Source organism: Silvimonas sp. (assembly GCF_031291215.1).
Classification (GTDB): domain Bacteria; phylum Pseudomonadota; class Gammaproteobacteria; order Burkholderiales; family Chitinibacteraceae; genus Silvimonas; species Silvimonas soli.
Genome location: NZ_JARLJK010000144.1, coordinates 281,476 through 396,818, shown reverse-complemented (window position 1 = coordinate 396,818; position 115,343 = coordinate 281,476). Strand labels below are relative to the sequence as shown.

Genomic DNA, 115,343 nt, shown 5'->3' with positions numbered 1-115,343 from the left:
CGCGAGCAAACTGTGTTTGCCCGCGCCGTGGTCAACGCAGCCGGGCCGTGGGTGGACCGGCTGCTGCGCGATGTGATCGACACGCCATCCAGCCACTCGGTGCGGCTGGTGAAAGGTAGTCACATCATCGTGCGCAAACTGTTCGATCACCCGTTTGCGTATATCTTCCAGAATCCGGACAAGCGCATCATTTTTGCGATTCCGTTCGAAGGCGAATTTACGCTGATTGGTACGACCGATATCGAATACCACGGCGACCCCGCAGCAGTGCAGATTGATCCGGATGAGATCGATTACTTGTGCCAGATGAGTAATCGTTATTTTGCGCAGCAGATCAGCCCGACCGATGTGGTCGCCACCATGTCTGGCGTGCGGCCACTGCTGGATGATGAATCGTCCAGCGCAGCCAAAGTAACCCGCGATTATTCACTGGAACTGAACACCGACGGGCCGCCGCTGCTGTCGGTGTTTGGCGGCAAGATCACCACCTACCGCAAACTGGCAGAGCAAGCCGTCGACCAGCTCGCACCGCTATTGGGTAGCACCCGCCCGACATGGACGGCCACCGCGCCACTACCGGGTGGCGATATCGCCGATGCCGATTTCAATCGTTTTTTTGCCGACCTGCAGCAACGTTACGACTGGCTGCCCGAAGCGCTGCTGTTGCGCTACGCCCGCGCTTACGGCACGCGAATCAAGACCCTGCTGGGTAAAGCACGCTGTTTGTCTGATCTGGGCGCGCAAATTGTGCCAGGTTTATATGAGGCGGAAGCCCGATATCTGGTTGAAGTGGAATGGGCGCAGCGGGCCGACGACGTCCTGTGGCGCCGTAGCAAACTGCAACTGCACATAGACCCGGCCAACGTGCCATTGCTGGAAAACTGGCTGGCCGATTATCTGGCACGTAAAGACCTGAACGCCCACCGGCGCAGCCGCGTCGCCTGAGTCTGGAAAATGGAACCTGCAATGAGCCTGTTTTCCCGTACTCCACATATTCAGCCGACGCTGGCCGGGCGGTTATCCAACCCCACGTCACGGCGCCGCAAAAGGGTAGTCGGCAACTGGAAGATGTACGGCAATCTGGCGCTGTGCCGCCAGGCTGTGCCCCTGCTGGCCGAGATCGCCACAGCCGACGTTGATCTCGTGTTGTGCCCGCCCGCACCGTATCTGGGCGAAGTTGCCCAGCTGGCGCACGGAAGTCATTTGCAGTATTGCAGCCAGAACGTAGCCGAGCTGGCTGATGGCGCACGCACCGGCGAATGGTCGGCACACATGCTGGCTGATCTGGGCTGTCACTATGCCATCGTCGGGCACTCGGAACGGCGCCTGCATCATCATGAAAACGATGTTTTGATCGCGGCCAAAGCCAAAGCCTGCGTACAAGCGGGCATCACGCCGATTGTCTGTATTGGCGAGAACTGGGTGCAGCGGCAAACCGGTCAGACTGAAGCGGTGCTGCAATATCAGTTGGGCACACTGCTTGAGAGCGGCGCGTGGCAAGGCGCGATCATTGCTTATGAACCGGTGTGGGCGATCGGGACCGGCATCGCGGCCACGCCGGAGGAAGCCCAGGCCGCGCATCGCTTTATCCGGGAACAGATTGCCGCGCACGGCGTGGCGGCGGCCGCAGCCATCACGCTGCTCTATGGTGGCAGTGTGAACGCCGACAATGCCGCGGCGCTGTTTGCCATGCCAGACATCGACGGCGGATTGGTCGGCGGCGCTTCACTGGATACCGGCGCATTTTTGCGCATCTACGCCGCTGCGCAGGCCGCTGACACCGCCATTCATCCCGCAGTAGTGGCAGGAGCGCTGCAATATCCGGGGCAAAGCCGCTAAAGAGCGGCCCAACGCACTATATTTTAGTGGGCATGCCGCTGTCATGGCGGCTGGCCCGGCCAGAATTTTCAGCCAGACACAGGCCGCCGTACCGCCTCTTATCCAGGGAGCAGGCCCGGCGGCAAGGAAAGCACTTATGGGCATCAGTTTTTCAGAATTCAACACCAGCCAGTTTGCCGAGACGACCAATACCGATCTGGGCATTCTGCTCAGCCAGGTGGCAACTGCCTGCAAAGTCATCAGCGCGGCGGTGGCGCGTGGGCCGCTGTCCGACTCATTGGGCAACAGCGCCACAGACAATATCCAGGGCGAAATCCAGAAAAAGCTCGACATCATCTCCAACGAGTTGATGATCCGCTGGACCGAATGGGGTGGTCAGGTCGCGGCAATGGCGTCGGAAGAAATGCCCACCATTTACCGCATTCCCAACCAGTATCGCCAGGGCAAGTACCTGCTGGTGTTTGATCCACTGGATGGCTCATCCAATCTGGACGTGAACGTTTCGGTGGGCAGTATTTTTTCTATCCTGGCAGGCCCGGATTCAGATACGCCACCGGCGGAGTCGGATTTTCTGCAACCCGGTAGCGCGCAGGTTGCCGCCGGTTATGCCATTTACGGCCCGGCGACCATGCTGGTGTTAACCACCGGCCATGGGGTGAACGGCTTTACGCTGGATCAGGAAACCGGCGAGTTCATCCTGACTCATCCCGATCTGCGCATTCCGCCAGACACGCGCGAATTTGCCATCAACGCCTCTAACGCCCGGCTGTGGGAAGCGCCGGTCACGCGTTATATCGACGAATGTCTAGCTGGCACGAATGGCCCGCGCGGCGAGGCGTTCAACATGCGCTGGGTGGCCTCAATGGTGGCCGAAGTACATCGCATCCTCATCCGTGGCGGCGTGTTTTTGTATCCCAAAGACAGCCGGGAACCAGACCGCCCCGGCAAGTTGCGCCTGCTGTACGAGGCCAATCCGATGTCAATGATTGTTGAACAGGCTGGCGGTGCCAGTTCCAACGGGCGCGAACGCATTCTGGATATCCAGCCCGACGCCTTGCACCAGCGCGTAGCCGTCATGCTGGGCTCACGCAATGAGGTCGAACGACTGGTGGATTACCACCGGCAACCGTAAACGTTGGCGCTCTTTCAGTACGACCAGGATCGCCTGGCGTTCAACACCGCTATTTGAATCCCTGTCGGCAGCGCCGGTTGCTACCGCACTGACGATACCCGGAGAGCAATATGTCCCTTGTTTCACTGCGCCAGGTACTGGATCACGCCGCCGAAGAGCAGTACGGCGTGCCCGCGTTCAACGTTAATAATATGGAGCAGATGCGCGCGATCATGGAAGCGGCCGACCGCACCGACAGCCCAGTGATCGTGCAGGCTTCGGCCGGGGCGCGTGCTTACGCCGGAGCGCCGTTTTTGCGCCATTTGATGCTGGCAGCGCTGGAAGAATTTCCCCATCTACCGATTGTGATGCACCAGGATCACGGCACCAGCCCGGCTATTTGCCAGCGGGCGATCCAGCTGGGGTTTTCCTCGGTGATGATGGACGGTTCGTTGCATGAAGATGGCCGCACGCCAGGAGACTTTGATTACAACGTCGCCACCACTCGCACCGTGGTCGCGTTTGCGCATGCGTGCGGCGTTTCGGTAGAGGGTGAACTGGGCGTGCTGGGCAGCCTGGAAACCGGACTGGCAGGCGAAGAAGACGGCGTTGGCGCAGCCGGAAAACTGGATCACGCGCAAATGCTGACCGACCCGGAAGAAGCCGCCGCCTTTGTACGTGCCACTCAGGTCGATGCGTTAGCCATCGCCATCGGCACCAGTCACGGTGCCTACAAGTTCAACCAGCCGCCGACCGGCGAAACCCTGGCCATCGAACGTATCCGCCAGTTGCATGCCCGCCTGCCCAATACCCATCTGGTGATGCACGGCAGTTCTTCGGTACCGCAAGATTGGGTCAAGGTGATCAACCAGTTTGGCGGCGAAATCCCCGAAACCTACGGCGTGCCGGTGGATGAAATCGTCGAGGGCATTCGCTACGGGGTACGCAAAGTGAATATCGATACCGATTTGCGGCTGGCGGCAACCGGTGCCATTCGCCGCGCTTTCGGTCAAGCGCCATCCGAGTTCGACCCGCGCAAATATCTGCAACAATCGGTCGATGCCATGCGCACGATCTGCATCGCGCGCTACGAGGCCTTCGGCGCTGCGGGCCAGGCCAGCAAGATCAAAGCGCTGACGCTGGACAAGATGGCGCAGCGCTATACCAGCGGGCAGTTGCGCGCCATGGTGACGCCCGCCGGTTAATTCCGGGCGGGAGGCCATCTAGTCGCGACGAACGCAGACCGTTTACAGCAGGTCTTCCGATTCCAGTATTTCCAGCCCCGGCGTGGCAGCCAGCGCCCCTTCCAGCAAGGCGCGCGCCACTTTCTCGGCGGGCACGATACGAAATCGTCTGGGCATGATGCCGTTCAATGCGCCCAGCACCACCTGCCCAAAGCGCTCTCCAGGACGGATTTCGGTGCGATCGCCACCCAGCAACCCCGGCCGCACGATCAGTACCGACGGATAGTCACACTCCATCAGCGACTGTTCCAGTTCGCCCTTTACCTTGAGGTAAAACACCCGCGAACCTAACTTGGCACCCATGGCGGAGTTGAGCGCGTACATGCGCGCGCCATGCCGGCGGGCCAGCAAGGCAATGCGCAGCGGGTATTCCAGATCCACTTTGCGAAAAGCCTCTCGCGAACCAGCCACGCGCAAGGTGGTGCCCAAGGTGCAGATCACCGCATCGACCTGCCACCATGGCGCGTCTTTCGGTAACTGGTCAAAGTCGATTACCGGGTTTTCCAGTTTGGGATGCGGTGGCAAGGCACGGCGAGTGGGGGCCACAACGCGACTCACACGTTCGTCAGCCAAAGCCTGGCGCAAAACGGCGTGACCGACCAGGCCGGTCGCACCAGTCAATAACAGCGTACTCATATGCATTTCCCCAAGCAGCGTCGTTGCGCTTTACCCGCAGCATAATCGCCGCTGGGTCTCGAACCAACCTTCAGGAATAACAAGAACTCCCGGCGAGGCTACTTCAAACCGGTATAATGTGTTGAATTTCCTTGCATTTGGTCTACCTGCCCCGCCTATGAAAACACCTCCAAGATTGCTGCCGCTGGTTGAAGATGGCTTGATCGATGAAGTCGTCCGCCAGTTGATGAGCGGCAAGGAAGCCACGGTCTACGTGGTGCGCTGTGGTGAAGAAATCCGCTGTGCCAAGGTCTACAAAGAGGCCAACCAACGCAGTTTCCGACAGAACGCCGCCTACCAGGAAGGCCGCAAGGTCAAGAACAGCCGCCAGGCCCGCGCCATGGAAAAAGGCTCGCGCTATGGCCGCAAAATGCAGGAAGAAGTCTGGCAAAACGCTGAAGTGGATGCTCTGTACAAGCTGGCCGCAGCCGGTGTCCGCGTGCCGCGCCCATATCTATGCTTTGAGGGCGTGTTGCTGATGGACCTGATCACCGACGCTGAGGGCAATGCCGCACCGCGCCTGAACGATGTGGAAATGTCGCCGGAACTGGCGGTGCAATATCACGGCCAGTTGATCAAGCAAGTGGTGTTGATGCTGTGCGCCGGGATGATCCACGGCGATTTATCCGAGTACAACATTCTGGTCGATGCCGATGGTCCGGTGATCATCGACCTGCCGCAAGCTGTGGACGCTGCGGGCAACAACAACGCCAGCCAGATGCTGGAACGCGACGTGGACAATCTGGCGACCTACTTCGGCCAGTTTGCACCTGAACTGCTTACCAGCCAGTACGGCAAAGAAATCTGGTCGATCTTTGAAGCCGGCACGTTGCATCCAGACGTGCCACTCACTGGCCATTTTGCCATCAGCCACAAACCGGCGGATGTGAAGAGCGTGCTGGAAGAAGTGGAAGCCGTACGCCTGGACGAAGAAAACCGCCGCCGCTATCAGCAAGAAGCTGGCTGAGGCTAAACATCATGGCTCTGGACCCGAATGATCTGGCGCAAATTGCCGCGCTCAATATCCATCATTACAACGGCGTGGCTGAGGATTTTCGAGCAGGCACGGCAGACCACGATGTCAGCCAGAATATCGCCGCCTTGCTGCAGCACATCACAACTGCCGCCCCGTTCACCATTCTGGATTTTGGCTGCGGGCCGGGTCGTGATCTGAAAACATTCACCGCGCTGGGCCACACGGCCATTGGCCTGGAAGGTGCCGGTGAGTTTGTCGAGATGGCGCGGAAGGATTCGGGTTGCGAGGTCTGGCAGCAGGATTTTCTGGCGCTGGATTTACCGGATGCGCACTTTGATGGCGTGTTTGCCAACGCGGTGTTGTTCCACGTGCCCAGCCAGGCGCTGCCGCAGGTTCTCAAACAGTTACACGCGACTCTCAAGTCCGGCGGCGTATTGTTCAGCTCCAATCCACGCGGCAACAATGAAGAGGGCTGGAATCGTGGCCGCTACGGCGCGTATCACGATCTGCAACACTGGCGCGATTACATGACCGCAGCCGGATTTGTGGAGCTGGACCACTATTACCGCCCTGCCGGACTGCCGCGTGAACAGCAGCCGTGGCTGGCGAGCGTTTGGCGCAAACCTTCACACTGACGCGAGACCCGGTAGCCCGGATGAAGCCCGCAGGGCGGGAATCTGGGGTGCGGTGTCGGCAAATTCCCACGTAGAGGCCCAAGGATGTATTGCGTCCCCGGATTCCCGCTACGCTCCATCCGGGCTACGGGTTTAGTCGATTAGCCCGAATTCCAGCTATCTTTATGCGATTTTCGTCGCCGCAGTAAATGCAATCTCTACCAGATCATTCGGTGACGCCAAATCAGCGCGTACGCAAGCACGGGACGGTGCACTACCCTCTGGCAGCCAGGCTTGCCAGATCTCGTTAAACGCAGCGCGGTTGGCCAGATCAGGTAGATAAATCATCGCCATCAGCAAGCGGCTTTTATCCGATCCCACTTTCTCCAGCGTGCGTTCAGCCTGCGCCAGCAAGGCGTGGGTTTGCTCGACAAAAGTCGTGCCGCTTTCCGGGACTTCAACAAAGAAGGAAATGCCGTTGAAGCTGGTCGCATCAGACCATTGCGGGGTTGGGTTCAGGCGCTGGATATCGGAATTGGACATAGTGCGGGTTCCTGCTGGCAGATGATGAGGAAATGATCAGCCAGCATCATCGCCGCAGTGGGCTTCGCTGTCACCTGTTTGCAGTATTGGCCAGTCAGTGGACTCGGCGAAGCCAATCCACCAATGCGGCGGTGGATTATCGCGCTTCAGAAAAGGTCGCCCGGATTCCACCCAACGCCACGCCGGTTACATCATCATCCGCTGCAACGCCAACCCGCTAAAAAACACCAACAGCAGCGCCAACACGCCGTACAGCACCCAACTGATCATGCGCAGCCAGAAGCGGTCACGCGTGCGCAGATATTTGAACGCGCCAAAACCAGCCAACAGCACGGCCAGCACAAACAGAATGCGCAAGATGCCAAACATGGATGATCAGATAGACAGCGGTGGCAGCGCGTGGAAGGACGAAGGCACTTGGGTATCGTTCTCGAAGGTCACCAGTTCATAGCTGGTCGGGTCCGCCAGCAAGGCACGCAGCAGCTTGTTGTTCATCGCGTGGCCGGATTTGTAGCCAGAGAACGCCGCAATCAGTGGGTGACCAATCACGTACAGATCACCAATCGCATCCAGCAGTTTGTGGCGCACGAACTCGTCATCAAAGCGCAAACCGCCATCGTTGAGCACGCGGTATTCGTCGATGACCACCGCGTTGTCCATGCTGCCGCCACGGGCCAGGCCATTCATGCGCATGTATTCAACTTCGTGGATAAAACCAAAGGTGCGGGCGCGGGCGATTTCGCTGATGTAATTGGTATTGGCAAAGTCGATGGAGATCGACTGTTGCGACTTCTTGAACGCCGGGTGCTTGAAATCAATGGTGAGCGTGGTTTTGTAGCCTTCGTACGGCTCCAGCTTTACCCATTTGTCGCCCTCGGCCACTTGCACCGGCTTGAGCACGCGCACAAAGCGCTTGGGTGCGTTTTGCAGCACCACACCGGCGGACTGCAGCAAGTAAATGAATGGCGCGGAGGAGCCATCCATGATCGGCATTTCCGGAGCGTCAACTTCCACCAGCACGTTATCAATGCCGAAACCGGCAAAGGCCGACATCAGATGTTCGATGGTGCCTACGCGCACGCCGTCTTTGACCAGCGTGGAGGAGAGTCGCGTGTCGTTGACGAGATCCGGCCCCACCTTGAATACGTCCGAATCGGGCATATCCGAACGCTTGAAGACGATCCCGTGTTCCACCGGTGCCGGTTTCATGACGAGCGTTACCCGCTCGCCTGAGTGCAAGCCGACGCCGACGGCACGAACCGTCGATTTCAAGGTGCGTTGCTGAAACATGTATCGATTACTCCGCCTGGCTATTCAATCTACTGAGACATTTTAGCAGCCCCGGGTCATGGGCTGGATTGATCGTCACAATAAAAGGGATAGCCGGAATCAATCTACTTACTGCGTCCGTATGCGCTACAGTCAGCCGCCTTGTGGGCAAAAGACGGTCGTGCGCACCCATCCAGTTGAAATGAATCACCAGAGACAGGGGCGCGGTGCGGCACACCGTTGGGCGTGCCGCACGCTACGCGATCGGGTCAGAGGCGCAGTTGGCGTTGTGTAGAGTCGCTACAAAATGCTGTAGGCGAGGCGCGCGCCGTGCAGACAGTACAACTTGGTACGGCAAGCAAGCGCAACACTGCATACAGCTTTTTTTGCGACTCTTAATCGGCCTGGCGGCGCAAGAACGCCGGAATATCCATGTCGATATTGTTCAACGCCGGACGTGCCGCAGGTGCCGCCGCAGCTTCACCGGCACCACCGCCACGACGGGTACGCCAGATTGCCGGAGTGTCGTAATCTTCTGCGTTAAAGCCCATGTTGTCAGTACCGGTACGGGCTTGCTGGCCCTGACCTTGTACGACCGACAGTTGCGGCTTGCTGGTTTCCTTGGCACCCAGACCGGTAGCGATCAGGGTGATGCGGATCTGGTCACCTAGCGATTCGTCATACACCACGCCGTGCTTGACCTGAGCATCTTCGGCCACGTGGGCGTTGATGATTTCCAGCGACTGGCGAATTTCGCCCTTCTTGAGCGTGGTACGGCTGGCACTGAAGTTCACCAGCACGCCGCGAGCACCCTTGAAGCTGATGTTGTCCAGCAGCGGGCAACGGATGGCTTCTTCGGTTGCTACTACAGCACGGTCTGCACCCACAGCCACGGCCGAACCCATCATGGCCATGCCCATTTCGCGCATGACGGTCTTCACGTCGGCAAAGTCGACGTTGATCAGGCCCGGGTAGTTGATGATCTCAACGATGGAACCCACAGCGCTGCGCAGGACGTCGTCTGCAGCACGGAAGGCTTCGTCGATGGTGACATCTTCACCCAGCACTTCTTCCAGCTTCTGGTTGGACACCACGATCAGCGAATCAACATACTTCGCCAGTTCGTCGATACCCACTTGTGCCACTTTCTGGCGACCGCCTTCGTCGATGCCTGGCTTGGTCACCACGCCAACAGTGAGAATGCCCTTCTCACGTGCCACTTGCGCGATGACCGGCGCGGCGCCAGTACCTGTGCCGCCACCCATGCCTGCGGTGATGAACAACAAGTCCGAACCTTCGATCAGTTCGGCAATGTGGTCACGGTCTTCTTCTGCTGCCTGACGACCGATTTCCGGGTTGCAACCTGCACCGAAACCACGAGTGAGGTCAGCGCCCAGCTGAACCACGTTATCGGCGCGCGACAGTTTCAGAACCTGTGCGTCCGTATTGGCGGCGATGAACTGCACGCCTTGCATCATGTTGTCGATCATGTTGTTGATCGCGTTGCAACCCGCGCCACCAACACCAATCACCTTGATGTTCACAAGGTGCGCTACTTCCTGAACTTCAAAAGTAAGTGCCATGTGTTTCTCCTCTGACCCTAAAACTACTGCTGACCCGAAAAATAAAAAACGCCCGTTTTCAAAACCGACTACGACTGAATTCTTGCTTTTGTTACTGCCTGAACCGGTACTGCTGAAACTGATAAAACCAAACCGTTAGAAGTTGTTCTGGAACCACGATTTCATGCGGCCCAGCATGTCGCCGAACGAGCCATCCTTGGCCCGGCCAACGGGATTGCGCATGTATTGCTCTTTGGCGATCAACAACAAACCCACAGCGGTGGAGAAGCGCGGGTTCTTCACTACTTCGGCCAGCCCGCCGACGTACTTCGGATGCCCCAGACGCACTGGCATGTGGAAGATTTCCTCACCCAGTTCCACCATGCCGGGCATCAACGATGCCCCGCCGGTAATCACGATGCCGCTGGATAACCGGTCTTCAAAGCCGGCCCGACGCAGTTCTGTCTGCACCAGGCTGTACAACTCTTCCACTCGCGGCTCGACCACTTCGGCCAGGGTGTGACGGCTCATCTGGCGCAAACCGCGCTCGCCCACGCCCGGCACTTCGATCATTTGCTGCGGATCAGTCATGTGACGCAGCGCCACGCCGTATTGCAGCTTGATGGTTTCGGCTTCACCGGTTGGCGTACGCAGCGCCATGGCGATGTCGTTGGTGATCTGGTCACCGGCAATCGGAATCACTGCGGTATGGCGAATCGCACCGTTGATGAACACTGAGATATCCGTAGTGCCGCCGCCGATATCGACCAGGCACACGCCCAGATCTTTCTCGTCTTCCGTCAACACGGCGTAGGCCGAGGCCAGTGGCTGCAACACCACTTCGGCGATCTCCAGCCCGCAACGACGCACACACTTGGTGATGTTCTGCACGGCAGAGACCGCGCCGGTGACGATATGCACGCGCACTTCCAGGCGTACGCCACTCATGCCCAGCGGTTCTTTGACGTCTTCCTGGCCGTCGATGATGTATTCCTGCGCCAGGATATGCAGCACCTGGTGATCGGTCGGGATATTCACCGCACTGGCGGTTTCGATCACGCGGTCCATATCGGCCTGCGTGACTTCCTTATCCTTAATCGCCACCATGCCGTGCGAGTTGAGGCCCTTGATGTGGCTACCGGCGATACCGGTGAACACTTCACGGATTTTGCAATCCGCCATCAATTCCGCTTCGCCCAAAGCCGACTGAATGGCGTTCACCGTTTTTTCGATGTCCACCACTACGCCGCGCTTCAGGCCCCGGGACGCAGCCGAGCCCAGACCGACGACATTCAACGAGCCGTCTTCCTGCACTTCGGCCACCACCGCCACCACCTTGCTGGTGCCGATATCGAGCCCCACGATGAGGTTTTTGGTATCCCTGGTCACTGACAACCTCTTTATCTTTCCTGATGAATCACTTGAAAAATTGTCCGGCGATCCGCGCTAAACGCTGATCAAAGCCGGGCCTGTATCACGCTGGCGCTTTGGCGCCCTTGGCCGGAACTGCGGGTTTGAAGCCCGGCAATCTCACGGCAAAACCATTCGGGTAACGCAAATCCACATACGAAAACTGCTGGGCATCGCCAGAGAGCTTGGCCAGTGAGCCGCCATAGGCCGTGGCAAAGCGTTTGACCCGGTCCAGCACCTCGTTACGACCTGCTTCCACAATCACTTGTCGATCCAGCTCAAAGCGCCATGCCCGGCGTTCAGACAACCAGATATGCGTGGGTTGCTTGCCCATTGGGCCCAACGCAGTCTTCAAATCACTCAAACCATCCACCATCAGCTTTTCTGTGCCATCCGGGCCTTCCAGGATCGGCAGCTGATCGTTCGAGGCGGCGTCAAAGCGCTCGCCATAGTTGTTCAACAACGCAATCGAACCCCAACGCGCGATGGCGTGATGTTCTTCAATCGTGACTTCCAGCCGGTCTGGCCAACGCCGCCGCACGCTCACCTGGCGCACCCACGGCAACTTTTCAAAGGCTTGCCGGGTCTTGTCCAGATCCAGCGTAAAGAACGTGCCCTTCAGATCGTTCTTGATCACGTACTGCAACTGCTCGCGTGTGACGTGCGCCAGATCGCCATCCACCGCGATCCGCTTGACCGGAAACAGCGGCGAATGCACCGCCAGAAACAGCACGGAATAAAACAGCAGCAGCACGGCCATGGCCGTGAGCAGATTGGCAAACCACATCAGAAGTTGGGGCTTGTCCCACATGCCGTGTTATTCCTGCCCGTCCAGCGTGGTGTCCAGAATCCGCAGCACCAGATCCTCGTAGCTCATGCCCGCCTGGCGCGCCGCCATCGGAAACAGGCTGTGACTGGTCATACCTGGTGCGGTGTTTACTTCCAGCAAGTAATGCTGGCCTGCTTCATCCATCAAAAAGTCCACGCGGCCCCAACTGCTGCCGCCAATGGCCCAGAATGCTTTCAGCACATCTGCGGCGATCTGCGCTTCTTTCTCTGCCGACAAACCACATGGACAGTGATAAACCGTGTCGTCGCGGAAATACTTGGCTTCGTAGTCGTAGAACTCGGTGGCCGGTTCAATCTTCACGGCGGGCAGTGCTTCATTGCCCAGCACGGCAGTGGTGTACTCGCCGCCGCCCACAAACGTTTCGGCCAGCACCAGCTTGTCGAACTTGGCTGCCTCTTCATAAGCCGCCTTGAGGCCACCCGCCGTTTTCACCTTCACCACACCCACGCTGGAGCCTTCGGTGGCCGGTTTTACAAACAGCGGCAGACCGAGTTTTTGCTCAATGGCGGCAAAGTCGGAGTTGGCATCGACCAACTCGAACGCCGGAATCGGCAAACCCAGCGCTTGCCAGATCAGCTTGGTACGCAGCTTGTCCATGCCGATGGCCGAAGCCAGTACGCCGCAGCCGGTGTAAGGCACGCCCAATACCTCCAACGCGCCCTGGACCGTGCCGTCTTCACCGTATGGACCGTGCAAAATAGCGAACACACGATCAAAACCTTCGTCCTTGATCGACAGCAGCGGTTTTTCGGCCGGATCAAACTTGTGCGCATCCACACCTCGGCTTTGCAAAGCCGCCAGCACGCCGGTGCCACTCATCAACGAGACTTCACGCTCGCTGGAGGTGCCACCCATCAAAACCGCCACTTTTCCGTATTGCTTCATTGCTGATGCTTCCAGTTAAAAATTTCCCATGCCGCCCTCGAACGCAGTGAGGCTCCCTCGCGGCGGCGAGGGCGGGGGGAGTCGGGACCAATCAGAGCGAGCGGTTGCTGGCACACCTTCCAACGCAAGCGCTCGGCTTGGCCGGGCGCCGCAAGCAACTCTGTACTCACCCAAAGATTCATCTCATGCCCCCGCGAGCTTGGCCGGGATACCGCCAATCGACCCGGCGCCCATGGTGATAACCACGTCGCCGTCTTGCACTGCGGCGAATACTGCCTCAGGCATATCTGCAATTTGTTCCACAAACACCGGCTCGACCTTGCCCGCAACACGGATGGCACGAGCCAGACTGCGGCTGTCCGCGGCGACAATTGGTGCCTCCCCAGCGGCGTACACGTCGGCCAGCAACAAGCCATCGACGGTGGACAGCACTTTGACAAAGTCTTCAAAACAGTCGCGGGTGCGCGTGTAGCGATGTGGCTGGAACGCCAGCACCAGGCGACGGCCCGGGAAAGCACCGCGCGCTGCGGCCAGAGTCGCCGCCATTTCTACCGGGTGATGACCGTAGTCATCCACTAGCGTGAAACTGCCACGCCCGCTGCCATCTGCAGCGGGTTTCAAGGCCACTTCGCCGTATTGCTGGAAGCGCCGACCGACACCGGTGAATTCGGCCAGAGCGCGCTGAATTGCGCCTTCGCTGGCGCCCACTTCCAGACCGATTCCAATCGCCGCCAAAGCGTTGAGCACGTTATGCTTGCCGGGCATGTTCAGCACGATTGGGATGCGGCGGGTTTCGCCGTTTTCCCACACCGCGTCAAACTTCATCTGGCCGCCTGCAGCTTCGACGTTCTCGGCGCGCAGGGTGGCGTCCTCACTGAAGCCGTAGGTGGTAACCGGGCTGGTCACTTCCGGCAGGATGGAGCGCACATGCGGATCATCCACACACAGCACGGCGCGACCGTAAAACGGCAGGTGGCGCAGGAAATCAACAAACGCACCTTTGAGTTTGTTGAAGTCATGGCCATAGGTATCCATGTGGTCCTGATCGATGTTGGTCACGACCGAGATCACTGGATTGAGATACAGGAACGAGGCGTCTGATTCGTCTGCCTCGGCCACCAGAAAATCGCCGTGGCCCAGGCGCGCGTTGGTGCCAGCCGCATGCAGCTTTCCACCAATCACAAAGGTTGGGTCTAAATCAGCCGCTTGCAGCACGCACGCGGTCAAGCTGGTGGTGGTGGTCTTGCCATGCGTGCCGGCAATGGCGATGCCTTGCTTGAGCCGCATCAGTTCGGCCAGCATCATGGCGCGCGGGATAACCGGGGTTTTGGCTTCGCGTGCCGCCAGCACTTCCGGGTTATCGGCAGTCACGGCGGTCGAAGTCACCACCACGTCCACACCACGGGCGTAATCGGCCGAATGGCCCTGATACACCTTGGCGCCTGCGGCGATCAGGCGTTGCGTGGTGGCATTGCTGCCCAAGTCAGAACCGCTGACTTCAAAGCCCAGGTTGACCAATACTTCGGCGATGCCGCTCATGCCAACGCCGCCAATCCCGACAAAGTGAATGCTTTTAACTTTATGTTTCATGCTGATAATTCCTCCAGCACCCGCACCACGTCTTGTGTGGCTTCGGGGCGGGCGAGTTGCCGGGCTGATTGGGCCATCGTCAGGCAAGCCGCTCGATTGGTTTGTTGCAGCAGCGCGGCAAAACGCGCTGCGTTGAATTCGGTTTGTTGCAGCAACACGCCAGCACCCGCGTCGCTCAGATATCTAGCGTTGCCAGTCTGGTGGTCATCCACCGCGTGCGGATACGGCACCAGCACGCTGGCCGCGCCAACGCAGGCCAGCTCAGACACCGTGAGTGCGCCGGAGCGGCACAGCACCAGATCGGCGTCGGCGTAAGCCGCAGCCATATCGGCGATAAACGCCACGCATTCAGCCTCAACACCAGCCTGGGCGTAGTTGGTCCGCAGGGCGTCGATATTCTTTTCACCGGCTTGGTGAATCACCACCGGGCGTTGTTCTTGTGGCAATTGCGCGAGTGCCTTGGGCACTTCGTCATTGAAGGCCTTGGCACCGAGGCTGCCGCCGACCACCAGCAAGCGCAGCGGACCGGTACGACCGGCAAAACGTTCAGCCGGGACTGGCACATTCAGGATCGCACCGCGTACCGGGTTCCCGATGCACGCGCGTTTCTTGCCAGACGCAAACGCGCCAGGGAAGGCAAACAACACGCGATTGGCGATATGCGACAGCGCCTTGTTGGTCAAACCAGCCACGGAGTTCTGTTCGTGAATCACCAGCGGCAACCACAACAAACGTGTAGCCACGCCGCCGGGAAAGCCGGTAAAGCCGCCAAAGCCAATGGCCACATCCGGGCGATACCGGAAAATCACGTTTACTGCACCGGCCAGCGCGCGCAGTTGCACCCACGGCTGCGCCAGCTTTTTCAGCAAGCCTTTGCCGCGCACGCCGGTAATGGGCAAGGTTTCCAGCGGGATGTCATGCTGCGGCACGATGCGCGTTTCCATCGCCCCTTTCGCACCCAGCCAGACCACACTCCAACCCTTCTGCCGCACGGCGTCGGCCACGGCCAGCGCCGGGAAAATATGCCCGCCGGTGCCGCCTGCCATCACCAGCAAAGTGCGCTTACTCATGGCGCACCCCGCGAATCATCTGGCGGTTTTCATAGTCGATGCGCATCAGCACACCCAAGGCCAGCAGATTGGCCACGATGCCGGAGCCACCAAAGCTCAACAGCGGCAAGGTCAGGCCCTTGGTTGGCATCAGGCCCATGTTCACGCCGATATTGATTACCGACTGCACGCCAAACCAGATGCCAATGCCTTGCGAAACCAGCGCTTGATAGGCGCGATCAAGCTTGGCGGCTTGTACGCCAATCAGGAAAGAGCGCAGCACGATAAAGGCGAACAACATGACCACGAAAGCCACACCGAGAAAGCCCAGTTCTTCAGCGATGATCGCCATCAAGAAGTCGGTGTGCGCTTCAGGCAGGTAAGAGAGTTTCTCCACGCTGGCGCCCAGGCCCACGCCGGTCCATTCGCCACGACCAAAGGCGATCAGCGAGTGGCTCAACTGGTAGCCCTTGCCGAACGGGTCTTTCCATGGATCAAGAAAGCCCAGCACACGCTGCATCCGGTAAGGCGAGCTAACCACCAGCCCGACAAAGCCCACCGCCAGTGCGACGATCAAACCGGCAAACAACCGCCAGTTAAAGCCGCCCAGGAACAACAAGCCCATGGCGATGGCGGTAATCACGGCGAAGGCGCCGAAGTCCGGCTCCAGCAACAGCAAGCCGCCGACCACCAGCATCACCACCATCATCGGTAGCAGGCCCTTGGTGATACTTTCGATCAGGTCGCCGCGCATGAAGGCTGCTTTGCGTACGGTGTAATCAGCGGCATACAACGGCACCACAAACTTCATGATCTCGGATGGCTGCAAGTTGATAACCACCAGCGACAACCAGCGGCGGCTACCGTTTACTTCGCGGCCAATGCCGGGCACCAGCACCACGGCCAGCATCAGCACACCAACGATAAATAGCGCCGGGGCATATTGCTGCCACGTCTTGGTAGAGATATTGAACGCCACAAAGCCTGCGATCAGCCCGACCACCAGGAAAATCGAGTGCCGAATCAGGTAATAATTGGCGCGGAACCCGATGTCTTTATCGACCTCGGCTTGTGCAATTGACGCCGAATACACCATCACCAGACCAAACGCGAGCAGGACGAGGATCGCCCACAGCAGTGCCTGGTCATAGGCAGCCATGGTTGGGCGAACGCGTTTGAGTGCCTGATAGAAGATGTTCTTCACGCCGAACCTCCGGCGAGCGCTTTCACCGCGGCGATGAACACTTCGGCGCGGTGATGATAATTGCGGAACATGTCCAGGCTGGCGCAGGCGGGCGACAGCAATACGGCGTCGCCGGGTTGCGCCATATTGGCAGCAATGGAGACAGCCATTTCCAATGTCGGCACTTGCAATACCGGCAGGAACGATTCGTCATCGTCATCCTCGTCATCGCCCACGGCAATGAATGGTGACGACGCATCGTTAAGCGCTTCGGCAATCTTCGGGCCATCGCGACCAATCAAAATAACGGCGCGGCAGATACGCTCGCACGCTTCAACCAGCGGTTCAAAATCCTGGCCCTTGCCATCGCCGCCGGCGATCAGCACGACCGGTTGGGTCATGCCTTTAAGAGCGGCTTCCGTGGCGCCCACATTGGTGCCTTTGGAGTCGTCGTAGTACTTAACGCCGTCAATCTCGGCCACAAACTCAACGCGGTGCGGCAAACCTTTGAAGACCTTGAGTGCGGTAATCAGCGGGGCATTCGGCAAGCCAATGGCGCGGCACAATGCCATCGCAGCCAAAGCGTTCACGGCGTTGTGCAAACCAGCCAGCGGCAATTCGCTGGCCTTGAGCAGTTCAGTATCACCGGCGCGCAGGATGAAATCTTCGCCTTGCTCGACCAGACCATATTCGGTGGCAGAACGCGGCAGGTCGGCACCAAACCAGATCACTTCGCGGCCCGGCAAGGCCATGTCCTGGCACCAGTCGTCTTCACGATTGAGCACCATCACGCCGTTGCCGTTGAACACGCGCGCCTTGGTGGCGGCGTAATGCGCCATGCCGGTGTAGCGATCGAGGTGATCCTCGGTCACGTTCAGTACGGTGGCCGCATCGGCTTGCAGCGAATAGGTGGTTTCGATCTGGAAGCTGGAAAGTTCCAGCACAAACACATCGGGCAAAGCGCCTTTGGCTTGCCATTGCGCCAGGGCTTCGAGCACCGGCAAGCCAATATTGCCCGCCACCACCGTTTGCAAACCGGCGGCTTCACACATCTGGCCAACCATGGTGGTGACCGTGGATTTGCCGTTGGAACCAGTAATGGCGATGACTTTGGTCGCCGTGCCAGCAATCACTTGCGCCAGCAGTTCAATGTCGCCCATCGCCGGAACACCACGCGCCACGGCAGCAGCCACGGCGGGAGTCACCAGCGCTACGCCAGGGCTCATGATCAATGCATCGGCATCAGCAAAAGTGGCATCGGAGAAAGCGCCCAGACGTAAACCAGCATCCGGCAGCGCCGCTTTGAGCGCATCCAGGTTGCGTGGCGTATTGCTGGTATCTGCCACCGACACTCGCGCACCTTGCCCTGCCAGCCATTTGGCAGCAGCCAGACCCGAATCTCCCAGGCCCACAACGATGCAGTGTTTTCCTTGCCAAGCCATTTTGTTGCCGATTCCTTAACGCAGTTTCAGTGTGGCCAGACCGGCCATCACCAGCAGCATGGTGATAATCCAGAAACGCACCACAACCTGCGTCTCTTTCCAGCCTTTCAATTCGTAGTGGTGATGCAGCGGCGCCATTCTGAAAACCCGCTTGCCGGTGAGCTTGAAGCTGGCGACCTGGATCATCACCGACAGGGCTTCCACCACAAACACGCCGCCCATGATCAGCAACACGATTTCCTGGCGCACGATCACGGCCACAGTGCCCAGACCCGCGCCGAGTGCCAGTGCGCCAACGTCGCCCATGAACACTTCCGCCGGGTAGGCGTTAAACCATAAAAATCCGAGCCCGGCACCGGCCATTGCGGCGCAGAAGATCACCAGTTCACCGGCGCCCGGCACATGCGGAATGCCCAGGTATTTGGAGAACACGGCATTACCGGCCACGTAGGCAAAAATGCAGAACGCACCGGAGACCAGCACCGTTGGCATGATCGCCAGACCGTCGAGGCCATCGGTGAGGTTGACGGCGTTGGAAGTGCCAACGATCACGAAATAGGTCAGCACGCAAAAGCCGATCGCGCCGAACGGGTACAGGATTTCTTTGTAAAACGGGATGATGAACCCGGTATGCGACGGCAGCTGGCCCGCGTTGACCAGGAACACGCCCGCGCCAATGGCGATGGCCGACTGGCCGAGCATCTTGGCTTTGGCGCTCAAACCCTTAGGGTTTTTGAGCGCGACCTTTTTGTAATCGTCGATAAAACCGATGACGCCGGTAGCCAGCGTCACAATCAGTACCAGCCACACGTATTTGTTGTTCAGCTCGCCCCACAGCAGGGTGGTTATGCCAATCGACAGCAGAATAAGCGTGCCGCCCATGGTCGGGGTACCGGCTTTGACCAGGTGAGTCTGCGGGCCATCGCTGCGTACGGATTGGCCGACTTTCATTTCGGTCAGTTTGCGGATCACCAGCGGGCCCAGCGCCCACGAAATTCCCAAGGCCGTAATCATGGCCAGCACCGCACGCAACGAGATGTAGTTGAACACGTTGAAAGCGCGGATCGATTCGGCCAGCCATTGAGTCAGTAGCAGCAACATGGCTCAGGCATCCTTTTTATTGTTGTTTTGGGCGATGTCTTGCAGCGCTTGTACTACCCGTTCCATACGCATGAAGCGCGAACCTTTCACCAACACCAGGCTGTCTGGTGTCACTGCCGTTTGCAGCGTGGCCATCAGGTCTTCCAGCGTGGCCGAATGCTTGTTGCCGAACTCACGCGCGGCATTGGCCATTTGTTCGCCCAAGGTAAACAGTTGCTTCACGCCCTGCTCTTTGGCGTATTTGCCGATTTCTGCATGCAGATCAGCAGCATCAGGGCCAACTTCGCCCATATCACCCAGCACCAGGATAGATGGCTTGCCACCGGCGCGGGCCAAGGTAGTCAGTACATCGACCGCGGCGCGCATCGAATCCGGATTGGCGTTGTAGGTGTCGTCGATCAATTGGGTGCCATTGGCCGCCACTTTGCGTTCGAGTCGGCCTTTCACGCCTTTGTATTGCCGCAGGCCAGCAGCAATTTGCGTCACGTCCAGCCCGGCAGCGTAAGTGGCAGCGGCAGCGGCCAGCGCGTTACGCACGTTATGCAGGCCCGGCGCAGGCAGCAGCACGCGGGTTTCATCGATCGGCACACCGAGGATAAATTCCGAGCCTTCCGCCGTTTCGACGATGTCCCGTGCATGCATGTCGGCGGTGTGCAGACCAAAGCTGAGTTGGCGATTGCCGTTGGCCAACTGGCTCCACAACGCAGCATTGGCGTCATCAGCGTTGATTACCGCTGTGCCGCCTGCTTTCAGTCCGCCAAAAATCTCACCCTTGGCCCGGGCCACGCCTTCCACCGAGCCCAAGGCTTCCAGATGAGCGCGCAGCGCGTTGTTGACTACGGCCACATCCGGGCGGGCCAGATGAGTCAGGTAATCAATCTCGCCGAAATGGTTCATGCCCATTTCAATCACCGCAAAACGATGTTGCGCGGTCAGGCGTAACAAGGTCAGTGGCACGCCAATGTGGTTGTTCAGGTTGCCACGCGTCGCCAACACCGCCTCTTCACCAAAGCGGGTGATCAGGATGGTGGCGATCATTTCCTTGACGGTGGTTTTGCCACCGCTGCCAGTCACGGCGATCACTTTCAGGTCGGTCATGCGCTCGCGCCAGTAGGCGGCGAGTTTGCCCAGCGCGGCCAGGGTATCGGGCACGACAATATGCGTGCCACTTACCGCACGCTCTACCAGCACCGCGACGGCACCTTGCGCCAAAGCATCGGCGGCAAAATCATGACCATCAAACCGCTCGCCCTTGAGCGCAACGTACAGATCACCCGGCTTGATGTCGCGGCTGTCGGTGGTCACGCGGACAAAGGCGATGTCGGCATCGCCTGTCAGCAAACCATCAAGGGCCAGCGCTGTTTCGCGCAGGGTCAGCATCATTTACTGCTTCCTTTCCAAAGCTGCACGCGCCTCTTCGACATCGTCGAAATGCTGGCGCACACCATTGATTTCTTGATAAGTCTCGTGACCTTTACCGGCGATCAGCACCACGTCATCCGGGCCGGCCAGGTCAATGGTGTCTTCAATGGCCACGCGCCGATCGAGACTAATGGCGTAGTTGTGATCACCCAGGCCATACACACCTTCAACGCCGGCCACGATGTCTTCCACAATTTTTTGCGGGCTTTCGGTACGTGGGTTGTCGCTGGTGATAATGACGTTGTCGGCCAGGTCACAAGCGATCTTGGCCATCATGGGGCGCTTGCCCGGATCGCGGTCGCCGCCGCAACCAAAAATGCAGTACAAGCGTTTACCGGCAGGCATGGCTTCACGCAACGTAGCCAGGGCTTTTTCCAGCGCGTCCGGCGTATGGGCGTAATCCACCACCACCAGCGGCAAGCGGCCACCACCCAGACGCTGCATGCGCCCGCCAGCGGGTTCGATCTCGCTCAAGACCTGGGCGGCATTGGCCAGCGGCACACCGGCAGACAACAACACGCCCAGCGCGGCCAGCAGGTTGTAGACGTTAAAGCGGCCAATCAACTGACTAACGATGCTGGCGCGGCCCATTGGCGTTTCGATTTCCAGCGCCAGACCGTTGAGCGAGGCATGAACCGCCACCGCACGCAGATCACCTTGGTCGATGCCGTAGGTAAATACTTGCTGTGCTGTGGTCGATTTGGCTAGCTCGCGGCCAAATTCGTCGTCCACATTGATCACGGCGGTTTTGAGTCCTTCCCAGGCAAACAGACGGGCCTTTTCGGCGCCGTAGGCTTGCATGGTGCCGTGGTAATCCAGGTGATCGCGAGTCAGATTGGTGAACACGGCGATATCGAAAGCCACGCCATGTACGCGCGCTTGAGCCAGACCATGCGAAGAAACTTCCATCACCACCTGGCTAGCACCTTGATCGCGGAACCGCGCCATCCACTGCTGCACAGCGACCGGATCAAGCGTGGTGTGGCTGGATGCTTCCTGCGCGCCCCACAAGCCATTGCCCATGGTGCCCATCAAGCCCGTTTTGTTGCCCAGCAAGGTAAATGCTTGCGCCAGCCAATGAGCGATTGAGGTTTTGCCATTGGTGCCTGTCACACCGACCACTAACAACGCTTTGGAAGGATCGCCCAACAAATGGGAGGCGACGATGCCCGCCTGCGCGCGCAATTGCGGCAATGGTAGATTGGGCACTTGCCAGCTTTGCTGCCACGAAAAATCTTCCGCTTCCCACAGCACTGCACCAGCGCCGCGCCCCACCGCGCTACCTATATACGAGCGCCCGTCCGAGTACTCACCCTGAAAGGCAAGAAACACGTCGCCCGCATCCACAAGGCGGCTATCTGCGCGCACCGGTCTACCTGCGGCGATCTTGTCGATTGCAGCCAGGTCCAGCGGGGACAGATTCCAGGTTTTGGGCTTCATGTTTATTCCCTTGCGTCCGATTCGTCGGGCGCAGGCAGCAGGATATTGTCGGTCGGCGCATCGGGCGGCACGCCCAGCAAACGCAAACTGCCAGCCATGACATTGCTGAACACCGGCCCCGCAACCGAACCACCGAAGTGTTTGGCGCCAGTGGGTTCATCAATCATGACGGCGATAATCAAACGGGGGTCAGATGCTGGCGCCATACCGATAAAGGAGGCAATGTACTTGTTCACATACTGGCCACCTTCCAGCTTGTGTGAAGTACCGGTCTTGCCCGCCACGCGATAACCGACCACGCGCGCGGCAACGCCGGTCCCGCCTGGCTGCACGACGGATTCCATCATGTCGCGCATAGCCTGGGCGCTGGCAGGAGTAATCACTTGCTTGCCCGGCATGGGGGCGACCAGCTTGGTAAAGGTGATCGGGTGAATCTGGCCTTGATCGGCAAACATCTGGTAAGCCCGCGCCATTTGCATCAGGCTGACCGAAATCCCGTTGCCAAAGGCCATGGTGGCTTGTTCAATGGGGCGCCAGTTCTTCCAGTTACGCAAAATACCGCCCGCTTCACCCGGAAAACCACTGTGCGGTGGCTCCCCGAAACCGGCGTTGTGATAGGCGTTCCACATGTATTCGCGCGGCATCATCAATGAGATACGCGCAGCGCCGACGTTGGATGACTGCTGGATAACCTGGGCGATACTCAGCACGCCACCGTGGTGGGTGTCGTGAATGGTCGCCGGACCGATCGACATGGTGCCGTTGAAGGTATCAACCTTGGAATTAGCCGTGATCTTGCCGGAATCCATTACTGCCGAGATCGTCACCGGCTTCATGACCGAACCAGGCTCATAGATATCGGTCAGCGCCCGGTTGCGGCGTGCAGCAGGGTCAATGCGGTTGCGGCTGTTCGGGTTGTAGGACGGCGCATTGGCCAGCGCCAATACTTCGCCGGTATGGGCGTCGAGCACCACGATGCCGCCGCCCACGGCCTTGTTCAATTCCACAGCCGCTTTCAGTTCGCGATAAGCCAGATACTGGATGCGCTTGTCCACCGACAAAGTCAGTGTTTCGCCATCGCGCGGAGGAATGATGGTGGAGATGTCTTCAACGATATAGCCGCGGCGGTCACGAATCACCGTGCGGCTACCGGGTTTGCCGGCCAGCATGCTGTCGCGGGTCAGCTCGAAGCCTTCCTGCCCTTTGCCGTCAATATTGGTGAAGCCAATAATGTGCGCCATCACTTCCCCGGCGGGGTAGTAACGGCGATATTCGGTTTGCGCATAAACGCCGGGCACATTCAAGGCCAGCACGGTCTTGGCGTCAGCAGGTGACAGGCCGCGCTTGAGCCACACAAAATCCGGGCGAATGTCTTCGCCGTTCGGGCCTTTACGTGAGACCGCGACAATCTTCTTGAAGATGTCGTCGGTGGTCATGCCCAGCGATTTGGCCAAGGTAGCGACTTCGTCACGTGACACCGGTACCGGGTCCTTATCGTTCGCCGGTTCCCAATCGTCATCACGCTTTTGCCCTGGCGGCAGCAAAATCATGCCGCGCGGGCTGCACCAGATGGATTGCACCGGCGTAGAAATCGCCAGCGGATCGCCATTGCGATCGGTGATCATGCCGCGATTGGCTTCCAGCTTGAGCGCACGGGTATAACGCGCATCACCCTGACTTTGCAGGAATGACTCGTTGAACGCTTGCAGATACAAGCCGCGCGCCAGAAGCACCACGAACAGCGCCATCAAGCCGGTCAGAATCGCCCAGACACGCCAGCGCTCGAGCTTGAGCACGTGGGCGTAACGTTGATGCGGGCGCACGGAAGAGACACGGGCGTTCATTCTTTCAGGTCCGCTTTGGTGGCCGCGCGACCAATCGCGGTACCTTCCGGGCCGATCACTTGCGTGCGTGCGGCGCCTGGCATCTGCATATTCAGTCGTTGCGTGGCCTCGGACTCAATACGCGAGTGCATCGCCCAAGTGCTTTCTTCCAGCTGCAACTGACCCCATTCCACATCGCGTTGACGTGCAACCTCTTGTTCTTTCTGGAGTTCTCCGTAGGCCTTGCGCGAACGGTGCTGACTGGTAACCACGGAGAGAGCGCAAACAATTGCGAGGGTCAGTAAAAATAGATTGAGGCGGATCACAGCGCCGCCTCCGTTCTTTCTGCCACCCGCAGAATCGCACTTCTAGCCCTGGGGTTTGCTGCCACCTCCTCATCGCTTGCCCGAATGGGCTTGCCGATGATTCTCAAGGGTGGCACCGGCATTTCCGACGCCCGTAGCGGCAGTCTGTCCGGCATGTGCGACTTGGACGCATGCTGCATGAACTGTTTGACGATGCGGTCTTCCAGCGAATGGAAGGCGATCACCGATAAACGTCCGCCCGGCTTCAGTCTGGCCAAGGCTTGCGGCAGGATCAGCGAGAGCTCTTCAAGCTCCCGATTAATGAAAATCCGTACAGCCTGGAAGGTACGCGTCGCCGGATCCTGGCCCGGCTCACGGGTACGGACGGCCTTTGCCACGAGCGCGGCAAGTTGGCGTGTAGTCGTGATGGGCTCGATGTCCCGACCCGCAACAATCGCTGTTGCAACCTGTTTAGCAAACCGCTCTTCGCCATAGTCACGTACCACCTCGGCAATTTCTTTTACATCGGCGCTGTTAATCCACTGCGCAGCAGTCATGCCGCGGGTGGTGTCCATGCGCATATCGAGCGGAGCGTCGAAGCGGAAACTAAAGCCGCGACTTCCGTCGTCCAGTTGCGGGGAAGAAACCCCAAGGTCCAGCAATACGCCATCAATCTGCGACACGCCCAGGTCGTCCAGCGCCTGCGCCAGTCCGGCAAAGCCTTCATGGACGATGGTGAAACGTGGGTCAGTAATGGTGTTGGCTTCAGCAATGGCCTGCAGATCCTTGTCGAATCCGATCAGACGACCATTGGGGCCAAGTTTTGAGAGAATGAGACGGCTGTGGCCGCCGCGACCGAAAGTCCCGTCGACATAGATGCCATCGGGGATAATGGCGAGAGCCTCGACCGCTTCGTCGAGCAAGACCGTGCGATGGATAAAACTCACAGCACGATACCTTGCATTTGCTGGGCCAGTTCGGCCGGGTCAATCGCCAGTACGGACGCAGTTTGCGCGGCCCATTTGGCGTCATCCCATAACTCGAACTTGTTACCCATGCCCACCAGTGCGACTTCCTTGTCCAGCCCGGCAATTTGCCGCAAGCGAGGAGGGATCAGCACGCGACCGGCGCCATCCATTTCGATTTCTTCGGCATGCCCGACGATCACGCGGCGAATGCTCACCTGTGCGCCGGACAATTGATTGAGTTTGTCGCGAACCGGCACCCAGTCTGGTTCGGGATAGACCAGCAGGCAGCCTGCCGGCTCAACGGTAATGACCAGTTTGCCGGCGCAATGGGCAGACAGCAGTTCGCGGTGCCTGGCCGGTATGGCCAAACGCCCTTTGCTGTCGAGATTAAGAGTTGCTACGCCGCCGAACATTGCCTGGTTTTTCCTGGTGTTGTGGAGCAGAAAAGGACACTTTCACCCACTTTCTCCCACTTCGCCCCACTATAGAGCAAATAAAAAGGCGCCACAAGGGGCGCTCACGGATTTTTCTGTTTCTATACAATCACTTATAATGGTCATCGTCAGTAAACTGCGATTTAATAAATTCACTCAAAATCAGGCATCAGCGATCCGTACTTAAAGTGCTACATTAAGTATTGCCAGTGCTAACGCGCGCTGTCCCCACCTGATCCTCACTCTTACGCCGCCAGAAAACTCCCAAGTGCTTTCAGCATTTTCCTTGGCTCTACGCCTCATTTTCCTACTGCTTGCCGCCTGGCTGATTTTCAGCCGCCTGTTCCCGCGAGCCCGGCAAGAGGTTGATCGAGCCGTCAACATCACCGCCATGGTGCTGGTTGTTGCATCGAGCATCGTTGTAGTGCTGCACTTTTTTCATTGATACCGGTCCTATGCCAAAAGCATTGCCTCGTAAGAGAATGCCGGTATAACGATGAAAGAAAAAAGCCAGCCGCGCGACTAAAGCACTATCAGGCCACCTGCGGGAGAAACCCATGTCTCGATTTATCTTCAAGTCCGACGTCGCACCGAGTGAAATCACGCCCGAAGAGGTCTACCGGCAACGCCGACTGTTCATGCAGGCGGCCGGTACGCTGGCGGCGGCAAGCTTTGTACCTGAACTGGCCATGGCAGCTGCCGCGCCATCCTTTGCCGGGGCGCCCAGCAAATACAGCACCACTGAAGCCAAAAACACGTTTGAGCAGATCACCCACTACAACAATTACTACGAGTTCGGCACGGATAAATCCGATCCGGGCGAAAATGCCGGCACGCTGAAAACGCGGCCATGGAGCGTGCGGATTGAGGGCGAATGTGCCAAACCGCAAACGTTTGATATCGATAGCCTGGTGAAACTGGCCCCGCTGGAAGAGCGTGTCTATCGCCTGCGCTGTGTGGAAGCCTGGTCGATGGTGATGCCGTGGGAAGGGTTTCCGCTGTCTGAACTACTCAAGCAGGTGCAGCCTAACGGCAACGCCAAATATGTGGAGTTCACTTCGCTGGCCGACCCAAAGCAAATGCCCGGGGTCTCCGAGCGCGTGCTGGACTGGCCGTATACCGAAGGCCTGCGCATGGATGAAGCCATGAATCCGCTCACGCTGCTGACCTTCGGCCTTTATGGCAAGCCGTTGCCTAACCAGAACGGCGCGCCGGTGCGGATCATCGTGCCGTGGAAGTACGGCTTCAAGAGCGCCAAATCCATCGTCAAGATCCGGCTGGTCGAGAAACAGCCGGCCACGGCGTGGAACAAGTCGATCCCGAGCGAGTACGGTTTTTACTCCAACGTAAACCCGGAAGTGGATCACCCGCGCTGGAGTCAGGCCACCGAGCGCCGTATTGGCGAATTCAGCCGTCGCAAGACGCTGATGTTCAATGGCTACGGCGAGTACGTTGCGGCGATGTACCGCAATATGGACCTGAAAAAGTTCTACTGAGGCTGCTGACACCGGCGCCAAACGCTACCGGCCTGGCATTCCCCACACAACCGCGCATTGTCGCGGTTGTTTCATTTGCGCTGTCCGCACCAGCCACCTGAGGCGCAATGCGGGAAACCCCATTCGCATATTTCAGGTTTTCTGCCAAAAATAGGATACGCATCAAAACACGTGCAGCTGCCGCGGGTATGTTGATATGCCTTTCACATATCCAGCTGCACTCGTGCCACAAGCGCGCCGCTGCAGACAAAAGCACCGTTAACAAACCGTTTTCCGGGGAGTACCAATAAAGATGGATATCGTCCGCAGCCTGTTCGGCATGGTGGTTCTGTTACTGATTGCTTTTGCGGTTTCCAATAACCGCCGCCTGATCAAACCCCGCGTCGTCATTGCCGCCTTGCTCACCCAAATCGTGATCGGGGCATTCATCCTGTTTGTACCCATCGGCAAAGATATCCTGGCCGGTGCCGCCAATGCGGTGAACCACGTGCTCGATTATGGCCAGCACGGTATTTCGTTCCTGTTCGGCGGCCTGGTCGACAAAAAGATGTTTGAAATCTTTGGCGACGGCGGCTTTGTATTCGCCTTCCGCGTATTGCCCGCCATCATCTTTGTTACCGCGCTGATTTCGGTGCTGTATTACATCGGCGTAATGAAATGGGTGGTGCTGATCCTGGGTACCCTCTTTCACAAGGTCATTGGTGTTTCCAAGATCGAATCTTTCTCTGCCGCCACCACCATTTTTCTGGGCCAGAGCGAGATGCCTGCGGTGGTCAAACCGTTTGTTAAAAACATGAACGGGCCGGAATTGTTTGCGGTGATGTCCAGTGGCATGGCGGCAGTGGCGGGCTCGGTGCTGGCGGGTTACGCCGGGCTGGGCGTGAAGATGGAATATCTTCTGGCCGCCTCGTTCATGGCGATTCCAGGCGGCTTGTTGTTTGCCAAGATCATTTGCCCGAGCACCGAAGAAAGCAAAGTCGAATTCAAGGAAATCGGCTTTGACGAACATCGCCCCGCCAACGTTATTGAAGCCGCCGCATCCGGCGTTTCCGTCGGTTTGCAGATTGCCTTCAATGTCGGCGCCATGCTGATTGGCTTTATTGGGCTGATTGCGCTGGTCGATGGCGTGGTCGGCGGCATCTTCGGCTGGTTTGGTCATCCCAACTGGACCCTGGAATACCTGCTGGGTTATGCCTTTTCGCCGCTGGCCTGGCTAATTGGCGTGCCGTGGCATGACGCGCAAATCGCTGGCAACTTCCTCGGCCAGAAAATGATCCTGAACGAGTTTGTCGCGTATGTCGGCTTGGCGCCTTATCTCAAAGACGCGGCCTCAGTTGCTGCCGCTGGTTTGCAGGTGCTGGACCCCAAAACGCTGGCGATTGTGTCGTTCGCGCTGTGCGGCTTTGCCAATTTCTCATCGATTGCCGTGCTCGCGGGCGGTTTCTCTGCCGTCGCCCCGGAACGCCGGTCGCAAGTGGCTCGCTACGGCTTGCGCGTGGTGGTGGCCGGTACGCTCTCTAATCTGATGAGTGCAACCATTGCCGGTATTTTCTTGTCTGTGCATTAAGCATCCAGTCCCCGAGCCGTAGGCCCGACCTGCAAGCGCCTGCGTCGGGCGGGTCTACTGCATCGCAATGCCCGTTCTTCATCTTATCTTCAGCCGGAGGTTGTCATGACCGAACTGAATCGCAACCAACTCACCGAAGCCGCCCTGCGCGCGCTGCATCTGATGGACCTGACCGCGCTGAATGACAGCGACACACACGAATCCATCCGCGCCCTGGCCGCCGCCGCCGATACCCCGGTTGGCACACCCGCTGCACTGTGCGTCTATGCGCAATTTGTCAAAACCGCCAAAGAAGCGCTGGCCAGTAAAGGTTTGACTATTCCCGTCGCCACAGTAACCAACTTCCCCAAGGGCGAAGCCAATCCGCAGGCTGCGGCCGGAGAAACCGCCGAAGCCGTAATTCTGGGCGCGGACGAGGTCGATGTGGTGTTCCCGTTCCGCGCCTTGATGGCAGGAGACGAGGAAGTCGGCCACAAACTGGTGGTACAAAGCCGGCTGGCGGTGGGTGACAAAACCCTGAAAGTGATTATTGAGTCGGGTGAGTTGCAAGAATCCCATCTGATTAAACGCGCCAGTGAAATCGCCATCGCGGCGGGTGCGCATTTCATCAAAACGTCGACCGGCAAAGTGCCAGTCAACGCCACCTTGCAAGCGGCTGAGATCATGATTCAGGCGATACACGATTCGGGTAAACCGGTCGGCTTCAAGGCCGCTGGCGGCGTGCGCACTGCAGCCGAAGCGGCGGCCTATCTGGCTATTGCCGACCGTATCATGGGCCCGGCTTGGGCGAGCCCGGCGACGTTCCGCTTTGGTGCCTCCAGCTTGCTGGGCAATTTACTGGTCACGCTGGGGCACGATGCGGGCGCCACGCGTAGTGTGGGGTATTGAATCCCACCGACGACAGCCCAGGACTCACCATGTTTCTGCCCCAGGAAATCATTCGCAAAAAGCGGGATAACATTGCACTCAGTGCTGAGGAAATCGGCTGGTTTGTGCGCGGTGTGGGCGATGGCAATGTGTCGGAGAGCCAGATAGCGGCCTTTGCCATGGCCGTTTTCTTCAACGACATGTCCACCAGCGAGCGCGTTGCGCTGACGCTGGGCATGCGCGATTCGGGCGAGATACTGGAATGGGCTTCGGCCAATTTGCCAGGGCCGGTGCTGGATAAACATTCCACCGGCGGCGTGGGTGATCTCACCTCACTATTATTGGGGCCGATGGTCGCCGCTTGCAGTGGCTTCGTGCCGATGATTTCGGGACGTGGCCTTGGGCATACCGGCGGCACCCTGGATAAACTGGAAGCCATTCCCGGCTATAACATCACGCCGGATACCGACACTTTCCGCCGTCTGGTACGAGAGACCGGCGTCGCGATTATTGGCCAGACCGCCGCGCTGGCACCCGCCGACAAACGCATTTACGCGGTGCGTGATGTCACCGCCACGGTGGAGTCGGTCGCCATGATTACCGCCTCCATCCTTTCCAAAAAGTTGTGCGCCGGTTTGCAGGCGCTGGTCATGGATGTAAAAACCGGTTCCGGCGCGTTTATGCCGACCATGGAAAAGTCGCTGGAGCTGGCCCGTAGCATTGTCGACGTTGGCAACGGCGCGGGCCTGAAAACGGCGGCGCTGCTCACAGACATGAACCAGTCGCTGGCACCGTGTGCTGGCAATGCGCTGGAGATCCGCTGCGCCATTGATTATCTGACCGGCAAATCCCGCCCGACGCGTTTGCATGAGGTGACCATGGCGCTGGCCGGACAAATGCTGCTGCAAGGCGGCCTGGCGGTCACGCTTGAACAAGCCGGGCAACAACCGCAGGCCAGCCTGGATAGTGGCGCGGCAGCGGAACGCTTCGCCCGGATGGTCGCCACACTGGGCGGCCCGGCTGACTTGCTGGAACATCCCGAACGACACTTGCCGCAAGCCCGAATCACCCTGCCTGTTACCGCGACTCATTCGGGGTACGTCTCGGCGGTGGATTGCCGCGCGCTTGGGCTGGCGGTGGTCAATCTGGGCGGCGGACGGCGCCAACCCGACGACGCCATTGATTACTCGGTAGGGCTGACCGAATTGGCCGAGATTGGCCAGCGCATTGAACCAGGTGACCCGCTTGGCGTAATACACGCCCGGGATGAGAACAGCGCCCGCCAGGCCGTGGCTGAGGTCACCGCCGCCTACAAGCTGGCAGCGGTTGCGCCTGATCTGCCACCCGTGGTTTACCAATATGTTGAATAACCCAGGCTGGCCTCGTTCAGGCCGCAAAGACCAGGCATGAGGCCGGGATCAGGCTACAACAAATGAATTAACGCTCATGTCGTGCTCACGCTAGCAGTGAGCGGCAATTCATCTGCCATCAAACCCGCTTTTCGCGAGGATGTTGATCCTCGCATGCGATTCTTCAGGAGCCGATATGAATCACGATCAACTGATGCATGAAGCAAAAACCGCGCGGCAGAAGGCTTATGCGCCGTATTCAAAGTTTCTGGTCGGAGCGGCGCTGCTCACGCGAGACGGCAAGGTGTTTCATGGCTGTAATGTCGAAAACGCCTCCTACGGGCTGTGTAACTGCGCCGAACGTACCGCACTGTTTGCCGCGGTGGCCGCTGGCTACAAGCCAGGCGATTTCCAGACCTTGGCCGTAGTTGGCGATACCGATGGCCCGATCGCCCCGTGTGGCGCCTGCCGCCAGGTCATCATTGAACTGGGCTCGCCCAAACTGGAAGTGGTGCTCACCAATCTCAAGGGCGATGTTGAAGTGACCAGCGCCAGCGCGTTGCTGCCCGGCGCGTTTTACCTCGACCCCAACGCCAATAAATAACCGCTTGCCCGCGCAAGCAGAAAGGACAGCCGCAATGTCACAAGCCAACGTGCAATCCGAAGTGTTTCACCTGGGTTTAACCAAAGCCATGCTCAAAGGCGCCACTGTCGCCATCGTGCCGGGTGACCCGGGCCGCAGCCAGCGCATCGCCGAGTTGATGAGCAACCCGCAGCCACTGGCCAGCCATCGCGAATTCAACTCCTGGCTAGGTGAACTCGACGGCAAGGCCGTGGTGGTATGTTCGACCGGCATCGGCGGCCCTTCGACATCCATCGTGGTCGAAGAACTGGCACAACTGGGCATCCGCACCTTTTTGCGCGTCGGCACCACTGGCGCTATCCAGCCGCACATTAACGTGGGCGATGTGTTGATCACCACCGGTTCGGTACGGCTGGATGGCGCGAGTTATCACTTTGCACCTGCCGCTTACCCCGCCGTCGCCGACTTTGCCTGCACCACGGCGCTGGTCGCGGCCGCCAAGGCAAAAAACGCCACAGCCCATATCGGGATCACCGCCTCTTCAGACACGTTTTATCCGGGTCAGGAACGTTATGACACTTATTCCGGGCGGGTGAACAAGGAATGGGAAGGCAGCATGAAGCAGTGGCAAGCGCTGCATGTGATGAACTACGAGATGGAAAGCGCCACACTGCTAACCATGTGTGCCGCGCTGGGCCTGCGCGCCGGGATGATCGCCGGGGTCATCGTGAACCGCACCCAACAGGAAACGCCCAACGCTGAGACCATGAAAAAGACCGAAGTGGATGCGGTTGCCATTGCGGTTGAAGCGGCTCGGCAACTACAGGGCTAAATCTGGCGATCGAGATATACGTTCAGCAAAAACCGGGCTTCACGCCCGGTTTTTTTGTCAGCGCCAAGCCATTACAACTGGGCATGTTTAACGGAAAGTGAAGCGGTTCAATCCCGTTTTTCACTGGACCAGGGCAGCAACCAGTACGTGCCCCCGAAAAACGTTTTGCGCTGGGGCGCGTTTTGCGCCTGATATTCGATCCACTCGGCCAGCCCGGGCGCGGTGACCTTGGCGCACTCTTCGCGCAAATGGTCGAACGACTGCACGATGCCGGCAGTGCCAGCGTAGTAAAACGCACTCCAGGCTCCCTGGTATTTGTTCAACAAAAACGCGCGGGCGGTATGGGTATCGATCATGCGGCAACGGCTCCATGTTGATGAGGTTTAATCCTTCGCGCCGCCGATCATGCTGCCTCTTGGCATCAAGCCGATTCGAGCGGAGCCCGGCTTTCCGGATCAGTCAGCAGCATAACGCAACGTTACTGACTGGCGTTGACGTTGCGCATGTCCCGCCCGGCGCTCCGCAAACACCAGACAAAAAAAACCCGCCTTGCGGCGGGTTGAAGGTACGACTCTGCTCTTTACGATCAAACAGGATGTGTTCTGTTTTATAGTTTTACTTATTCCACACGTTCGCCGTGCAGGGACACATCCAGACCTTCGCGTTCTTCTTCTTCAGTCACGCGCAGGCCGATCACAACATCAATAATCTTCAGCAGGATGAAGGTCAGCACGCCGCTGTAGATCAGGGTGCACAACACGCCCTTGACCTGCAGGATCACGCTGCCATCAGCACCACCGATATCTTTCACAGCGAATACACCGGTCAGGATCGCACCCAGGATACCGCCAACACCGTGCACGCCGAAGGCATCCAGGGAGTCGTCGTAACCGAGCTTGTGCTTGAGCCACGAAGCGGACCAGAAGCAAACCACACCAGCCAGCAGGCCGATGATCAGCGCGCCACCCACACCGACGAAGCCGGATGCCGGGGTAATCGCAACCAGACCAGCCACTGCACCAGAGATGATGCCCAGGACGGAAGGCTTGCCCTTGGCAACCCACTCGGCAAACATCCAGCCCAGTGCCGCCATGGCGGTAGCAACTTGTGTGGTCATCATGGCAAAGCCGGCACGACCATCAGCAGCGACTGCGGAGCCGGCGTTGAAGCCGAACCAGCCCACCCACAACATCGAAGCACCGATCAGCGACAGCACCAGGTTGTGCGGAGCCATGGCTTCTTTGCCATAACCAACACGCTTGCCCAGAACCAGGGCGCAAACCAGACCGGCAACACCGGCGTTGATGTGCACAACAGTACCGCCAGCGAAGTCCAGGACGCCTGCAGTTGCCAGCCAGCCTGTTGGTTCCCACACCATGTGAGCGATCGGGGCGTAAACAATGATGGACCACAGAGCCATGAACACCAGCATGGCCGAGAACTTCATGCGGTCAGCAAACGCGCCGGTGATCAGTGCCGGAGTAATGATGGCGAAGGTCATTTGATAGACCATGTACACCGATTCCGGGATCGAAGAAGCCAGATGGCTCACGGTCAGCGTGGTTGCGTTGGCACCCTTGATGTAGTTCATGCCAGACAACATGACTCGCGAGAAGCCACCAATAAAGCTGTTGCCAGGAGTGAAGGCCAGCGAGTAACCGATAACCACCCACAAAATGGTGACGACACAAGTGATGGCAAAGCTTTGCATCACAGTGGCCAGCACGTTCTTTTTGCGAACCATACCGGCGTAGAACAGTGCCAGACCAGGAATGGTCATGAACAGCACCAGTGCGGTAGAGGTCAACATCCACGCGGTATCACCGCTGCTGATCTTGGACGAATCTACCGAGAACGGTGCTGTAGGAGCCGGGGCAGCGGCGGGGGCCGAAGCGGCGCCAGCGGCTGAAGCGTCAGTCGTTACCGCCGAAGCTACGGCGGCAACAACTGCCGACGCATCCGAAGCCACTACGGCCGCGGCATCTGATGCCACTGCAGCCACGGAGGCATCGTCAGCAAAGCTCGGGGCCGCCATACACATCGCGCCCAGCAATGCGAACATCGCAAAGACTTTTTTCATCGGGTCATCTCCTTCCCAATTTTATTAGATTGCAGATTCGCCGGTTTCACCGGTACGAATACGAACAACATGCTCAAGCGCGAAAACAAAAATCTTGCCGTCGCCGATCTTGCCGGTGTTTGCGGCTTTTTCGATCGCTTCCAGCGTCTGGTCCAGCAGGTCGTCGGCAATGGCGACTTCCAGCTTTACCTTGGGCAGAAAATCAACAACGTATTCCGCACCACGATACAGTTCGGTATGGCCCTTTTGCCGACCGAATCCCTTCACTTCAGTTACGGTCAAGCCGGCTACACCAATTGCCGACAAGGCTTCACGAACCTCATCCAGCTTGAATGGCTTGATGATGGCGGTAACAAATTTCATGGGTGTGCTCCTCATGTGTCCCGGTAACGACGTTTCCCTATGAGCAGAAACCGTGCCAGCGTAAATTTTCCCAATGTTTACAACGGATAAACGGCACCATCAGAAATATTTCTGGTAAACCGCACCGAATTTGCGCGCGTGAACCAAGTTGAAAATTCAATATGCACCATGCAAGTGCGCATTGCCTGAAGAAATATTCACGTAAGCATTTCAGCCTGCGGTAGGCATTCTGCGCTGCTCTGCTAAACTGATAAGGTGCAAACCATTCAGGAGAAGCGGCATGATCAAGGAAAAACTGTTCGACGAAATTTCCAGCAAGATCTCCGATGCCATCGCCAACAGCCCGGCGCGTGATGTGGAAAAAAACGTGCGGGCAATGATGAGTTCGGCCTTCACCAAGCTGGATCTGGTGACACGTGAAGAATTCGAAATCCAGCAAGAAGTGCTGGCGCGCAGCCGTGAGAAGCTGGCGGAACTGGAAGCGCGGGTACTGGATCTGGAGCAGCGCCTGCATGGCGCCAATCCGCAAGACGGTATTTGAGCGGCGTTGAATCTGCAGATTGCTGGTTCAACAAAAAAAGCCCGGTTTATGCCGGGCTTTTTTATTTGGGGGACTGGCTTTAAGAGCCTTTTCTTCCTGGCGGCACACCAACTCCCGATTGAGTGGCGATATTGGACTTTGTAGAGCGGCCGCATTCCACCTGGTCATATCAACGACAAGAACCAACAAGAACCATTACGTCGTCAATCCCGTACAGGTGGGAATCCAGTACAAGGCCCCTCAAACGGGACTGTTCACCAACAATCCCGTAGCCTGGGTGAAACGAAGTGAGAATCCGGGGAAGCAATGCGCCAACGAGCCATCAGCATTTGCCTCACGCCAATATCGCCTGCATTCCCGTTAACGGTTATGCCAGGAAGTGGCCTTCATCCGGCCTCCCAACATTGGCCAATAAAACCAGCCATCACGCTTAAAAACAAAAAAGCCACCGATCAACTCGGTGGCTTTCATGCATGCTGAAATAGCAAAATGTGAGGGGCGAAGCCAGCCGATAAGCCGGGTTTTGTACAGATGCTCGCGCATCCTGACAGCCATTCCTCTACGCCCACCATTACTAGTGGGCTCTTGCAACCTACCCGCAGGCTCGGCGGGCCACCTCAACGCCTGCTGCTTGGTCTTGCTCCGGATGGGGTTTACCGAGCCGCCCGGTTGCCCGGGACGCTGGTGCGCTCTTACCGCACCGTTTCACCCTTGCCTGTGCCATTTGTAGACACGACCAAAGCCGCATCATGCAAATGTGGACCAAAGTCCTGCCATCGGCGGTCTACTCTCTGTTGCACTTTCCGTCGCCTCACGGCGCCCGGCCGTTAGCCGGCATCCTGCCCTGCGGAGCCCGGACTTTCCTCCCCCCGTGTATTAATAACGGGCAGCGGCTGTCTGGCTTGCTTCGCGGCCGCCATTATCAGGCCTCAGGGTCACTTTGGGCAAACGGCAATCCAGTCAGCTCTGCCAGACGGTGTACTTGCTCCACCCCTTTGCGCACACCCGCGGTGGTGGCACGGTAGTGGGCGAACACAAAACGGGCGTCGCCATCGTCAGCCAGACAGACCCAGATGCTGTCCGGGCCGATCACGTTGGGCTCTTGATCCAGCATCACGCGGGTAAACGCGCTGAGCGGAATTTGCCGCGTGCGCACCGGAATCAGCCCGAACAGGCAGATGCGTCGTTCCAGCACGCCATCGTAGACGCGTTGTTCTGCCGGAAAAGCCCAGAACGCCGCCGCCAGAGCGATCATCGAATACCAGAACAAGCCGAAAAAATGATTTTCGAAGCGCGGCGAATCAATCAGCGGCCAGCCCCAGAAAGCGGTGGCCAGCAGCACCAGGCCAAAGATCAGCCAGGCCGGTTTGCTGGCATTGCGGTGGACCAGCGCCCTCACGCGTTCAGGGTCCAGTCGATTTGCTCACCGGCCCGTAGTGGCACGACGGTGTTTTCGCCAAATGGATATTCAGACGGCACTGTCCATGCGGTTTTAGTCAAAGTGACCGAGCCGCTATTGCGCGGCAAGCGGTAGAAATCCGGGCCATTAAAGCTGGCGAAGGTCTCGAACTTGTCCAGTGCGCCGGCGCGGTCAAACACTTCGGCATACAGCGGCAATGCGGCGTGCGCGGTGTACATGCCCGCGCAGCCACAGGCGTTTTCCTTGGTGTGACGGGCGTGCGGTGCACTGTCGGTACCCAGGAAGAACTTGTTCGAGCCACTGGTCACGGCACGCACCAGCGCTTCGCGATGCAATTCGCGCTTGAGCACCGGCAAGCAGTAATGATGCGGACGAATGCCGCCGGTAAACATGGCGTTGCGATTCATCAGCAGATGGTGCGCGGTGACCGTGGCGGCCACGTTGGCCGAAGACGAGGCCACAAACTCGGCCGCTTGCTGCGTGGTGATATGTTCCAGCACCACCCGCAGTTCGGGCAGGCGTTGCAACAACGGCGCCAGAATGGTTTCGATAAACACGGCTTCACGATCAAACACATCCACGCTTTGATCGGTCACTTCACCATGCACCAGCAACGGCAGGCCCAATTCGGCCATTTTCTCCAGCGCGGGCATAACTTTTTCAAACGATGTCACGCCGCTATCAGAGTTGGTCGTCGCCCCTGCCGGATACAGCTTGATGCCATGGACGAAACCAGAGGCTTTGGCGCGCGCGACTTCGGCAGCGTCAGTGCGATCGGTCAGATACAAAGTCATCAGCGGTTCAAAATCCAGCCCCACTGGCAATGCGGCAAGAATGCGCGCGCGATACGCCGCAGCCAGTTCTGTGGTGGTCACCGGCGGCTTGAGATTGGGCATCACAATGGCGCGGGCAAATTCACGCGCAGTGTGCGGCAATACAGCGGCCATCAAGGCGTCATCACGCAGATGCAGATGCCAGTCGTCGGGGCGGGTAATGGTAATGGTTTGGGTCATTTGGGTTCAGGCCTGCTGGCGTTTCTGGATCAGGAATATGAATTTGCCGTCAATTTCGGCGCCCTGCAGCAAGGTGTTGCCGGTCTGTTTGCAGAAAGCTTCAAAGTCTTTCAAGGTGGCCGGATCGGTGCAAACCACGTGAACTGTCTGGCCGCCTTGCAAAGTGGCCAGCGCTTTTTTGGTGCGCAAGATCGGCAGCGGGCAATTCAGGCCGGAAAGATCAATGGCAAGATCGGCATCCATGGGCGATTCCATATCATTTATTATCTGGGCGAATCCGGCATTTTACGCTGGATGCGCCCGCCGTGCCGAGCGGCACTTATAGCGGTCATTTACACACGCCAGGCGCGCCGAAAAGCGGATCAGCGTATGATTAGCGGGTTGTGACCGGCCCCGCCACACAGGTATTGCGGCCATCCCGCCCATGGAGCTAGACATCTTGAAACGCATTATCCCCGCCGCGCTTATCGCCCTGTTTGCGGCACTGCCCGTTTTTGCCGGTGTGGTTGGCGAGAACCCGGACAATCCGCGTGATGCCAATCACGACAACACCAACAGCGATGGTGATGGCTCGCAAAAATCCAGTTTTACCAATTTCTTTAAAGACGTGCTGCCGGTTCCTGCCGAGCAAGCGTTCACCCCGCCGGAGCTGGCCAAGCTGGGCGACTGGACGCAAATCCGCAATAACTACGCTTGGGGTACCGAGCGCTTCATCATCTCCAAAGACAGCCTTTCGGTCGGGGATAAAGACAAGATCGTGCGTTACGCCGTGGGTATTCCGCTGCGCAACGGCAAGTACAACTACGTTTACGAAGGGCTGGATTGCGATACCGGCCAGTACCGCACTTACTATTACGCCAACAGCGACAACCCGGTCTGGGCCACGCTGACCCGTAAATGGCAACAAGTGCAGGAAAGCGGCTACAACACGTATCAGTCGCCGTTGTACGACTCGCTATGCAGCATGCGCGATCCGCTCTCCATCAAGGACATGAAATCCGAGCTGGGGAACAAGACGCCAGTCAACGCCAGTTGCCCTGGTTGCCGCAGCCCGGCAGGCACCACCGCAGGCGCTGGTCAGAATGGCGCTGGTCTGGGCAAATAAGCCAGCCGTGCCGTTTCAAACAAAAAGGACTGCCTATGCAGTCCTTTTTGTTTTTCTGCCTTCCCCGCGAGGATTACAGCAGCACCAGGTTATCGCGATGGATCAGTTCCGGTTCTTCCAGATAGCCCAGAATGGCCTCAATCTGCCCGGTCGGCTGGCGCAGGATACGGCGTGCATCACCCGCCGGGTAGTTGACCAGACCACGTGCGATTTCGCGTCCTTCGGCGTCGATACAGCTGACCATCTCGCCGCGGGAGAACTCGCCTTCGACCGTGATCACCCCAATCGGCAACAGGCTGGACCCTTTCTCCGTCAGCGCCCGGCTGGCGCCTTCGTCCAGCATTAGGCGCCCCCTCACTTGCAAATGTGCTGCAATCCATTGTTTGCGCGCTGCCAGCGGGGTTTTCTCCGGCACCAGTTGCGTGCCGATGGCTTCGCCGCTGGCCAGGCGGGTCAGGACCTTTTGCTCACGCCCGCTGGCGATGATGGTTGCTGCACCGCTACGCGCTGCCCGCTTGGCCGCGATCACCTTGGTTAGCATGCCACCAGTCCCCACGTTGGAACCCGCGCCGCCAGCCATGGCTTCCAGCGCGGCATCGCCAGCGCGTGCTTCCTGAATCAGCGTTGCCGTCGGGTCTTTGCGCGGGTCGGCAGTGAACAAGCCTTGCTGGTCAGTGAGGATAACCAGCGCATCACCTTCGACCAGATTGGTCACCAGCGCGCCCAGCGTGTCGTTGTCACCAAACTTGATCTCAGCGGTGACCACTGTGTCGTTCTCATTGATGATCGGAATCACGCCCAGCGACAACAATGTGAGCAGCGTGGTGCGCGCGTTCAGATAGCGCGTGCGGTCAGCCATATCTTCATGCGTGAGCAATACCTGCGCGGTTTTCAGACCATGCGCTCGAAAAGCCGATTCGTAGGCCTGGCACAAACCCATCTGGCCCACCGCAGCGGCGGCTTGTTTTTCGTGAATAGCCGTGGGCTTTTCTTTCCAGCCCAGCCGCGCCACGCCTTCCGCCACCGCGCCGGATGACACCAACACTACCTCTTTGCCCAATGCGGCCAGCTCGGCGATTTCCGCCGCCCAGCGAGCCAGCGCGGCGTGGTCCAGACCACGGCCTTCGTTGGTTACCAGGCTGGAACCCACCTTGACGACAATGCGGTGGGCGCGCTGCAGGGCACTTACGGGCATGTTGTGCATCCAAAGTTGATCAAAACGCGTAATTATACCGGTGTAGGCTTGTCATATACCTGCCCGATTCACGACAAAACTTATATCGCTACTCGTTCCGGAATCGCACCATGTCTGCCCTGACCATCAAGCGCCTGAAAATTGCGCTGTTTTTTATCTGTCTGATTCCGCTGGCACGCACCGCGTGGCTGGCGCAGACCGCAATCAACCCGATCGAGTTCATCACCCACCAGACCGGGACATGGACGCTCAATTTTCTGCTGATCACCCTCACCATCACCCCATTGCGTCAGATCACGGGAAGAAACGAGCTGATCCGGTTCCGGCGCATGTTGGGCCTGTATGCGTTCTTTTACGTGTGCATGCACTTTTTGACGTGGCTGGTGCTGGATCACTTTTTTGATTTCCACCAGATTCTGCGCGATATCGTCAAACGCCCTTTCATCACCGTCGGTTTCCTGGCCTTTGTATTGTTGATTCCGCTGGCAGTAACGTCGACCGACAAGATGGTCCGGCGGCTTAAACGCAACTGGGCCCGCCTGCACAAGCTGATTTATGTGATTGCCACACTGGGCGTCCTGCATTACTGGTGGCTGGTGAAGCGCGACATCACCCAACCTTTGATCTACGCCATTTTGCTGGGCCTGCTGCTGGCGTGGCGGTTTGTGCGGCGACAACGGCAAACCGCATTGGCGACCTCTAAAATGGGGGCATGACTGCTCCTGACTCAATGACTCCGGCCAATCTGGCCACCCTCACCGACATCGCACTACTTGCGGGCCTGATTGCGCACAGCTGCGGTGGAGATACTGCACGAACCAGCAACGTCATGCAGCGCGCTGCGCTGGCGTTGGGGGCACAGCGCGCCGATACGGTGGTGTCTTCGCTCAATCTGGGGCTGACCGTTGAACACGGTAGCCTGCGTGAGACGGCGCTACGCAAGGCACCGCATATGGGCGTGAATTTCCGGGCGCTCAATGCGGTTGAGCACGCCATCAGCGCGCTCGAATCCGGCCGCATCGCCCGCGATGCTTTTCATATGCTGCTGCTACAGATTGAAGGCTGGCCACGGCATTACCCGCAATGGCTGGTGGCAGGGCTGGTCGGGCTGGCCTGCGGCGGTTTCGCGGCGTTGTTTCATGGCGATCTAATGGCCATTGCGATTACCGCACTGGGCAGCAGTTTGGGCATGTTGCTGCGCCAATGGCTGGCCGCGCGCCATTTCCAGCCGCTGATCTTTGCCACGGTCAGCGCTTTCGTTGCCACGCTGATCGTTGGGGCGTTGCGCCATTTAACCGCCACACCCGATGCCGCACTGGCCGCTTGCGTGCTGTTTCTGATCCCCGGTGTGCCGCTCATCAACGGCATGAGTGATTTGCTCAGTGGCAATTACCTGAACGGCAACGTGCGACTGACCATGAGCGCCGTGTTCATACTGGGTATCGCCCTGGGCATGAGCCTGGCGTTGCGGGTGACCGGATCATGAACGCCTGGTTACTGGAATTGTGGGCCGCGCCCGCCGCCTTGGGTTTCGCGCTGCTGTTCAACGTGCCGCCGCGGGTGCTGCCCGCTTGCTGTTTGCTGGCCGTGCTCGCCCACGGCTTGCGCAGTTTGCTGGTGCTGTGGGGTATTGATCTGGTCATCGCCACCTTGTTTGCCGCGCTTTTTTTGGGCTTTGCCGGACAATGGCTGGCGCAGCGTACCCGCCAGATCAGCGCGGTTTATGCCATCAGCGCCGCCATTCCGATGGTGCCTGGCACGTCGATGTATCACGCAGTGCAAGCGCTGCTGCATATCGCATTGTTGAAAGTGCCGACTGAAGGCGGGGTGTTGCTGACTGAAGCGGGGGTCAGCGCCATCCGGGCGGTGATGATCTTGCTGTCACTCACCCTTGGCATTGCTGCCCCGCGCTTGTTGTGGCCACGACGGCCGGGCTAGTCCAAAACCGGTCTAGCGTGAGCCGGAGCGCGAAATCACGTCGATCCACACCGCCAGCAGCAAGATCGCGCCTTTGACGATCATTTGCCAGAACGAATCCACGTCAAGCATGGACATGCCGTTATCCAGGCTAGCCATGACCAGCGCACCGATCAGCGCACCATGCACGGTGCCGACGCCGCCACGCATGGAGGTACCGCCAATGAAACATGCGGCAATGGCATCCAGTTCGCCCATCGAACCGGCCGAAGGCGAGCCAGCGGCCAGCCGTGCGGTATTCACCACGCCGGCAAACGCGCACATCAGCCCCATGATGCCGAAGATGGCCAGCTTCACGCCGCGCACATTCACGCCAGACAAACGCGTGGCTTCCATATTGCTGCCCACGGCGTAGATGCGGCGGCCGAACACCGTTTGCGTGGCCATATAGGTAAACACAGCGAGCAACACCATCAGCAGCAACACCGGAATCGGAATGCCGTCATAAGCGTTGAGCGTGCGCACAAAGCCGAAGATCAACACACCGGCGGCGATCACCTTGGCGATATCGCGCCACAGCGGCGCCACTGGCAAACCGTAGCGGGCGTGGTTCAGACGTGCGCGCCAGGTAATGATGCCCGCGACCACAAACAGCAACACGCCCAGCAGATCACCCCACAACAGCGGCAGATAACCCTGGCCCAGATACACCAGCTGGTCAGACACCGGCGCAATCGTGGTGCCGCCGGTAACCCCCAGCAGCACGCCACGAAATGCCAGCATGCCGCCCAGACCCACAATAAACGAAGGGACCCGCAGGTAAGCCGCCCAGTAACCATTGAACAAACCAACCAGCAGACCCAGCCCGCAGACGATGGCCAGGTTGGCCGCCAGTGGCATGTGGTAGGTCACATCCAGCACGGCGGCGATGCCGCCGAGCAAGCCCAGCAACGAGCCCACCGACAAGTCGATTTCACCAGCAATGATGACGAACACCATGGCGCTGGCGAGCATGCCGGTAATCGACATCTGCCGCAGCAGGTTGGACAAATTGCGTGCGGTCAAATAGCCGCCTTCGGTCTTCCAGGCAAAGAAGGCCCAGATCACCGCAATGGCAATCAGCAGCGCCAGTATCTTGTTCTGGCTGAAAATCTGCTTGATGCCGGGAAAGCCACCGCGGCTGGCGTTGTTACCCGACAATCCGTTGTCGGCGGCGAGTGTGCCGGTTTTCATGTTTGAAGCTCCCTGTTCTTGTAACCGGTTCAGGCCGCGACCGGCGCGGCACTGTTTGAATTGGCCGATGCCGCAGCTTGCTGCGCCAGTGGCGTCAACGCGGCGGCCAGCACTTGTTCCTGGGTCAGGCCATCGTTGACGAAATCGCCACGCAACTCGCCCTCGCCCATCACCAGCACCCGATCACTCACGCCCAGCACCTCGGCCAGTTCGCTGGAAACCATGATGATGCTGATGCCCTGGCGCGCCAGTTCAAACATCAGTTTGTAGATTTCATATTTGGCGCCGACATCCACACCGCGCGTGGGCTCATCCAGAATCAGGATGTCCGGCTTGGGCTGCAGCATTTTGGCCAGCACCACCTTTTGCTGGTTGCCGCCAGACAAACCGGTGATCTTCAGATGCGGACTGGCCGTTTTGATCTTCAGCCTGCCGATTTCCTGCATGACCGTTTGTAGCTCTTCGCTTTTATCAATGCGCCCGCTGTGCGAATACTTGCCCAGCACCGGCAGCGAAATATTCCAGCCCACGCCGAATTCCGGCACGATGCCATGCTGCTTGCGGTCTTCCGGCACCATGCAGATGCCATGGCGGATGGCCTTGATCGGCGAAGACACATCAATCACTTTGCCGTGCAGTTTGACGGTGGCGTCATGCTTGCCGCGATACGCGCCAAACAGCGTCGAAACCAGTTCAGTGCGCCCGGCGCCGACCAGCCCGGCCACACCCAGAATCTCGCCACGGCGCAGTTCGAAAGACACATTTTTGACTTTGCGCCGCGCCGGATTGGTCACGTCGTAACAGGTGACGTTCTGCACCTGCAGCACCACTTCGTCGCCAATTTCGTGCGGTTCGCGCGGGTACAGATTGGCGATATCGCGCCCGACCATCATCGAGATAATGCGGTCAACGGTGAGCGAAGCCATCGGCTGCGTGGCCACATGCGTGCCATCGCGGATGACCGTTACGGTGTCGCAAATCTCGGCCACTTCATCCAGTTTGTGCGAGATGTACACGCACGCCACACCCTTGGCTTTGAGCGCCTTGATGATGTTCAGCAGCACCTTGATTTCAGAGGTGGTGAGCGACGATGACGGCTCATCCAGAATCAGTAATTTGGCTTTTTTGTTCAGTGCCTTGGCAATTTCCACCAGTTGCTGCTGGCCGCCGCCGTAGTTGTAGACCGGCAACGCTACGTTCACTTGCGGCATTTCCAGCTCGGCCATCAAAGCCTGAGCGCGCTGGTGCATGGCGGCGTAATTCATGCGCCCGCCCGGCAAGGTGATTTCATTGCCCAGAAAGATGTTCTCAGTCACCGACAACTCGGGCACCAGCATCAATTCCTGGTGGATGATGACGATGCCGGCTTCTTCGGTTTCCTTGATCGTCTGTGCCTGCAAGGGTTGACCTTGCCAGAGGATCTCGCCTTCCCAGCTACCGTGCGGATACACCGCGGACAGCACTTTCATCAGGGTGGATTTACCCGCGCCGTTTTCACCGCACAAGCCAACACACTCACCTGCGCGGATACGCAAATCAATGCCATCAAGCGCTTTCACGCCCGAAAACGACTTGCGGATATTGCGCATTTCCATCAGGAAATCAGACATCGTGTTTCCCACATGCATTGCATATTGAACATACGCAGGGTGAACAGCTTGCAGCGCATCCACCCTGCGTCATGCTGGTAAGGCTTACTGCGCGGACAATTGCGCCTGGGTATAGAAGTTGTCTTTCACTACGACATCTGCCGCGTTTTCCTTGGTCAGCATGGTTGGCTTGAGCAGGATGGTGTTGACCTTCTTCACGCCGTTATCAAGCTGAGTGTCATATTTCACCGGCTTGTCCTGCACCAGGTTGACCGACAATTGGGCGGCTTCAGTGGCAATCAGACGCAGCGGCTTGTAAACGGTCATGGCCTGGGTACCGGCGATCACGCGTTTAACGGCAGCCAGATCGGCATCCTGACCGGAAACCGGTACGATACCGGCCAGTTTTTGTGCAGCCAGCGCCTGAATGGCGCCACCCGCAGTACCGTCATTGGAAGCGACGATGGCGTCGATCTTGTTCTGGTTGGCAGTCAGCGCGTCTTCCACAATGGTCAGCGCCTTTTGCGGGCTCCACTCGGCAACCCACTGCGAACCGACAATCTTGATGTCGCCCTTGTCGATATACGGCTTGAGCACCTTCATCTGGCCATCACGCAGCATGCGGGCGTTGTTGTCGGTCGGTGAGCCGCCCAACAGGTAGAAGTTGCCCTTGTTCTTCATCTTCAGCACGCCTTCGGCCTGCATTTCACCCACTTTGGTGTTGTCGAAGGTGATGTAGGCATCGATGTCGGCATCCGAAATCAGGCGGTCATAAGAAATGACCTTGATGCCCGCTTTCTTGGCTTCCCGAATGGTGTTGGTCAGCACTTTGCCGTTGAACGGCACGATCACGATGGCATCCACGCCACGCGAGATCAGGTTTTCGATTTGCGAAATCTGCCGTTGCTCGCTGGCATCGGCCGATTGCACGTAAACCTTGGCGCCGAGCTTTTCAGCAGCAGCGATGAAATAGTCGCGATCGCGAGCCCAGCGCTCGACGCGCAGGTCATCAATCGAAAAGCCGATCACTGGCTTGTCTTTGCTGGCCTGGGCAACAGGCGCGGCAAACATCAGAACGGAAGTGGTGGCGGTGGCTAGCAGGGTCGTAATCAGTTTGGCTTTCATCGATGGCTCCTGAGGTATTTCGTAGAACGTTTATTGTTTGAAATGTGCGATCACCGCACAGTGAACAACGCTTCGTATTTCCTCTTACCACCCCGATCTGCGTCGGGGCTTGCAGCAAACTGGTGGCAACTGCACCAGGTCAGAACAAAGATTCGACTTGCTGATACAACTGGCTGAAACGCGGGCGGCGTTGCTCGCGCAGCCAGACGCTACGAGCCGCATCGGGCTGGTAACGGCCAATGATTTCGGGCACAGGGCAAACTTTGGCCACGCTGGCTTGCGGGTCCATCGCCAGATGGGCCAGCCGGGCGGCACCCAGTGCCGGACCCACTTCACCGCCGGAGCGGCATACCAGCGGGCGACCCAGCACGTCGGCCAGCATCTGTACCCAATACGCACTGCGTGAACCACCACCTATTACGGTGATTTCGTTCGGCACCACGCCGGTGGATTCCAGCGCCTCAACGCCATCCGCCAGACCAAAAGCAACGCCTTCGAGCGTGGCATTGGCAATATCGGCCGGAGTGGTGGCGCCGGTCAACCCAAAGAACACGCCTTGCGCCGCCGGGTTGTTATGGGGCGTCCGCTCACCCGACAGATAAGGCAGGAAGGTGGGAGTACGCTCGTCCAGCGTGAGACGTTCCGCAGCGGCAAGCAAAGCCGGGACGTCGGCATAGCCCGTCAGTTGCGCGGTGAAATCCAGACAAGCCGCAGCGCTCAGCATTACTGACATCAGGTGCCAGGTTTCGGGCAGGGCATGGCAAAAACTGTGGACGGCGCGTTGCGGGTTGGCGTTAAAGCCATCAGATGCGGCAAAGTAAACGCCGGAGGTCCCTAGCGACAGCATTGCCTGGCCTGGCGCGACAATGCCGACGCCAATTGCACCAGCGGCGTTATCGCTAGCGCCAGCCACAATCGGAATGGTCCGCAAACCCCAACGGGCGGCCAGTTCGGGCTTGAGATGACCGGTAACCTGGTTGCCTTCATACAGACGCGGCATATGACGGCGGGTGAGCCCGGTGGCGACCAGCAGTTCGTCACTCCAGTCACGTTGCCCCACATCCAGCCACAGCGTGCCAGCGGCGTCAGATAGATCGCTGGCGAAATTGCCGCTCAGTTGGTAACGCAGGTAATCCTTGGGCAGCAGCACCATGGCGACCTGGGCAAACACGGCCGGCTCATGGCGGGCAACCCACAGCAATTTGGGAGCGGTGAAACCGGGCATCATCAGATTGCCGGTGATCGCACGGGATTCAGGTACGCGGCGTTCCAGCTCGGCACATTCGGCAAACGCGCGGCCATCGTTCCATAAAATGGCCGGACGCAGTACTTGGCCCTGGTCGTCAAGCAAAGTGGCGCCGTGCATTTGCCCAGTCAGGCCAATGGCTTCGATATCGCTGGCAGCAATGCCTTGCTCACGGGCTAGCTGCAACAGTTGCGGCACGGCGGCTTCACAAGCGGCCCACCAATCGGCAGGCGATTGCTCTGACCATAACGCTTGCGGACGAGAGACCTCCAGCGGCGCACTGGCGCTGGCGCGAACGACGCCTTGGCGATCAAGCAAAATGGCTTTCAGGCTGGACGTACCCAGATCAATTCCAATAAACATCATGACCCCGTGTTGCTTTGCACCATAAATGTGCGTTTTATGCGTTTTGTGATACTGGCCGCAAGATTCTTCCTGTAGTCAGCTTCTTACAATTACAAAATCTGCCGAAGCTCATGACGTTTTTTCACCATGAAATTCCATTTGTAATCAATTGATAAAGGCCAACGTGCAAAGAAATGGCGCTGCGAGGTTCGGGTCCGCAGCGCCATAAAGCCGTTGTATCGTCGCATCAGCTACAGATGCGGCTCACAGCGGGCGAGGAGAGTCAGCAAACGCCGACCAGACAACACACATCCGTGTCCGTTAGCCGGAACAGGACGTGTTTCCTGGCCCGCGCCGTCGCGCATGGGGTCACGACGGGCAGGGCCCGGACGATGTATTAACCGTAGATGTAACGGTTAACGACGTTCTCCAGATGCTCCTGGCGACCACTGACGTGCTTGGGATCAATGTTCTGGGCAACCGCCCATTGCGCCACATCGGCCAGGGTTTTCTCGCCGGCCAGTACGCCGCGGCCAAACTCGCCGTCCCAGCCGGCATAACGTTGGGCTTTGAACTGGGCCAGTTTGTCGTTTTCGATCATCTTGGCCGCGCGCTTCAGGCCCAGCGCCAGGACGTCCATGCCGCCGATATGGCCGAGGAACAAGTCATCCAGATCTGAGCTTTGACGGCGCACCTTGGCATCAAAGTTAAAGCCACCGTTCTTGAAGCCGCCGCCTTTCAGAATCTCGTAAATAGCCAGGGTGATTTCTTCAACGCTGTTAGGGAACTGGTCGGTATCCCAGCCGTTTTGCGGATCGCCACGGTTGGCATCGATGGAACCCATCACACCCAGCGACACTGCCGTGGCAATCTCGTGCTGGAATGAATGGCCTGCCAGCGTGGCGTGGTTGGCTTCGATGTTGACCTTGATTTCTTTCTCCAGGCCGAAGTCCTTGAGAAAGCCATACACGGTAGCGGTATCGTAGTCGTACTGATGTTTGGTCGGTTCTTGCGGCTTGGGTTCGATCAGGATGGTGCCGCCAAAACCCAGCTTGTATTTGTGCTCTACCACCATCTGCATAAAGCGGCCCAGTTGTGCCCGCTCGCGTTTCAGGTCGGTGTTGAGCAATGTTTCGTAGCCTTCACGGCCACCCCACAGCACGTAGTTGGCGCCGCCCAGACGATGCGTCGCGCCCATGGCGTTGAATACTTGAGTGGCAGCGTAGGCGAAGACTTCCGGATTCGGATTGGTGGCAGCACCGGCGGCATAGCGTGGATTGCTGAATGCATTGGCCGTACCCCACAGCAGCTTCACGCCGGTTTCAGACTGCTTTTGCTCCAGGTAATCCACCATGTGTGCGAGGTTTTCCACATATTCGCGGATCGATTTGCCTTCGCTGACTACATCGTTGTCGTGGAAGGTATAAAACGGTACGGATAACTTGGAGAACAGTTCGAACGCGGCGTCGGCCTTGCCGCGTGCCACGCTGATGGCGTCGCCGCTCTTGAACCATGGGCGCTCGAACACACCGGGGCCGAATACGTCCGAACCCGGCCAGCAGAAGGTATGCCAGTAACACACGGCAATGCGCAGATGCTCCGCCATGGTTTTGCCCAAGATGACTTCATCCGGGTTGTAATGACGAAACGCAAACAGGTTGTCAGACTCAGGGCCTTCGTAACGGACCTTGCTGATGTTGGCAAAAACTTCGGCCATGGCGGAACTCCAGAAAACGGATGATTGACGCCGGGAATGCTAGGCTTTGTAGTCGGCTACCCACAATTACGAAATCGGCCAGTGCGGTTGCCGTTTTTTGGCAAGCTGCTGCGCACCGATGCGGCGCGCACTACAATCGCTACATTGTTTTAAAACGTGTTATTCCGGGTGTTTTGCACATAAACGGTGCGCATTGCCACACTGATTTGTGATTTTCGGGAACTCAGTAATGATCCACACCACGCCAGCGCAGCCTAATCACGGCAAAGCACCGCATCGCATTGCCTTGCTGTTCAATGCCAACAAGATTTATGACCGCCAGGTCATCACCGGCATTGGCGAATACTTGGGCTCGACCCGCGTGGCATGGGATCTGTTTCTGGAAGAAGATTTCCGCTGCCGGCTCAATGGCCTGGAAAACTGGCAAGGCGACGGCATCATTGCCGATTTTGATGACCCGGCCGTAGCCGAGGCCTTGGCCAAAAGCCCGTTGCCGGTAGTGGCTGTCGGTAGCTCTTATCAAAATGAAGCCGACTACCCGCGCGGCGTGCCGTACGTGGCAACCGACAATCTCAAACTGATCAAGCTGGCGCACGACCATTTGATCGACGTCGGGCTGGAACGCTTCGCCCTGTACAGCCTGCCCGAATCGTCCATTAACCGCTGGGCGCAAGAACGCGAAAAAGCGTTCAGCAAGCTGGTGGGTAAAGAGGCTGAAATCCATCGCGGTCTGGCCACGTCGCCAACCGGCTGGAGCAGTGCCAGCGAGCAACTGGCCGCATGGCTTAAAAGCCTGCCAAAACCAGTAGGCGTGATCGCAGTCACCGATGCCCGCGCCCGCCATCTATTACAGGCGTGTTTGTCAGCGGGAATTGCCGTGCCGGAAGAAGTCTCGATTATCGGCATTGATAACGATCCACTCACCCGCACGCTCAACCGTATTCCACTCAGCTCGGTCGCTCAGGGCGCAGAAGAAATGGGCCGCACCGCCGCGCACATGCTGCACCAGATGCTGCACGGTGCCCGTTTGGGCGAGACCCGCATTCTGGTGCCGCCGGTAGGTATCAATGTATTGGCATCAAGCCAGTACCAGCCGCTGTCCAGTCCGTACGTGATGCGCGCCCGCCATTACATTCGCCAGTACGCCTGCCAGGGCATCAAGACCGAACAGGTGGCCGATTATGTGGGCGTATCACGCTCATCGCTGGAAAGCTATTTCCGCCGCGAACTGGGCTACACCGTGCACCAGGAAATATTGTTATTCAAGCTGGAAAAAGCCCGCGAAATGCTGCTGGCTGGCGAATTGCCGACCAGCGAGATCGCCGTGCGTTGCGGCTTTACCTCGTTGCAATATCTGCATGCAGTCTTCAAACGCGAACTGGGCTGCACGCCACGCGAGTTTTATGACCGCAGTGTGGATGCGCGCGGCGCGCCGCCGGTGCTTATTCAGTAACCAAGCCGGTTAGATGCTGCCAATCGATTTAACCGCTATGTCCATGCGTGGCTCCATACCCCAGCCACGGTGGACGCGTAAACTTTGCCTCATCAAGTGAACGACAGGACCGGCCCTTACGCTGGTCCCAGCCGTTCAGACCTGCCCGTCTTTATCCTGGACGGTACAAAAACAAGTTTTCCCGGAGATTGCATGTCCATTTTGCCCATTCAAACCGCCCCTTGGGATGGCGGCGCGAGCCTGTATACCCTGCGCAATTCCCACGACATGCGGGTGGTGGTGACTGATATCGGTGCATCACTGGTATCCTGGTTTGCTCCGGATCGCTCTGGTCGCATGGCCGATGTGTTGTTGGGTTATCCCGACGCCGCTGGCTACATTCGTGGCAATGGCTTCTTTGGCAGCGTGGCGGGCCGCTGGGCCAACCGCATCAAAGGCGCGCGCTGCAATATCGATGGCAATGAATATCCGCTGGATGCCAACGAAGGTAACAATCACCTGCATGGCGGCAATGCCGGTTTTCATAACCAGCGCTGGCAGGCACATGTATCGCTGGATTCGCTGCGCTTGTCGTTGATCTCGCCCGATGGCGCCGGTGGTTTTCCTGGCAACCTGCGGGTGGAAGTGGATTACCGGCTGGACGACACCGGCACGCTGACCATTGCCTATGCCGCCGCCACCGATATCGCCACGCCGATCAATCTGACCAATCACGCTTATTTCAATCTGTCTGGCGGCGAATCGGATATTCGCGGACATTTGCTGTCTATGGATGCTGATGCATTCCTCGCCATTGATGCCGAATCCATTCCGGTTGAGCAAAAGCCGGTGGCGGGTACCGCATTTGATTTCCGCACACCCGCGCCGATTGGTTCACGGCTGGATTGGCCGGACGCGCAACTGGCCTTGGCTCGCGGGTTTGATCATTGTTACGTGTTGAATGGGGATGCAGGCAAGTTGCGCGAAGTCGCCACTGTCTACGACCCCACCAGCGGCCGCGAAATGGCCGTGGCGACCACCGAACGCGGCATCCAGTTGTACACGGGCAATTATCTGGATGGCCTGGAGGGTCGCCGCCCGTGGCACGCGCAAGATGGCTTGTGCCTGGAAGCGCAGGCTTTTCCCAACCAGATCAACAGTGAAGAAGCCGAACAAGTCATTCTGCGGCCCGGCAAGATTTATCGCCAGGTGACGACGTACCGGCTTGGAGTACGGATGTGATGTTCGTTTGAGTAAATATCAGACGTAAAAAAGCCGCCCGGTTAAGGCGGCTTTTTTTTATTACCAATTACCAGCGACCTGAGTCAGTTCAAGCCTTGACTACTTGATCCTGCTTTTCAATCTGCCGGGTAATGTAGTACTGCTGGGCAATCGACAAGCAGTTGTTCACCACCCAGTAAATCACCAGACCGGCCGGGAAGAAGAAGAAGAACACGCTGAATGCCAACGGCATGATCTTCATCATCTTGGCTTGCATCGGGTCCGGCGGTGGCGGGCTGAGCAAGGTTTGCACGTACATCGAGATGGTCATCAAGACCGGCAAGACGTAGTACGGGTCTTTCACCGACAGATCGTGGATCCACAGAATCCATGGTGCCTGGCGCAGTTCAACCGCAGCCAGCAAGGCCCAGTACAGCGAGATGAAGATCGGAATCTGCACCAGCATCGGCAGACATCCGCCCAATGGGTTCACTTTCTCGGTCTTGTACAGTTCCATCGTGGCTTGCTGGAACTTCACCTTGTCGTCGCCATGACGCTCTTTCAGTTGTTCCATGCGCGGTGCCAGCTTGCGCATCTTGGCCATGGAGCGATAGCTCTTGGCGGCCAGCGGGAAGAACAACGCCTTGATCAGCATGGTCAGCAGAATGATCGACCAGCCCCAGTTACCAACGACCTTGTGGATATGATCCAGCACCCAGAAGATTGGTTTGGAGAACACGGTGAAAATGCCGTAGTCCTTGATCAGGTCAAAGCCCGGAGCGATATGGTCGATGATGGCCGTTTCTTGCGGGCCGGCATACAACTCAACCGTCAGGTCTTTCTTCGCACCCGGCGCAATGGCAGGCAGATCAACAATCGCACCAGCGGAGTACAAACCGTCTGGCAGCTTCTTCAGATCGTAACGACACGACGTGGCGCCGCATGACGAAGGCTGATCCAGCGGCGACATGATCCATGCACTGGCAAAGTAATGCTGGATCATCGCAACCCAGCCGTCTTTCGCGCTTTGCACGTAAGTGGCTTCGCCCTTGTCCAGCTTGCTGAAATCCACCTTCTGGAACTTACCGCTATCGGTATACACCGCCGGACCAGTAAAGGTATGCGCGCCGCCGAACATGCTCGGGGTGCTGGATGCAGCGTCAGCCGATTTGCCATCACGCAACAGACGGAAGTACGCGGAAGTGGTCAGTGGCTTGGTGCCGCCATTGACGATCTCGTAACTCACGTTGATGACGTAGCTGTCCCGGGTGAAGGTGTAAATCTTGGCAACCTTCACGCCATCCGGGCCAGCAGCTTCAAGCCGTACATCCACTTTGTTCTGACCGTCGGCCAAGGCGTAGGCGTTCTGGCTGGCAGTGAAGGTGGTCTTGTGTGTCGGCAAGCCATCACCGATCAGGCCGGTTTGCGCCACGTAGGTGTGCGCACCGCTGTCTTGCAGCAAGGTGAACGGCTGCTTGCTGTTATCCAGCGCGCCGTGCTTGAGCAATTGCAGTTGGCGCAGATCGCCACCGGCCGTGTCGATTTCAGCCGCGAACAGATCAGTAGTTACCTTGATGCGCTGACCTTTGGCCAGCGAAGCAGCATCTTGCGGAGCAGCGCCCGGGGTGGTGGCAGGAGTACCAGACGCAGGTGCGCTGGCAGTCAAAGCCGGATTGGAAGTCTGCGGATATCGATGCTCCATCCACTTCTGCCAGAAGAAGAGGATGCCGAACGAAATCGCGATGAACAGAATTAGTCTGCGGGTATCCATCGTGTACTCGGAAATTAAGGAGCCGGGTTAAGGAACCGGGTCGTGACCGTGACCGCCCCAAGGATGACAGCGGGCAAGACGGCGCATTGTAAGCCACCCGCCTTTCACTGCGCCATATTTCGCAATAGCTTCGATCGCATATTGTGAACAGCTGGGTGAGAAACGGCAGCGCGCGCCGAGCAAAGGACTCAACGTGTAACGGTAGGTTTGCAGCAGAAAGATCATCAGACGGGACATCGCCGCCGTATCCGGGCAAACAGTTCAAGCAGTTCAGCCCGAACCGCAACGCGCTCTGAACGGCCAAAAGCCTGGCGTGAACGCACAACCAGATCCAGGCCATTGAGCGCCTGGGCATTCAGGCGGAATGTTTCGCGTATGGTGCGCTTGATGTAATTGCGTACCACTGCCCGGTTGTCGGTTCGTTTCCCTACCACCAGGCCAAGCCGTGCCTGTCCCAGTGCATTGGGTTTGGCCAATACCTGGAAATGCACGTTGCTGACTGCGTTGCGCAAACTAAAAACGGATGAGAACTCATCCGTTTTCAGAAGGCGCTGAGCCCGCGTAAAGCGATATCTTGTGGCGCCCGACATACCGGACGCACCCGCTGAAAATTAAGCGGAAAGAACAGCGCGGCCACGTGAGCGACGAGCGCGCAGAACTGCACGACCACCACGGGTTGCCATACGTGCGCGAAAGCCGTGATTGCGTTTGCGCTTGATAACGGAAGGTTGGAAAGTACGCTTCATGATAGATCCCTGCAAAAAATCTGGAGTAAACCATCAATTACACAGTTAAGCTCTTAAATTGTCAACATAAATAGATAAGCGCTACCCACAGGCCCTGTGGATAAGTCCCCGCATTGCGCGTAGAATCCGACCGATCCACAAAAATCAGTCCGAACCGGGCTTTACCGAAACTGGCGTCTACGCAAGTGGCCAGTTGCGGGTTGCATGCCGCCAGCGTTACCGCGCTGTTGCCTGGCGTCACCCCACGGTAGACCAGACATTAGGGCACCAAAACAAGAGTCGTCATGTCTGCACTGGAAAACTGCTGGTCTCATTGCCTGAACGAACTGGAAACACGTCTGGGCGCCGACCAGTTTCGCATCTGGATCAAGCCGCTGGTCGCAGAAGTCGCTGGTGACAGCCTGAACCTGATCGTTCCCAACCAGATTTTCCTGCAGTTCATCCGTGACCGTTATCTGGGCGTGATTGAAGAATCCGCCAGCCCGTTTTTCGAAGGTGGCATCGCCGCCATCTCGCTCAAAGTGGGCAATATCCCACGCAAGGCTCCGCCGCCGCCTGTTTCTACCGGTCGCCCGGTATCCCCGGCACCGCAAAGCCAGTCCAGTTCAGCCAGCCAGTCCCCCGCCCCGGTGCAGCAACATCGCCCGGGCGCCATCCAGATGGGCTCGACCCATCATGAAACCACGCGGCTGAACCCCAGCTTCACCTTTGAAACGCTGGTCACCGGTAAAGCCAACCAACTGGCGCGCGCCGCTGCACAACAAGTGGCCGAAAACCCCGGAGTGAGCTACAACCCGCTGTTCGTGTACGGTGGTGTTGGCTTGGGTAAAACTCACTTGATTCAAGCGATTGGCAACGCGGTACATCAGCGCAACCCTGGCGCCAAGATTCGTTATATCCACGCCGAGAAGTACGTGGCCGACGTGGTGCGCGCTTATCAGCACAAGTCATTTGATGAGTTCAAACGCTACTACCACTCGCTGGATCTGCTGCTGATCGACGATATCCAGTTTTTTGTCGGCAAAGACAAAACCCAGGAAGAGTTCTTCTACGCCTTCAATGCGCTGGTCGAAGGCCACAAACAAATCATCATCACGTCGGACCGTTACCCGAAAGAAATCGATGGTTTGCAGGATCGGCTGGTGTCGCGTTTCTCCTGGGGTTTGACGGTGGCGATCGAGCCACCAGAACTGGAAATGCGCGTGGCCATTCTGATGATGAAAGCCGAGCGCGAGAATTTCAAACTCGACTCGACCGTGGCGTTCTTTATCGCCAAACACATCCGTTCCAACGTACGCGAGCTGGAAGGCGCGCTTAAGCGCGTGCTGGCGTATGCGCGCTTTACCAATCAGTCACTGACTCTGGAAGCGGCCAAAGAGGCACTGCGCGACATTCTGGCGTCCGGTAACCGCCAAATTACGGTTGAGAACATCCAGAAGACCGTAGCGGATTTTTACAAGATCAAGATCGCCGACATGCATTCCAAAAAGCGCACCCGCGACATCGCCCGCCCGCGCCAGATTGCCATGTCGTTGACCAAAGAACTCACGCCAATGTCGCTGCCGGCGATTGGTGATGCCTTCGGCGGGCGCGATCACACCACCGTTTTGCACGCCTGCCGCACCATTGAAGCCCAGCGCAGCAGCGACAGCGAGCTTTCGCACCAGTACAACGTGTTGTTGCAGATGTTGCGTAGTTGATTGGGGCGAAGTGATTGGATCGAAAAAATGGCGGCGCGATAGGCGACCGCCCTTTTTTATTGTGGAGCGCGGCGAGTTGGGCAAGTGAGGGGAGGCGGCAAAGCAGGAGCCATTGGTGAAACCTTGCGCAGAGGGCCGTTGACGCATTCCCACCCCGGATTCTCGCTTCGCTTCATCCGGGCTACGAAGCTTTTCCGGGCAAACAAAGCGTCCAATCACGCCGACCGAGGGAACGCCGGAGGCGCGCAAAGGTGGCTGGTCAACAGTCTGTTCGTTTCCCCCTGCAACCTGCATTCGAAGCATTCTGCATCGTTGTGGGGGTACCCCCGAGGGGCACGGCTTTTGATCTTGGGTCCCGTCGGCGCTTGCGCCCGGGTCGCCTTTCTTTTGGTTTCTTTTCTTTGGCGACGCAAAGAAAAGAAACGTGCTCCCGGTCACCACCGGGTATCAAAAGCTTTTCACATCGTGCCGAAGGCACTAACACCCCGCCAATGCCGACTAATCCTCCCGCGTTCGGGAAACGCAGCATACCCCCACCCCTTCACAACTGGCATCCTCACACCTTTCCCCCGCAACCACGCCCCATCATGATCCTCACCAGCACCCTGCTCCTGCTGATCCCGCTTTCCTTCGTCGCAGGCATGATCGACGCAGCCGTCGGTGGCGGTGGATTAATCCAGGTACCGGGCCTGTTTGCCATCCTGCCCAATACCTCACCCGCCACGCTCATGGGCACCAACAAGTTTGCCTCGATCATGGGCACGGGTTCGGCCACCTGGCGCTACGCCAGGCAGGTAAAGCTGGACTGGCATCTGTTGCTGCCCTGTGCCGTGGCGGCGTTTGTGGGTTCGTACGGCGGCGCCAGCATGATCCAGCTACTGGATAAACACTGGGTGCGCCCGCTGGTCATTGTGCTGTTGCTGGTCATGCTGGTTTACACATGGATCAGACCCGCCTTTGGTACCCAGGACGCCGGACGGCCACTGACTCGGCGCGATCTGTATATCGGGCTGGCCATTGGCGCGGTGATCGGCTTCTACGATGGTTTTTTCGGGCCAGGGACCGGCTCTTTCCTGATCTTTTTGTTTGTGCGGTTTTTCCACTTTGATTTTCTGCGGGCCTCGGCCTCGGCCAAAGTGGTCAATCTGGCCACCAACCTGGCGGCGCTGGTGTCGTTCATCCCTGTCGGCGCGGTGATCTACGGTTACGCCATCCCGATGGCGGTAGCGAACGTTGCGGGCGCCCAGGTCGGCAGCCGCATGGCGCTCAAAGGTGGCAATCTGTGGATTCGCCGTCTATTTCTGACTCTGGCGCTGGTGTTGCTGGCGAAACTTGTTTGGGATACGTTGCGCGCATGAACAAATCAAACCCCACCCGTTACTGGCTGATGAAGTCCGAACCCGACGAAGCCGGCATTGATCATCTGGCGCGCGATGGCGTGCTGGGCTGGTTTGGCGTGCGCAATTATCAGGCACGCAATTTCATGCGAGACGGCATGCAGCCGGGCGATCAGGTGCTGTTTTATCATTCCAGTTGCCCGCAACCAGGCATTGCCGGGATCGCTGAAGTGACCACGCCAGCGTATCCGGACCCTACCCAGTTTGACGCGAAATCAAAGTATTTTGACCCGAAATCCAGCCAGGAAAACCCACGTTGGGTGCAAGTGGATGTCAAGTTCGTCAAAAAGACGCGCCTGCTGGAACTGACCGAGATGCGAAGCTATCCTGAACTGGCTGAAATGCAGGTTTTGCAGCGCGGTAATCGCTTGTCGATTACGCCTGTAACGCGCGCCGAATGGGACTTCATCCAGCAAAAGCTTTGAGCGGGCTGGCGGCCAGAACGGCGGCCAAAAAGAAAAAAGGCACCTGTATCAAACAGGTGCCCTAAAGCTCGTGCCAAAAGGCAACTGAGCGTTGTCAACCGCACACGAGCGACTCTCGCCGCCCGCACGGTAATAACGCGGCGTTTTTACTGGCGGTTGACAGTGGCAAACAATATTTTTGCGAATTTCTCTGCAGCTTCTCAATCAGGTTCGACTCAAGGTGGTCTTCCCCAGCACAGCCGTCGGCGCCATAACAGCGTCATGAAAAAAACGTCTCGTCCAAGGGTATGATATTGGCCATGCCGCTATCCATCTTCGCCCCCGCTTTCGCCTCCTTCTGTGCAGACATCCACGCCCGCTGCTTCGCCTTTATTGGCGACGAACTGCTGCTGGATAGCACCAACCAGTTACCGGCCACCACGACCGTCCAGGAACAACTGGGCGCCCCGGCGCTGGACTACCTGATCGGCCATCGCGAAGGCCAGCCTTGCCGCCTGTTGTTCTGGCCAGAAAACACGGGCGTGCCGTCGGGACTGGCACGCCATAATCTGCGTGCTGTTTACGGGCAAATGGATGAAGCCGATTTCTGGATCGCCACCCGTGGTAAACAAATTGCCAGTTGGGATAGAGAACATCGTTTTTGCGGTGTCTGCGGCACGCCCACGCAAGTAGCCGAACGCGAACCGGCCCGCGCCTGCCCCAGTTGTGGACATCGCCATTACCCGCGTGTTTCGCCCGCGGTGATGGTGTTGATCCGCCGTGGTAACGAGTTGCTGTTAGCCCGTTCGCCGCATTTCAAACCTGGCGTATACAGTGCGTTGGCCGGGTTTGTGGAAGCGGGAGAATCCTGCGAAGACACTATCCACCGTGAGGTGATGGAAGAAGTCGGCCTTCAGGTGAAAAACCTGCGCTGGTTTGATAGCCAAAGCTGGCCGTTCCCGCATTCGCTAATGCTGGCCTTTATGGCGGACTACGCCGGTGGCGACATAGTCTGCCAGCCCGACGAGATTGAAGATGCGCAGTGGTACACGCTGGATAAACTGCCCGATCTGCCGATGCGCGCCAGCATCGCCCGCCGTTTGATTGAGGCCATGGTGGCGCAAATGCAGTCTGAAACGCGCTGACCAGCCGCGACCTCATGGACGCGCATGCAATCGACATGCTAGTTTTCAGCCCATGAAACCCACATTCACTCATACCGTTTTTCATTGGCACCTCCTGTGGTGGACCTCGTCCTCCCGGCGGTGATGCCTGTTTGCCACCGCAGGGTTACTCCAGGCCCGGCGGTGGATACGATCAGCAAGACGCAACTCTCCCACTTATTCCCTTGCCGGACCTTGCCCCGACTATGACAAGGAACCGTAATGTCTGAAGCACCCTCCACCGCACCAGGTTTTCGCCTCGGCGTGATCCTGGCGCTCACCGCTGCCGTTGGTTTTGCCTCCAAAGCCATTTTCGTCAAACTGGCTTATCGCTATCCGGTTGATGCCATCACGCTGCTGACATTGCGGCTGGTTCTCGCCTTGCCCATGTTCTGGCTGATCAAACTGGCACGGCGTGATGATGGCCCGCCGCTAGCCTGGCGCGACCGCCTGTGGCTGATCTTGCTGGGGCTGCTGGGATATTACCTCTCCAGCCTGTTCGACTTTCTGGGGCTGGTCACCGTTAGCGCCAGCCTGGAACGATTGATCCTGTTTTTATATCCCACCTTCACCGTGCTGTTTTCGGCGTGGTTTGCCAAAACGCCGATAACCCGCCGCGTGGGAGGGGCGCTGGTGCTGTCTTATCTGGGCATGCTGCTGGTGCTGATACCGGATCTGCGCAATGCGCACGCCGCCTGGAGCGGCATCTTGCTGGTGTTTCTGAGCACCGTCAGCTATGCGCTATATCTGACCTGGAGCCCGGCGGTGATTGCGCGCATTGGTGCCATGCGCTTTACCGAAGGCGCGCTGACAGTATCGGCCGTGGCGATGGTGACGCATTTCCTGGTTACCCATCCGGTCAGCGCTTTGGCGGTGCCCACGCCGGTATGGATATACGCAGCGGTCATCGCGCTGGTCGCAACGGTTTTCCCGATCTACGCCATGGCTGCCGCAATGGCCCGCATTGGTGCCCCGCGCGCCGCCATTATTGGCAGCATTGGCCCGATATTGACGATATTCCTCGGCATGCTGGTGCTGGATGAACGCCTGACACCGTTACAATGGCTGGGCGCCGCCGTGGTCATGGCGGGCGTTTTGCGCGTGAGCAAAAAGAAATGACCGGATCGTGCACCATCCAAAACCAGGAACCACCATGTTCGATTTCGACAAAGTTGTAGACCGCAGCCAGAGCGACAGCAACAAATGGCGCAAATATGCGGGCAAGGATGTGCTGCCGCTATGGGTGGCCGATATGGATTTCCCCTCACCGCCCGCCATCATTGATGCGCTGCGCGAGCGGCTGGAACACGGCGTTTTCGGCTATCCGGAAGCCACGCCAGAACTGGTGATGACACTGGTGAACGCCATGGTCCGCGAATATAACTGGCAGATCTCGCCAGAATGGCTGGTGCCGCTGCCGGGGCTGGTGGTTGGTCTGAATGTGGCCTGCCGCGCCACCGGCGGTGCACATGATCCAGTATTGACCGCCACGCCGGTCTATCCACCGTTCATGAGCGCACCGGTATTGTCACAACGCCCGCTGGTACGCGTGCCGCTACTGGAGGCCGACCGTGCCGACGGTACTCACTGGGCGTGGGATATTGATCGGCTGGTCTCCAGCCTGGGGCCTGGCCAGAACACGCTGATGCTGTGCCACCCACACAACCCGGTCGGGCGCGTGTGGCGCACCGAAGAGCTGCAGCAACTGGCCGCAGTGGCCGAACGGCACGATCTGACCGTGGTCAGCGATGAAATCCACTGCGATCTCATCCTGGATAAAGAACTCAAGCATGTGCCCTTTGCCGCCCTCTCGCCCGAAATGGCCCAGCGCACCATCACGTTGATGGCGCCATCCAAAACGTGGAATGTGCCAGGGCTGGGCGCGTCGTTTGCCATCATCGCCAATCCGGAACTACGCAAGCGCTTTACCGATGTGATGCGTGGCATCGTGCCGCACACCAATCTGTTCGGTTATGTGGCTTGCGAAGCCGCCTACCGCGATGGCGGCCCTTGGCGCGCCGAGCTGCTGGACGTGCTGCGGCGTAACCGTGATCTGGTGATGAGCGAGCTGGATGGCTTTGAAGGCGTACGTGTTACCCGGCCAGAGGCCACCTATCTGGCCTGGATTGACTGCCGCGCTACCGGCATCGACAACCCGTTCCAGTTCTTTGAAGCGGCGGGCGTTGGTTTGTCGGATGGCGTGGATTTTGGCCTGCGTGGCTTTGTGCGGCTCAATTTCGGCTGCCCGCTATCCACTTTGCAAGAAGCACTCAAGCGCATGCGCAAAGCATTGAGCGAGCGTTAATCCCGCCCCATTGGCCGCTGCGTTAGCCGAAATTGCCGGATTACGCAGCGGCTTCATGCCACTGGTTTAAGCTCTTGTTTCCAGATCAAAGAGCACGCCAGCATGGCCGCCAAATCCATCCCGACCCAGTTTGAAGACATCAGCCGCGACGACAGCTGGGCGCGCACCAAGGACTTGCTGCGCCAGTTCAATAATCCGGCCCTGAGTTGGGAAGAAAGCCAGGCGCTGCTACCGCAAATGTTCGCCCAATGCGAAGGCGCCACGGCCACACCACCACTGTTCATGGGTGGCGGACGCAATATCCGGCTGGGGAAAAAAGTTTACATCAACCAGGGCCTGACCATCTCCGGTGGCGCGCCAGTAAGCATCGGCGACTACACCCTGATCGCCCCCTGGGTGCAAATCCACGCCACCACCCACCCGGTCGACCCGTGGGAGCGTCAGCAAGTGGCCTTCACCGCCAAACCGATCTCGATTGGTGAGAACGTGTGGATTGGGGCCGGGGCGATTATTTGCCCGGGGGTAACGATTGGCGATCATGCGGTAATCGCGGCGGGCGCGGTGGTGAGCCAGGATGTGGCGAGATGCACGCTGGTGGCGGGGAACCCGGCGCAGGTGGTGCGACAACTGGATGAGCCAGATATGGCAACGATTTATGCGAAGCGGGAAGGGTGATTGATCAGTCGACCAGAGCTATGTAGTTCTGATGGACGTGGGTTGGGAAGGACTGAGTTTATGCGCCGTTGGCGTGGATGTTTTGATACCCGGGGTATCAAATGCATTTACTTGTGCCGAAGGCACTAACAACCCGCTTTTTGAAGGCAATGCACAGGCAAATGCCACAACGCGCTCCCCACGCCAAAACCCGATTACACCGACAACAACTCCCTCACCCCATCCGCATCCATCTCCGACCCTTTCCCCCGCCGGATAATCTCCCCCCGTTCCATCACCAGGTATTGATCCGCCAGCGCCCGGGCAAAGTCGTAATACTGTTCGACGACCAGAATCGCCATCTCACCCGTCTCCGCCAAAGCCCGAATCGCCCGTTCAATATCCTTGATAATCGAAGGCTGAATCCCCTCGGTCGGTTCGTCCAGAATCAACAATTTCGGCCCCATAGCCAGCGCGCGACCAATAGCCAGTTGTTGCTGTTGGCCGCCAGACAAATCGCCCCCACGCCGCCGCATCATTTGCTTGAGCACCGGAAACATCTCAAAAATCCGTGGCGGGATTTCGGTGCGGGCCGGACGCGTGGCCAGACCCATGCGCAAGTTCTCCTCCACCGAAAGTCGACTGAAAATCTCGCGGCCTTGCGGCACGTAACCAATACCGGCTTTTACGCGGTCGTATGAGGCCAGCTTGGTGATGTCGGTCGGGCCAAAATGGATCGATCCGGTCTTGGCGGGCACCAGCCCCATGAGCGTTTTTAGCAGTGTAGTTTTGCCGACGCCGTTGCGGCCCAGCAAGGTGGTGATCTGCCCCGGTTCTGCGGTAAACGACAAGCCGCGCAGAATGTGACTGCCACCGTAATACTGATTCAGGTTTTCGACTTGCAGCATGTTTGTTCTCTTCATGTAGGGTGCGCAGATTGCGCACCGTCGTGCCGGGCACGTTCGCACGCAAGCGTGCAAACCCTGCGAATACACCAAAAAGGCCAAAACCTACCGCCCCAGATAAACCTCAATCACCCGCTGATCCGCTTGTACCGTCGCCAGATCACCTTCGGCCAGCACACTGCCTTCGTGCAGCACGGTAACGGTGCCGCCGAGCTTTTCCACAAACGCCATATCGTGCTCGACCACCACCAGCGAATGCTGACCCGCCAGTGATACAAACAACTCAGCGGTACGCATGGTTTCGTCGTCGGTCATGCCCGCGACCGGTTCATCCAGCAGCAACAGCTTGGGTTCTTGCATCAGCAGCATGCCAATCTCCAGCCACTGTTTCTGGCCGTGCGATAACAGCCCCGCCATGCGATTGGCAAAGGCATCCAGGCGGATTTGCTTCATTACGGCGTCGATGCGGCCATGCGCTTCGCTATCGAGCTTGAAGAACAGACTCTTGCGCACGCGCTTGTCCGTTTTCATCGCCAGTTCCAGGTTTTCGAACACCGTGTGGTTCTCGAATACCGTCGGTTTCTGGAACTTGCGGCCAATCCCGGCGTGGGCGATTTCGGGTTCCTTGAGGCGGGTCAGGTCCAGCGTCTGGCCAAAGAACGCCTTGCCGCTGTCCGGGCGCGTTTTGCCGGTGATGACATCCATCATGGTGGTTTTGCCCGCGCCGTTGGGACCGATAATGCAGCGCAGCTCGCCCACGTCGATATGCAGGCTGAGTTTGTTCAGCGCCTTGAAGCCATCAAAACTCACGGTGATGTCGTCCAGATAGAGCATCACGCCGTGAGCGATATCCAGTTCGCCCGGCACCACCGCACGCGATTGCCCGGCGCTGGCGTCAGCCCATTGCGGGCGTTGTTCAAGTTCGGTACCGCTGGCCACGGTGATCATGCTGCGCTCTCCCCGGTTAGCGTGGGTTTGGCTGTTGGTGCCGTGGAAACAACGGATGCGGCAACGGGTGGACTAATAGTTTCCGGTTCCGGCGTAAATACGGTTTCGGTATTGGCGGTGTCTTTGTGTTTAAGACGGGCGACGATGCGCTTGTACAAGCCAACCAGACCTTCCGGCAAAAACAGCGTGACCAGAATGAACAGAAAGCCGAGGAAGAACAGCCAGTATTGCGGAAAGGACACCGTAAACCAGCTCTTGGCCAGACTCACTGCCACCGCACCAATCACCGCGCCAATCAAGGTACCGCGCCCACCCACGGCCACCCAGATGGCAATTTCGATCGATGCCGCTGGCGACATCTCCGACGGGTTGATGATGCCCACTTGCGGCACATACAGCGCCCCGGCAATGCCACACAGCGCGGCAGAAAGCGTCCAGATAAACAGCTTGTACCAAAGCGGGTTGTAGCCGATGAACATGACGCGCGATTCGGCGTCACGCGTGGCGGCCAGCACCCGGCCATAACGCGATGTCACCAGCCAGCGCCCCAGCACCAGCGTGCCCGCCAGCGCCAGCGAAGTCAGCCCCAGCAACACCACGCGAGTTTCTGGCGCGGTGATCGAATACCCGGCAATGCGCTTGAAATCGGTAAAACCGTTGTTGCCGCCAAAGCCGGTTTCATTGCGGAAAAACAGCAGCATGGCGGCATAGGTCAGCGCCTGGGTAATGATGGAGAAATACACGCCTTTGATGCGACTCTGGAATGCAAAGTAGCCAAAAATGGCGGCGATCACCGTCGGCACGGCAATGGTCAGCACCAGCGCCCACAGCAGGTGATCAGTGCCTTGCCAGTACCAGGGCAGGGTTTTCCAGTCCAGAAACACCATGAAGTCCGGCAGAGGGCTGTGGTAGTTACCGTCCAGCCCGATCTGGCGCATGAGGTACATGCCAAAACCGTAACCACCGAGCGCAAAGAACAGGCCGTGGCCCAGCGACAAAATCCCGGCGTAACCCCAGATCAGGTCCATCGCCACCGCCACCATGGCGTAGCAAAGAATCTTGCCCGACAACGTAATCGCGTAATCCGACAAGTGCAGCGGGCTACCCGGTGGCACCAGCAAATGCAGCACTGGCACCAGGATCAGCATGATCGCCAGAAAGATGGCCAACGCGCTCCAGCCTTTAGGGCCGAGGATGCGTACCGCGCGTTCGGTGTATGAAGTTCGCATAATCGTTCCAGTTTCCAAGCATTTGTAGCCCGGATGCAGTGTTAGTGAGAATCCGGGGGCGACACGGCCAGGAGCATAAATCGGTGGCTTGTTGAGGCGTTGCCACCCCGGATTCCCGCTTTCCCACTGCAACTGACATCCGCGATATCAGAAGGCTTGGTGGGGATACCCCCGAGGGGCAAATGCCATCCGGGCTAAGTGTTGTCCGTAACAGCTCAATCCATCACCCGGCCCTTCACCGCAAACAATCCCTGCGGGCGCCGCTGGATAAAGATGATGATGATCGCCAGTACGATGATCTTGGCGATCACCGCACCGGCCCAGCCTTCCAGCAATTTGGTGGCGATGCCCAGCCCCAGCGCGGCCCACACGGCACCGGCCAGTTGGCCCACGCCGCCTAGCACCACCACCAGGAAGGAATCGACGATATAGCCTTGGCCCATGTCCGGACCGACGTTCGCGATCTGGCTTAACGCCAATCCACCTAGCCCGGCAATGCCCGCGCCCAAGCCAAACGCCAGCGTATCCACGCGGCTGGTCGGCACGCCGACGCAACCCGCCATGGGCCGGTTTTGCGTGACCGCGCGCACGAACAATCCCAGCCGCGTTTTTTGCATGATCGCCCACATCAGCACCAGCACCGACAGCGCAAAGCCGATGATCACGATGCGGTTCCACGGCAGCGTGAGGCTAGGCAACAGCTCAATGCCGCCAGACATCCACGATGGATTGGAGACCTCAACGTTCTGCGCCCCAAACAGCGTGCGTGCGCCCTGAATCAGCACCAGCGATACGCCCCAGGTGGCCAGCAGCGTTTCCAGCGGGCGGCCATACAACCAGCGAATCACGGTACGTTCCATGACCATGCCGACAAACGCGGCGGCAAAGAAAGACACCGGCACGGCAGCGACCAGATACCAGTCTTGCGCGCCGGGGAAGTGATTGCGGAACACGCCTTGGACGAAATACGCCGAATACGCACCCACCATCAGCAACTCGCCGTGGGCCATGTTGATCACGCCCATCACGCCGTAGGTAATGGCCAGGCCCAGCGCAGCCAGCAGCAAAATGCTGCCCAGACTGAGGCCAGAAAATACATTTGCCAGCGCGCTGGTCCACGCCAGGCGAGAATCAATCGAGGCAATCGACGCTTTGGCGGCTTCACGCACGGCGGCATCGGGCTCGTTGGCCGGGTCCAGCCGGGTCAGCAACAGGCCGCGGGCGTTGGGTGAATTGCTGTGCGTCAGCCCTTCCACCGCCGCCAAGCGCGCTTTGACGTCCGGGTTTTTCAGATTGGCTTGCGCCAGCAGTTGTTCGAGGATGGGCTTGACCTTGCTGTCGGTTTCTTTTTGCAGCGCCAGCGTCAATGCCGGAATCATCACTGCGCCAACGTCCCCCTGCAGCGACTGCGCCGCAGCCAGTCGGGCAGATGGGTCCGGGTCAAACAGTTTGAAGCCGGCCAATGCGGAATCCAGCGTGCCGCGCACCCGGTTATTGATGGTGACGGTGTCGACATCATCGGGCGCCGGGGTGATCTCGGTGCCGGTGACGGCGTCGTAGACCTTGTCTTCGGCCTTGAGCCAGATGTGGCTATCTGTGGCATACAGCGCGTCGTCACTCAGCGCCTGTAGCAGCCGCGCGGCTTCGGGCGTGCCGGTTTTGACCAGCGCGGCAATAGCCTCGATTTTCTGGTCGGAATCATCATCGACCAGTTGCTTGACCACTTTGGCGTCGAGGGCGGCAAACGCTGGGGCGATCAGCAACCAGGACAGCAGCGCCAGCAAACCGGTACGCAGTATTGTGTTCATTGAGTGTTCCCTTGTAGGGGTTGCATGCCCGCATGCGAACACGCTTGGCCTTGGAGCCACGGTGCGCATGAATGCACACCCTACGTAAGTGACGTAGCCCGGACGGAGCCGAAGGCGGGAATCCGGGTGGGCCATTTCCATTGCAGATACAGCTTGTTCATGCCAGGACTGCAACCCCGGATTCCCGCTTGCGCTCCATCCGGGCTACGGTCTTCGTAGGGTGGATTCGCGGAGCAATCCACCCTACATGCCGTAATCAATTCGCTTCCGGTTCGTCCTTCTTCTTGTCATTACCCACAATGTACGGGCTCCATGGCTGGGCTTTCACCGGGGCCTTGGTCTTCCATACCACGTTGAACTGGCCGTTGGCTTTCACTTCGCCAATCATCACTGGCTTGTGCAGGTGATGGTTTTTCGGGTCCATTTCCAGGGTAAAGCCGCTTGGTGCCTTGAAGGTCTGGCCGCCCATGGCCGCAATCACCTTGTCGACATCGGTGGAATGAGCCTTTTCAACCGCTTGCTTCCACATATGGATACCCACATAAGTGGCTTCCATCGGGTCGTTGGTCACGGCGGTGTCGGCGTTAGGCAGCTTTTGCTTCTTGGCCCAGTCGCGATACATCTTGGTGAACTTGGTGTTTTCCGGGTTCTTCACCGACATGAAGTAGTTCCATGCAGCCAGTTCGCCCACCAGCGGCTTGGTATCCACACCGCGCAGTTCTTCTTCGCCCACACTGAACGCCACAACCGGCACATCGGTCGCCTTCAGCCCAGCGTTGCCCAGCTCTTTGTAGAACGGCACGTTAGAGTCGCCATTGATGGTCGAAACCACGGCGGTCTTCTTGCCTTGCGCGGAGAAATCTTTGATCTTGGCGATGATGGTCTGGTAGTCGGAATAACCAAACGGGGTGTATTCCTCCATGATGTCGGAATCCTGAATGCCCTTGGTATGCAGGTAGGCGCGCAGGATCTTGTTGGTGGTGCGCGGGTACACATAGTCAGTACCGAGCAGCACAAAGCGCTTGGCTTCGCCACCATCTTTGCTCAACAGGTAATCCACCGCCGGAATCGCTTGCTGATTCGGTGCGGCGCCGGTGTAGAACACGTTTTTCTCGAGTTCTTCACCTTCGTACTGCACCGGGTAGAACAACAGGCCATTCAGTTCACGGAACACCGGCAACACCGACTTGCGCGATACGGAAGTCCAGCAGCCGAACACCACATCCACTTTGTCTTTGGCCAGCAACTGGCGGGCTTTTTCGGCGAACAGCGGCCAGTTGGAAGCCGGATCAACCACCACCGGCTCCAGCTGTTTACCCATTACGCCGCCTTGAGCGTTGATCTCGGCAATGGTCATCAGCGCGGTTTGTTCCAGCGCCGATTCAGAAATCGCCATCGTGCCCGACAGCGAATGCAAGATGCCGACCTTGATGGTGTCTGCAGCAAAAGCGTTGCTGGTGAAACCGGTGGCGGCGATCAGCGTAGACAGCGTGATGACTTTCAGTGCGGTACGACGTTTCATGGCTACATCTCCTGATAACTGAATGAAAGTGACGAAAACGGATGTGTTTCCTTCCTGCTTTTTGCTTTTATTGCCTTTCTGTATTGCGAGTTATTCAGTAGTCGTACTGGTTTGGTCTTTGCACGGACCTGGATTTTTGTTTTCTGGTGAAGCGGTATTTCGTAGCCCGGATGAAGCGTTAGCGGGAATCCGGGCTACCTGTCTGCAGTGCCCCGTCGCCGCGCCGCATGCAACATATGCAGCGTGATCTTGCGTACCTCGGATTTGCTCTCGTCGATATGGGCCTTGAGCATCCGCTGTGCCTCATCTCCGCGCCGCTGCACAATCGCCCGCAAAATGGCGCCGTGCTCGTGGTACGTGGTGTCCACCCGAAAAGGCTTGGTGAAATCCAGGCGGCGGATCGGGCGGATTTTTTCGGTGACGTCGCGGTGTATCCGCGCCATTTCGCGGTTGCCGGTAGCAGCCACCAATGTCGAGTGAAACAGCTCGTCAAAACCGGAGACGATCTGGCCGTCGGTGACACGTTCCCCCACCGGCACCAGCCATACTCCCTTGAGTTCTTCCAGCTCCGGCACGGGTGTGGAGTCGACGTGTTCGCATAAACGGCGCGCGGCGGCGAGTTCCAGAATCACGCGCACGTCGTACAAGTCTTCGAAGTAGGCAAAGTCGAACGGGCGTACCTGCCAGCCATTGCGAAACTGCACTTCCACAAAATGTTCGGTCTGCAGGCGGTACAAGGCTTCGCGCACCGGCGTGCGGCTTACTTTTAAGCGCTCGGCCACTTCACTCTCGGTAAAGCGATCTCCCGGCAGCAGGCGGAACTCCATGATGTCGGTCTTGATGCTGGCGTAAATGCGATGCGCCAGGTTGTCGCCCGCGCCGCGCCGCTTGGGCTCGGCGGCGGCATCCTGCTGCAAAGAGATCACCGGATCGGGCTTCATGCGTGCGGCTCCAGCACCAGCAAACGCTCACCCGGCGTAACCGACTTGCCCGGCAACGCGCGGATCGAGCGCACGGTACCGGCAAACGGCGCGTTCACCGCCAGTTCCATTTTCATGGCTTCGACCACAATCAGAGGCGAGCCGGCATCTACGCGCTGGCCGACTTCCACCAGCACTTTCCAGATGCTGCCGCACAGATCGGCACTGACGATGTGGTGACCGTCGCCTACCGCGTCTTCTTCTTCCTCAACGATTTCGGCGACGTGCTGATGAGCTGTGTCGTCTGCTGCCCACAGCGCCACTTCGGCCTCAAAGGCCACTTTCTGTTTGGCCTGAAACTCGGTAATGCTGGCGGCGTTATCGGCCAGGAAACCCTCGTAGGCAGCAAAGTCGAACACTTCTTGTTCGATGCGCAAACCGGCGCGGCCGTGACGGAAGTCTTCGCGCAGCACGTCCAGTTCGCCTTCGGATACCGGGTAGAAGCGCACCTGATCAAAAAAGCGCAGCAACCATGGCTCACCGGGCTCAAACACGGCGTTCTTGAGGAATTTGTTCCAGATCGGCAGCGTGCGGCCGACCAGTTGATAGCCGCCAGGCGAATCCATGCCGTAAATGCACATGTACACGCCGCCAATCCCCACCGTGCCTTCGGCAGTGAAAGTGCGCGCCGGATTGTATTTGCTGGTCAGCAAGCGATGGCGCGGGTCCAGCGGCACAGCGCACGGTGCGCCCAGATAGACATCGCCCAGACCCATCACCAGATAGCTGGCATCAAAAATGATGTCACTGACTTGCTCGCGGCTCTGCAAGCCATTGATGCGCTGGATAAAGTCGACGTTGTTAGGCAACCACGGCGCCTGATGGCGCACGGTTTCCTGATAACGCTGCACCGCGCCCAGCGTGGCGGAATCCTCAAACGCCAAGGGCATGTAGACCACGCGCGTTGGCAGTTTGAGGGTGGAAACATCGGGCAATTCGGCATCGGCGGCCAGCAGCGTGGCCAACAAGCGTTGCTGGCTGATGATGCGACCATCGTAGCGAATCTGCAGCGAACGCACGCCCGGAGACAATTCCAGCACACCCGGCACGTTCAGTTGCTTGAGCTTTTGCATCATCAGATAGATGCGCAGGCGCAGCTTCAGGTCCAGGATATTGGCGCCGTATTCCAGCAAGATATAAGTGTCGCCAGCCTGCCGGTAAGTCACCGATGGGCGCAGGCCATTTTCTGGCAGCTCGGCCAGAATGGCGGGCGATGAAGTCGCTGGCAGCGCCGGGAAAACCAGTTCTTGCGGCGCGACTGCTTGCAGCGCGGCCAATTGCGCGTCCTGGGCTTTTTCCAGCGCGGCAGCTTGCTTGTAGCTGATGCAGTTAAAGCGAATCTTGTCGCCGGGTTTAACCTGGCCGACTTTCCACAGCTCGGCTTTGGCGATGGTCACCGGGCAGACAAAGCCACCCAGGCTAGGGCCATCGCGGGTCAGAATCACCGGCGAATCGCCGGTAAAGTTGATGCTGCCGACGGCGTATTCGCAGTCGTGGATGTTGGACGGATGCAGACCAGCCTCGCCGCCATCGCTACGCGCCCAACTCGGCTTGGGGCCGATCAGCCGCACCCCGAGGCGGTTGGAGTTGTAGTGGACTTCCCACTCGGCGGCGAAGAAGGCTTCAATGGATTCGGCGGTGAAGAAATCCGGCGCACCATGCGGACCGTACAGCACGCCGATATCCCAGGTGCTGCCGTAATGTGGAACCAGCTCAGCGGGTGCGGCATTGGGAACGTCCACCGGCGCGGGTGTGGTGCACGCTGGCAACTCAGGCTGGCTGATCGGCAGCATGTCGGCAGCGCGCAAGGTGCGCCCGGCGTGGCCACCAAACTGGCCCAGCGCAAAGGCGGCGCGGCTACCCAGGTAAACCGGCACATCAATGCCGTTGCGAACAGCGATATAAGTGCGGCAACCTGCGCTGGCACGGCCCACCGCCAGCACTTGCCCGGCTTGCACGTAGAGCGGCGCGTTCATATCGACAGCCACGCCATCAAGCGTGATCGCGCACACCGCGCCAGTCAGGGCGATGACCGCGTCATTGTGAAAGCGCAGCGTCGGGCCTTGCAGCGTGCATTCCAGCCCGGCAGCGGATTCATCGTTGCCGACAATCCGGTTGGCCAGTCGAAACGCGTAATCATCCATCGGGCCGGACGGCGGCACGCCAATATCCCAGTAACCGACGCGACCAGGGTAATCCTGCACGCTGGTGTAAGTGCCAGGCTCGAGGACTTCCAGCACCGACGGCTGATAGGCAAAGGTATCGAGGAAGCGCGTGGAGACCTGGCCAGCCTGAAACGCCGCACTGGCAATGATCTGGCGCAGGTAATCCAGATTGGTGGCAATGCCGTGCAATGCCGTGTGGTTCAGCGCTTTTTGCAGATTGGCCAGCGCCTCGGCGCGATTGACACCTTTGACAATCAATTTGGCCAGCAAGGGGTCATACAGCGATGGTACGTCCGTACCGGTAGCCACCCAGCCATCCACACGGACCGGCACGATGGGGGCATCCGGGAACGACACCTCCGTCAGCACACCGGGCGAAGGCTGGAACTGCTTGACCGGGTCTTCTGCATACAAACGCACTTCAATCGCCGCGCCTCGCGGTGCGGTCAACAGCGCGGCAACCGGTAATTCATCGCCCGCCGCCACGCGCAGCATGCATTCGACCAGATCCAGCCCGGTGACTGATTCGGTCACCGGATGCTCTACCTGCAGGCGTGTGTTTACTTCAAGGAAGTAAAACTCGTCGCGCTTGCTGTCGTACACGTATTCCACGGTCCCGGCGGAGCGGTAATTGACCGATTCACCCAACCGTTTGGCCGAAGCCAACAAGGCATCGCGCGTCGCCACGGGCAGGTTGGGCGCGGGAGTTTCTTCAATCACTTTCTGGTTGCGGCGCTGGATAGAGCAATCGCGCTCACCCAGTGCGTACACGGCGCCTTTGCCATCGCCAAAAATCTGTACTTCGATATGGCGCGCCTGATCGACAAAGCGCTCGATAAACGAACCGCCATCGCGGAAAAACTGTTCGCCCAGGCGCTGGACGCGGTCGAACGCCGCAGCCAGTTGTTCGGCATCGTCGCAGCGGGTCAAACCAATACCGCCGCCACCGGCCGTGCTTTTCAGCATGACCGGATAGCCAATCTTTTCGGCCTCGGCCAATGCATGCTCTACCGATGCCAGCAAACCGCTGCCCGGTGTGGTCGGCACGCCTGCGATGGCTGCCAGTTCTCGTGCGCGGTGCTTGAGGCCGAACTCTTCCATCTGCAACGAGGTCGGGCCGACAAACACGATGCCGTTTGCATCACATGCCGCCGCGAACTCGGCGCTCTCGCTCAAAAAGCCATAGCCGGGGAACACCGCTTGCGCGCCGGTTTCTTTGCAAGCGGCGATGATTTTGTCGATGCGCAGATAGCTGTCAGCCGGTTTGTCGCCGCCCAGCGCAATCGCCACGTCGGCTTCAGTCACATGCGCGCTGTTACGGTCCGCGTCGGAATACACTGCAACGCTTTTCACGCCCAGGCGCTTGAGGGTGCGAATGGCTCTACAAGCGATCTCGCCGCGGTTTGCGATCAGAACAACGTTGAACATGGCTGGTTTCCCTCAAGCTTTGGCGGATTGCAGGCTGGCGATATAAGCGCGCCAGCCGCCGAATTCGGTAATGTCGCGTGCCTCGGCAATGGCCCATGGCTCGCAAATAAAGCCTTTCACGTTGCGGCCATCGGCCAGTTCCAGCGTGCCAATGCCCAGCGGGGCCGAAATCAGCGCCACAAAGCTGCCAAAGGCGGCGACCGGCACATCCCACAGTTCCAGCTCGATCGCCGCACCAGTCTCGCCGCGCACCAGACCCGGTTTGGGTGGCGTGGTATTGGCCAGCGCGTACAAGCGATATCTGGCGGAGGTATGCGTGCGCTCGACCAGCACGGCGTTGCGTTCCTGCAATTGGGTGTTCAGTGGCATGCCGGTGAGATGGGCACCTACCACGGCGACACGTACGTATTGATCACGCAGCGCAGTGACGGGCTCTTTGGATTGGGCGGGCAAAATGCGGCCAGTGGCACCGAGTGGCAGTGCTTGTTGTTGCTGCCAGCTGCGGCCAAACGTGGCAAGCGCGTCGTCTTGCCAAGCAGGGGCGAGCAAGGTGATGCCAAACGGCAGACCATCGCCACGCATTCCGGCAGGCACCGACAGCGCACACAAATCGGAGAAATTGGCGAAGTTGGTATAGGTACCAAAGCGCGAGTTGAGCGTGACCGGATCGGCCAGCATCTGTTCGATGGTGTAAATCGACGGCGAGGTTGGCACCAGTAGTGCGTCAAAGCCTTTGAGCGTTTGATTGATGATGCGGCTCAGTTCAGCGCGGCGATATTCAGCGCGAAAAGCATCCACGGCAGTGTATTGCTCGGCGCCTTCCATAATCGAGCGCACTACCGGGTTGATCGCATCCGGGTCATCGGCCAGCAAGTCTTCAGCGGCAAACACGCGCTCAGCCACAAACGGGCCCTGATACAGCAGATCGGCCAGCTCCAGGAAAGGCGCAAAATCAACCGGCACCAACTCCACGCCCATCTCTTGCAAACGGGTGCAGGCCGCCGCAAACAGCCGTGCGGATTCGGCATCGCCAAACCATTGCAGTTTGTCCGGGATGCAAAAGCGCGGCTTGGCATTCATGATCGCCGATGCGGGTACTGGCTCACGCGAGTACGGATCAGCCGCATCAAAACCACCGGCGATATGGGCGACGGTTTTGGCGTCATCAACCGTCAGGGCAAAGATCGAAACACAATCCAGCGTGCGACACGCTGGCACCACGCCCGCATTGCTGAGCCAGCCCTTGGTGGGCTTCAGACCGACGATATTGTTGAACCCGGCGGGTACGCGGCCCGATCCGGCGGTGTCGGTACCAAAGGCAACCGGCACCAACCCGCGCGCCACGACCGAAGATGACCCCGAGCTGGAACCGCCGCTGACATAGCGCGAGTTGAAGGTATTGGGCACCGCGCCATATGGCGAGCGCGTGCCATTCAGGCCAGTAGCAAATTGATCGAGATTGGTTTTGCCAATCAGGATGGCGCCAGCATCAAGCATGCGCTGAACCACCGTGGCATCAGCAGCGGCTTCATACGCAAATGCCGGGCAAGCAGCGGTAGTCTGCCAACCTGCCGCATCGATATTGTCTTTGGCGGCAAACGGCACACCAAATAACGGGAAACGGGACAAATCCCCATCGGCCACTTCCAGCCGCGCTTGCAAGCTTAATAACTGCACTTCGATCTGCGCGGGCGTGGCTTTAGCAATCCAGGCGTTATCGCTGGCTGGCAGTGCCGCCAGTACATGTTCAATAGCTGCGCGCGGCTGCATACCGCTTGCATATGCCGCACGCCATTCGGACAAAGTCCAGCCAGTTACCGGTAGAAGTGTTGCACCCATGTTTGTATTCCGTCTTGTATACATCGCACAAAGACAGAATGAGCAAGCGGTGTGCCAGAGAAACTAACCTGTTGATTATTATTGATATGTTATGAAAATCATGGGTTTATGACATGGATTATTCATATGGCATTGCACCATGTCATTACAGGAATCCCAAAAGATGCACCGGGATAATGCAAGGTTGGGAAAAGGTTTGGTAGGGGTGAGTTTCTAGAACGGGTACATGGTGGGTTGGGCTAAACCGGAAAACGCTTCATTACCTGAAAGGGGAGGCGAAACACTGTGCTGCTGACCTGATGGAGCTGTTTGTTGTTGCCATTGCTGGCAGCCAGCATTGCAACGGATTCCCGCCAAGGGGGTCGCGAATGACGAGGTAATGGATATGCCGGAGTGATTGCGGTTTGGGTCAGTTTTGTCCCGTAACCGGCCCAATAGCCCGGATGGAGCGCAAGCGGGGATCCGGGAGTGATGTAGGCAAAATTTCAAATGTCAGTGGATATTGGCGCGTTGCCCCGGATTCTCGCTGACGCTTCATCCGGGCTACAGGGGGTTTAGGTTTAGCTTGGCAAATGGTGGATTGTCGTGATGCTCTTTATCCCGACTTACCGCGACGAATCCATCTACGCGCCGATGTTTTAGGTTTTTTTTGGCTGGAAACAAAGCAACTGAACACGCCGACCGAGAGTCGGAGACCTTAGGCTCCGACCGACCGAGGGAACGCAGGATGCGCGCAAAGAACACTGGTCAACAGACGGTTTGCTTCGGCTTTTGACTTTGGGCCCCCTTGCGGCAGCGGGGTCGCCTTTCTTTGGGTTACTTTTCTTTGGCGACGCAAAGAAAAGTAACGTGCTCCCCGGCACCCCGGGGTATCAAACGCGTTTACAGCCCGTGCCGAAGGCACTAACAAAACAAGCTTTTAAAGTGACAGAACCACAGCAGCGGGTCGTATCCGCCCTACACCCCTTCCAACGCCTCCCTCACCATCCCCATAAACGCCACCGCCGCCGGTGTCGGATCATTCCCCCACACCGCATAGACCCGCCGCACCGGTCCGTCCTCCACCGGCACCATCGCCAGCTTGTCGCAGGCATCAAAATCAAACCTGGGTACCAGGCCAATCGCCAACCCACGCCGGACAATCCGCTCCAGCAGATCGATATGGCTGACCTCAAAGTTCACCCGCGGCTTAACCCCAGCAGCGGCAAAGGCTTCTGCGGTCTGGCGGCGAGCGCCGCTGTTGGCGTAGAAATCCACCAGCGGCGAGCCCACCAGTTGCAGCAGATTGATGCTGCTCTCCCGCGATAACGGATGACTGAGCGGAATAATCGCCACCAGATCCTCATCGGCAATGATCTGTTTGTTGACGCCTTCCACCCGCTCCCCCGGCCACAGCCCAAGAAACGCTACATCAGAACGTTCTTCGCGGACGTCGACCACCAGGTTCTCGCTCATGCCCTGATAAAAGCGAATATCCACATCCGGATAACGCTCATGAAAGCGGCCCAGCACGTCGACCAGATCAACATGAGTAAACGTGGAAATGGTGCCAACGGTGAGCGTGCCGCGCACGGTGCCACTGGCAGCGGCGACTTCGTCGCGGATGCGCGATTGGGCGCTGAGCATTTGCCGCGCCACCGGCAAGAACGCCTGTCCGGCCACCGTAAGCCGCACGCTGCGACTGGTACGCTCAAACAACTTGCTGCCCAGTTCGTCCTCCAGTTTGGCGATCTGGTGGCTCAGGGCAGATTGCACGGTGTGGCAGCGTTCAGCCGCGCGAGTGAAGCTTTGTTCTTCAGCAACGGCAACGGCGAATTCGATCTGGCGCAGGTTCATGATATCTATCTTAAATCGAGATCAATCCGATGAAAACCATGCATTGGCGTTATGTTTGAGCATGCTCGATACTGCGCCTCAAACAAGGGCACGTCACTGGATAAACACATATGAGTACCTCTGCACACCGTCTCAGCCCGGCTCTGGTCTGGCTGATGTCGTTTTCAACCGGGCTGGTGGTAGCCAGCAATTATTACGCGCAACCACTGCTGCATACGCTCGCCGCCACCTTTGATCTGACGCCAGCCAGCGCGGGCATCATCATTACCGTGGCGCAGTTGAGTTACGCCGTGGGCCTGCTGCTGCTGGTGCCATTGGGTGACTTGCTGGAGCGGCGTGCCATGATTGTCGGCATGACCATCCTGTGCGCGGGCGGCCTGCTGGTAAGCGCCAACTCGGCCAATCTGTCGCTGTTGCTCATTGGTACGTCCCTGGCGGCGTTGTTCTCGGTGGTGTCGCAAGTTCTGGTGCCATTGGGCGCGACGCTGGCCGCGCCGGAACAACGGGGCAAGGTGGTCGGCACCCTGATGAGTGGCCTGCTGCTGGGCATTTTGCTGGCGCGAACGGTGGCCGGTGCGCTGTCTTCGCTGGGCGACTGGCGCACCGTTTACTGGGTTGCGGCGGGCGTCATGCTGGTTACGGCGGCAGCGTTATGGCGCATGTTGCCGCATCACCACGAAACCGCCGGGTTGCCATATCACAAGCTGCTGGCCTCGGTATTCACGCTGTTTGTGCATGAACCGGTATTGCGCGTTCGGGCACTGTTGGGCGCATTCTCGTTCGCCATCTTCAGCGTGTTGTGGACATCCATGGCATTCCTGCTGGCGAGTGAGCCCTATCATTATTCCGATGCCACCATTGGCCTGTTCGGTCTGGTCGGCGCAGCTGGCGCGCTGGCCGCTAATGCCGCCGGGCGGCTGGCTGATCGCGGCAAGATGCATCACACCACCTGGGCCGGGTTGATCTTGCTGTTGCTGTCCTGGATTCCAATCGCCTTCGCTCGTGAATCCATTGTGGCGCTGTTGATTGGCATTCTGGTATTGGATCTGGCCGTGCAAGGCGTGCATGTGACCAATCAAAACGTGATCTACCGCCTGCGTCCGGATGCGCGTAATCGGGTTACAGCCGGGTATATGACCAGCTACTTTATCGGCGGATCGCTGGGGTCTTTGCTGTCGGCAGCGGCTTACTCGCATATGGGCTGGAACGGGGTGTCGCTGGTGGGCGCGTTGTTGAGTCTGGGTGGATTGGTGTCGTGGATGGTGTGGCGGCATGTGGGGAAGGGGCATCCGGCGTTGCAGGCCGCGGCCCAATGATTGGGGGTTGGCCTTCGTTGTTAGTGCCTTCGGCACAGGTGGGAAAGGCATTTGATACCCGGTGGTGACCGGGAGCACGTTTCATATGCAGAAGATACTTATCGTGCAACTTGCGTCGCCAAAAGAAAGAAACCAAAGAAAAGGCTACCCCGCTGCAACCGACACTTGCGTGATTTCGCATCATTGTGGGGGTACCCCAAAGGGGCACCCCGCTGCCGCAAGGGGGCCCGAAGTCAAAACCAAAGCAAGTCGTCTGCTGGCCAGATGTCTTTGCACGGCCAGCCGTTTTTTCGGTCGGTCAGCCCTGCAGCCCGGATGAAGGCCTGATAAATCGGGCCTAAACCGTAGGCGAGAATCCGGGGCGGCGATGGTCGGTCTCACAATTGCCTGTGGTTAATTTGCACATGGCAACCCCGGATTGCTGCGCGAATCCAGGCATACGAAATGCGTATATCTCACCACCAATAAAAAAGGGCGCCATCGGCGCCCTTTTGTTTCACGTGAAACTTGCGGTTAATCAGTCCGCCAGACCACGCTTCTTCAGTTCATTTTCCGCCACAGCCACCAGAGTCGCCAAAGCAATCCCTTCTGCGGCCAGCTTCACGCCATCCAGCGCAGGGAAGGTCGGGGCGATGCGGATGTTGGTGTCTTTCGGGTCATTGCCGTTCGGGAAGGTATTACCCGCTGGCACCATCGCCACACCGGCTTCTTCGGCCAGTTGCACGGTGCGTTTGGCGCAGCCTTCGCGTACGTCAAAGCTGATGAAGTAACCGCCGTCCGGCTTGGTCCAGGTCGCTACGCCACGGCCGCCCAGTTCACGTTCCAGCGCTTCGAGCACAGCGTTCACTTTCGGCACGATCAGCGCACGATGTTTTGCCATCAACGCTTCAACGCCCGCGAAGTCTTTCAGGAACTTCACGTGACGCAGCTGGTTGATTTTGTCCGGACCAATCGAGCGGAAACCCATGTTCTTGGTCAGCCACGATACGTTGGCCGGGGACGAAGCAAACAGCGCCAGGCCCGCGCCCGCCAGGGTGACCTTGGAGGTGGAGGCATACACAAAGGCGCGATCCGGATTGCCCGCTTTGGCGGTGGCTTCCAGGATGTTGGCGATTTCGTGCTTGGTATCGGTCAGATGGTGAACGGCGTAGGCGTTGTCCCAGAACAAACGGAAATCTGCCGCAGCGGTTTTCATCTTGGCCAAACGCTCAACCACTTCTGCCGAGTAGATATCGCCAGTTGGATTGCTGTACTTCGGCACACACCACATGCCCTTGATCGAGACATCTTCAGCGACCAGTTTCTCAACCAGGTCCATATCCGGGCCGGTGCCGGTCATCGGCACGGCGATCATGCGGATGCCGTATTGGGCGCAGATGGCAAAGTGACGGTCGTAACCCGGTGCCGGGCACAGGAAGGTGACCGCTTCAGCGGACCATGGCTTGCCGCCAGGTACGCCCTTGAGCAAAGCGTAGGCGATGGTGTCGTGCATCAGCGCCAGCGACGAATTCTCCGCCACTACAATTTGTTCTGCCGGTGCGCCCATCAATGGTGCGAACAGTGCACGTGCCTGCGGCAGGCCGTTTACGCCACCGCCATAGTTACGCAGATCGCCGCCGCCTTTGGCTTCGGTTTCATCCACAGCAGCCAACAGGCCATTGGACAGATCCAGCTGTTCGGCCGACGGTTTGCCACGGGTGGAATCCAGTTTCAGGCCGCGCGCACGGAACGCTTGATAGCGCTCGCTGGTTGCCGCGTGAAAGCGTTGGAGATCGTCGTTGTTCAGGCTGGCCAGTTCACCGGCTGGCAGCGCACCAGTTACGTCTTGCATTGCATCCTCGCTAAGTGGGTCGTTTACCGCAAACAGGCGATATGGTGCGCCAAACTGCGGGTAAAAGGCCAGTTTTACGATGAATTTTCTGGCCTTTTACCTGGGATTACGACCCGACCAGCGGTTTTATGCTGGGCCGCACGTTGGGCGCAAGGCGGAGGATGCGAATTTGCATACGACTTTGAAACACCTGTAGCCCGAATGAAGCCTTGACGAGAATCCGGGATTGCCACCCATCAGCAAGGCTCAATGGTCGCTTGAGCAGATCAATATTGCCGCCCCGGATTCTCGCTTCGCTTCATCCCGGCCACGGATGGTCATGGCGAGATTACACAACGCGCACTTTGGAGAGAACGCCGCTGATAGCCGCGTTGCGCACCGGTTTGGGCAGCACCGGCAAGGCTGCCAGAGCAAATATCCCAGCCAGCAACCACACCATCGGCCACGAAGAAAACAGCAGAATTGCCGGAATGCACAACGGCACTATGAAGAAGGCGATAAAGCACCCGGTATTGGCCAGCCCCAGCGCGGTACCGGCGCGGTTGGCGCCAGCCAGCGTGGCCAGTTCGGTATATGCCACGCCATGCCAGGCGGAAATGCAAATCCCGGCCAGTACCAGCGCGGTGATGATGACTGGCGTGGTGTAAAGCAGCCACTGCCCTTCACGTGCGGCAAACTGGACTATCGCCACCAGAATGGCAAAACCAGCCGCACTGAGCACGCTGCAAACGCGGATATAAGTGCGGCGATTCTGGTGTTTATCTGTCCAGTGGCCGCTCCAGACCCGCACCACTGCTGCGGACAACTGGATGGTCACCAAGGTGGCGCTTAGCGTCCAAGTGCTGACGTGGGCGAAGTCATGCAAAAACACCGTGGCAAAGGTCAGCACTGCCACTTGCGGCACGCACAGCAAGGTAATCGCAATGGCCACCCGCCAGATATTGGCATCGCGCAATGGGCCATGCGTGGGTTGCGCCACCCCATTTGTCGCAGCAGCGTGTTGGGTCACAGTGGGCGGTTCGTGAATCCAGAACCAGGCCAGCGTTCCCGTTATTCCGCCAAAGACTGCCAGCGCGATATAAACCGCAGCGTAACCGTGGGCCAGCGCTAGCGTTGGCAATATCAGTGCGCCCAAGCCACCGCCAGTGGGCACGGCGGTTTGCCGGATACTCATGGCGAGGCCACGTTCACCCTCGCGAAACCACGCCATGATGGCGCGACCGCTGGAGCCGTTCACACTGCCACCCAGCAGGCCCAGCACCAGCAGGCTACTCGCCAGTACCGACACGCCGGGCGCATGAAACGGGCCAGGGACCACCCAGACTGCCAGCGCCAGCAACCACAAGGCCGTAGCAAACAGCCCCAGCAACAATACGCGCCGATCTCCCCAGCGATCGGTCAGCAGGCCCCAGGGTAGTTCGCTAATGGCGACGCCCAAGCCCATCATGCCCAGCACCAGGCCCAATTGCGCGGTACTCAATTGGTACTGCGCGCGCATCACCACGGCAGTGGCCGGAATGCCGGCAAACGCGGCAGAGAAGGCGGCGTTGGCAGCCACACCCACGCCCAGTACTTTCCAGCGATGGCGGTGCCCGAGTTGGGCAAGTGCCGCTTGTGGCAAGTCAGGTTTCATTTTGGCCTCCGGGCGCGATGCAGGAATGATTCAGGCACCTATCGTCGCACTGACTTGCCATAACAAACAGATATGGATAACTATTTCAGTAATGAGTTTATGAAATCTATCGGACGATCATGAAAACACTGGATCTGGATGCCGTACACGCTTTTGTGCTGGTTGCGGACTTGCAAAGCTTTACCCGCGCGGCAGAAGTGCTCGATACCACGCAATCGGCCATCAGCCTGAAACTGAAACGGCTGGAAGCGCATCTGGAGCGCCGCCTGCTGGAACGCACGCCACGCCAGGTGCGTTTGTCGGTGGAGGGCACGGCGTTTTTGAACTCCGCGCGGGATTTGCTGGCCGCGCATGACCGGGCGTGGTCAGTGCTGCACGCGCCGCCGCGCCGTTTGCGTATCGGCATTAGCGATCACGTGGCCGGTGCGGCCTTGCCCAGCCTGCTGGCTAAAGTGAACACGCATGACCCGGCGCTGATCATTGAAGTGCGCATTGCCATGTCACAAGAAATTCTGGCGCTGTTTGATGCTGGCGAAGTGGATGCCGCCTTTGTGCTGGGCCACGGCGAACGGCGCGATGGCGAAGTGTTGTTCAGCGATGAAATGGACTGGTTCGGCCTGCCGGACTGGTCACATGAAACCACACTGCGCATCGCTACCCTTTCCAGCCCTTGCGGCTTGCGCAGTCAGGCAACCGAAGCACTAGATGCGGCCGGTATCGCATGGCAAGAGGTGTTTGTTGGTGGGGGCGTCAGCGCCGTAGCGGCGGCGGTAACCGCAGGGTTGGCGGTCGCGCCGCTGTGCGCGCGGGTAGCGCCTGCCGGGTCTGTGTCAGTGCGTGAACGCTTGGGGTTGCCACGGTTGCGTAAATCCAGCGTGAGTGTGTTTCGCAGCGTGAATGATGAACGTTCACGCAGCGCATTGAAGGTGATGGGCGCAGCGTTGAAAGCAGGGTAAGTGGTCGCTCCGTTGCCAAAGCGCTCATAAACAATGGGTACGCCGGAGCGCGCCCGGTATTCCAGGCTGCCATCCAGCCCTTTATTGGCGAGATTGCCAAAATGCGGCACTACACTGATACCGGACTGGCGTGGTCGCGCTGAATCAGGCGTCGAAACGGTACTTTTCAAATCTGCGTACGGAGCAAGTCGGCATGACACAACGAATTCTGATTATCGGTGCCGGGCAAGTCGGTACCATCCTGGGAAAAGCCTGGCTGGCCTGCGGGCATGATGTACGGTTTGGGGTGAGCGCCCCCGACAGCCCAAAACACGCAGAACTGCCGCGTGAACGACTACAACCGGCCAACGAGCGGCGTGATGCCGAGGTCGTTGTGCTGGCAGTGCCTTACCCGATTGCCCAGTCGGCGCTCACGGCCTTGGGCGATCTAACTGGCTTGATCGTGATCGACTGCACCAATCCACTGGCCATGGGCCCAAACGGGCTTGAGCTCACGCTCGGATTTGATACTTCGGCAGGCGAGCAAATTGCGGCAAGCGCCACCGGTGCCAGCGTGTTCAAGACCTTGAACCAGACCGGGATAGAGAATATCCCCCACGCGCACGCTTTTCAGCCCAAAGCCATGATGTTTGTCGCTGGGGACAACGAGGAACTCAAGCCCGTGGTGCTGCAACTGGTGGCAGACCTGGGTTTTGACGCAATTGACGCCGGTCCGTTGCGAGCCGCGCGCTTGCTGGAGCCGCTGGCCATGCTGTGGATCAACCAGGCCATGCAGCCAGGCCATCCGCAAGGATTTGCGTTTGCCCAAGTGCAGCGGGACTGTCGGCCTTCCGGTAATGGCACCGCCCGGCATGGCAGTGCGGTCATTGTTGGGAGAAGGCCCGCTGGGGCAGCCCTCGTCAATGAAGTTAGCGGTGGGCGAAGCCGTGTTGGCTCCCCCACCCCCACATCATCAATTCACCGATACACCCGCAAAATCCTGCCGCCCAAACGGGCTGACGTGGTAGCCAGTCACATTGGAACGCGTAATCGCATAGGCCGTCGGATAAGCCAGCGGCACCCACACCGCCTGATCAAAAATGATCTTCTGCGCGTTGCGGTAAATCTTTGTGCGCTGGGCCAGATCGGCGGTGCGTTTGCCGTCGGTAATCAGCTTGTCCAGTTGCGGATCGCAATAACGGGCAAAGTTGGTGCCCGACTGCACGGCGGCGCAACTGAATTGCGGCGTGAAGAAGTTATCCGGATCACCGTTGTCGCCAGCCCAGCCCATAAACAGCAGATCGTGTTCGCCCGCCTTGCCGCGCTTGATCAACTCGCCCCATTCAATGGTTTTGATGGTGGCTTTGATACCTACTTTGGCCAGGTCAGATTGCAATAACTCGGCGCCCGCTTTGGGGTTCGGGTTCAACACGCTGCCAGTTGGGCGCGTCCAGATGGTGGTCTCGAAACCGTTGGGTAGACCGGCTTTCTTCAACAATTCTTTGGCCTTGGCCGGGTCATAGTTGTAATCGCCCAGGTCTTTGTCAAAGCTCCAGGTATTGGGCGGATACGGGCGGCTGGCGTCTTGCGCGGTGCCGTCGAACACCACTTTCAGATAGGTTTTGGCGTCAAACGCGGTGTTGATGGCCTGGCGCACCAGCGGGTTATCCAGCGGCTTGTGCTGGCTGTTGATGGCCACAAACGCGGTCATGAAAGCTGAGTTCTCCACCACTTTCAGATTCTTGTCGCCCCGCGCGGCCTGGATATCCAGCGGCTTGGGCGCCAGCGCAATCTGGCATTCGCCGGCTTTGATCCGCTGCAGGCGCACGGTGGCGTCTGGCGTAATCGCGTAGATCAGTTTCTCGGCTTTGGGCTTGCCGCCGTAATACGCCGGGTTGGCGTCGTAACGGATCACCGCATCTTTCTGGAAGCTCTTGAGCACAAACGGCCCGCTGCCGACCGGCTTGGTGTTCAGGTCACCGGCTTTGGCCACGCCCAGCTTGTTGGCGTATTCCGCCGAATAGATCGAGGCAAAACCCATGGTCAGCGTTTGCAGGAAGGTGGCGTCCGGGTAGTTCAGCTGGAACTGCACCGTGTTGTCATCGACCTTTTTCACGGCCTTGACCAGTTTGGGCAATTGCAGCGATTGCGCGGTAGGGTAGCCGTTGGGCGAGGTCTTGTACCAGGCGCTTTGCGTGTTGAGCATGCGATCAAACGTGAACACCACGTCATCGGCATTGAGCGTGCGCGCGGGTTTGAACCAGTCAGCGGTGCCAAATTGCACATCTTTGCGCAGCTTGAAGGTCCAGGTTTCGCCATCGTCGCTCACTGACCAGCTCTCGGCCACGCCGGGCACCACCTTGCTGGTCGTAGAATCGTAATCGACCAACCGGCTGAACAGCACATCCGCAGAAGCGTTAGTCGTGACCAGCGAGTAATACTGGACGAAGTCAAAGCCTTCGGGATTGGCGTCCGTACATACGGTCAGCGGTTTGGCCAAGGCCAGTGCGGGCAAGGTGGTAACGAGCAACGCGAACGTCTTCAGGCGCATCAGGATCTCCGGCAGGTTTTGAATTATTTTGATCGGGTATCGGACAAGCTTACGGGATAGCGCCGCCAAACCCAAAGAACCAAACCATTTCAACATATGCCCTGATTGCCCATTTCCCAAGGCGCGCATATTCGCCCAGCTACGGCACAGCAGCGTTTTATGGCGTTACTTCAATGTGCGCAGCACTACCTGGATATTGTCTTTATCGGTAGACATCCAGATTTCACCGTCCTGGATCGTGCATTGCAGTTGCATGGTGCGCTCGGCCAGATCGGCCAATGCGGTCAGCGTGGCGGGGTCTAGCGTCACCACGTGCAGGTTGTCGAAGCGGTTGATCTCGGAAGCATTTTTGCCAAACCAGATATCCACCGCCGAACCGCCATAAGCGTAAATCCACGCTTGATCGGCACGCTGCGCGGCGCGCTTGATGCGCTTTTCGTCCTGCACGCCCAGATCAATCCACAATTCGATGTCATCGGTCAGCGTGCGCTGCCAGATCGACGGGTCTTCTTCGTCGCTAATGCCGCGACCAAACTCCAGTGTTTCTGAAGCGTGCAGCGCAAACGCCAGCAAGCGCAGCATCATGCGCTCGTCGGTTTCGGAAGGATGGCGGGCGATGGTCAGGTTATGCGTGCCGTAGTAGCCGCGATCCATATCAGCAATCGACAACTCGGCTTTGAAAATGGTGGATTTAAGCGCCACTGCGGCTCCGGCCTGAATCAGGTGTAAGGGGTGAGAAGTGCGGCAGTTTACTCGCTGCCAGCCTTTCTGCGCAGCCCAAGGCACGACCAGTCAGCGGGCAAGCCGGTGCGGGCTGTAGAATACCTGCTTTGAAACATGCCTTGATCCGGATTTTTCTCCATGCCTGCATCCCCTTCTTCTGTTGTGGCAACGCCTGTAGTGGCCATTATTGGCGGCGGCCCGGCTGGCTTGATGGCGGCCGAGGTCATTGCCGCCAGCGGCGCGAGAGTCATGGTGTTTGATGCCATGCCCTCGGTTGGACGCAAGTTTTTGCTGGCGGGCGTGGGCGGCATGAATATCACCCATTCCGAGCCGATTGGTCCTTTCCTGCAACGCTATGACCAGCGCAGTTCCGCACTGACACCGCTGATCTCGGCGTTTACGCCCGATCAGCTACAAGCCTGGATTCATGAACTGGGCATCCAGACCTTTGTCGGCACCTCCGGGCGGGTTTTTCCCAAGGAAATGAAAGCCGCGCCACTATTGCGGGCGTGGCTGCACCGGCTTAAAGAATCTGGCGTGAGTTTTCATGTGCGTCACCGCTGGCTCGGCTGGGACGATTCCGGTGGCCTGCGTTTCGCCACTGCTCAGGGCGAGCAGATCATCAAGGCTGACGCGGTGGTGCTGGCATTGGGTGGCGGTAGTTGGTCCCGGCTCGGGTCGGACGGCGCGTGGGTGCCATTGCTGGCCGAGCGCGGAGTCGAGATCGCCCCGCTGCAAGCGTCAAATTGCGGGTTTGACGTGGGCTGGACTCCGATATTTGCGGACAAATTTGCCGGGGTTCCGCTCAAATCAGTGGCATTGTCGTTCACCAGCGCCAGCGGTGAAACCCACGCCAAACCGGGCGAATTTGTGGTGACACAAACCGGCATCGAAGGCAGCCTGGTTTATGCATTTTCGGCCCGCATCCGCGACCAGATCAACCAGCAAGGCAGCGCCACCATTTATGTCGATCTGGCGCCGGGTCGTAGCCTGGAACGAGTCACCACCGAAGTCGCCCTGCCCCGCGGTTCGCGCTCGTTATCCAGCCACCTGCAAAGCAAACTGGGCATTACCGGTGTCAAAGCGGGTTTGCTACGCGAAATGCTGAGCAAGGAAGAATTCGCCAATCCACTCAAACTGGCCCGTACCATCAAGGCGCTGCCAATTCGCCTGACCGCTCCGCGTCCGCTTGATGAGGCGATCAGTACCGCCGGCGGCATTACTTTTGAGGCCATGGACCGACACTTGATGCTGCAGCGCTTGCCCGGCGTATTCTGCGCTGGCGAGATGCTCGATTGGGAAGCTCCCACCGGCGGCTATCTGCTGACAGCCTGCTTTGCCAGTGGCCGCGCGGCAGGTAGCGGCGCGGTGCAGTGGCTGGCGCAAAAGCACACTTGATCCCGCCACTTGTTACCCCACAATACGTAAAGAACCTTCACTGCCGATTTCTGGATTGAACACATGCACACTCCGGTCGAACTCGCCAAATCCTACCGCCTGCTTAACCACGGCCCCACCGTGCTGGTCACCAGCGCCCACAACGGCCAGCACAACGTGATGGCCGCCGCTTGGGCCATGCCGCTGGATTTTGACCCGCCCAAAATGCTAGTCATTATCGATAAAGCCACCCTCACCCGCGAGTTGGTCGATGCCTCAGGCGAGTTCGCGTTGAACATTCCCAGCCGGGCACTGGCGGCGCAAACGTTGGCAGTTGGCTCCAGTTCTGGCCGCGATGGGGACAAATTTGCCAACAGTGGCCTGCAGTATTTCGCCGCCAGCAAAATCGGCGCGCCGCTGGTGGAAGGATGCCTGGGCTGGCTGGAATGCAAGGTGATCCAGGAACCGCATAATCAGCAGACTTACGACATGTTCATCGGCGAAGTCGTAGCCGCCCACGCCGACCCACGCGCATTTGAAAACGGCCATTGGCAGGCGGAGGAAGACCCGCAACGCCGGTCGATTCATTACATTGCGGGTGGGCAGTTTTTTGCGACGGGCGAGGCGTTTGAGGTGAAGTAATCGTAGTACAGGAACATTGTATGGGCGGCTTGGCGAGCCCCTGGACCGGAGCGAATGCGGGTTTGTAGCCCGGATTCGCGAAGCAATCCGGGAGGCCAAACTGGCGATGGCCAGCAGGGTGGCCGGTTGATGCATTGCAACCCCGGATTCTCGCTTCGCTTCATCCGGGCTACAGACGTGGGGACTGCTGCTGGCAAGCAACCTGCAAACGTCGCCGGCCGAGAGTCGGAGACCTTAGGCTCCGACCGACCGAGGGAACGCAGGATGCGCGCAGAGAACGCCGGTCAGCAGTCTGTTCGTTTCCCCCGCTGCAACTTGCATCCCTGACTTTCATCGTCATTGTGGGGTTACCCCCGAGGGTCACGGCTTTTGACCTTGGGCCCCGTCGGACGCTAGCGTCCCGGGTCGCCTTTTCTTTGGTTTCTTTCTTTTGGCGACGCAAAAGAAAGAAACGTGCTCCCGGGCACCCCCGGGTATCTAACGCTTTTAACACCGTGCCGAAGGCGCTCCAGCTTTTGCAGTTGGGTTCAAGCGCAACCAAACGTCCGCGTATCAATGCGCACCCTGCAAACTACCCGCCCACCAAATCACAACCCCTCCACCCCCCGCTCACTAATCTGTGCCTCCTCATCCTCCCCCCGCAACCACCCCGCAATAAACTCCACCAACTGAAACCCAGCATCCCGCCGCGCCGCACGCACGGCACATTCCCACACCACCAGCACTCGCCAGCCCAGCGCCTTGAGCGCCAGATATTCGCGTTCATCCCGCGCGCGGTTGTGGGCGATTTTGTCCAGCCAGAATGCAGTACGGGTTTGCGGGACTTTGAAATAACGGCAATCGTGGCCATGCCAGAAGCAGCCGTGGACCAGGATCACTGTTTTGTATTTGGGCAAGATCAGATCAGGCTTGCCCGGCAGGGTTTTGACATACAAACGAAAGCGAAAACCCCGCGCGTGCAGGGCTTTACGGATCATTACCTCGGGCGAAGTGTTTTTGCCTTTGATACCCGACATCATGCGGCTGCGGGTGGCTGGGTCTACAACATCGGTCATTGCCCGCACCTCCCGCTCGCGCCAGATCAGGCTGGCGTAACGTCGGCAAACAGATCATTGAGCACCGGCGTGGTTTCCGGCTCAATCATCCACGGTTTCATGATGCGTGCTACTTCGCGGAACACTGGCACCACCACCGAATTGCCAAACTGCTTGTAGGCGCGCGTGTCCGAAACCGGAATGACAAAGTCATCCGGGTACCCCATCAGGCGGGCGCATTCACGCGGCGTGAGACGGCGTGGATTGTTACCCTCTCCCCGGCTGACCAGGATTTCCGAGCCATCTTTGTAATAGCGCGCCGACAAAGTCCGCGCCACGCTGTTTTCGGTGACCAGGCCAAAGCCAAAGCCGTTGCCTTTGGCGCGATGCTTCTCGGCGTAGTTCTGCAGATAGGCCCAAAGCTTGTCGGTAAGGATGTACTTGGGGTTGATCTGGCCGCTTTTGTGATCAAAAAACTTGTCGCCATCGTGTGTCAGCACCGGCTCGGTGCCATCGGTGCGATGCAGAATCTGCGCCATACGCGTTTCACCTTTGGCGGGCAGGTTGAGTAAATCCCAGTTGAACGGGGTCGGCTCACGGAACCCGACAATCACGATGCGCTCGCGATGCTGCGGCACCCAGTGCTGGCCGTCGATGATGCGGTAATGCACGTGATAACCGAGTTCCTCTCGCAGCGTGCGCAGGATCACGTCGAAGGTGCGGCCTTTATCGTGCGAGTGCAGATTCTTGACGTTTTCCAGCACAAACGCGCGCGGACGGCGGGCGGCGATGATGCGTGCCACATCAAAGAACAGCGTGCCTTGCGTGGCATCGGCAAAACCATGCAAACGGCCCAATGAGTTCTTTTTGGATACCCCGGCAATAGAGAAGGGCTGGCACGGAAAACCCGCGAGCAACACATCGTGCGCCGGGATTTCATCCTCCGGCACCTTGGTGATATCGCCGTTCAGCGTTTGCCCATCCGGATAATTGGCGTGATAGGTTTTCTGCGCGTAGCTATCCCACTCGCTGGTAAACACACAGCGGCCGCCTTCTTGCTCGAACGCTTTGCGAATCCCGCCCACGCCCGCAAACAAATCGATGAACGTGAATTCTGCGGCTTGCTCGGGTGCGGATGCCGGCGCGAGCAACTGCTGCAGCGCCTGCGCGACATAGGCACGCGGCTCGCTCTGGCCGTTGATCCAGCGGGCGATGGTTGCCGGGTTCACGCCCAGGTGTTGGGCCAATTCAGTGCGGGAATAGCGGGTAAGGGTTTGTTGCAACAGGCTGTGGATTTGCTCGGCAGGCGCGTTCATGCAGGATTCGCTGGGAATTTTTCATGCATTATGCGTGGAATTGTTCCCCGAAACCAGCAGGACCAACGCCGACGAACCATCCGGGCTACATGGCTTAACGCTTGTGCGGTTTTTTGCGGACGTACACCGTTTTGCCGACAGTGGCGACCAGCTTGCCGGTCTGGTCGTGGATTTCGACCTGAAACTGCGCCAGGTGTTTGTCGCCGTTGGCCGTGGCCGCGCGGATAGCATCGATTTGCGCATCGTCCAGACTAAAGACGGCGGTCACCTTGCCGTAGCCGGGGCTCAGGAAGTTGATGTCGGCATGGCGATCCCACACGTAGTAATCGCTGCCCAGGTTCTGCATCAACATGGCCATATACCAGGGGTCGGTCATGGCGTAGAGGCTGCCGCCAAAGTGCGAGCGCATGATGTTCAGATTGATCTTGTACGAGCGCAGCTCTACCACGACCTGCCGAAAATCCGGCGCCACGCGGGCGACGCGGATACCGGCGAACAACAGTGGTGGCCAGATATTGATAAGGTGGCGCCAGAGAGAAACTTTCATAAGTCATGCAAAGTGAGGGCGATTAAGGAGCAACAGCCTGCCCGTTTCACGCGGGGATGGTCAATGCGCAATGGCCTGCAGGGGCCCGTTTAAAACAGGCGGCATGAACAGCCATTCTCGCCGCTAAAAGCCGAGGCCGTGGCGGGCGGAGTAGATCAGCAAGCCAATCAGGCCGCCGACCAGCGTGCCATTCACGCGAATGAATTGCAGATCAATCCCGACGTTCAGTTCCAGCCGCTCGACCAGCACTTTGTCGTCCCAAGCCTTGAGTTGGTCAGCGATAAACCGGCCAATTTCGCTGCGATAACGCACCAGCGAGCGCGAAGCAAAATCACGCAATTGCTGATTGAGCCATTCGCCAAAGGCGCGATCTTCGTGCAACCGCAGCCCCAATTGTTTGATGGCCGCGCCCACGCGGCTGCGGATTTGCGAGTTCTCGCCAGTCAGATCTTGCTGCAGGCTGGCCAGCAAGGTGCCCCACAGACCATCCAGTTTCTCGTGCAGCGCTGGCGAAGCCAGTAGTGCATCTCGCCAGTTTTCCAGTTTCTGGCGCATGGCCGCGTCGTTCTGCAGATTATCGGCCAACTCGCCCAGTTGCCGGTCAAACGTGGTGCGCAACGGGTGATCGGGCTGGACCAGTGCGTGGTCAATCTCCAGCAACGCAGCGGATACCAGCTTGCGCGCCAGATAACGCCCACCCGCTTCATCCAGCGCGACCCAGCGCAGTACATCAAACTCTTTGGCGATCAGCCCCGCGAGATAAGCCTGCGTTTTGGGCGATTCCAGCTGTGCCAGTAACTCCCGCAAAACGCCATCAAGTATCTGCTGGTGGCGATTGTCCTGGCGCAACAGCTGGATCAGCATGGCTGCACTGCCACCGAAATCGGCCAGCGCGACGCTTTTGAGCACCAGATCACGCGCAATGGCCGCCAGGCGCGCATCATCCAGCGTGCCCAGCACAAAGGTAAAGAAATGCGCCGCCTGGTCGGTCAGTTCGCGCTTGGCCCCGGGGCGAGCCAGCCAGATTGCCAGCCGCCGCGCCGGGTTGAAGGCATCGATCCGCGTCAGTAATTGCTCTGGCTGCAAAAAGTGCGTTTCGATAAAACTGCCCAGATTATCGGCAATACGGTTTTTGTTTTTGGGGATGATGGCCGTGTGCGGAATGGGCACGCCCAATGGATAACGGAACAAGGCCGTAACCGCAAACCAGTCAGCCAGGCCGCCAATCATGGCTGCCTCGGCAAAAGCCGCCACATAACCCAGCGCTGGTGCTGCATGCTCATAGCGCAGACAGAGCAGATAGATGAGCGCCATGACCAGTAGCAAGCCAGTGGCAAAGAGCCGGGCGTGGCGTAAACGCTGTGCCTTCAGCGCGTCGGCCTGGAAGTAAAGGCTGGGACTAGAGACGGATTCAGGCGGCATTGAATGGTAACTGGATAGACATCATGCCGTTCATCATAGGCGTTTGTGGCGCGCGTCGAGACCGGAAGATGTCTGATCGTCAGGTAGGTTGTGGCTAACGTTAGCGTGCGGCGAGCAGATCGCGGTAAACCTGCTCGGTGCCCTGCACAAAGGTATCGAGCGAAAATTCACGCACCGCTTTATCGCGCGCGGCGTGTGCCATGGCGGGTAGTTGGTCGCGCTGGGCCAATATGCCGGTCAACCATTGCGCCAAAGCAGCAGGATTACGCGCCGGCACCACCCAGCCATCAACGCCGGGAGTCACGTTTTCGGGCAGGCCACCCACATCCGATACCAGCGCGGGTTTGCCCATAGCCATCATTTCGCGGCAGGCAAAGGAGATGGTTTCCTGATGCGAAATCACAAAACCGATATCCAGCGCCGCCACCAGCGGGCGCACGTCGTCCAGCAAACCGGAGAAGGTGACTCGTTCTGTCATGCCCAACGCCGCAACACGCTCCACCTGGCGGGCGGACGGCGTTTCGCCAGCCATGACGATACGCACCTGGCGGCGCAGATCATCAGGCAACGTGGACACCGCTTCAACCAGGTCCAGCCAGCCCTTGTAATCCGGCGTGCCCGCATTGCTACCGAGAGCCAGCACGTGTTGTTCGTTCGCTGGCAGCCATTGCGCCCGTGCAGCCTGAGTTGCAGCGGCATCCAGCGGCGCATAACGGGCCAGATCGATGCCGTTGTACACCACGCGCAAGGCGCCGTGGGCATAGGCTGTCTGCGCCAGTTTGCGGCGGGTGTATTCGCAAACGCAGATCACGCAATCGGTCGCAAAACGCGCCTTGAGCCAGGTGGCCAGACCCGTCACCGGCAAGTCATTGTGCTTGGTATAAACAATGCGTGGACGCTGTTTGCCCTTGCCAATGATGGCGAGCATGGCCATGCGGTGATCGGCCGAACCATTGACATGAATGACATCAAAGCCGTGCCGGGCAATCAATCCACGCAATGCTTTGGTGGTGCGCAACACGGTGGGCAGGCGGTTGTTGAAGGCCAGATCGATTACCTGCACACCCGGTATGGCCGACGCCGCCTGATAAAGACGGCTGCTGGCCGGGGCCGCTACAAAAATCTCATGCCGGGGCGCCAAAGCGCGCGCCAGATTCATGATGTAGGTGGTATGACCGCCGCCATCACCGTTGTGAAAGTTGGTGTAGAGAATCTTCAAGCTGAGTATTTCCCGTGTTGGCGCGGTGAGTTTGCAGCGCGGACTTTGAACTGGCTTGTTGACCAGTTCGCGCGGCATTGTCGCATGAGAGCCGGCGCAGCCCAAAGCCAGTGGCCTTGACGGCGGGTTGACTGGCGTCTCGCGCAATCGAAGTGGTCTGGTTTGCTATGATCCGGCAAACGTCAGATAGCTGACGGCACCTGGAGCGACTTATGACTATCCGCATCGTTCAATTGGGCACGCCCCGAATCGCCGATGAAGGTGTGCGCATTGGTACGGTGCGCCGCCCACCGCGCGGCGTACCCAAAGCCGAATTCAGCAGCCGCGATTTCTACGACGTCTGGTTGCCCAATCTGTCACCCAGCGCCGAATTGGTCGCGCAAGCCAAAGCCGTGGTTACTGATAAGGAATGGGAGCACTTTGCCCGGCAATTCCGGGCAGAGGTCAACACCGGGGATGCTGGCAAGGTTCTGGACTTGCTGGCCGCGCTATCGGCCACCACCCACTTTGCTTTGGGCTGCTATTGCGAAAACGAGAACCGCTGCCATCGCTCGATTCTGCGCCAGTTGCTGGTGGAGCGCGGCGCGCAGATTCGCAAGGAACCAGAAGATTAAACACCACAGATCCGGGAATCCGTCGGGTGAATGGTCAGCGCTTTTTCTTCTGGTGTTGCTTGAGCCAGTAATGCGCGCCGCCCAGCAGCGGATTGCGCACTAGCCACAGTTTTTGCGCCAGCCAATCGGCACCACGCCCCTTCTCGCCGATGCGACAGATCCGCGCAGGATCGGTCCCCGGCACATTACGGGCATCATCGCGAGTGGTGTACAGATACTTGAAGCCAGCCTCACGCGCCACCTGCTGGTAGTCGGCGTCAAAATAGCCTTGCGGCCAGCACAGATGATCGGACACGCCACCCAGCCGCTGTTGCAACCTTGAGCGCGACTGGGCGATGTCCTGCGCCAGCCGCTCGCGTTTTTCACTGGCATTGGCGCATTGTTTATCCCAGCGCGTGTGCGTGTGGGTGTGGCTGTGAAACTCGAAGGTACCCGCCGCACGCATGCTTTCGATTTCGCTCCAGCGCACAATGACGTCGTCGGCATGGCCGCTGGCAATAAGTTGTTCGCATTCGCCATGCGCCGGTGTTGCCGGTAACGCACCCTGCCCCTGCGTGGCGCGAACCGGACCGTCGCCCATCCAGCCAGTCACCAGAAACATCACCGCATTCAAACCATGCCGTTGCAACGCAGCGTGACCATAAACGTAGTTATCCAGATAACCGTCGTCAAAAGTCAGCAGTACGGATTTCTCCGGGACTGGCTCACCCGCCAGAAACCCGGCGAACGCGGCGGTATCGAGCGTGGTGTAACCGGCCTGCGCCAGCCAGCGCATTTGCGCGTCAAAATGTTCCGGTGACAGCGTAATCGGGCCGGGGGATGGCGAGACGTGGTGATACATCAATACCGGAACGGTACGGGCGCTGGCGTGCGATGGAGAATTCATGCGATCAATCTTGTTCAAGTCACAGACGGCGGAGCCGCTGTCACGTTACGCCGCGGATGCGAGAGCGCAAGAAATGCAGCAATCAACACGGTATAGACGGGTACGGTGCGCATGCCACGGAACATCAATTCACTCAGGCTGAACAAGGCGAAACAGCAACACAGCATGAGCCCCAGACTGGCCGCAACGCGAATGTTAAGGTCTGGCGTGGTGCGACGACGCCAGAAATACCAGGCGGGCACAAAGTAGATGGCGCAAATGGCAGTGAATCCAAGTATGCCGTAGCAGGAAAGCGCGGACAGAAAATCGTCATGTGGCTCGCCGAAATCTCCAGCCACGCCGGGCGTCACAATATGCAGAGGTACAAACTTGTGCAGCATAAGCGAGAACTCGCCTCCGCCACCCACGCCGAACAACGGTTGCAACATGAACATATGCAATGCAGCGCGCCACAGCTGTAAGCGGATGCCCAGCGACGTATCCAGATCGCTGCCATTAATAAAGCTCTGGATATCCTTGACCCCAACCATGGTGCGTTCATGCAGCGTGGGATTAATCCAGGCCAATAACCCCAGCAACACGAGCGCCAGCAGCAATGCCACTACACCCCAGCGTGCCCGGAAATGCGTGAAGGTAGTGAATGCGATAAAAGCGCAGATGGGGATGACCATCCAGCTACTGCGGGTTTCCGAAATCAGCACCGCATAAAAACAGGCGAGGCCGGTGAATATCTTGATGATCTGCTCAGCCCGCTTGAAACGCGTCAGCTGCCAGCCCAAGGTCAGTAGCGTTGAGAGCCCGGCCAGCATGACCACATTGGCAAATGAAACCGCGTTGTAGTTGGTGCCAATGGATGTCAGATAACCGCGATCGAGTCCCATGATTTTCATGACCACAATAATCATGAAGGCGCCGGATAAAGCCCCGACAATCAACCCCCACTGCACGTGCCGCAACAGGTCGTCTCTTACCTGCAGCAATAACCAGAATACCGGTATGGTGAGCGCGAAACGCAGCACTTTTTCGAAATCCGAACTGCTCCAGTTCTGATGCCAGGCACTGGTCGCCAGCAAAGACAAAGTTGGCAAGCTAAAGGCAATAATCAGCAGTTTGTAGTCCCGCCACATCTCGCGCCAGCTAACTCGCACCGTTTTGCGGGTAGCCAGAGTGACCAGACTGAACAAAAGCAGCAGGTAAAACAGAGTGGAGCTGGCGGATCTTGTGGCCAGCGCCAGCGCAGGCAAAAGCGCCACCAGCAACACAATGGTGCCGCAAAACAGGTTTGCAGCTGGATTGGATCGACTCATCGAGATGCACGCTGTAGTTGGGTAAACAGATTAAGGTATGCGTTCGCCATGGTGCCGACGCTGTGCACGCTGCTGACATAAGCATGGGCTTTGTCGGTCATGGTATTGATCCAGGTTGGTTTATCGAGCAAGCGCGCAATATTGAGCGCCAAGGCAGTGGCATCGGCAACCGGGCTTAGCAGCCCGCGGTCATCCGCCAGCACCTCTTTAAGGCCGCCAGCGTCGGTGGATGCTACCGGAATCCGCGCACTAAAGGCATCCAGCACGCTGCTGCCGAGCCCTTCCTCACGCGAACTCATTACGAATACATCGAACAGGCCAAACAACGCTTCGACCTGTTGCTGATAGCCTGCGAACAAAAATGTATCGGCCAGCCCCAGCGCTGACACACGGGCGCGGACCTCGGCTTCCATCGCCCCAGCACCGAAATGGATGAATACAAAGTCATCGCGCTGTTTACGCACTGCGGCGATGGCATCCACCAGCATCAACGGGTCTTTGTCTTCAGCCAGCGCGGAGGTCGTTGCCACCACCTTGCGTCCGTTTACACCCAGCCGCTGCGCCAGATCGGCAATGCGTTGCGCGTCGGGGACCACCGGCAAAACAGCGGAAGGAATGATCATGATGTCATGCACGCCCAGCGCCCGCACGCTGTCAGCGCAGGCCTCACTGATTGCCACTACCTGATCGGCCTTGCGATATTTGTAGCGGGTTAACAGGCCGCGCAGCTGGAACGCCACCCGCCGCGAATAAACGACCGGTTTTTGATGAAATAATTTGGTCAGCACGGCCCAGCTGAGCATATGGCCGGTTTGGGCGTGCAGAATGTCATAGCCCTCGCCCTGCACCGCCAGAAAACTCAATACGCCCAGCAAGCAGCGATAGTCGTGCACGGCATAGCCTTCAGCGCGCGCACGTTCGGCGATCATGCCGCCTTTGCGGCAGAGCAATTCGACTTGATGGCCTTCGGCCCGGAACTGCTGCATCGACAAAAATGTTTGCCGCTCACCACCGCGCCAACCGGCTTCGAAATCCATTTCGAGAATTTTCATGCTTTGGGCTGCCGGTAAAGTTGGGCCAGTTTGGCATAACGATAGAAATTGCCGATTCCTGCGGCCACAGCCAGCAAAAAGCCTTCTCGTCCGTCCAGAAAGCCGCGGCGCAGCAGATAAATACGTACAAAGGTCCAGAACCCGCGCAATATCGCGCCGCCCAGTGAAGCACGCTTGCCTCGCGCAAACATGGCGTTGGCAGCATCCGTGGAATAGCGGTTCATTTTATTGAGCGCACTTTCCAGATCGGGATAGGTGTAATGCAGCAAGTGATTATGCAATCGCCCGATCGGCCCGCTAAATGCCACGCGTTCGTGCACCGCTACATCGGTAAAGCGCGCTGTACCGCGCCGGAACAAGCGCAGTACCGGATCAGGCCACCAGCCGCTATGACGAATAAACCGCCCGCAGTAGCTGGATAACCGGGGGATCTCGTAGGCATCGAACTTTGGGCTGGCCAGAATTTGCGCAATTTCGGCGGCCAGTTCAGGCGTGACGCGTTCGTCGGCATCAATCGACAAGACCCAGTCACCGTCAGCCAGATCGAGAGCACGGTTTTTCTGTGGGCCAAAACCGGGCCAGTCGGTCTCGAGTACCAGCGCACCCAATTCACGGGCCAGCTGAACTGAGCCATCGGTACTGCCGGAATCCACCACGACGATCTGGTCGGCAAAGGCTACAGATGCGAGACAATCGCGCAGATTCGCCTCTTCGTTTTTGGTAATCAGGATGACTGAAAGGCGCATGCGTCAGGACTCGCTTCGCGGTGCGAGTGAGGAGGGAATCAAGGTGTGCCAGTCCAGTTTGGGAAAAATGTCTTCGCTTAACGCGCTGTCCAGGGAAAGGTTATACACCTGTACGTTTCGGGCCTTGAGCAGCGCCGCCGCATCGCTGAAGGCCGGTTGAATGTGCCCGACAAACTGTCGGGACAACGCGCTGCCCAGTTGCTTGCCCGCCGTTTCATAAAAACGCGGCGTGGTGTTGGCCTCGGACAGATCCAGCCCGTGGATATAGATTTCCCGATAACCCAGCCACACCAGAAACTGCAACGCTGAATACGCAACCGTGCCACCGCCAAACAGGCCGCGCGTGATATCAAAGCTGAAGCCATGGGCGTGGACTTCGTTCCAGGCGTCGAACAGCACCAGTTCAGTGTCGTCTTTGAATTCGGCCTCAAGCTGCTCGGGCGTGGGTTTACGCAAGCCGACGCGCTGGTGCACTTCTTCAAACACCGCAATGCGGCAGACAATTTGCGCAGGCTCGAACAGATGCACAATCCAGCGCAATACCTCGGGCGTGACAAACAACAGCAGGTCTTCACCCAGAATCTGCCGGACCAGATGCTGGCGTTTGCGCACAAAACCGGCATCAAGCATGGCGTAATAGTCAAAGCGCAGTTGAGGGTAGCGTTCCCGCAAAGCGATTGAACCATTCACCCCCATAGCGTGCGGCAGCGACAACTGGTTGTAGTCGATCTGGGCCACCGATGGGCCACTGAGGATCAGGTGACAAGGACCGCTGGCATCACGCGGTAGCGTGTCCAGATTAACCAGCGCCGGCTGCGTGGCGCCGCGTACTGTACAACCAGTCAGTCGCCCGCGCGCGTCACGCTGCAGCTTCACGTACGGCCAGATCGGGGCGTTGTGGCGCATGTCTGCACCGTGGCTATAGCGATAGGCATAGCGCAGAAATTTGACGACCGGACGGGCGGTGAGCAAAGGGTTGGGCATGGGCTGACGGCTAGGCGAAACCGGTTGGGTCATTGGCCGCCCATTTTAGCAGGTCCAGCGCGGAGCCTACTGTTAGCCGCCCCTGACAGTAAAAAGCCCCACAGTTGTGAGGCTTTTGTTGTTTTTTACGCTTGTGTCTGCCGGTGTGATTCCGTACGAGCGCTTGGCAACGTCCGTTTGAAGCTGGCATTTTCCCTCGAGAGATTCCGGGCTGGTCGACCAGTTTCATCCAGGTTCTTGGTTTTCCATTTTTTAATGTGAACCCGTCAGGCCCTGGCTTTGTGCGTATTCGTAGAGCTCTTTTTCATTGTTTATTCCCAATTTGCGCTGGGCGCTTTGCTTTTGGCTGCTGATGGTTTTGATACTGCGACAGAGCTTTCTTGCGATTTCTGAAACAGACAGCCCGTTCACATATAAACGCAGTACTTCGAGTTCTTTTACGCTCACGTGCGCAGTGGTATTTGGCTCCGCCCCAGGCCGCATGTTCAGTTGCGCCAGCGTGGTCTTGCTCAAATAATAATGCCCACCACACGCCGATCTGACGGCCGCCCGCATTTCGTCTGCACTGCAACCTTTCAACAGCAACCCTTCCACACCAGCTTTCAAAATTTCATTGAGTATCGGCGGGTTGGTCATCATCGTCAGAATGATGATCCGCAATTCAGGAAAATGGCGCTTGAGATGAGAAATCAAATTCATGCCATCGCCGTACTTGCCATCCGGCATTTGAAAATCGCAAATCAACACGTCTGGCTTTTGTTGCTGCAACAAGACGACCAAATCGGTTGAACTGGTTGCCGTGCCGCAAACTTCGATGTTTGAATCATCCGCAAGCGCGGCCATTACGCCCAGGATAACCATGGGATGATCATCGGCGATGACGAGTCTGGTTTTCATAATGCAAATTACTCCAGGCCGAGGCCTCTGCTAGGTAGGTATTCGGTGCGCTGCCCGCAATACCGCCGGGTACGCCAGGTCAAATGAATGCCCTGTTTCATGATTCAGGCCGGTTGGGTACTTGCTTCGGTCCGCATGCGGGAAAGCAGTTCTTGCAGCCGGGCTTGCACGGTTAACCAACATGCGTTGAAGCCCGCGGAGTCCATTTCCTGATGTGCCAGCTTTTTCTCCAGGCTGCGGCATTGGCGGCTGTGGGGGTCGTAGCCCACGACTGCCAGCGCACCGGCCAATGCATGCAACCGCTGTTGCATTGCGACCTTGTCATTGGCGGCGAACGCTTGTTGCAGCGTGGCTATGTCGGCTTCCAGGCTACGAACCATCAACTCCCAAGGTAGAACGGTCGATGGTTTGGCAGGCACATTAACCGGCGGAACGGAGGCGGCTGGCATTTGGTCGAGCAGCGCACGCAAGGCCTCGGTCTGTACGGGCTTGGTCAGAAAATAGTCCACTCCGGCCGCACGGCAACGTTCTTGTTCATCGCGATAAACATTGGCGGTAATGGCGATAATGGGCACCGTTATGCCTTGTGCGCGCAACGCCCGCACCAAGGTGTAGCCATCCATACGTGGCATCTGGATATCGGTAATGATCAAGTCATAAGCGGCCTGGTGAATTTGCTCCAGTGCGGCAAGACCATCACCGGCCAGGTCCACCGTCTGGCCCAGCGCCTCCAGTTGGCCTCGCATCACGATCTGGTTGACCGGGTGATCTTCAACCAGCAAAACCCGCAGCTGACGCCGCGCCGTCCTGTGCTGCGGCGCTTGCAATGCCTCGGCCTGGCTTGGGGCACGACCAGCCGCTTTCATGACAGCCAGGATGAGGCCATTGCGGTTCAACCAGGACACGCTGACCGCTCGCTGCGCTGATCTGGGCATCACACCGGGCGCCAGGACAATGTTTGCAGCTGGATGCTGCGACGCCAGGTGGGTATCGGTCAGCAAAATGGCGTTGCCTTTGTAGGGTGAGCCTGCATCGATGACTTGGGCATGGTGCCAGCGTAACCAGCGTTCTACGTCGGCTTTCATTTCGGGCAGGGCCAACGCCAGTCGAACGGTAATACCGCGCAATTGCATTGGCACGTCATGATCCAGCGAGCCGTGGAGTTCGTCATATGGCAGGCTCAAGCGGAAACAGGAACCAAAGCCCGCTTCACTCATGAGATGGATTTCGCCATCCATCAAGGCCAACAGCCGTTTGCAGATGGAGAGCCCCAAACCCGTGCCGCCGTAACGTCGGGAGTCTGATTGTTCTACCTGTACAAACGGCGTAAACAGCCGTTTCTGGTCTTCCGGACTGATACCTATGCCGGTATCGAGCACCTTGATTTCCAGCCGGGGCACATGGTTTTCCATCACCGACGCAACGTTGATCACGACCTTGCCACGCTCGGTAAACTTGAGTGCGTTGCCCACCAGGTTATTGAGGATCTGTTCCAGCCGTGCGCCGTCGATCATGATTTCGCCGCGGAACAATGGGTCGATAACGCAATAGAATTCGATACCTTTGGCCAGGGCAATTTCGCCGAAGTTGCGGGCTACACCCTCAACCAGATCGACCAGGTTACAAGGTTGCGGCCGGATCACCATTTGCCCGGCTTCAATCTTGCTGAAGTCCAGGACGTCATTAATGGTGTTCAGCAGCGAGTCCGAAGAACGTTTGAGCACATCTAGCCGGCTGCGTTGCTGCCCATCCAGTTCAGTCATGTCCAGCAGTTCAATGCCGCCCAGCATGCCGTTTAATGGCGTGCGGATTTCATGGCTCATGGTGGCAAGAAACGCTGATTTGGCACGATTGGCCTCGGCCGCTGCGGCGACGGCTTGTTTGAGCTGTATCTCGGAATTGCGCGCCACGGTGCAATCGTTCAACGTAATCAACAAGGCCGCCATACCCTGGTAAATGCTGGCGACGAGGCGTACTTCCAGGTAGCGCGGTTCGCCCTGCATGCAGGCCAGTTCAACTTCGAACTGAACCGTTTCATTCTGGCTATCCACAGAGGGCGCAGCCGCCTGACACAGACCGATCAGGCGCTGCACTTCTCCCTCAGCGGCATCATCAGCCAGTTTGCGGGCCAGGACGTTACGTTTGAGGATTTTTCCGTTATCTCGTTGGGCGATCATCAAACTGACCGGGGCAATTTGCACCACTCCGCGGTTGAAGGCTTCGCTTTCCTGCATCAACGCCGACTGGCGCAAGGTGGGCCGCAAAATGCGCCGGTCGATCTGCATGATCCAGACCACCATCAGCCCGATTCCGCTCAATCCCAGCCCCAGCAATAGCAGTACCGAAGAACGCAAGTTTGACCAGATCAGGCTTGCGGGTAACGCAGCCTGCGTTTGCAAGTCGCCCTCGGTCCGCTTGAAGAGCACTGACCAGTGCAACCGGCCCAGCCAGACCCAAGTACCGTCGTTATCGATATTGACCGCCTGCACTGCGCGCTCGGTAATCCGTTGCAATACCGGGTCAAGCGTTTCAGAGTCGCTCAGCGTGCCTTTGCCGTCAGGCAAGACCATGCCAAAACCGGGTAACAAGTGTTGATCTGCCAGGAAGGTCGACACGGGGACATCGATGGCCAGCAGGGCGACTGGAATATCATGCCTTTGCACGAGCGCAACCAGCGTGACCACAGGTTTGCCGCTGAGCGGGTCTACCATCGGTTCCAGCATGATCACGCTATCGGGATCGGCATACAGGGCTTGCAGAATGGCTGTTGAGCGAACACGCGCCAAAATCTGGCTGGCGTAACGCTGGCGCCATGCGTCATCGCTCAGATGCACCTGGGCCTCGCCGTGCCGACGGGGAATAACATAAAACTGGTCCGATCGCAGCCCCACAATGTAGGCGTTACGCAGGTCTCTGTACTGCGCACCATTGATCCGCCAGCAAAATGACAGCAGCGTAGAGAGCGTGCCGGTTTCGGTGGGGCCTGCCGTAGCGCCGCCATCCGGATACGCTGGCAGCGCCTGATATTGACCATCTCCACCATCACGCAGATTTTCTATCAAGCGGCGAGCCTCAACATCCCTGGGCTGGCCGCCGTGATCCAGATCGCTCAAGTGCTCCAGCATGGATGCAAGATTGCCAGCCTGTTGCCGGGCAATATCCACGCGGCGGGCGGCCTCCTGGCTCTGCTGCCCGAAAGTGGCGGCCAGTTGCGCGACGCTGTGGTCTACTTTCTGTTGCACCACCACAGCAATCACCATCAGCACCAAGCCACCCACAGCGATGGTCAGACACCACATCAGCATGCGAATTTGCTGCATGCTTAACGATAGTGTTTTCCATTTTCCCAAGGTCAGCAGCTTGCGCATGTCAGCTCCCCGCTACTCATGCGGCCACGCGCGAACGCAGCGCCAGCAGCGTTGAATCGCGCTTTGGCCTGGCAACCCAACTCGTCAGTATCGTGATGCCCTCATAACCGACCGGTTGTGCGTCTTGAAGCGCACTGACGCGGGATTCCGGCAGCGGATACACAAATGGGTAAAGAAGGCTTGTTGCGATAAAGGGCTGGGACACGGCAGGCTTCACACGATCAGATTTGCTCACGCCTGAAACCAGAAAAGGTTGTTCAGGACCAAGCCGTATCTTGCAGATGCCTAGGATTTTTCTTAATCAGCGATCCCTTAAAAATGGCCACCCCTGCAGCAAATACCGATGTCATAGACATCATGTCAAGGCGACGACAGCGGCGGAGTTGGTTCGGGAAAAAAGACGGCAATTGAGCCGGGGATTCAGGATATAGGCGGTTAGGTGGCTCGGGGGAGCACGCGACGCGGTGCAGGCTGCTGCAACTGATCTGGAGATAAACAAGCGACGCTGTGCGATGGGCAGACGTCATGTCGCCCAAAAAAAACACCGCCAGGCGGCGGTGTTTTTATGTTGCGAGCTTGCTCTTAGTTGTAGGTAAAGTTGACCGTGGCAATCGCGGCAACGTCCCCCGCTGACATGGTCCCGGTACGATACATTTGCGCCGCCAGCGGAATCGTCATTGACGTACCAGAAACAACACCCCTGGAAATGGCACTGTTCAGTGCCAGCGGGGTGCCAGTGGTGGCACCGACAGTGGCCGTAGTCAGCAGTTGCACACCCACACCTACAGCGCTACCGGTACTGACCAGCACGCCAACGTTCGCCCCGACCTGGGTACCGCTCACGGTCATCGCGACATTGGTGCCGCTCTGGCAATTTTGCAAATCAATTTCAAAAGCAGCCGGGTTCTGGGTAGAACCCACTGCGGCAAAATCGGTTGTCCTGGCGGTACCCAGTGGAATGGTCTGGTTGGCCGTGCCCGTGCTCACCGAACATGTCGGGAGAATGAGGGTGCCGGTAAAGTTAAGTGTAACGTCTGCGGCGAATGTAGAACCCGTAGCGGCCAGCGCCAGTGCTGCAGTAATATATTTAATCGTTTTCATCTTCAATTACCCCCAAAAAATCTGGACCTGCATTTACTTAAAAATTAAAAGTAGCCTAATGAGTATCTCGATATAGCCAGCCACCAAAAAGTCAATTCACTTATGCGCAGGCATTCAGAACAAATTATTGATAACTCAATGTCATTGTTGCTATGCCATTCGCACTCCCCGGTGTTGGGGAAGCCGCTGTCTGGATATAGCGTGCGGACAACGGAATGGTGAGCGTTGTATTCCCGACCGCATTTTGTACCAACCACTGGTTGGTATTACCAGCAACATTAGAATCAGGGCCATAACTCAAAACAGTTGCACCGTTCAGAATCTGGATCTTCACCCCGGTAGCCACAGAGGTGTTGGTCAGTGACAATTGATTAGATGCATTGCCCGGATTTTGCTGGTCCGTCAACGTGGCATAAATGTTGGTCGTTTTACCACCGGTTCCCCCGGAACATACCAGTGTGACGTTAAAGTTCTGGGCAGCTGATGTATCACCAATATTCCTCAAGGTGGTTCCAATGGTAATGACACCCAGCGAGACGGGCGGTGCTGTCACTATGCATGTTGGCGTTGTCGGGATAAAAATAATGCTGGACGACAGCTGAATGGATGCGTATTGAAATTGATTGCCGCCGCTTGCGTCGGATATCCAGCCTTGACCTATCTCTCCGGTGATGGCGCCACCTGCAGGGATAAACCCCGTCTTGACCAGCTTGATGGTGAGTGAATACGAAGGATTGGGCGCATAGTGATAGGGCGATACGGGGGTTCCGCTCATCTGGAGGGGAAATTGCGATGAGCCAAAAAAGGATAACTGGACACCTATTCCCGGAAGACTCGTCGAATATACGTTTGTCGTTCCCCCCACCGTCCCGAGATAATTTCCACTGCCGTTGTAGGATGACTGCGGCATCAAAGCCGTACACGTAAAATAAGCACTGGGATTGGTTGCTGACCAATTCTGTGTACTGGTTCCAAGAACAGTGCCGATCGGGACGCTGGGATCGGTATTTATCGTAAACCCGGGCACCAAGACTACCAGCGGGGCACTGCCGCCGAGTGAGCTTGTGCAATCTGCATGCGCAATAGCGGGCACCAAGGTCAGGGCCAGGAGCGCACACCAGGTACCTAGCCGGGTAAACAGCGAACGGCCTGATTGGCAAGTTGTCGCGTAATAACGCGTCAAATATCCCCGGTATTTCATAGCAATACCTTGGCACCCTCGAAAATGGTTACGTTTCATAGTTAAAACCTCGTTGTGGAGCGCTTGCCGCACCCGCGTGCATCATTCGTAATCAGCGACAGTGCGTGACGGTTAATGCAGTGTTGTTCTATTCCAGTCCACACACATACGGATGTGTGTGCCTGCATTACCGGCACTCGCCATCAGTAAAGTAATACGGTGCCTGCTTGCCCTCGCCAGCCTTGGGAATGCTGTAACCCAGCGAACAAGAGTTGCCTTTACCCTCGCCCCACTTGACCGTCAGCTCGCCCTGATCCTGCTTCAGGCCGTAAGTCATGATGCGGCCACCTTGTGCGACCGAACCGACGTTGTTGCCAGCGCCGTCCAGCACCTCGGCCCCGAAGGGCAGCGCTTCGCCGTTGGCGCGTTTGGTCCGGATGATGAGTGCCTTGCCAGCGTTGACGGTGTCGAACTTGAGTTTGACGACGGCACCGGCAGTCGGCGCGACATGCATTTCCGTGGTCTTCAGTTGCACACCCATTGGCAGGCCTTTGGGGTCCAGCTCGACGTTGTTCATTGAGAACGGCGTCAGATTGCTGACCAGGGCATGGCCCCACGGATCGACCCGCACGCCCGGCGCGGTGGCGACGCGGGCACCCGCTGCGTCTTTGGCGTCGATGATGGCCATGGTGTCGCCAGTGTTTGGCGTAACCGCCACCCCGCCCTGCCACGCGACGATGCCACCCGACATCCCTGCGCTGGTCTGCGTGTAGCCGTTGCTGCGGCTGGCGCTGGCGCGCAACTGGGCGACCGGACTGAGATAGCCGACATTGCCGCCAAAGGTATTGCTGCTACCCGCCATGCCGCCACTGGTGCGGCTGGCGTTGATGCCGTAGTTGAACTCGCGGTCTTTACCCAGCGACCCAGTGACGCTTTCCTGCAGCTGGTTGCTGCCATCGCGTGTGTCATGCGTATAACTGGTGTTGGAGCTCGGGGCGTAAGCGCCGGTACCCAGCGGCAGGCTCAGGTTGAGCATGTAGCGGTTGTTCCAGCGGGCTGAATTGACGTCGAACTCGCGCGAGGCGGACACACCGACCCCCACCCGCCCCATGCTGACGTTGTAACCCGCCTGATATTGGGTATCACGGGTGGCTTTGTTCCAGTAGTTCTGGGTGTAGCCGGACACGTAGACCGAACCCCATTTTTCCAGGCTCTGGTTCAGGGTTAGCTGCAGTCGGCCTTTCTGGATACCGGACATGAAAGACCCAAGATTGCGGTCGTCCAGGTCGCGCAGGGACATTGCATCGGTGTAGCTCAGGAAGCCACTGGTGGAATAGCGATACGCCGCCAGCGTCAGGTTGGTATTGGTGGGGGAAAACAACCGGGAATATGACACCCGCGCACTCTGGCCGTTGTGATCCGGCTGGTTTCTGAAGCTGGCAGAGGCGTCGGTGATATCCAGACCAAATGCCCCGTATTCAGTATTGAGTGCCACACCGACGGCTGCAGAAATATAATCTTCCGCCACGATGGTGCCGCCGTAGCCCGTGAACAAGTTGCTGAAACCGTGCTGGGCGTTGGTTTCAAACACGAACGGCGTGCTGCGGATACTGGTGTTGCGGTACTGGCCGACCGATGCGCTGTAACGGGTAATGCCGGGGCGCAGGGCGTTGACCGGCGATGCGTAGGGCACGGACGACACATGCTGGCTGCCGTCGGCCTCGGTGACGATCACGTCCAGGTTGCCACCGTAACCGGTCGGGTACAGGTCATTGATTTCAAACGGCCCGGCCGCGACGGTGGTTTCGTAAATGATGTTGCCGTTCTGGCGGATCTGCACCCGGGCATTGCTGTTGGCGATGCCGCGTACCGTCGGCGCATAGCCGCGCTGTGACTCGGGGTACATGCGGTCATCGCTGGCCAGCTGGATACCGCGCACACCAAAGCTGTCAAACACGCTGCCGTCGGTGAACGAATCCCCGACCGTGAGCTGGCTCTTGATGTCGGCAAACCCGCGCTGGGCGTAGCTCTGGATGCTCTGGTAATGTGTGTCGCCACCCGTGTTGTGGGTGACGTTGCCGTTGTAGCGCAAGCGCCACGGACCGGCATTCAGACCGGCGTTCAGGCCCAGATAGCTCTGGGTCGAGGAGGAGTTATTATCACCCGCGCTGTGGAACACGTTGGCGTTGTACTGCAACGTGGCGGCCGGGATGCCGTCATCCCAGTACTGCGGGTCAACATAACCACGCGCGCTACGGTTCAAAAATGCCTGCGGGACGCTGGCATCCAGTCGTTGTTCACCGTTGTCAAAGGTGGCAAAGGCCCCATCCACCAAGTCCGGCAGCACCAGACAGGATGCGCCCGCCTGTGCCTGCAGTTTGGCTTGCGCAATGGGGCTCAGCCGATTGAGATCAACCCCCATGCGTTCCAGCAAGTCACGACTGAAACAGGGCTGAACGTTGCCGGAGCCTTTCTGCAGTTCCCGCAGCGGCACTTCCACCACGCCGATCCACATCTGGTTGACGTACAGCGCAGCGCGGTAATCACCGGGCAGCGCGACATTGCCCTTGTTGAAGCGGCTGATATCGAGCTTGCTGGCCGCCGGGCTGTTCGGGCCGTTCAGGAAATCCTGGTTGAATTCGACGGCCGCCACCTGGATCGGCTTGGCCTGGGCTGCTTCGTCTGCCCATACCGGACCCAGTGCAAATACGGAAAGGAGCGCAGCACTTACCGGGCACAACCGGGACGGTGCCTTTTTGTGGGAAGTACGGATTACTTTGCTGTCTTTTTGTACGCGGTTGGTCATGGGTAAGTCCGTTTTTCAGGGCAACACCGGCCCGTTCACGCTGGCCGGGCCAGCGTGAAGCCGTAAACTGGATGGAAATCCTGGATGGAAAGTCTGGCGAGGTGACTGGCGCTTTACGGGCTGGTTGCCCCGGGAACAAGAGCGCCACTGCTACTGCAATACGCCCTCGCCCTGCACTGGGCCGCCGTAGTCGTTGAGGGTGGTGAACTGCACTTTGGTACCCGCTGCAGCGGCGGCGTGGCCTTTCAGGGGGATATCCAGGGTACCGCCAGGTGCCACCATGTCGCCGTCGTCAAACTTGGCAGCACCCACTGCCGCGGCAATGACGGTCACGTGGTAGAGCGTGGGATTGGTCACCTGCAGCACCTGCTTGCCTCCCTTGTCGGCAACATGCCAGGTCAGCTTGCCCGGGGCATCATTGACCGAGCCCTTGAGCCCGGCCGGACGGAAGAAGAACTTGATGCGGGAACGGAACGCCAGTTGCATGTGGTTGGCACCGGCCTCGTCCGCCATGGGCTTGGGCGGGATTTCCAGCATGTTGAGCCAGAACACGGATTCTTTATCCTGCGGCAGCGGTTCGCCGGTATAGGCAATGCGCAGCGTTTGCGCCTTGGCCGGGTCGATGCGCGACATCGGCGGGGTAATGGTGAACGGCAGGTCAATTCTGGACGGGTCTGCCTTCGGGTCACCCTTATCCAGCCAGACTTGGGTCAAAGCGGGTTTTTCACCGTTATTGGACAACTTGATGGTGACTTCAGAATCCTGTGCGTTATAAATCACTCGCGTACCGGCAATCACCACCGAGGCTTGAGCAGCAAATGGCAGCAGTCCGCCAATGAGCAGCAGTCCGGTAACAAGTGAGCTATAAACGATTTTTTTGATATTCATGACAATTAACCAAGCAAAATAAAGCAAACAATTTCCGGAACAAGAATTCCGGATAAGAAACATTCAATTCGGCCGGAAATATCTTTCTACAAAAGCAGGTTGGGCCATTCGGCCCAACCTGATCAGGAATATCCCTCAAGGACAAGATCGCCCCGAGGCAATTACCCTGTTACTGATATGTCATCGAATAGGTAACAGTGGTCTTCACATCACCAGCGGTCGCGTTACCCAGTGGCGAAGTATAGCGGGCTACGTAAGGCAGGGTGGCGCCGCCAGAAGCGAGGAACTTGACTGCCGAATTTTGCAGCGTGGTGCTACCCTTGCTGACATCAATGGGGGACATATCGCCATTCAGCAATTGCACTTCAACAGAGGTTGCGCTGCCCGTTGCGTTCTTCAGATTACCGTCGGCCAGGGTATTGGCACCGTATTCAAAATAAGTAGCCACGTTGCCAGTAGCTGGCGTACAAGCAGACAGAACGATACTGAAAGGAACGGCACCTGCAATGGAGTTTGGTGTGGCGAGAGTAGCGGTGGAAATTGTTGGCAGGGTAACAGTGAAATCGCTACCTTGATTGTTACCGACGATGGTACATGTTTGTGCCGTCAGTGCGCCGTTAATGGTGATGGTGCCATCAGAAGCAAAAGCACCAGCGGACAGGCCCATGCCAATGATCAGTGCAGGAATCAGTTTCTTCATCATGATTGGTAAATTCCAAAAAAATAATAGCAAAAAGCCAGAAAGTAAATCCCCGACTTAATCTCACTTGCTTGAATTGGCCTTGGCTGCAATGTCTACGGTTTTAATTTGGTCCGTATTTTCAATTCTCATTGCGGCACGTCTATGCAACTGACGAGCCAATTAACCCAGCTCACATGCTTTCATAGACGTCAAGTGAATCGGAGCTTTTAAATTCCGAATCAAACATCACCCAAGTGACCGGTCGAATAATGCTCTTGCCATGCAATGACTTGAATCAGCGATGCCTTAAAAATAGTAAATTGCTGTATTGCAGCGTTTCTACCAACAGTATTGGCAGGAGCGACAGACCTGCCTGCTGACCGGGAGGGCCGGTTGGAGGCAAAAATTGAGCATTCAACGAATGGCGTGAGACCAAGCTTTATGTTGATTTAGCCAGCGGGGCTGATCAACCCGGTGGTGACAGCGTACTGAAATAGATCGTGGTCGTTCTCGAGCCCTAACTTACGCATTGCTACAGATTTCTGGGCGCTGATCGTCTTGGTACTGCGATTGGATATGCGCGCAATTTCAACAATGGATACGCCAGAGGCACACAGGCGCAAGACTTCCATTTCCCGCTTGGACAAACGCTGTTCAAACTGTTGCGGGCCCGCGGTTTCGAGCAGGTTTCGCACTGACAGGGGCACATAGCCGCCGCCTTGATAAACCGCGTTAATGGCCGAAACCACGTGCGAGGCTTTGTCGCTTTTGTTGAGAATGGCGTTGATGCCTACTTTCTGGATGCTACGGATCAACGCGGGGTTATCCAGCATGGTCATCACCACAATCTTTAGCGCGGGAAAACGGCGTTGCAGCAGTTGCAACAAGGGCAGGCCATCACCGAATTTGCCGCCAGGCATGGAGTAATCTGTAACCAATACGTCACAAGGGTCTTGCTCAAGAATTTGCATCAAGTCAGTGGAGCTGGCGGCTTCAGCGACCAACTCGAAATCCGGGTTTTTGGCGATTTCCAGCGCTATCCCGGCCCGGACGATGGGGTGGTCGTCGGCAACGATGATTTTGACCATGCTGTATTTCCTCTTCCTTGCGCAGACTGAAACAAATGGGTTTGATCATTAGTACTCCGATCGCTTAAGGCAAGTCCTTGTTTATCTGCCGGAATACTAGGTTTTTTCCGTTGTTGTGGCTCTAGGGTAATCCTTAGTTTTTATCGTAAATGTCATTATTTTGCACATCCAGGCGTGATCTCTCTTACAACCGTGTAGCTTTCCGAACCGTTTTGAAGCTTCACTCGCCACTTGGGGTGGCGATTGGCAGCTCGCTGAAAAACGTTTCGATATATGTCTCCAGACCAGCAAGCGCGACTACGGCTTCGTCCTGCATGTGTGCTGCCATCAGCTCCAGCGCCCGGCACGACTCCTGGATATCTTCCCCGTCCGGGACAGCACTGAAAGCACCGCGCATCCGGTGCGCATGCCGACGCAATGTCAGGGCGTCGCCTTGCTCCACGGCATGCCGGATAACGTTCAAGTCTTGCTGCACGCTGGCGACAAAAGCTCGTTGAAGGGCCGGATCTTCGACGAGAACCCTTGAGAGCCCATCTTCATCAACCACGTTCACGTCGGACGTAATAGCCGAGGCGGTTGGCACAATTGCGCTGAGCACCTGGCGAAGGTCTTTGAGCAATATCGGTTTGAATAACGCGACATTCATACCTGCGGCCAGGCAACGCTCCCGTTCTCCCGGAAACACGCTGGCGGTGATTCCGATCAGCGGGGTGGCATTGCCTTGGGCACGCAAGGCACGCGCTAGCGCGTAGCCATCCATACCGGGCATATTCACATCGGTGAAGATTATGTCGAACGTTGCATGCTGCAATGCCTCCAGCAGCTGATAACCATTTTCGACCGCCTGAACCGTACCGCCGAGGGCTTCCAGCTGTTTCTTGAGAAGTTGACGGTTCAGCGGGTGATCTTCCGCAATCAAAATGCGCAGGCCCACTATTGGTTGGACCGGTGGCAACGCGGGGTTTTGGACGGCAGTGAGACCTTGCCCGCTTGCCAGACTGAGTGCCGACGACAGTGATTCCTGGCTATACAAACTGGCGCAAATTTCGTGCTGCATTTGTTGCGGGATTAGCGGGCCGTCGGGAAGCAGTCGGATCACGGGCTTGCCCGGGTCGGCGGCCTGAGAGCGGCTGGCAGATCCTTGCCGCGTTCCCGCGGTGACTTGCACGATCCCGCGTCCCGCATCGGACACTGGCGCGCCAGCAATATGAATTGGATAGCCAGCCTTCTGCAGTTGCTGCGCAATGTTGTCGCGCACTTGTGGATCATCTATTTGCAAATCGACGACGGGTCGCAATTCTGGCGGCGTCGCAGCGGCGGCGTTGGGTGCAACAGCGGCCAGATGTGCAGGGACGCTGACAGTAAAGCAGCTACCCACGTCGGGCTCGCTTTGCAGACTGATTTCGCCCCCCATTAAATGGACCAGTCTGCGGCAAATCGACAACCCCAGACCGGTGCCACCAAATTGCCGGGTCACGCTGGCATCCGCTTGTATAAAGGGCTCAAACAGTTGCTTTTGCGTGGCAGGATCGATGCCAATCCCGGTATCGCGAACACTAAATACTAAATATGAGAAGCCAGCGGCGGATTCCTCGCCAGCTATCGGTGTGAGCTGTGTGCTGCGCGCTTCCAGCCACAGCCGCAGGGTTACGCTGCCAGTCTGGGTGAACTTGATGGCGTTGGATAACAGATTGCCCACAATCTGACGCAGACGGGTGGCGTCGCCCAGTAGTTCGGGCAGGCCTGGCTGCAATTGGCAATACAACTTCAGCCCTTTTTTGTGGGCAAGCGGATAAAAGCTACGTACTACGCTTTCCAGGATCGGCACCGGCGCATAGGGAAGATGTTCCAGCCGTAACGCACCCGACTCGATTCGCGAAAAATCCAGAATGTCGTCAATGATCGCCAGCAGCGTTTGCGACGATTCACGCATGGTCTGAAGAGCTTCACCCCGGGTAGCGGGCATATCGGACTCGGATAGCAAATCCAGCGTTCCCAGCATGCCATACAGCGGGGTGCGTATTTCGTGGCTCATGGTCGCCAGAAAGGTCGACTTGGCTTCGTTAGCCGCGATGGCGGCCTGGCGGCTGCTTGCTTCGGCCTCCCGCGCGCGCTTGAGTTGAGCGGCCCAAGGGCGTAGATACCGGTGCCGGACCTGGTACACGGCAAAAAAAAGCAGGCTGACTGACAGCACGTAAACCAGCAGTATCCAGCTAATGCTGGTGAGATTCATCAGCAACAAAGCCGAAACCGGGTACGCGTAGACCACGCCCCAGGCTTGATGGCCGGTTCTGCCAGCAATATAGAAAAAACCGTGATCAAACCAGGACCGGGAAACGACGGCCCCACCAAGGTCCGGTGCGTGGGCCTGCAACGAAGCCACGGTCAACCGGGAGTCTGGTGCTGACCAGATCAAGCTGGATGAACCGACATTCACCAGATTGACCATTTTTCCCCAGTACTGTTTATCCAGTTCTGGAATTACCACATCCTGCGGCAAGCTGCTGGTGGGGATTCCGGTTACGACATAGCGGTCAATGGTGCCGTCAGGCCCACGAACAGGCAGGACACAATTGAACATCTGCATTCGCTCAAGCTGGTCCTCTGTGGCGGCCAGCCAGAATGGAGAATCTGGGTTTCCGGCAAGTTGGCCAGCGCGAATCCGTTCTAGCAACTGTTGTAGCGTGGCGGGCGAGAGATGCAGTTTCTGCAGATAGCCCTCGCGAGCACTGAGAATCGCTCTGCCACTGGCGACGTCTATTCCCACGACATAGGCCGGGCGCTTATCCTCGTTTGACCATAAAAAAGGCGAGAGAAAAGCAAACCGCAAGCCACGCTCGGCCAAGTGCAGCGCCCGTTCCCGACTGATTGGGATATCAGTGGTTAGCAAAACCAGTGGCTGACCCCATTCTTCTTTGTCCAGAATGGACAAACTATTTGAGGGATACGCCAACACGGCATCTGCCAATTGTTGCAGGCGCTGATGGTCGATCATGCTCACTGGCACAGCGACATCATTGCGGGTCAGACTTCTCACAAACGCTTCGTTGGTACGTTGAATCATAAGAACGCCATTGAAATGATTGCGGCTCAACCCACTCAATACCCAAACGGTTTGCTGGAATAGTCCATAAATTGCAAAAACCAGAACCGAGGTCATCAGTATCAGTATCAGCCCGGCCGCCAGACTGAACATTCTGCCGGACTGCAGTGATTCGTCAGCTAGCTTGCGATAGTGGGTGAAATTGAGGTTCAACGCTGGTGTCCGCAGGATGCGTATACGAGGTTTGAGCGACCACACCCCGTACATATAAAAAATCAAGGCTGTATGAGCGGTTACACCAATGGTTACCGTCCGCAGCGACTGCCTACCCCGTAAGCATAGGCAATCTCCGGTTTTACGCGAGCGATGCCGCGGGCGGTTCACGTCTCTTGGCGCGCGCCCGGTGATCCGTATAGTCGACGTGCAGGCACCAGATACTCACTTGCTGCGCGCCATAAAACAAAAAACCCCCGTTTGTACGGGGGTTTTCTTTGGGGAGGCCGTCGATCCAGCAGAAGGCATCAGACAGCCCGAAGTACCAGGCTTAAACGTTGAACAAGAAGTTCAGGACGTCGCCGTCTTTGACCACATATTCCTTGCCTTCGGCCCGCATCTTGCCGGCTTCTTTGGCGCCCTGCTCACCCTTGTAGCTGATGAAATCAGCGAAAGCGATAGTTTGGGCACGAATAAAGCCGCGCTCAAAGTCGGTGTGGATAACGCCCGCAGCCTGCGGCGCGGTGTCGCCCTTGTGGATGGTCCATGCGCGCACTTCCTTCACACCGGCAGTGAAGTAGGTTTGCAGGCCCAGCAGCTCGAAGCCAGCGCGGATCAGACGATTCAGGCCTGGCTCTTCCAGACCCAACTCTGCCAGGAATTCGGTTTTGTCTTCATCCGGCAACTCGGCAATTTCGGACTCAATAGCGGCACATACGGCCACAACCGGCGCGCCTTCGGTCTTGGCGTATTCGGTTACTTTATCCAGCAGCGGATTGTTGGTGAAGCCATCTTCTGCCACGTTGGCAACGTACATGGCTGGCTTGGCGGTTAGCAGGCACAGTGGCTTGATCAGCGCTTTTTCATCGGCACTCAGACCAACCGAACGCACGGGACGGCCTTCATTCAGCACGGGCAGCAGTTTTTCCAGCACCGCCACCAGTTGTTGTGCGTCTTTGTCACCGCTGCGGGCTTTCTTGCCATCACGCAGAATGGATTTCTCAACGGTCACCATATCGGCCAGTGCCAGTTCGGTACCGATCACGGCAATGTCATCGATCGGGTCAACGCGGCCGGCAACGTGAATGATGTTGTCGTCGTTGAAGCAGCGCACCACATTCACGATGGCATCGGTTTCGCGGATATTGGCCAGGAACTGGTTACCAAGACC

101 protein-coding genes, 1 other RNA gene and 2 pseudogenes (2 of these 104 only partly in view) are annotated in these 115,343 nt (G+C 58.1%); 33 read left to right on the top strand and 71 right to left on the bottom strand.

Going from position 1 to position 115,343, the window contains the following annotated elements:
* From glpD to fba, 4 genes are all read left to right on the top strand, one after another.
* A protein-coding gene (gene glpD, locus P4L78_RS21140; RefSeq protein ID WP_309330508.1) for a glycerol-3-phosphate dehydrogenase crosses the window boundary here: on the top strand, positions 1 to 945 show its 3' portion. Its footprint begins 588 nt before the window's first position; only the last 945 of its 1,533 coding nucleotides appear in the window; its start codon lies off the left edge, out of view; it ends in the stop codon at positions 943 to 945.
* A 21-nt stretch (positions 946 to 966) separates the two neighbouring features.
* Positions 967 to 1,839 carry a triose-phosphate isomerase gene (gene tpiA, locus P4L78_RS21135; RefSeq protein ID WP_309330506.1) on the top strand — a complete coding sequence of 291 codons (873 nt, stop codon included), beginning with the start codon at positions 967 to 969 and terminating at the stop codon, positions 1,837 to 1,839.
* Positions 1,840 to 1,975: 136 nt separating this feature from the next.
* On the top strand, positions 1,976 to 2,971 hold the full coding sequence (locus P4L78_RS21130) for a class 1 fructose-bisphosphatase (protein WP_283147567.1): 996 nt from the start codon (positions 1,976 to 1,978) through the stop codon (positions 2,969 to 2,971).
* 110 nt (positions 2,972 to 3,081) lie between these two features.
* Entirely contained in the window at positions 3,082 to 4,155 is a 1,074-nt protein-coding gene (fba, locus tag P4L78_RS21125) for a class II fructose-bisphosphate aldolase (protein ID WP_309330504.1), read from the top strand.
* A gap of 42 nt (positions 4,156 to 4,197) precedes the next feature.
* On the opposite strand, the gene P4L78_RS21120 is transcribed toward fba, so the two are convergent.
* Positions 4,198 to 4,830 carry an NAD-dependent epimerase/dehydratase family protein gene (locus P4L78_RS21120; RefSeq protein WP_283147565.1) on the bottom strand — a complete coding sequence of 211 codons (633 nt, stop codon included), beginning with the start codon at positions 4,828 to 4,830 and terminating at the stop codon, positions 4,198 to 4,200.
* A 157-nt stretch (positions 4,831 to 4,987) separates the two neighbouring features.
* On the opposite strand from P4L78_RS21120, the gene P4L78_RS21115 reads away from it, so the two are divergent.
* Positions 4,988 to 5,836, top strand: coding sequence for a PA4780 family RIO1-like protein kinase (locus tag P4L78_RS21115; RefSeq protein WP_283147564.1), 849 nt, complete (start codon positions 4,988 to 4,990; stop codon positions 5,834 to 5,836).
* An 11-nt stretch (positions 5,837 to 5,847) separates the two neighbouring features.
* A complete protein-coding gene (locus P4L78_RS21110) occupies positions 5,848 to 6,480 on the top strand; it encodes a bifunctional 2-polyprenyl-6-hydroxyphenol methylase/3-demethylubiquinol 3-O-methyltransferase UbiG (protein ID WP_283147563.1) in 633 nt (210 codons plus the stop codon).
* A 162-nt stretch (positions 6,481 to 6,642) separates the two neighbouring features.
* On the opposite strand, the gene P4L78_RS21105 is transcribed toward P4L78_RS21110, so the two are convergent.
* From P4L78_RS21105 to mraZ, 18 genes are all read right to left on the bottom strand, one after another.
* Positions 6,643 to 7,002: a RidA family protein gene (locus tag P4L78_RS21105; RefSeq protein ID WP_283147562.1), complete on the bottom strand. Its 360-nt coding sequence runs from the start codon at positions 7,000 to 7,002 to the stop codon at positions 6,643 to 6,645.
* A gap of 186 nt (positions 7,003 to 7,188) precedes the next feature.
* The gene (locus P4L78_RS21100; RefSeq protein WP_283147561.1) at positions 7,189 to 7,371 is read right to left on the bottom strand and encodes a hypothetical protein; all 183 of its coding nucleotides are present in this window, start codon (positions 7,369 to 7,371) and stop codon (positions 7,189 to 7,191) included.
* A gap of 6 nt (positions 7,372 to 7,377) precedes the next feature.
* Positions 7,378 to 8,292 carry a UDP-3-O-acyl-N-acetylglucosamine deacetylase gene (gene lpxC / locus P4L78_RS21095; RefSeq protein WP_283147560.1) on the bottom strand — a complete coding sequence of 305 codons (915 nt, stop codon included), beginning with the start codon at positions 8,290 to 8,292 and terminating at the stop codon, positions 7,378 to 7,380.
* Between the two features lie 374 nt (positions 8,293 to 8,666).
* The gene (ftsZ, locus tag P4L78_RS21090) at positions 8,667 to 9,854 is read right to left on the bottom strand and encodes a cell division protein FtsZ (RefSeq protein WP_283147559.1); all 1,188 of its coding nucleotides are present in this window, start codon (positions 9,852 to 9,854) and stop codon (positions 8,667 to 8,669) included.
* A 135-nt stretch (positions 9,855 to 9,989) separates the two neighbouring features.
* A complete protein-coding gene (gene ftsA / locus P4L78_RS21085) occupies positions 9,990 to 11,222 on the bottom strand; it encodes a cell division protein FtsA (protein WP_283147558.1) in 1,233 nt (410 codons plus the stop codon).
* An 85-nt stretch (positions 11,223 to 11,307) separates the two neighbouring features.
* On the bottom strand, positions 11,308 to 12,054 hold the full coding sequence (locus tag P4L78_RS21080) for a cell division protein FtsQ/DivIB (RefSeq protein WP_283147557.1): 747 nt from the start codon (positions 12,052 to 12,054) through the stop codon (positions 11,308 to 11,310).
* Positions 12,055 to 12,060: 6 nt separating this feature from the next.
* Entirely contained in the window at positions 12,061 to 12,978 is a 918-nt protein-coding gene (locus P4L78_RS21075) for a D-alanine--D-alanine ligase (protein WP_309330499.1), read from the bottom strand.
* Positions 12,979 to 13,161: 183 nt separating this feature from the next.
* Positions 13,162 to 14,568, bottom strand: a complete 1,407-nt coding sequence (gene murC / locus P4L78_RS21070) for a UDP-N-acetylmuramate--L-alanine ligase (RefSeq protein ID WP_283147555.1) — start codon at positions 14,566 to 14,568, stop codon at positions 13,162 to 13,164.
* Positions 14,565 to 15,638, bottom strand: a complete 1,074-nt coding sequence (murG, locus tag P4L78_RS21065; RefSeq protein ID WP_309330497.1) for an undecaprenyldiphospho-muramoylpentapeptide beta-N-acetylglucosaminyltransferase — start codon at positions 15,636 to 15,638, stop codon at positions 14,565 to 14,567. The genes murC and murG overlap by 4 nt, the downstream gene beginning before the upstream one ends.
* Positions 15,631 to 16,821: a putative lipid II flippase FtsW gene (gene ftsW, locus P4L78_RS21060; protein WP_283147553.1), complete on the bottom strand. Its 1,191-nt coding sequence runs from the start codon at positions 16,819 to 16,821 to the stop codon at positions 15,631 to 15,633. The genes murG and ftsW overlap by 8 nt, the downstream gene beginning before the upstream one ends.
* A complete protein-coding gene (gene murD / locus P4L78_RS21055; RefSeq protein WP_309330495.1) occupies positions 16,818 to 18,242 on the bottom strand; it encodes a UDP-N-acetylmuramoyl-L-alanine--D-glutamate ligase in 1,425 nt (474 codons plus the stop codon). Before murD ends, ftsW begins: the two co-directional genes overlap by 4 nt.
* Positions 18,243 to 18,257: 15 nt before the next feature.
* A complete protein-coding gene (mraY, locus tag P4L78_RS21050; RefSeq protein WP_283147551.1) occupies positions 18,258 to 19,343 on the bottom strand; it encodes a phospho-N-acetylmuramoyl-pentapeptide-transferase in 1,086 nt (361 codons plus the stop codon).
* A gap of 3 nt (positions 19,344 to 19,346) precedes the next feature.
* On the bottom strand, positions 19,347 to 20,726 hold the full coding sequence (gene murF / locus P4L78_RS21045; protein ID WP_309330493.1) for a UDP-N-acetylmuramoyl-tripeptide--D-alanyl-D-alanine ligase: 1,380 nt from the start codon (positions 20,724 to 20,726) through the stop codon (positions 19,347 to 19,349).
* A complete protein-coding gene (locus P4L78_RS21040) occupies positions 20,727 to 22,205 on the bottom strand; it encodes a UDP-N-acetylmuramoyl-L-alanyl-D-glutamate--2,6-diaminopimelate ligase (RefSeq protein WP_309330492.1) in 1,479 nt (492 codons plus the stop codon).
* A gap of 2 nt (positions 22,206 to 22,207) precedes the next feature.
* A complete protein-coding gene (locus tag P4L78_RS21035; RefSeq protein WP_283147548.1) occupies positions 22,208 to 24,049 on the bottom strand; it encodes a penicillin-binding protein 2 in 1,842 nt (613 codons plus the stop codon).
* Entirely contained in the window at positions 24,046 to 24,354 is a 309-nt protein-coding gene (gene ftsL, locus P4L78_RS21030; RefSeq protein ID WP_283147547.1) for a cell division protein FtsL, read from the bottom strand. Before ftsL ends, P4L78_RS21035 begins: the two co-directional genes overlap by 4 nt.
* Positions 24,351 to 25,280, bottom strand: coding sequence for a 16S rRNA (cytosine(1402)-N(4))-methyltransferase RsmH (gene rsmH / locus P4L78_RS21025; protein ID WP_309330490.1), 930 nt, complete (start codon positions 25,278 to 25,280; stop codon positions 24,351 to 24,353). The genes ftsL and rsmH overlap by 4 nt, the downstream gene beginning before the upstream one ends.
* On the bottom strand, positions 25,277 to 25,714 hold the full coding sequence (gene mraZ / locus P4L78_RS21020; protein ID WP_309330489.1) for a division/cell wall cluster transcriptional repressor MraZ: 438 nt from the start codon (positions 25,712 to 25,714) through the stop codon (positions 25,277 to 25,279). The genes rsmH and mraZ overlap by 4 nt, the downstream gene beginning before the upstream one ends.
* Positions 25,715 to 26,003: 289 nt before the next feature.
* Between mraZ and P4L78_RS22975 the strand changes: the two genes are divergently transcribed.
* The 7 genes from P4L78_RS22975 to udp all read left to right on the top strand — a co-directional run bounded on the left by P4L78_RS22975 (position 26,004) and on the right by udp (position 32,429).
* Positions 26,004 to 26,180, top strand: a complete 177-nt coding sequence (locus P4L78_RS22975) for a protein MIGRI (RefSeq protein WP_405051583.1) — start codon at positions 26,004 to 26,006, stop codon at positions 26,178 to 26,180.
* 112 nt (positions 26,181 to 26,292) lie between these two features.
* Positions 26,293 to 27,231: a protein-methionine-sulfoxide reductase catalytic subunit MsrP gene (gene msrP / locus P4L78_RS21010; RefSeq protein ID WP_309330485.1), complete on the top strand. Its 939-nt coding sequence runs from the start codon at positions 26,293 to 26,295 to the stop codon at positions 27,229 to 27,231.
* A 292-nt stretch (positions 27,232 to 27,523) separates the two neighbouring features.
* Positions 27,524 to 28,798: a NupC/NupG family nucleoside CNT transporter gene (locus tag P4L78_RS21005; RefSeq protein WP_283147542.1), complete on the top strand. Its 1,275-nt coding sequence runs from the start codon at positions 27,524 to 27,526 to the stop codon at positions 28,796 to 28,798.
* A 105-nt stretch (positions 28,799 to 28,903) separates the two neighbouring features.
* Positions 28,904 to 29,686, top strand: coding sequence for a deoxyribose-phosphate aldolase (gene deoC, locus P4L78_RS21000; RefSeq protein ID WP_309330483.1), 783 nt, complete (start codon positions 28,904 to 28,906; stop codon positions 29,684 to 29,686).
* A gap of 29 nt (positions 29,687 to 29,715) precedes the next feature.
* Positions 29,716 to 31,035, top strand: a complete 1,320-nt coding sequence (gene deoA / locus P4L78_RS20995) for a thymidine phosphorylase (RefSeq protein ID WP_309330481.1) — start codon at positions 29,716 to 29,718, stop codon at positions 31,033 to 31,035.
* A gap of 175 nt (positions 31,036 to 31,210) precedes the next feature.
* Entirely contained in the window at positions 31,211 to 31,618 is a 408-nt protein-coding gene (locus P4L78_RS20990) for a cytidine deaminase (RefSeq protein WP_283147539.1), read from the top strand.
* Between the two features lie 34 nt (positions 31,619 to 31,652).
* Positions 31,653 to 32,429 carry a uridine phosphorylase gene (gene udp / locus P4L78_RS20985; RefSeq protein WP_283147538.1) on the top strand — a complete coding sequence of 259 codons (777 nt, stop codon included), beginning with the start codon at positions 31,653 to 31,655 and terminating at the stop codon, positions 32,427 to 32,429.
* Positions 32,430 to 32,536: 107 nt separating this feature from the next.
* Here udp and P4L78_RS20980 read toward each other — a convergent pair whose 3' ends face one another.
* The 3 genes from P4L78_RS20980 to glnK all read right to left on the bottom strand — a co-directional run bounded on the left by P4L78_RS20980 (position 32,537) and on the right by glnK (position 34,872).
* The gene (locus P4L78_RS20980; protein WP_283147537.1) at positions 32,537 to 32,785 is read right to left on the bottom strand and encodes a hypothetical protein; all 249 of its coding nucleotides are present in this window, start codon (positions 32,783 to 32,785) and stop codon (positions 32,537 to 32,539) included.
* A 263-nt stretch (positions 32,786 to 33,048) separates the two neighbouring features.
* Positions 33,049 to 34,509 carry an ammonium transporter gene (locus tag P4L78_RS20975; RefSeq protein WP_283147536.1) on the bottom strand — a complete coding sequence of 487 codons (1,461 nt, stop codon included), beginning with the start codon at positions 34,507 to 34,509 and terminating at the stop codon, positions 33,049 to 33,051.
* Between the two features lie 24 nt (positions 34,510 to 34,533).
* Positions 34,534 to 34,872, bottom strand: a complete 339-nt coding sequence (glnK, locus tag P4L78_RS20970; protein ID WP_283147535.1) for a P-II family nitrogen regulator — start codon at positions 34,870 to 34,872, stop codon at positions 34,534 to 34,536.
* A 280-nt stretch (positions 34,873 to 35,152) separates the two neighbouring features.
* Between glnK and P4L78_RS20965 the strand changes: the two genes are divergently transcribed.
* Positions 35,153 to 35,413 (top strand): accessory factor UbiK family protein, encoded by a 261-nt coding sequence (locus P4L78_RS20965; protein ID WP_283147534.1) that lies wholly within the window; start codon positions 35,153 to 35,155, stop codon positions 35,411 to 35,413.
* Between the two features lie 496 nt (positions 35,414 to 35,909).
* Here P4L78_RS20965 and rnpB read toward each other — a convergent pair.
* From rnpB to P4L78_RS20945, 4 genes are all read right to left on the bottom strand, one after another.
* An RNA gene (gene rnpB, locus P4L78_RS20960) (RNase P RNA component class A) lies at positions 35,910 to 36,322 on the bottom strand.
* 13 nt (positions 36,323 to 36,335) lie between these two features.
* Positions 36,336 to 36,812, bottom strand: coding sequence for a hypothetical protein (locus P4L78_RS20955; RefSeq protein ID WP_309330477.1), 477 nt, complete (start codon positions 36,810 to 36,812; stop codon positions 36,336 to 36,338).
* On the bottom strand, positions 36,809 to 37,846 hold the full coding sequence (gene pyrC, locus P4L78_RS20950; RefSeq protein ID WP_309330475.1) for a dihydroorotase: 1,038 nt from the start codon (positions 37,844 to 37,846) through the stop codon (positions 36,809 to 36,811). The genes P4L78_RS20955 and pyrC overlap by 4 nt, the downstream gene beginning before the upstream one ends.
* Before the next feature lie 6 nt (positions 37,847 to 37,852).
* The gene (locus P4L78_RS20945; RefSeq protein WP_283147531.1) at positions 37,853 to 38,089 is read right to left on the bottom strand and encodes a sulfurtransferase TusA family protein; all 237 of its coding nucleotides are present in this window, start codon (positions 38,087 to 38,089) and stop codon (positions 37,853 to 37,855) included.
* Positions 38,090 to 38,285: 196 nt separating this feature from the next.
* Between P4L78_RS20945 and P4L78_RS20940 the strand changes: the two genes are divergently transcribed.
* Positions 38,286 to 38,951 (top strand): CNP1-like family protein, encoded by a 666-nt coding sequence (locus P4L78_RS20940; RefSeq protein WP_309330473.1) that lies wholly within the window; start codon positions 38,286 to 38,288, stop codon positions 38,949 to 38,951.
* A 73-nt stretch (positions 38,952 to 39,024) separates the two neighbouring features.
* Here the strand turns inward: P4L78_RS20940 and proB are convergent, their stop codons facing one another.
* A complete protein-coding gene (gene proB / locus P4L78_RS20935; RefSeq protein WP_283147529.1) occupies positions 39,025 to 40,146 on the bottom strand; it encodes a glutamate 5-kinase in 1,122 nt (373 codons plus the stop codon).
* Between the two features lie 110 nt (positions 40,147 to 40,256).
* Between proB and P4L78_RS20930 the strand changes: the two genes are divergently transcribed.
* Genes P4L78_RS20930 through P4L78_RS20920 form a run of 3 tightly spaced genes read left to right on the top strand, consistent with a single transcriptional unit; the run spans position 40,257 to position 42,084 of the window.
* Positions 40,257 to 40,862: a protein-methionine-sulfoxide reductase heme-binding subunit MsrQ gene (locus tag P4L78_RS20930; protein ID WP_309330471.1), complete on the top strand. Its 606-nt coding sequence runs from the start codon at positions 40,257 to 40,259 to the stop codon at positions 40,860 to 40,862.
* Positions 40,859 to 41,632 carry a threonine/serine exporter family protein gene (locus P4L78_RS20925; protein WP_283147527.1) on the top strand — a complete coding sequence of 258 codons (774 nt, stop codon included), beginning with the start codon at positions 40,859 to 40,861 and terminating at the stop codon, positions 41,630 to 41,632. The genes P4L78_RS20930 and P4L78_RS20925 overlap by 4 nt, the downstream gene beginning before the upstream one ends.
* Complete coding sequence (locus P4L78_RS20920) at positions 41,629 to 42,084, top strand: threonine/serine exporter family protein (RefSeq protein ID WP_283147526.1); 456 nt, start codon at positions 41,629 to 41,631, stop codon at positions 42,082 to 42,084. Before P4L78_RS20925 ends, P4L78_RS20920 begins: the two co-directional genes overlap by 4 nt.
* A 12-nt stretch (positions 42,085 to 42,096) precedes the next feature.
* Here P4L78_RS20920 and P4L78_RS20915 read toward each other — a convergent pair whose 3' ends face one another.
* The 5 genes from P4L78_RS20915 to xylA all read right to left on the bottom strand — a co-directional run bounded on the left by P4L78_RS20915 (position 42,097) and on the right by xylA (position 49,318).
* A complete protein-coding gene (locus tag P4L78_RS20915; RefSeq protein WP_283147525.1) occupies positions 42,097 to 43,296 on the bottom strand; it encodes a sugar ABC transporter permease in 1,200 nt (399 codons plus the stop codon).
* 29 nt (positions 43,297 to 43,325) lie between these two features.
* Entirely contained in the window at positions 43,326 to 44,906 is a 1,581-nt protein-coding gene (gene xylG / locus P4L78_RS20910) for a D-xylose ABC transporter ATP-binding protein (RefSeq protein ID WP_309330469.1), read from the bottom strand.
* A gap of 84 nt (positions 44,907 to 44,990) precedes the next feature.
* Positions 44,991 to 46,010 carry a D-xylose ABC transporter substrate-binding protein gene (gene xylF, locus P4L78_RS20905; protein WP_283147523.1) on the bottom strand — a complete coding sequence of 340 codons (1,020 nt, stop codon included), beginning with the start codon at positions 46,008 to 46,010 and terminating at the stop codon, positions 44,991 to 44,993.
* Between the two features lie 139 nt (positions 46,011 to 46,149).
* Positions 46,150 to 47,622, bottom strand: coding sequence for a xylulokinase (gene xylB, locus P4L78_RS20900; RefSeq protein WP_405051582.1), 1,473 nt, complete (start codon positions 47,620 to 47,622; stop codon positions 46,150 to 46,152).
* Between the two features lie 376 nt (positions 47,623 to 47,998).
* Positions 47,999 to 49,318: a xylose isomerase gene (gene xylA / locus P4L78_RS20895; protein ID WP_283147522.1), complete on the bottom strand. Its 1,320-nt coding sequence runs from the start codon at positions 49,316 to 49,318 to the stop codon at positions 47,999 to 48,001.
* A gap of 229 nt (positions 49,319 to 49,547) precedes the next feature.
* On the opposite strand from xylA, the gene P4L78_RS20890 reads away from it, so the two are divergent.
* Positions 49,548 to 50,771: a DNA-binding transcriptional regulator gene (locus P4L78_RS20890; protein ID WP_283147521.1), complete on the top strand. Its 1,224-nt coding sequence runs from the start codon at positions 49,548 to 49,550 to the stop codon at positions 50,769 to 50,771.
* A gap of 192 nt (positions 50,772 to 50,963) precedes the next feature.
* A complete protein-coding gene (locus P4L78_RS20885) occupies positions 50,964 to 51,992 on the top strand; it encodes an aldose epimerase family protein (protein ID WP_283147520.1) in 1,029 nt (342 codons plus the stop codon).
* An 88-nt stretch (positions 51,993 to 52,080) separates the two neighbouring features.
* Here P4L78_RS20885 and yidC read toward each other — a convergent pair whose 3' ends face one another.
* Genes yidC through rpmH form a run of 4 tightly spaced genes read right to left on the bottom strand, consistent with a single transcriptional unit; the run spans position 52,081 to position 54,488 of the window.
* On the bottom strand, positions 52,081 to 53,742 hold the full coding sequence (gene yidC, locus P4L78_RS20880; RefSeq protein WP_309330466.1) for a membrane protein insertase YidC: 1,662 nt from the start codon (positions 53,740 to 53,742) through the stop codon (positions 52,081 to 52,083).
* A gap of 27 nt (positions 53,743 to 53,769) precedes the next feature.
* The gene (gene yidD / locus P4L78_RS20875; RefSeq protein WP_283147518.1) at positions 53,770 to 53,979 is read right to left on the bottom strand and encodes a membrane protein insertion efficiency factor YidD; all 210 of its coding nucleotides are present in this window, start codon (positions 53,977 to 53,979) and stop codon (positions 53,770 to 53,772) included.
* A complete protein-coding gene (rnpA, locus tag P4L78_RS20870; protein WP_283147517.1) occupies positions 53,967 to 54,332 on the bottom strand; it encodes a ribonuclease P protein component in 366 nt (121 codons plus the stop codon). Before rnpA ends, yidD begins: the two co-directional genes overlap by 13 nt.
* Before the next feature lie 21 nt (positions 54,333 to 54,353).
* Positions 54,354 to 54,488, bottom strand: a complete 135-nt coding sequence (gene rpmH / locus P4L78_RS20865; RefSeq protein ID WP_283147516.1) for a 50S ribosomal protein L34 — start codon at positions 54,486 to 54,488, stop codon at positions 54,354 to 54,356.
* Between the two features lie 284 nt (positions 54,489 to 54,772).
* On the opposite strand from rpmH, the gene dnaA reads away from it, so the two are divergent.
* The 7 genes from dnaA (at position 54,773) to P4L78_RS20830 (ending at position 62,132) form a co-directional block, all read left to right on the top strand.
* Positions 54,773 to 56,188 (top strand): chromosomal replication initiator protein DnaA, encoded by a 1,416-nt coding sequence (gene dnaA / locus P4L78_RS20860; protein WP_283147515.1) that lies wholly within the window; start codon positions 54,773 to 54,775, stop codon positions 56,186 to 56,188.
* Between the two features lie 587 nt (positions 56,189 to 56,775).
* Positions 56,776 to 57,546, top strand: coding sequence for a TSUP family transporter (locus P4L78_RS20855; protein ID WP_283147514.1), 771 nt, complete (start codon positions 56,776 to 56,778; stop codon positions 57,544 to 57,546).
* On the top strand, positions 57,543 to 58,010 hold the full coding sequence (locus P4L78_RS20850) for an EVE domain-containing protein (protein WP_283147513.1): 468 nt from the start codon (positions 57,543 to 57,545) through the stop codon (positions 58,008 to 58,010). Before P4L78_RS20855 ends, P4L78_RS20850 begins: the two co-directional genes overlap by 4 nt.
* 299 nt (positions 58,011 to 58,309) lie before the next feature.
* Entirely contained in the window at positions 58,310 to 59,134 is an 825-nt protein-coding gene (gene nudC / locus P4L78_RS20845) for an NAD(+) diphosphatase (RefSeq protein ID WP_283147512.1), read from the top strand.
* 240 nt (positions 59,135 to 59,374) lie between these two features.
* Complete coding sequence (locus tag P4L78_RS20840; protein ID WP_309330461.1) at positions 59,375 to 60,271, top strand: DMT family transporter; 897 nt, start codon at positions 59,375 to 59,377, stop codon at positions 60,269 to 60,271.
* Positions 60,272 to 60,305: 34 nt separating this feature from the next.
* A complete protein-coding gene (locus P4L78_RS20835) occupies positions 60,306 to 61,457 on the top strand; it encodes a PatB family C-S lyase (protein ID WP_309330459.1) in 1,152 nt (383 codons plus the stop codon).
* Positions 61,458 to 61,559: 102 nt separating this feature from the next.
* Entirely contained in the window at positions 61,560 to 62,132 is a 573-nt protein-coding gene (locus P4L78_RS20830; protein WP_309330456.1) for a sugar O-acetyltransferase, read from the top strand.
* A gap of 194 nt (positions 62,133 to 62,326) precedes the next feature.
* On the opposite strand, the gene urtE is transcribed toward P4L78_RS20830, so the two are convergent.
* The 9 genes and pseudogenes from urtE to P4L78_RS20785 form a co-directional block, all read right to left on the bottom strand.
* A complete protein-coding gene (urtE, locus tag P4L78_RS20825) occupies positions 62,327 to 63,019 on the bottom strand; it encodes an urea ABC transporter ATP-binding subunit UrtE (RefSeq protein ID WP_309330454.1) in 693 nt (230 codons plus the stop codon).
* A gap of 102 nt (positions 63,020 to 63,121) precedes the next feature.
* Positions 63,122 to 63,964, bottom strand: coding sequence for an urea ABC transporter ATP-binding protein UrtD (gene urtD, locus P4L78_RS20820; protein WP_283147507.1), 843 nt, complete (start codon positions 63,962 to 63,964; stop codon positions 63,122 to 63,124).
* 146 nt (positions 63,965 to 64,110) lie between these two features.
* Positions 64,111 to 65,193 (bottom strand): annotated as a pseudogene (gene urtC, locus P4L78_RS20815) (urea ABC transporter permease subunit UrtC); the annotation flags it as partial.
* A 215-nt stretch (positions 65,194 to 65,408) separates the two neighbouring features.
* Positions 65,409 to 67,001 (bottom strand): urea ABC transporter permease subunit UrtB, encoded by a 1,593-nt coding sequence (gene urtB / locus P4L78_RS20810; protein WP_309330449.1) that lies wholly within the window; start codon positions 66,999 to 67,001, stop codon positions 65,409 to 65,411.
* 256 nt (positions 67,002 to 67,257) lie between these two features.
* A complete protein-coding gene (gene urtA / locus P4L78_RS20805; RefSeq protein ID WP_283147504.1) occupies positions 67,258 to 68,523 on the bottom strand; it encodes an urea ABC transporter substrate-binding protein in 1,266 nt (421 codons plus the stop codon).
* A 194-nt stretch (positions 68,524 to 68,717) separates the two neighbouring features.
* The gene (locus tag P4L78_RS20800) at positions 68,718 to 69,464 is read right to left on the bottom strand and encodes a GntR family transcriptional regulator (RefSeq protein ID WP_283147503.1); all 747 of its coding nucleotides are present in this window, start codon (positions 69,462 to 69,464) and stop codon (positions 68,718 to 68,720) included.
* Positions 69,461 to 73,096: an urea carboxylase gene (gene uca / locus P4L78_RS20795; RefSeq protein WP_309330447.1), complete on the bottom strand. Its 3,636-nt coding sequence runs from the start codon at positions 73,094 to 73,096 to the stop codon at positions 69,461 to 69,463. Before uca ends, P4L78_RS20800 begins: the two co-directional genes overlap by 4 nt.
* Positions 73,097 to 73,108: 12 nt before the next feature.
* On the bottom strand, positions 73,109 to 74,935 hold the full coding sequence (atzF, locus tag P4L78_RS20790; RefSeq protein WP_309330445.1) for an allophanate hydrolase: 1,827 nt from the start codon (positions 74,933 to 74,935) through the stop codon (positions 73,109 to 73,111).
* Positions 74,936 to 75,892: 957 nt separating this feature from the next.
* Positions 75,893 to 76,771, bottom strand: coding sequence for a LysR substrate-binding domain-containing protein (locus tag P4L78_RS20785; protein ID WP_309330443.1), 879 nt, complete (start codon positions 76,769 to 76,771; stop codon positions 75,893 to 75,895).
* 110 nt (positions 76,772 to 76,881) lie between these two features.
* On the opposite strand from P4L78_RS20785, the gene P4L78_RS20780 reads away from it, so the two are divergent.
* Complete coding sequence (locus P4L78_RS20780; protein WP_309330441.1) at positions 76,882 to 78,087, top strand: MFS transporter; 1,206 nt, start codon at positions 76,882 to 76,884, stop codon at positions 78,085 to 78,087.
* A 517-nt stretch (positions 78,088 to 78,604) separates the two neighbouring features.
* On the opposite strand, the gene P4L78_RS20775 is transcribed toward P4L78_RS20780, so the two are convergent.
* Both P4L78_RS20775 and P4L78_RS20770 read right to left on the bottom strand, forming a co-directional pair.
* Complete coding sequence (locus tag P4L78_RS20775; protein WP_309330439.1) at positions 78,605 to 79,918, bottom strand: aminotransferase class I/II-fold pyridoxal phosphate-dependent enzyme; 1,314 nt, start codon at positions 79,916 to 79,918, stop codon at positions 78,605 to 78,607.
* Positions 79,919 to 80,246: 328 nt separating this feature from the next.
* Positions 80,247 to 81,551 carry an MFS transporter gene (locus P4L78_RS20770; RefSeq protein ID WP_309330437.1) on the bottom strand — a complete coding sequence of 435 codons (1,305 nt, stop codon included), beginning with the start codon at positions 81,549 to 81,551 and terminating at the stop codon, positions 80,247 to 80,249.
* Positions 81,552 to 81,670: 119 nt separating this feature from the next.
* On the opposite strand from P4L78_RS20770, the gene P4L78_RS20765 reads away from it, so the two are divergent.
* Together P4L78_RS20765 and P4L78_RS22970 are read left to right on the top strand one after the other, a co-directional pair.
* Positions 81,671 to 82,507 carry a LysR substrate-binding domain-containing protein gene (locus P4L78_RS20765; protein WP_309330435.1) on the top strand — a complete coding sequence of 279 codons (837 nt, stop codon included), beginning with the start codon at positions 81,671 to 81,673 and terminating at the stop codon, positions 82,505 to 82,507.
* A 193-nt stretch (positions 82,508 to 82,700) separates the two neighbouring features.
* Positions 82,701 to 82,910 (top strand): annotated as a pseudogene (locus tag P4L78_RS22970) (NAD(P)-binding domain-containing protein); the annotation flags it as partial.
* A 24-nt stretch (positions 82,911 to 82,934) separates the two neighbouring features.
* Here the strand turns inward: P4L78_RS22970 and P4L78_RS20760 are convergent.
* The 3 genes from P4L78_RS20760 to P4L78_RS20750 all read right to left on the bottom strand — a co-directional run bounded on the left by P4L78_RS20760 (position 82,935) and on the right by P4L78_RS20750 (position 85,739).
* Positions 82,935 to 83,360, bottom strand: a complete 426-nt coding sequence (locus tag P4L78_RS20760; protein WP_309330433.1) for a hypothetical protein — start codon at positions 83,358 to 83,360, stop codon at positions 82,935 to 82,937.
* A 99-nt stretch (positions 83,361 to 83,459) separates the two neighbouring features.
* Entirely contained in the window at positions 83,460 to 85,037 is a 1,578-nt protein-coding gene (locus tag P4L78_RS20755; protein WP_309330431.1) for an ABC transporter substrate-binding protein, read from the bottom strand.
* A 165-nt stretch (positions 85,038 to 85,202) separates the two neighbouring features.
* Entirely contained in the window at positions 85,203 to 85,739 is a 537-nt protein-coding gene (locus P4L78_RS20750) for a YaeQ family protein (protein ID WP_309330428.1), read from the bottom strand.
* Between the two features lie 159 nt (positions 85,740 to 85,898).
* Here P4L78_RS20750 and P4L78_RS20745 point away from each other — a divergent pair, with 159 nt between their 5' ends.
* Both P4L78_RS20745 and P4L78_RS20740 read left to right on the top strand, forming a co-directional pair.
* Positions 85,899 to 87,158: a TIGR03862 family flavoprotein gene (locus P4L78_RS20745; RefSeq protein WP_309330426.1), complete on the top strand. Its 1,260-nt coding sequence runs from the start codon at positions 85,899 to 85,901 to the stop codon at positions 87,156 to 87,158.
* 63 nt (positions 87,159 to 87,221) lie between these two features.
* Positions 87,222 to 87,779, top strand: a complete 558-nt coding sequence (locus P4L78_RS20740) for a flavin reductase family protein (protein ID WP_309330424.1) — start codon at positions 87,222 to 87,224, stop codon at positions 87,777 to 87,779.
* A 587-nt stretch (positions 87,780 to 88,366) separates the two neighbouring features.
* On the opposite strand, the gene P4L78_RS20735 is transcribed toward P4L78_RS20740, so the two are convergent.
* The 5 genes from P4L78_RS20735 to P4L78_RS20715 form a co-directional block, all read right to left on the bottom strand.
* Positions 88,367 to 88,834: a DNA mismatch endonuclease Vsr gene (locus P4L78_RS20735; RefSeq protein WP_309330422.1), complete on the bottom strand. Its 468-nt coding sequence runs from the start codon at positions 88,832 to 88,834 to the stop codon at positions 88,367 to 88,369.
* A gap of 26 nt (positions 88,835 to 88,860) precedes the next feature.
* Positions 88,861 to 90,129 carry a DNA (cytosine-5-)-methyltransferase gene (gene dcm / locus P4L78_RS20730; RefSeq protein ID WP_283147488.1) on the bottom strand — a complete coding sequence of 423 codons (1,269 nt, stop codon included), beginning with the start codon at positions 90,127 to 90,129 and terminating at the stop codon, positions 88,861 to 88,863.
* 94 nt (positions 90,130 to 90,223) lie between these two features.
* Positions 90,224 to 90,676 (bottom strand): DUF4442 domain-containing protein, encoded by a 453-nt coding sequence (locus P4L78_RS20725; RefSeq protein WP_283147487.1) that lies wholly within the window; start codon positions 90,674 to 90,676, stop codon positions 90,224 to 90,226.
* A gap of 123 nt (positions 90,677 to 90,799) precedes the next feature.
* On the bottom strand, positions 90,800 to 92,098 hold the full coding sequence (locus P4L78_RS20720) for a DUF445 domain-containing protein (RefSeq protein ID WP_309330419.1): 1,299 nt from the start codon (positions 92,096 to 92,098) through the stop codon (positions 90,800 to 90,802).
* A gap of 100 nt (positions 92,099 to 92,198) precedes the next feature.
* Complete coding sequence (locus P4L78_RS20715; protein WP_309330417.1) at positions 92,199 to 93,395, bottom strand: glycosyltransferase; 1,197 nt, start codon at positions 93,393 to 93,395, stop codon at positions 92,199 to 92,201.
* Between the two features lie 134 nt (positions 93,396 to 93,529).
* Between P4L78_RS20715 and P4L78_RS20710 the strand changes: the two genes are divergently transcribed.
* A complete protein-coding gene (locus P4L78_RS20710; protein ID WP_309330415.1) occupies positions 93,530 to 93,931 on the top strand; it encodes a DUF488 family protein in 402 nt (133 codons plus the stop codon).
* A 34-nt stretch (positions 93,932 to 93,965) separates the two neighbouring features.
* Here P4L78_RS20710 and P4L78_RS20705 read toward each other — a convergent pair whose 3' ends face one another.
* The 16 genes from P4L78_RS20705 to ychF form a co-directional block, all read right to left on the bottom strand.
* On the bottom strand, positions 93,966 to 94,817 hold the full coding sequence (locus tag P4L78_RS20705) for a polysaccharide deacetylase family protein (protein WP_309330413.1): 852 nt from the start codon (positions 94,815 to 94,817) through the stop codon (positions 93,966 to 93,968).
* A gap of 14 nt (positions 94,818 to 94,831) precedes the next feature.
* Positions 94,832 to 96,124, bottom strand: a complete 1,293-nt coding sequence (locus P4L78_RS20700; RefSeq protein ID WP_309330411.1) for an O-antigen ligase family protein — start codon at positions 96,122 to 96,124, stop codon at positions 94,832 to 94,834.
* Entirely contained in the window at positions 96,121 to 97,176 is a 1,056-nt protein-coding gene (locus P4L78_RS20695; RefSeq protein ID WP_309330409.1) for a glycosyltransferase, read from the bottom strand. The genes P4L78_RS20700 and P4L78_RS20695 overlap by 4 nt, the downstream gene beginning before the upstream one ends.
* Positions 97,173 to 97,922 (bottom strand): glycosyltransferase family 2 protein, encoded by a 750-nt coding sequence (locus P4L78_RS20690; RefSeq protein WP_283147480.1) that lies wholly within the window; start codon positions 97,920 to 97,922, stop codon positions 97,173 to 97,175. The genes P4L78_RS20695 and P4L78_RS20690 overlap by 4 nt, the downstream gene beginning before the upstream one ends.
* 3 nt (positions 97,923 to 97,925) lie before the next feature.
* Positions 97,926 to 98,939: a hypothetical protein gene (locus tag P4L78_RS20685; RefSeq protein WP_309330407.1), complete on the bottom strand. Its 1,014-nt coding sequence runs from the start codon at positions 98,937 to 98,939 to the stop codon at positions 97,926 to 97,928.
* A 219-nt stretch (positions 98,940 to 99,158) separates the two neighbouring features.
* Positions 99,159 to 99,803, bottom strand: coding sequence for a response regulator transcription factor (locus P4L78_RS20680; RefSeq protein WP_309330405.1), 645 nt, complete (start codon positions 99,801 to 99,803; stop codon positions 99,159 to 99,161).
* Between the two features lie 104 nt (positions 99,804 to 99,907).
* Positions 99,908 to 103,171, bottom strand: coding sequence for an ATP-binding protein (locus P4L78_RS20675; RefSeq protein WP_309330403.1), 3,264 nt, complete (start codon positions 103,169 to 103,171; stop codon positions 99,908 to 99,910).
* Positions 103,172 to 103,187: 16 nt separating this feature from the next.
* Entirely contained in the window at positions 103,188 to 103,406 is a 219-nt protein-coding gene (locus tag P4L78_RS20670) for a hypothetical protein (RefSeq protein WP_309330401.1), read from the bottom strand.
* Positions 103,407 to 103,753: 347 nt separating this feature from the next.
* Complete coding sequence (locus P4L78_RS20665; protein ID WP_309330399.1) at positions 103,754 to 104,272, bottom strand: fimbrial protein; 519 nt, start codon at positions 104,270 to 104,272, stop codon at positions 103,754 to 103,756.
* A 124-nt stretch (positions 104,273 to 104,396) separates the two neighbouring features.
* Positions 104,397 to 105,512, bottom strand: a complete 1,116-nt coding sequence (locus tag P4L78_RS20660; RefSeq protein WP_309330397.1) for a fimbrial protein — start codon at positions 105,510 to 105,512, stop codon at positions 104,397 to 104,399.
* Between the two features lie 127 nt (positions 105,513 to 105,639).
* Positions 105,640 to 108,258, bottom strand: coding sequence for a fimbria/pilus outer membrane usher protein (locus P4L78_RS20655; protein WP_309330395.1), 2,619 nt, complete (start codon positions 108,256 to 108,258; stop codon positions 105,640 to 105,642).
* Between the two features lie 150 nt (positions 108,259 to 108,408).
* The gene (locus tag P4L78_RS20650; RefSeq protein WP_309330393.1) at positions 108,409 to 109,146 is read right to left on the bottom strand and encodes a fimbria/pilus periplasmic chaperone; all 738 of its coding nucleotides are present in this window, start codon (positions 109,144 to 109,146) and stop codon (positions 108,409 to 108,411) included.
* 169 nt (positions 109,147 to 109,315) lie between these two features.
* On the bottom strand, positions 109,316 to 109,849 hold the full coding sequence (locus tag P4L78_RS20645) for a fimbrial protein (RefSeq protein WP_309330391.1): 534 nt from the start codon (positions 109,847 to 109,849) through the stop codon (positions 109,316 to 109,318).
* Between the two features lie 428 nt (positions 109,850 to 110,277).
* Positions 110,278 to 110,916, bottom strand: a complete 639-nt coding sequence (locus P4L78_RS20640; RefSeq protein WP_309330389.1) for a response regulator transcription factor — start codon at positions 110,914 to 110,916, stop codon at positions 110,278 to 110,280.
* Positions 110,917 to 111,136: 220 nt separating this feature from the next.
* Complete coding sequence (locus tag P4L78_RS20635; RefSeq protein WP_309330387.1) at positions 111,137 to 113,980, bottom strand: ATP-binding protein; 2,844 nt, start codon at positions 113,978 to 113,980, stop codon at positions 111,137 to 111,139.
* A 523-nt stretch (positions 113,981 to 114,503) separates the two neighbouring features.
* Positions 114,504 to 115,343, bottom strand: partial view of a redox-regulated ATPase YchF gene (gene ychF / locus P4L78_RS20630; protein WP_283147469.1) — the 3' portion only. The gene runs 252 nt beyond the window's last position; the window shows 840 of its 1,092 coding nt (coding positions 253-1,092); its start codon lies beyond the right edge, outside the window; its stop codon occupies positions 114,504 to 114,506.

Bases quoted from the DNA above. Each gene is read 5' to 3' on its own strand.
- P4L78_RS20980 (WP_283147537.1), bottom strand. From the start codon at position 32,785: ATGATCGATACCCATACCGCCCGCGCGTTTTTGTTGAACAAATACCAG.
- tpiA (WP_309330506.1), top strand. From the start codon at position 967: ATGAGCCTGTTTTCCCGTACTCCACATATTCAGCCGACGCTGGCCGGG.
- P4L78_RS20945 (WP_283147531.1), bottom strand. From the start codon at position 38,089: ATGGATGCCGATCTTGCCATTGATCTTTCCGGCCTGAATTGCCCGCTG.
- xylA (WP_283147522.1), bottom strand. From the start codon at position 49,318: ATGGCCGAAGTTTTTGCCAACATCAGCAAGGTCCGTTACGAAGGCCCT.
- msrP (WP_309330485.1), top strand. From the start codon at position 26,293: ATGTCTCGATTTATCTTCAAGTCCGACGTCGCACCGAGTGAAATCACG.
- rnpA (WP_283147517.1), bottom strand. From the start codon at position 54,332: ATGTCGGGCGCCACAAGATATCGCTTTACGCGGGCTCAGCGCCTTCTG.
- P4L78_RS20930 (WP_309330471.1), top strand. From the start codon at position 40,257: ATGTCTGCCCTGACCATCAAGCGCCTGAAAATTGCGCTGTTTTTTATC.
- yidD (WP_283147518.1), bottom strand. From the start codon at position 53,979: ATGTCCCGTCTGATGATCTTTCTGCTGCAAACCTACCGTTACACGTTG.
- P4L78_RS20725 (WP_283147487.1), bottom strand. From the start codon at position 90,676: ATGAAAGTTTCTCTCTGGCGCCACCTTATCAATATCTGGCCACCACTG.
- P4L78_RS21105 (WP_283147562.1), bottom strand. From the start codon at position 7,002: ATGTCCAATTCCGATATCCAGCGCCTGAACCCAACCCCGCAATGGTCT.
- P4L78_RS20785 (WP_309330443.1), bottom strand. From the start codon at position 76,771: ATGAACCTGCGCCAGATCGAATTCGCCGTTGCCGTTGCTGAAGAACAA.
- atzF (WP_309330445.1), bottom strand. From the start codon at position 74,935: ATGGGTGCAACACTTCTACCGGTAACTGGCTGGACTTTGTCCGAATGG.
- P4L78_RS21130 (WP_283147567.1), top strand. From the start codon at position 1,976: ATGGGCATCAGTTTTTCAGAATTCAACACCAGCCAGTTTGCCGAGACG.
- mraY (WP_283147551.1), bottom strand. From the start codon at position 19,343: ATGTTGCTGCTACTGACTCAATGGCTGGCCGAATCGATCCGCGCTTTC.
- P4L78_RS20800 (WP_283147503.1), bottom strand. From the start codon at position 69,464: ATGAAGCCCGATCCGGTGATCTCTTTGCAGCAGGATGCCGCCGCCGAG.
- xylF (WP_283147523.1), bottom strand. From the start codon at position 46,010: ATGAAAGCCAAACTGATTACGACCCTGCTAGCCACCGCCACCACTTCC.
- P4L78_RS20655 (WP_309330395.1), bottom strand. From the start codon at position 108,258: ATGACCAACCGCGTACAAAAAGACAGCAAAGTAATCCGTACTTCCCAC.
- xylG (WP_309330469.1), bottom strand. From the start codon at position 44,906: ATGTCTGATTTCCTGATGGAAATGCGCAATATCCGCAAGTCGTTTTCG.
- deoC (WP_309330483.1), top strand. From the start codon at position 28,904: ATGACCGAACTGAATCGCAACCAACTCACCGAAGCCGCCCTGCGCGCG.
- P4L78_RS21120 (WP_283147565.1), bottom strand. From the start codon at position 4,830: ATGAGTACGCTGTTATTGACTGGTGCGACCGGCCTGGTCGGTCACGCC.
- dcm (WP_283147488.1), bottom strand. From the start codon at position 90,129: ATGAACGCGCCTGCCGAGCAAATCCACAGCCTGTTGCAACAAACCCTT.
- murF (WP_309330493.1), bottom strand. From the start codon at position 20,726: ATGATGCTGACCCTGCGCGAAACAGCGCTGGCCCTTGATGGTTTGCTG.
- murD (WP_309330495.1), bottom strand. From the start codon at position 18,242: ATGGCTTGGCAAGGAAAACACTGCATCGTTGTGGGCCTGGGAGATTCG.
- P4L78_RS21115 (WP_283147564.1), top strand. From the start codon at position 4,988: ATGAAAACACCTCCAAGATTGCTGCCGCTGGTTGAAGATGGCTTGATC.
- P4L78_RS21080 (WP_283147557.1), bottom strand. From the start codon at position 12,054: ATGTGGGACAAGCCCCAACTTCTGATGTGGTTTGCCAATCTGCTCACG.
- P4L78_RS21035 (WP_283147548.1), bottom strand. From the start codon at position 24,049: ATGAACGCCCGTGTCTCTTCCGTGCGCCCGCATCAACGTTACGCCCAC.
- lpxC (WP_283147560.1), bottom strand. From the start codon at position 8,292: ATGTTTCAGCAACGCACCTTGAAATCGACGGTTCGTGCCGTCGGCGTC.
- P4L78_RS20780 (WP_309330441.1), top strand. From the start codon at position 76,882: ATGAGTACCTCTGCACACCGTCTCAGCCCGGCTCTGGTCTGGCTGATG.
- proB (WP_283147529.1), bottom strand. From the start codon at position 40,146: ATGCCCGTAAGTGCCCTGCAGCGCGCCCACCGCATTGTCGTCAAGGTG.
- pyrC (WP_309330475.1), bottom strand. From the start codon at position 37,846: ATGACCCAAACCATTACCATTACCCGCCCCGACGACTGGCATCTGCAT.
- P4L78_RS20885 (WP_283147520.1), top strand. From the start codon at position 50,964: ATGTCCATTTTGCCCATTCAAACCGCCCCTTGGGATGGCGGCGCGAGC.
- yidC (WP_309330466.1), bottom strand. From the start codon at position 53,742: ATGGATACCCGCAGACTAATTCTGTTCATCGCGATTTCGTTCGGCATC.
- P4L78_RS20755 (WP_309330431.1), bottom strand. From the start codon at position 85,037: ATGCGCCTGAAGACGTTCGCGTTGCTCGTTACCACCTTGCCCGCACTG.
- P4L78_RS20650 (WP_309330393.1), bottom strand. From the start codon at position 109,146: ATGAATATCAAAAAAATCGTTTATAGCTCACTTGTTACCGGACTGCTG.
- P4L78_RS20710 (WP_309330415.1), top strand. From the start codon at position 93,530: ATGACTATCCGCATCGTTCAATTGGGCACGCCCCGAATCGCCGATGAA.
- deoA (WP_309330481.1), top strand. From the start codon at position 29,716: ATGTTTCTGCCCCAGGAAATCATTCGCAAAAAGCGGGATAACATTGCA.
- P4L78_RS20850 (WP_283147513.1), top strand. From the start codon at position 57,543: ATGAACAAATCAAACCCCACCCGTTACTGGCTGATGAAGTCCGAACCC.
- dnaA (WP_283147515.1), top strand. From the start codon at position 54,773: ATGTCTGCACTGGAAAACTGCTGGTCTCATTGCCTGAACGAACTGGAA.
- P4L78_RS20640 (WP_309330389.1), bottom strand. From the start codon at position 110,916: ATGGTCAAAATCATCGTTGCCGACGACCACCCCATCGTCCGGGCCGGG.
- P4L78_RS20700 (WP_309330411.1), bottom strand. From the start codon at position 96,124: ATGAGTCGATCCAATCCAGCTGCAAACCTGTTTTGCGGCACCATTGTG.
- P4L78_RS20705 (WP_309330413.1), bottom strand. From the start codon at position 94,817: ATGAATTCTCCATCGCACGCCAGCGCCCGTACCGTTCCGGTATTGATG.
- fba (WP_309330504.1), top strand. From the start codon at position 3,082: ATGTCCCTTGTTTCACTGCGCCAGGTACTGGATCACGCCGCCGAAGAG.
- urtB (WP_309330449.1), bottom strand. From the start codon at position 67,001: ATGAACACAATACTGCGTACCGGTTTGCTGGCGCTGCTGTCCTGGTTG.
- P4L78_RS21040 (WP_309330492.1), bottom strand. From the start codon at position 22,205: ATGAAGCCCAAAACCTGGAATCTGTCCCCGCTGGACCTGGCTGCAATC.
- P4L78_RS20690 (WP_283147480.1), bottom strand. From the start codon at position 97,922: ATGCGCCTTTCAGTCATCCTGATTACCAAAAACGAAGAGGCGAATCTG.
- P4L78_RS20855 (WP_283147514.1), top strand. From the start codon at position 56,776: ATGATCCTCACCAGCACCCTGCTCCTGCTGATCCCGCTTTCCTTCGTC.
- P4L78_RS20685 (WP_309330407.1), bottom strand. From the start codon at position 98,939: ATGACCCAACCGGTTTCGCCTAGCCGTCAGCCCATGCCCAACCCTTTG.
- P4L78_RS20890 (WP_283147521.1), top strand. From the start codon at position 49,548: ATGATCCACACCACGCCAGCGCAGCCTAATCACGGCAAAGCACCGCAT.
- glnK (WP_283147535.1), bottom strand. From the start codon at position 34,872: ATGAAATTTGTTACCGCCATCATCAAGCCATTCAAGCTGGATGAGGTT.
- nudC (WP_283147512.1), top strand. From the start codon at position 58,310: ATGCCGCTATCCATCTTCGCCCCCGCTTTCGCCTCCTTCTGTGCAGAC.
- ftsZ (WP_283147559.1), bottom strand. From the start codon at position 9,854: ATGGCACTTACTTTTGAAGTTCAGGAAGTAGCGCACCTTGTGAACATC.
- P4L78_RS20915 (WP_283147525.1), bottom strand. From the start codon at position 43,296: ATGAAAACCGGCACACTCGCCGCCGACAACGGATTGTCGGGTAACAAC.
- P4L78_RS21005 (WP_283147542.1), top strand. From the start codon at position 27,524: ATGGATATCGTCCGCAGCCTGTTCGGCATGGTGGTTCTGTTACTGATT.
- P4L78_RS21100 (WP_283147561.1), bottom strand. From the start codon at position 7,371: ATGTTTGGCATCTTGCGCATTCTGTTTGTGCTGGCCGTGCTGTTGGCT.
- P4L78_RS20740 (WP_309330424.1), top strand. From the start codon at position 87,222: ATGCACACTCCGGTCGAACTCGCCAAATCCTACCGCCTGCTTAACCAC.
- P4L78_RS20830 (WP_309330456.1), top strand. From the start codon at position 61,560: ATGGCCGCCAAATCCATCCCGACCCAGTTTGAAGACATCAGCCGCGAC.
- P4L78_RS20695 (WP_309330409.1), bottom strand. From the start codon at position 97,176: ATGAAAATTCTCGAAATGGATTTCGAAGCCGGTTGGCGCGGTGGTGAG.
- mraZ (WP_309330489.1), bottom strand. From the start codon at position 25,714: ATGTTCGGCGGCGTAGCAACTCTTAATCTCGACAGCAAAGGGCGTTTG.
- P4L78_RS20835 (WP_309330459.1), top strand. From the start codon at position 60,306: ATGTTCGATTTCGACAAAGTTGTAGACCGCAGCCAGAGCGACAGCAAC.
- P4L78_RS20635 (WP_309330387.1), bottom strand. From the start codon at position 113,980: ATGATTCAACGTACCAACGAAGCGTTTGTGAGAAGTCTGACCCGCAAT.
- P4L78_RS20770 (WP_309330437.1), bottom strand. From the start codon at position 81,551: ATGAAACCTGACTTGCCACAAGCGGCACTTGCCCAACTCGGGCACCGC.
- urtA (WP_283147504.1), bottom strand. From the start codon at position 68,523: ATGAAACGTCGTACCGCACTGAAAGTCATCACGCTGTCTACGCTGATC.
- uca (WP_309330447.1), bottom strand. From the start codon at position 73,096: ATGTTCAACGTTGTTCTGATCGCAAACCGCGGCGAGATCGCTTGTAGA.
- P4L78_RS20840 (WP_309330461.1), top strand. From the start codon at position 59,375: ATGTCTGAAGCACCCTCCACCGCACCAGGTTTTCGCCTCGGCGTGATC.
- xylB (WP_405051582.1), bottom strand. From the start codon at position 47,622: ATGATGTTTATTGGAATTGATCTGGGTACGTCCAGCCTGAAAGCCATT.
- P4L78_RS20965 (WP_283147534.1), top strand. From the start codon at position 35,153: ATGATCAAGGAAAAACTGTTCGACGAAATTTCCAGCAAGATCTCCGAT.
- P4L78_RS20680 (WP_309330405.1), bottom strand. From the start codon at position 99,803: ATGAAAACCAGACTCGTCATCGCCGATGATCATCCCATGGTTATCCTG.
- P4L78_RS20920 (WP_283147526.1), top strand. From the start codon at position 41,629: ATGAACGCCTGGTTACTGGAATTGTGGGCCGCGCCCGCCGCCTTGGGT.
- P4L78_RS20665 (WP_309330399.1), bottom strand. From the start codon at position 104,272: ATGAAAACGATTAAATATATTACTGCAGCACTGGCGCTGGCCGCTACG.
- udp (WP_283147538.1), top strand. From the start codon at position 31,653: ATGTCACAAGCCAACGTGCAATCCGAAGTGTTTCACCTGGGTTTAACC.
- P4L78_RS20715 (WP_309330417.1), bottom strand. From the start codon at position 93,395: ATGCCGCGCGAACTGGTCAACAAGCCAGTTCAAAGTCCGCGCTGCAAA.
- P4L78_RS20765 (WP_309330435.1), top strand. From the start codon at position 81,671: ATGAAAACACTGGATCTGGATGCCGTACACGCTTTTGTGCTGGTTGCG.
- rpmH (WP_283147516.1), bottom strand. From the start codon at position 54,488: ATGAAGCGTACTTTCCAACCTTCCGTTATCAAGCGCAAACGCAATCAC.
- P4L78_RS20975 (WP_283147536.1), bottom strand. From the start codon at position 34,509: ATGAAAAAAGTCTTTGCGATGTTCGCATTGCTGGGCGCGATGTGTATG.
- P4L78_RS20675 (WP_309330403.1), bottom strand. From the start codon at position 103,171: ATGCGCAAGCTGCTGACCTTGGGAAAATGGAAAACACTATCGTTAAGC.
- murC (WP_283147555.1), bottom strand. From the start codon at position 14,568: ATGAAACATAAAGTTAAAAGCATTCACTTTGTCGGGATTGGCGGCGTT.
- P4L78_RS20735 (WP_309330422.1), bottom strand. From the start codon at position 88,834: ATGACCGATGTTGTAGACCCAGCCACCCGCAGCCGCATGATGTCGGGT.
- P4L78_RS21110 (WP_283147563.1), top strand. From the start codon at position 5,848: ATGGCTCTGGACCCGAATGATCTGGCGCAAATTGCCGCGCTCAATATC.
- P4L78_RS20745 (WP_309330426.1), top strand. From the start codon at position 85,899: ATGCCTGCATCCCCTTCTTCTGTTGTGGCAACGCCTGTAGTGGCCATT.
- P4L78_RS20660 (WP_309330397.1), bottom strand. From the start codon at position 105,512: ATGAAACGTAACCATTTTCGAGGGTGCCAAGGTATTGCTATGAAATAC.
- urtE (WP_309330454.1), bottom strand. From the start codon at position 63,019: ATGCTGCAAGTCGAAAACCTGAATCAGTATTACGGTGGCAGTCACATT.
- murG (WP_309330497.1), bottom strand. From the start codon at position 15,638: ATGAGTAAGCGCACTTTGCTGGTGATGGCAGGCGGCACCGGCGGGCAT.
- P4L78_RS21075 (WP_309330499.1), bottom strand. From the start codon at position 12,978: ATGAAGCAATACGGAAAAGTGGCGGTTTTGATGGGTGGCACCTCCAGC.
- P4L78_RS20720 (WP_309330419.1), bottom strand. From the start codon at position 92,098: ATGCCGCCTGAATCCGTCTCTAGTCCCAGCCTTTACTTCCAGGCCGAC.
- P4L78_RS20990 (WP_283147539.1), top strand. From the start codon at position 31,211: ATGAATCACGATCAACTGATGCATGAAGCAAAAACCGCGCGGCAGAAG.
- P4L78_RS20760 (WP_309330433.1), bottom strand. From the start codon at position 83,360: ATGCCGGGCGGTGCCATTACCGGAAGGCCGACAGTCCCGCTGCACTTG.
- P4L78_RS20925 (WP_283147527.1), top strand. From the start codon at position 40,859: ATGACTGCTCCTGACTCAATGACTCCGGCCAATCTGGCCACCCTCACC.
- P4L78_RS20645 (WP_309330391.1), bottom strand. From the start codon at position 109,849: ATGATGAAGAAACTGATTCCTGCACTGATCATTGGCATGGGCCTGTCC.
- urtD (WP_283147507.1), bottom strand. From the start codon at position 63,964: ATGATCACCGTGGCCAGCGGTACCGAACTTGAACAACGCCCGCAATGG.
- P4L78_RS20775 (WP_309330439.1), bottom strand. From the start codon at position 79,918: ATGCAAGACGTAACTGGTGCGCTGCCAGCCGGTGAACTGGCCAGCCTG.